Here is a 115,343-nt window from a genome sequence, read left to right as displayed (position 1 = left end):
TAGTGTCAAAATAGGAATTGCAATTCTTGGTCTTTGCCAAAAGAAATCAGTTGTAAATGAAATTAAGATTCTTGGTTTACATGATGAATTTACTGTTTTCTCTACAGTTGCTCTTTCTAATTTATCAAACAATCCTGTTCAAGACTTATGGGAATTGGCAGGTAAAGTTGATGGTTGGGGAAAAATCCAACTTGTTGATAGAATAGCTAACATGGAATTGACTGAAGAACTAAAAGATTGGTTAATCCTTGATGGCTACAAAAACAGTATAATGAACGAATATCTGGCTTGTACTTGTGCTGTAAATGGAGAACTTCATAAGAAGCTTCAAAATGAAAAAATTGATAAAAAACTATTCAAATCCACAGGAGAGATTATTGAAGCTCTTATTTCTGGAGGACCAACAGAAGATATATCTGATTACGAATTTGCACCAGAAACTGTTGAGAATTTTATTCGACATGGTAAAACCCATGTAAAAGATATTACAGATTTTATCACCATAAATTCTATTAAAGATTTTCTTATCGAAATTCAAGACGATATAGGAGAACATAAAAAAAATGGTTGGACTCAAGACATAATTTCTAATTGTCTTATAGATATTAACGAAACTTTAAAAAATAAAGATTGGGAAGAACAGGCAGAAATAGCCTTAAAAAGTGATGACAACATTTTATACTGGAATGGAAAACAAGCCGCCCAAAAACTTGGTATTGAATTATGGGATGTTGTTTGGGCTAAACTACTAAAGAATCCTTTGGATAGTTCAGCTTGGTATGATGTTACAACTTATGGTAAAAAAGATAACGTGAATGACATAATTGACTTCGCTAAAAAAAATCTGCCTTTAGAAGAGTTAGGAGCTGGCCCAAAAGATTGGATGGGATTAGGCGAAGACTTTCAAAAGCATTCTTGTTTTGATAGTGTAATAACGTTTTTAGAAGATTATCCAAAAAAAGGAGAAGAACTTATTCTTGTTGGGTTAGATAGTCCAGTCACCAGAAATAGAAACATGACAATTAGAGTTTTGGATAAATGGACATCAAAAAATTGGTCAGACGAAATTACCAAGAAGGTTAATCATTTAAAAGAAATTGAGCCAAACGAAGACAGTAAAAAGAATATCGGGAGACTACTAAAAGGACTTGAATTAGAATAAAGCACGAAAGCACAACAACGTGTATAATTCATTGCTAGTACTCGCCTACTTGGAAATTCCTTCGGAATTTCCTCTGGTTCGTTTTTGTTTACTAATTTAGTTGCTGAAACACGCAACGAAATCATACACAAACACGTTGGCTGTCATTTAAAAGTTCGTAGTTAAAACAATAAGAAAAATATAAATTTAAAAGTATGCTGACTTATATTAATCCGAAATTACCAATGCGTGATAAATCTGTTACAAGAAATTATTATGTAAACAAACTAGGTTTTAAAGAATTGGGTGATTATGATGGATATTTAATGGTTGAGAAAGACAATATAGAAATTCACTTCTTTGAATTTAAACAGCTCGATCCTAAAGAGAATTATGGAATGGTTTATATAAGAACTGATAAAATCGATGGTTTGTATAAGTTCATGCTTGAAAATAAAATAGAAATTCATCCTAATGGACCTTTGGAAAATAAACCTTGGGGACAGAGAGAATTTGCATTACTTGACCCAGATAATAATCTTTTAACCTTTGGACAGAGTATCTAAGTATTAAAAAACGAACAGTCAACAACGTGTATAGTTCATTGTTCGGAAATTCCTATTCGGAATTTCTTTCGCTTCTGAACAATGGGTCAGTCTTTATTTGCTATCTTAGAGCAAACACAACGAAATCATACACGAACACGTTACAAACAATTTAAACCAAATTTTACTAAATGAAAAAACTGAACTTAATCCTTGGAATCTTAATCGGAATCATAATTTTTTCTTGCTCATCTGACGATGATAATTCAAATCAAGATGAAATTATTGGTGTTTGGAATTTAATGTCAATTGAAAATCAAGGAAATGATATAACCGTAGTTGACTGCCAAACCCAACAGAACATAGTTTACAATTCCAATAATTCGGGGACTGAAAAAGCACCAGAAGAAATATCTCAAACACCCTGTGAATTTAATACTGTGCCATTCAATTGGTCTAGAAATGGGAACGAAATCACTTTGACAGTTGGCGAAGAAGGCACATTTGTGAATGAAATCTTACTACTTACTGAAAATAGATTGGAAATCGTTGTCATTGAAATGGATGGAACTGCGGTGCCAGAAAATGAACAAGAAATCTTGAAGTACGAAAAGTAAAAAACTGTTTGTAACAACCTATATAATTAATGCGGCTGAAATTCCTCAATGGAAATTCAGCCGCATTAATTATCTTTAGCAACAGCGGAAAGTACCTGCATAATTTCTCGCAACTAATCATACACAAAACGTTGGCAACAATTTAAAAAATGGAAATAAGAAATCTTATAATTCTTTTTGGATTTATTTACACTTTGATTAGTTGTACTTATAATTCGAAAAATGAAGTTGATTACAAAAATTATCACGCAGAAATCCTTTTAGCAGAAGAGTTAGTAAGTCAAGAAAAATACAATCAAGCTTTAGAACGATACGAAAAGGTATTTGCAAACTTCAAATTCAATTTTCTTCGTGACTATAAAGTCGCTTCCCAACTTTATCTTTTTACTGGAAATAAAGAAAAAGGAGTAAACCTAATTAAAGAAAGTATTACCAACGGATGGGAATTAAAAGACTTAAAAAATCAGGAATTCCTTAAAAAGAATTTAAATGATTCCGAATGGAAAAACATAGAAAATCAATACGATAACTTATATAAAATATTTTTAAATAGAATAGATTCTAATATTAAAAGCAAAGTACAATCTATGTTTGAAAAAGATCAAGAACTTGCTTTTAAAGTTTCGACCATTGAAAATGAGCAAGAACAAGAAGAATTTATCTTAAAAAATTTTCCTAAGCATAGTGAAAAGCAACTTAAAAAGCTCTTAGAGATTCTTGAAGAAAAGGGCTATCCTGGAGAATTTCTAATCGGAAATAATTTTTGGTCTTCAACCATTTTGAGCCACCATAATTCTATAGAACCTGATTATGTAAAGAAAGACACATTATATAATTTTATCAAACCAAAATTATTTCAATCTCTTACTAAAGGATATATTTCACCTTATGAAATTGCCTTAATTGAAGATTGGAAAAGAGCCACTACTTCAGATTTTAGTGAATCAATCTACGGATATCTTAATGCACCTAATTCATCAAATATTTCGCAAATTAATACTTCTAGAAGGAGAATTGGATTAAGACCAGTAGAATTGAGAAACAAATTAATTGATATTGAAAATAAAACAGGAATTAATTTTTATCTACCAGATTGGGTTGATGGAAAAATAAAAATCGGGAATTAAAAACGGTAGTATTCCAAACGGACTCCTAAACTTTATTTGTAAGATCTTTCATATGTTTTTAATGCAACCAGTATTAAACAAAAAAGTAGTGCGTACAGAGTAATCTGAGAAATGCGAATTATTTATTGTTCTGATTATTAAATGTTTAGGTATGTTTTTAAATTATGCCTATCTTTAGACTCCTTCATTTATTTTCCTCCTAAGTTTAAATTATTAGCAAGCGGGTTCATCGTAACTCAAAGCCAAACTATTAATTTAAATTAAAACCTCATGAGTCAAGTTACTAACGAGCAACAAATCCAAGCTTTAGAAACCTACCACACAAATGTTAAGAAAGACAACAGCCTGAGTGTATTTAAAAAGTTTTTTGAATACCTTATTGAATGTGAAGCACAGGCCTTAGCGCTTATTGACTACGTAAAAAACCCTGATGGACCACCACCAGCAATTCCTCAAAAAGGAAGTATTGAATATGGGTTTATCCTATATTGGATTCATCATCCGCCAGAAGCGATTACAAAATGGTTAGATAAGCATCGGATATTGCGATCCATTCTTAATGCATTACAAGCAGAAGCACCTCCAACAAAAATTACCCTCACAGAATATACCAATTTAATCGCTAAAATAGAAGCTGGTGCCGTTCCATGGGACGATGGTACAATGATAGGGACAAAGAAGTATGAGCAACTTGATACTGGCTGGTTTTTTGCAGCATTAAATTATGGTATTAATCTGGTTGTACCATCTAGTATTGCTGATTTTCCTAACAACTCCATTGAGACTTCAGAACTGTCTCGCAAACAAGGTAGAACTGGCGACCCAGTCATAGGAATATTGGGAGATTGGGGAACTGGGTATTACACAAATTATAATGGCACACCATCTGGTGCAAAGCGAGTAATGGATGATATGACCAAGCATGAGCTCGATTATCTTTTACATCTGGGTGATGTCTATTATGCTGGTACGTATCTAAGACCTTTGCCACTTGAGGAAGACGTAAACTTTTTAGATTTATGGCCAGACCAGGGAACAGGTCGTAACTTTACACTTAATTCTAATCATGAGATGAGTGGCGATGCACATGGATATTTTGACCTTGCTCTTAAAAAAGATGGAGTTTTTGAACATCAAAACGGTATGAGTTACTTTTCTCGAACTTACGGAAATTGGTTGCTGCTTGGATTAGATTCGTCTTATTACTCAGATAAAAAAAATGGATGGGATAAATTCTATATGGATGGTGCTATTGGTACTGATGGGTATAAACAGCAAATAAACTGGTTAGAGCAATTTAGTGGTCATAATGGTCCTGTTATGGTTGTAACGCATCACAATGCTTGTGACTTAACAGGTGCTAATACAAATATTCTTTTTGATCAGGTAAGTGCTGCCTTAGGAAGAATGCCATCATTATGGTATTGGGGACATGTACATAATGGTATTGTCTACAATAAACTATATATGGGAGACGCTATTCCGTATATTCCTACAAAAGGACGATGTTGTGGTCATGCCTCAATTCCTTTTGGTAATGGCTGGGCATTAGAAGACAACAGTAATATTGCGTATTATGCACACACTCGAGATTATCAGTTTCCGGAATCAGATCCCAGAGTAAAAAATGGATATGCGCTTGTTACCCTACATAAAGATGGCGGGTTTACTGAAGCGTTTTATGAAGTAGATAATCTAAATGCTGTTTATGAAAAAACATGGTCTCCTTCAGAAGTTCCGTAATATTATAAGTTAATGCTATTCCATTTTAAAATTGAATAGCTATTGACGAGTTGTTGGATATTTTTAATGAGCTTAATTTATCAGAAAATGATACACATATTAGGACAAGCAATTATATAAACCCTTTTTCTCTGGCCCTGATTAATAAATCACTATCATTACCCTTATCTAAGCCAAAGGTGCTTTTAAGTTTTCGTTTTCTGCTTTCTATAGCGCTTTTAGACAGATGAACAAGCCGTGGTAGATCTTTCATTTTTGCACCTATCGATAAATAATATAATATGGTTTTATCAGTCTTGTCTATAAAAATATTATGAGCCAACTGTTTTCTAATATATCGCAATACTGTTTTGCTGTAATATGGAGGTTCAATAATAACTGTTTTTATGGCTCTTATAAGTTCACTGTAATCTATATCACTTTTAACCAGTAAACATTCTGGATTCATTGTCTTTAGAAGTGAGTATATCTGTATGTTATTTTGATAGGAAGAAAATAGCATCATTTTCATCTTAGGAAATCTTAACCGTAATTTAATACTAATATCTTCAATAAATAACGGTTTACTAGTTTCTGTAGGCGGTATATTAATATTTACTAATACCAAATCAATAGGAGCATTAGTTTCTATGACTTTTAAAGCATTGTTATAATTATTAGCAACTTTTAAATTAAAATTACTAATCCTATTAGTAAGACATAAAAATGCGTTCTTTAAAACATGTACGAGTAAAGCTTCATTTTCAACAATGAGAACATTAACGGTTTTAGGCATTTTTATATCTTGATGGTTAGTCATAATATTATATAGATACTATCTGCGTGCTATATATAGCATAACTTAAAATTAAGCAAGTTATTATTCAGAAACACCTTACAATGAGTAAACATGTTAATTCCGTTAGTGATTTATAAATTTGAGTACGTTAAAAAATATTACCAAAAAATTAATGTCTAAGAATATAGTATTTACCTCGAAGCCTATTTACGAGTTTGTTTTTGTGGATAAGCATTGTCCATCATAATAAAAAGCTAAAAAATATTTGATTGTTTGCAATTCAATTAATTACCGTAATTTCCAGAAAAAGTAAGAGTTACACGAGTTCCCATAGGTTTTTCACCATCATAGAGATCGTCTATAACCATATTAATATCTATTGTTGAAAATTGTTTAATGGTATCTATGCGTTCTTTCATAATACGATTAGCATGTGAGATATGCTCATTTTTTTGCCTTGCTTTTATATTCGTCGCAGCTTTTCTTCCTATTCCATTATCTGTTATAACAGCATAAAGGCAATCTTCTCTAAGTTTAAAAGTAACTTGTAAGCATCTATTTTTGGACTTTTTAGGTATTAATCCATGTAATATGGCATTTTCAATTAACGGTTGTATCATCATGCTTGGAAGGAAGATATTCGATGTTTCCATATCCTCAGGTTCTAAACGAAGTGTGAAATTAATGTCATGGGGTTGTCGTAATTTTTCTAAATCAACATAAGTGTTTATGTATTGTATTTCTTTTTTTAAGGATATTTTTTCAGAATGACTAAAATCTAAAGTAAACCGTAAAAGCTTAGCAAAAGCTGTTAAGTATTTGTTAGCTTCACGCTCACCTTTTAGGATTATAGCACTTTGTATACCATTTAATGAGTTAAAGATAAAATGAGGATTCATTTGCGCACGTAATGCCTTTGCCTCTAATTGTCCCATTTGTAATCGTATGGCTTCTTCCTTTTTTAGTTTTTTTCTGACGGCTTTTATTCTTAATTGAAAAACAACTACAATTACAGAGAGAACTAGTATGGTCATTAAAACCCTAGCCCACCATGTATGCCACCAAGGTGGTTTTATTGTAAAGTTATAAACAATGGTATTACTTAAATTCCCCGTCTCACCTATAGCTCTTGCTTTAAATGTATAATTTCCATAAGGAATATTTTGAACGGCAATATTAGGCGATTTAAGCAAAGGGCCCCATGTATTGTCCAATCCATCAATAACATACTGATACATTATCTTTGAAGGTGAATTCCATTCGGTAGCGCTTAATTGAAAAGATAAATCATTAATATTATAAGGTAATTCTAAATTTTGAGGGACATTACTAAACTTTGATTTAGATTTTGTAGCTTTAGCTATGGTTCTTCTAAGTTCAGAACCCTCTATATACACGTTATTTGATAATTGTCCGTAATCAATAAACTCTTGTTCTACCTCAATACTATTCAAAGTTAGTTTTGGAATAGAATTTGGAATTACCATATCCTTACTCGCTATAGAGACCACTCCATCTGTAGTTCCCCACCAAAGCTTTCCTTTTGAATCCTTTAATGCTGAATTAAACATTATTTCTGGTTTAAAAAACCCAGTAGAATAATCAAAATATTTATAAAAATAAGATTGATTTTTTGCTATACTATCACTTTCTAATTATATAACACCATTACTATTAGTACCTAACCATATTCGACCATCGTCTTCCATAAGAATGGATCCTATTTGGGATTGCTCAAACGGCTTTATACCTCTGTAATGCAACAACTTACTTGGAAACTTGACTCCCGATTCCATGACTAATTTATATAGACCATTGTTAGATGCAATAACTATATTACCCTCTTGGTCCGTTGTGGGATTGCAAATAATACTATTGTCAAAATACCTTTCTATTGGATAATGAAAAAAACTATGCCCATCAAATAAAATAAGGTCTCGGGTGGTTGTTATCCACATATTATCATTAATATCCTCCGTAATACCATTTACAAATCTATTCTTAAAGCTTTCTATTTCACTATAAGAGGTAAGTTTATCCTTTTCAAGCTTTGCAATGCCTTTTCCAGAACCCAACCAAATCGCCCCATTTCTATCATTATACATAGTAGCTACTCCTTTGATTTCTTGTGGGACTTTACCCGTTGTTGAATCTAAAAGTGTATAGAACTTTTCATGATCTATTACATACAACTCGTCATATTCTCCTATCCATATCTGACCAAATGAATCCAACAAGGCTTCATAGCCGTTATAATATCCTGTACTATAGTTTTCACTTTCAAATTTTTCTATTTCCTGTCCATTATACTTAAGAATACCTTTAAAATGTAAAATCCAGATGTTTCCTGCGTTATCTTCCACAATATCATCGATTCTGCCATCAGTAATACTATATTCATTAGGCCAAATTTGAAAAGAGTTCGTATTAATAACATCTATTCCTCCATCAAAACTAGAGGTCCAAATATTTCCAGAATGGTCTTCAACAAGATCTGAAATGAAATTGGCATTCATCCCATTCTCCTTAGAAAGACTTATGTATGTATTGTCACTTAGTAGTTCAATTCCTGTACCAAATGTAGCTATAACAATGGTATTGTCTTTGAGCGGGAAAATTTTATAAATATCTTTTGTGGATTTTTCTTCTAATCTTTCAATTACTTCATATCTCTTGTTTTTTATCCTAACTATTCTTGAATAGTCGTAATACATGATATTGCCGTTCCAATCCTTAGAAATACCTCGAAGTTCATGAACCAATCCTGGTAGGTTTATCCATTGAATAAACGTATTGTTCTGATAGATGTTTATACCTTTTTGTGTAGCAATCCAAATGTCTCCGTTATCTAATGATTCAATTCCCAGAATATCATTTGATGTAAGTCCGTTAAGGGTAGTGTAATTTGTAACCTCAAACCCTGTTAAATTATCTTGCTCTAATTTAAATACACCATTTTGTTTGGTTCCTATCCAAAGCACGCCATCATTTGATAGATGTATACTAGAAACATTTTCAATACCCTGGCGTTTTCCGATATATGTAAAAGAATATCCATCAAAAAAAATGATATTGTATTCTGCAGAATTAGTTCTTATCCATAAGCCATCTTTAATATCACCGATAATCTCATCAATAGCAGCGTTTTTATCCCTATCTAGGTTGTAGTTCCAAAAATAGTCACCATCATATTTTATAAGCCCTACAGTTGATGTTCCTATCCATATATACCCATTACTATCATTATATATACCGTGTGATACAGATTGGGGAAGCCCTGTTTCTTTGCTTAAATATTTTATATTTACACGTGCTTGAGGTTTGGATCGCATTGTACCAGCATCTAATAGTTTAGGTTCTCTAATAGATGTGGTTTTTGGTGCCCAAATGGTATCTTCATTAAAAACAGCATGTCCTGATTTTGGAATTGAAAACTTAAAAGGTTGTGGATTGGAGTCTTCATCTATTCTAAAAGTTACGAGCTTATTAAAGTCTATTTCGCTTCCTTTTGTGGTTTTTAGTTTTTTAGGAAACATTGGATCTTGAATCTTTTCTACCGATTTTAAGTCAGAAGGCTTCCTTGAAAGTTTTTGTGTAGTTAAAACACTAGAATCAATCTCTATAGCTACAGGATTTTTAAGCTTTATAGTCTGGTGGGGCTTTAATACTCCTATTTCAGACTTTTGGGAAGGAGTGTGCTCTGTAATATATTCTTGTTTATTACAACTTATGATGACTGAAGTAAAAAGAATAATAATTAAAAAATAAAGTTTCTTAGCCTGTGTTTTATAATATGTAAAATCAATAATCATTTATTCATATAAAGTAATAAACAAAATCTAAGTATATAAATATAATGCAAAGCACCTAAATAAAGTCTTTAGAAATGAGAATATCTCATAAATCAAAAAGAAACAGAAATATAATAAAAGACATATTCTACGCTATGGTTTTCACATCTTAAAACCTATACTTATTAAGGTGGACACCTTAATGAGGTTATTGAAAATAAAAAACCCACTCAAAATTGAGTGGGTTTTATCTGCTCCTCTTCTTGGGCTCGAACCAAGGACCCTCTGATTAACAGTCAGATGCTCTAACCAACTGAGCTAAAGAGGAAGATGTTTTTCGCATTAGCGAGCGCAAATATAAATTATTTTTTAATCTCTACAATATGAAATTTTATTTTTTTGATCTAAAATCTAAAATTAACCTCGGTTTGTAATCCACCTAAAGACATCGTTACCATTAGCAAATAACACTAAAGCGATAAGGATAAAGAATCCTACAATTTGAGCACGTTCTAAAAACTTTTCGCTAGGCTTACGACCAGATATCATTTCGTACAATAAAAACATAACGTGCCCTCCATCTAGAGCAGGTATAGGTAATAAATTAAGAATCGCCAACATAATAGATAAGAATGCTGTTAGCCTCCAAAAAGCTTCCCAACTCCATACTTCTGGGAAAATATCAAATATAGCTTTAAAGCCTCCAAGACCTTTGTATGCACCAGTACTTGGTGTAAATATAGCTTTAAGTTGATCGAAATAACCTACAACCTGGTCTACAAACTTATCTACACCACCACCAAAACTCTCTGCAAATGTGTACTCTTTTCTTGTAATATCTATATATCCCATTTCATCAAACTTATCTTCAGAAATACCTGGAAATACACCAATTTTACCATTTGAGCTTACTTTGAGTTCTCGTTTTATACTATCATTATCTCTTAAGAAAATCGCTGTAATCGTCTGATTTTTATACTGCTCTAAACGTGGTTCGAGCTGGTCAAAATATCTAATATTCTTATTATTTATAGCAACTAAAACATCACCTTGTTTTAAATCAACACTTTTATTTTGCATGGTGTCGTTAATTTCAGCCACCATAAATGGTACTCTAATATTAAACAGACTAGAGCGGTTTTTTCTAGACGATAATTGTCCTAAGAAATCTTCTGGCAGATCTATTTTTTGAGTGGTATTATCGCGCTCTACAGTAAACTCTTTTGCAGATATTAAACTTTTAATAACATCTGAATGCGCTTTTACGGGTTCTCCATTTACAGCAATAACCTTATCCCCTGTTTTAAAGCCCAAGTCGCGCATCAATTGGTTTTCAATTAAATAACCATCCTTTAGACTATCTAATGTGTAGTCTTTGTCTCCATAAACAAAAGAGATAAATACATAAATGAAATACGCTAAAATAAAATTAACGGTTACACCGCCTAACATAATGATTAGTCGTTGCCAGGCAGGCTTAGAACGAAACTCCCAGGGCTGTGGTGGTTTTGCCATTTGTTCTTTATCCATACTTTCGTCAATCATTCCGGCTATTTTTACATAACCCCCAAGTGGTAACCAACCAATACCATAAACCGTGTCTCCAATTTTCTTTTTAAATAGTGAGTACTTTACATCAAAAAAGAGGTAAAACTTCTCAACCTTGGTTTTAAAAAGTTTTGCTGGTATAAAGTGACCTAACTCGTGCAGTACGATTAGAAGTGACAAACTCAGTAAAAATTGGGATATCTTTATTACAAATTCCATGTAGTCATTTTCAAATTTCGATTGACAAAAGTAAGGTTTTCGAGGCATTTAGAAAACAATTGTATTTCTAATCGATTTATTTTTAACAACGATTTATAAATCACGGAGTTTCAGCATCATATTTGTGTTAAAAAAGTTCAAGAAAATTAACCTGAGTTGTACCTTTGCCATTCAGAATTTCAATTCAAAATTTATGTCATTTCTTTCATACTTTAAAAGGTATAAAAACTTCGGAATTTTCTTTTCTGTATTGTGTATTCTCATCATTGCAATAATTTATAATATACTTAATGTAAAGCAACCATTGCCTATTTATCAACCTGTTATGGTTAGTGACGAATTAGTGGATAGCACAATTCAGCATCAAGCAAAATATCATAAAATAGCTGACTTTAGTCTCATCAATCAAAATGGTGAAACCATAACGCAAGACACCTATAAGGATAAGATATATGTAGCGGATTTCTTTTTTACCACCTGCCAAACCATTTGCCCTATTATGACGGATCATATGTACAAAATTCAGAAAGAAATTATTGGTGACGATGATGTAATGCTATTATCACATTCTGTAACTCCAAAAATCGATAGTGTAGCCCAATTAAAAAAGTATGCTAAAGAAAAAGGAGTAATCGACCGAAAATGGAACTTAGTTACTGGCGATAAAAAGCAGATTTATGAGCTGGCAAGAAAAAGTTACCTGGCTGTAAAAACCGATGGTAATGGTGATGAGTATGATATGATACACACTGAAAATTTTATGCTTATCGATAAAAACCAACAAATAAGAGGGTTTTACGATGGCACACAACCCGAGGATATCGATCAACTTCTTGAAGATATAGAAACTTTAAAAAACGAATCTTAAATTCTTTTAAAAGGGTTTTATTGCCTTAATTTTTTAGCTTATTTTTGCTTCTTTAAATTCATTCTAAATAAAAATAAGATTGACGTTAGCAGATCTAAAACGTGGGCAACAAGGCATTATTACTGATGTGTCTTCTATCTACATTCCTTTAAAGCTTTTAGAAATGGGTTGTTTGCCTGGTAACTCTGTAGAGCTGGTTCAAGTTGCTCCTTTTGCAGATCCTATGTATCTTAATATCAACGGCTCGCATTTAGCCATTAGAAAAGAAACGGCTATTCACATTTTAATTGAGACGGTAGATGAGTAAGCAGATTAATGTCGCTTTAATAGGAAACCCCAATACAGGAAAGACTTCTGTTTTTAATGCACTAACTGGTCTTAATCAAAAAGTAGGAAACTACCCAGGGATTACAGTTGAAAAGAAGGAAGGTATTTGCAAACTACCCCGAGGTGTAAAAGCACATATCATTGATCTGCCTGGTACTTATAGTTTAAACGCATCTTCGCTTGATGAAAATGTCGTCATTGAATTGCTTTTGAATAAAAACGATAAGGATTTTCCTGATGTAGCTGTTGTTGTAAGTGATGTTGAGAATTTAAAAAGGAATCTTCTACTTTTTACACAAATAAAAGATTTAGAAATTCCGAGCATTTTAGTAATTAATATGTCAGACCGAATGGCATACAAAGGGATTTCATTAGATATTCAATATCTAGAAGAACAGCTCAATACTAAAATTGCTTTAATTAGTACCAGAAAAAATAAAGGTATAGAAGAATTAAAAGAGCTTATCACCAATTTTAAGGAGCTTTCGGTTAAGCCATGTATGAATGCTTCATCAATAGATGAAAATTATTTCAACAATCTTAGAAAAGCTTTTCCAAATCAATTATTGTACAAACTTTGGTTGGTCATTACCCAAGATGTCAATTTTGGAAAAACAGATAGAAAAACAATTGATGCTGTTTCGGATTTTAAAACCAAATCTAATGCCGATTTAAAACGGCTTCAACAAAAAGAAACCATTAAACGCTATCAGTTTATAAATAATGTTCTTAAAAAAGGACAAACTATAGATCTTGCTAATGCTAAAGATTTACGCATAAAATTAGATAGGATATTAACCCATAAAGTATGGGGTTATCTCATTTTTGGAATAATTCTATTAACCATTTTTCAAGCCATTTATGATTGGGCTCAAGTTCCTATGGAATTTATTGATGGTGCTTTTGCCTCACTTGGTGAATGGACAAAAAGTGTTTTACCTCAAGGGGCTTTTACCAACTTAATAGCTGAAGGTGTTATCCCTGGACTTGGTGGTATTGTTATTTTTATTCCTCAGATTGCTTTCTTATTCTTATTTATTGCCATTCTAGAAGAAAGTGGTTATATGAGTCGTGTGGTCTTTTTAATGGATCGTGTGATGCGGCGTTTTGGACTGAGCGGTAAAAGTGTAGTGCCTTTAATTTCTGGTACTGCATGTGCTATACCTGCTGTAATGGCAACGCGTAATATTGAAAGTTGGAAAGAGCGTTTAGTGACCATTTTAGTAACACCATTTACAACCTGTTCTGCCAGGCTTCCGGTATATCTCATTATTATTGCATTGGTAATTCCCGAAGGACACTTTTTCGGTTTGAGTTATCAGGCCTTGACTTTAATGCTACTCTATTTAATTGGTTTTGGAGCTGCTGTAGGCTCGGCCTATCTACTCAATAAAGTACTGAAAATAAAGAGCAAAACGTTCTTTGTCGTAGAAATGCCTAATTACAAATTACCACTTTTTAAAAACGTCGTTATTACGGTTTTAGAAAAAACCAAAACCTTTGTCTTTGAAGCCGGTAAAATAATTTTAGCTATTTCAATAGTGCTGTGGTTTTTAGCTTCTTATGGACCCGGAGAGCAATTTAACAATGCAACATCCATTGTTCAAGAAACTTATCCTAACCTTTCTGAAGATGCACAGAATGATAGGATTGCTGAGCATAAATTAGAACATTCTTATATAGGTATTATTGGTAAAACTATAGAGCCCGCAATTAAACCATTAGGTTACGATTGGAAAATAGGAATAGGGCTTGTAACATCTTTTGCAGCCAGAGAAGTTTTTGTAGGGACTCTGGCTACAATTTACAGTATAGGAAGTGCTAATGATATTGAGGATGAAGATGAGGCTATGTCAACGATAAAGAATAGAATGTCAGAAGAAGTTTATAGTGATGGTAGTAAAGTCTTTACCTTTGCTTCTGGTATATCATTACTGCTGTTTTATGCCTTTGCGATGCAGTGTATGAGTACATTAGCCATTGTAAAACGCGAGACTAATTCATGGAAATGGCCAATGTATCAATTGGTTATTATGAGTGGTTTTGCTTATCTTGTAGCTTTAATCGCATTTCAAGTATTGAAGTAATGAACACTATCATACAAAACATATTAGTTTTTACTACGCTGGTTTTTGCTCTGTTTTTTTTAGTTAGAAAATTTATTTGGAAACCAAAAAAGGCTTCTACTAAAGCTTGTGGAACAGATGGCAGTTGTGGTTGCGCTTAGTCTACAATTAATTTATCTAACTGTAAGTAATAATTGCTATTAACCTGTTTTTCATCTGCTTTAGGATAAGGAAACAGTTTTAGGTTTTTTATAAGGACATTCTCCGTCTCAAGAAATTCTGTTAATTGTTCTAAAACACTATAAGGGTAAAATATTAGCCGAAATTCTTTCTTAAAAATAGTATCAACATATACATTTATTGTTGCTATGACCTCACCTGCCCTGACACACGTCACTTCCTTAGGGCACCTAGAATCCACTGAAAGTGTCTTAAATTCTAACCTTATATTTTCAAAAGATACCGATTCACCTAAAGGTAGTGTATACTCTTGTAGTTGATAGTCTGTAGTTTCTTGAGCAAAATTATAAAACGAATTCATTAGAATAATAAACAGTAGTAATCTTTTCATAGTCGTGTTTTCTATATAGACTTATAAAAAATACCTGCGTTGCAAATATCTTTATTTTATTTTTTTAACTATATTTGAAAACTTTTTTAAGTCAACTTAAAAATTAATTAAAGTTATCAAAAATGTCAATTGCCATCGAAAACTTTGTAAAGGCCATTTACAACAATAATTCTCACAATGCACGAAATACCAAACCAGGTAATATTGCTAAAAAATTAGGTATTTCGAGTGCTGCAGCCACTGATATGGCAAAAAAATTAGCTGCAAAAGATTTATTGCATTACGAGAAGTATCAGGAACTACAACTTACCGAAAAAGGCAAAAAAATGGCTATGAACATTGTTAGAAAGCATAGACTTTGGGAAGCTTTTCTTTTTAAAATGTTTGACATGTCGCTTCATGACATTCATAAAGAAGCAGAATTATTAGAACATCAAACATCAGATTTATTAGCAGAAAAAATAAGTGCGTATTTAGGGCATCCAAAATTTGATCCTCATGGTGATCCGATTCCAAATGCTGATGGCAAAATCACCACTGTAGACACTTCTGTAGCGCTTTCTCAAGCTATTGAAACAAAAACATACATTATATCTCGCCTAACAAGCGATGATAAAGAATTTTTTGAATTCTGTGCTCAGCACAAATTAAAGTATGGTAATGAAGTTACAGTTACCAAGCAATTTAAAAAGAATAAAATGACTGAGCTTTCGGTCAATAAAAACACCATTTTATTAAACGAAGATTTTTCAACCTTAATTTATGTCAATGAAATTAACCAATAAACATTTAACGCTTTGTTTGGCAATATGTGCCTCGTCAATATTTTCTTTCTCTCAGGAATCAGATGCTTCTGAACCTTTGGTTACAGACAGACCTGATGCTACTGAAGCATCATCAACAGTTGGTAAAGGAGTTTTGCAATTTGAAACTGGTGGTTTATACGAATCTTTTGAAGAAAACAATGTAAAGTCAGAAAACTATACGTTAAATACGATGTTAATCAGATATGGAATCTTAGATAATCTAGAATTGCGTTTAGGCTGGGATTTTGTAGAAGGTGTTACTAAGGTAAATGGTAATAAGCTAGACAACGTAACCAGTGGTCTTTCACCTTTATTATTAGGAATGAAAATAGACGTTGCTGAAGAAGATGGTTGTATGCCCGAAATTGCTCTTATCGGTCATGTGTTTCCTGTATTTAGTGCCTCAGAAGATTACAGGCCAGAAACGACTGGAGTAGATTTTAGATTATCACTATCGCATACATTAAGTGAAAAATCGAATTTAGGCTATAATATTGGTGCAGAATGGGGAAATGATTCACCTGAAGCATCTGCAATTTATACTATTGCTTACGGTTATAGCATATCTAAAAAATTTGGAGTGTATGCAGAATTATATGGCGATTTCCCAGAGGATAGTTCAGCAAATCATTATTGGGATGCCGGAATGACCTATTTGGTCTCAAACGATTTACAATTAGATGCATATGTAGGTACAAGTATTACCGAAGGTCAGGATTTATTATTAGGTCTTGGTTTTAGTTATAGAGCAATAAAATAAATAGGCTTTAAAAAAAAATGAAAACACAATATTTACTCATATTATTAGCAATCGTTCTATATGGTTGCAAAAACGAAACAAAAACCGATGGCAAGTTAAATGTTGTAACCACAACAACTATGATAACCGATTTGGTTAAAAACATTGGTGGTGACAATATTAATGTACAAGGCCTAATGGGAAGCGGTGTCGATCCGCATTTATATAAAGCTAGTGAAGGTGACGTATCTAAGTTAGTTAATGCAGATATTATTTTCTACAATGGTTTGCATTTAGAAGGTAAACTTGTAGAGGTTTTTGAAAAAATGGGTAGCCAAGCTAAAACACCTATAGCATTAGCCAATGAACTTGATAAAACAAGATTAATTGGCTCTGATTATTTTGCGTCAAATTACGATCCACATGTTTGGTTTAATATTGAATATTTCAAACAATTTGCCAAAAAAGTAACTTCTGTTTTATCTGAAAAAAATCCTGAAAACACTTCAATATTTGAACAAAATAAAAAGGAATATATCACAAAGTTAGATACACTTCAAGCAAAAGTAAAATCAGTAATTGAAACACTTCCAGTAGACCAACGCATCTTAGTCACTGCTCACGATGCGTTTAACTATTTTGGAGAATCTCATAATTTTGAAGTTGTTGGCCTGCAAGGTTTATCTACAGCAACTGAGGCTGGTGTGCAGGACGTACAGAAGCTGGCTGCTTTTATCATTGAGAAACAAATCAAAGCTATTTTTGTAGAAAGTTCAGTTCCTAAACGTACGATTGAAGCCCTACAAGCAGCTGTAAAATCGAAAGGTCACGCCGTGGAAATTGGTGGTACTTTATACTCTGATGCACTTGGAAATGCAGGGACTATTGAAGGGACATATATTGGCATGTATGAGTATAATATAAATACAATTATTAAGGCGCTTAAGTAATGAAAAAAATAGCTGTAAAAGTTGACGATTTAACCGTAGCTTATAACTACAAACCTGTACTTTGGGATATCGATTTAGAAATCCCTGAAGGTGTTTTAATGGCAATAGTTGGCCCGAATGGAGCAGGTAAATCCACACTTATTAAAGCTATTCTTGGCATTCTAAAACCTATTGCTGGTAGTGTCGCTATATACGATAAGCCTTATGAGAAGCAGCGACAACTTGTAGCTTATGTACCTCAAAAAGGTAGCGTAGATTGGGACTTTCCAACCACAGCTTTAGATGTGGTTAAAATGGGTACTTATGGTAGTTTGGGTTGGGTAAAGCGCCCTAGTCAAAAAGAAAAGAAGGCGGCCTTAGAAGCCTTAGAAAAAGTAGGGATGCTCCCTTTTAAAAACAGACAAATAAGTCAACTATCTGGTGGTCAGCAACAACGTGTGTTTTTAGCAAGAGCTTTGGTGCAAAATGCTTCTATTTATTTTATGGATGAGCCTTTTCAAGGTGTAGATGCAACAACAGAGATTGCCATTATAAATATTTTAAAAGAATTACGAAAAGCAGGTAAAACGGTTATTGTGGTTCATCACGATTTACAAACGGTCCCCGAATATTTTGATTGGGTAACGTTCCTAAATGTAAAAAAGATTGCTACTGGACCTGTAAAGGATATTTTTAACGACGATAATTTAACAAAGACTTACGGTATTAACTATAAAGTAAGTATTCAAGAATAATGAATACTATAAATTCCATAACGCTTTTTGTAGCTCTCAATTTATTAATTGTTGGCTTATCACATGTACTGCAACCAAGAATGTGGCTGTGTTTTTTTCAATTATTAACTAAAAAAGGAATTGCCGGAAATGCAATTAACGCACTGTTACATTTTGGTTTTGGATCTTTAATTGTCTCATTTCATTTTTTGTGGTCATGGCCAAGAGTATTAATTACATTTTATGGCGCCTTGGTTGCTTTAAAAGGAATTATCTACTTGTTTTTTTCCAGTATAGGTGTAAAAAGTGTCTCGAGTCTAAACGAAAATAATATTAACAAGTTTAAATGGGCCGGATTAGTTATGGCTGTTTTATCTATTCCCCTTTTTTATAATCTATCTAACATATGGATATAATAGAATACATACAACTTGTTTTTACCGACTACACGTTGAGAACAATTACACTTGGCACAGCAGTACTTGGAGCTGTTTGTGGTATGCTGGGTAGTTTTGCTGTACTTAGAAAACAAAGCTTACTAGGAGATGCCATTTCTCATGCTGCGCTGCCTGGGATCGCTATTGCCTTTTTAATTACAGGATCTAAAGAAGGTAATACACTTTTAATTGGTGCCTTAATTAGTGGTTTAATTGGTACATTTTGGATTAGAGGTATTATAACTAAGACTCATTTAAAATCTGATACGGCCTTAGGTCTCATTCTATCATTGTTCTTTGGTTTTGGAATGTTATTGTTAACATTTATTCAAAAACAACCCAATGCTAATCAGGCTGGCTTAGACAAATATTTATTTGGGCAAGCGGCAACTTTAGTTGAAAGCGATGTATGGCTAATGGTTAGTGTTGCAAGCATTTGTTTAATCGTTTTACTCTTCTTTTGGAAAGAATTTAAAATTCTTTTGTTTGATGCTGACTATACTAAAACCCTTGGATTTAATACCAAAACTATAGATATACTCATTACGAGCTTTATTGTATTGGCCATCGTATTAGGGTTACAAACTGTAGGTGTTGTTTTAATGAGTGCTATGCTTTTAGCTCCTGCTGCTGCTGCTCGGCAATGGACCAATAGTTTAGCAAAAATGGTGTTTTTAGCAGCAATTTTTGGTGCATTTTCGGGAGTGTTTGGCACTGCTATCAGTGCAAGTCAGAATAATTTATCTACGGGTCCGGTCATTGTACTCGTAGCAGGAGTATTTGTTGTGTTTTCTTTTATTTTTTCACCAAGTCGAGGATTATTGTTTAAGCAAATTCGGTTTATAAAAAATCGCCGTGATTTACAACTACATAAGACTTTGGCTTTTATGCATAATATCGCAGAAACACATGAGGATATTTCGCATCCTCACGCAATTAGACTTTTAAATAATTTTCAAGGTTATACTAAAAGTACACTTCAAAAATTAGTAGATAAAAATTATGTAGAGCTGAAAGGAAATATGTGGAGCTTAACCAAAACTGGTTTTGAAACTGCAGCAAATCTATACACAAAACAACGTACTGAAGATGAGTAGCGCACAGTTTGAAATACAATTAATAGCGAGTTTAGTTGCCGTGGCCTGTGCTATTCCAGGGACATTTTTAGTCCTTAGAAAAATGGCTATGATTAGCGATGCTATTAGTCATTCTATTTTGCCTGGAATTGTTGTTGGTTTCCTTATCACTCACGACTTAAATTCCCCATTACTTATCTTATTGGCAGCCTTAACAGGAATTATTACTGTTGTTCTCGTAGAATATATACAAAAAACTGGCTTGGTTAAAGAAGATACAGCTATTGGTTTAGTATTTCCAGCTTTATTTAGTATCGGTGTTATTATGATTGCAAAAAATGCTAATGATGTACACCTCGATGTTGATGCGGTTTTGCTAGGCGAATTAGCTTTTGCTCCATTTGACAGATTAATTATTGGCGGAATAGATGTTGGTCCTAAATCCCTCTGGATTGTGGGTGTCATTCTGCTTATCACAATTACTCTTTTATTTACCTTCTTTAAAGAATTAAAAATAAGCACCTTTGATAAAGGTTTAGCCGCTTCTTTAGGGTTTTCACCAGCTATTATGCATTATGGTTTAATGTCCGTGTCCTCGGTAACTACGGTAGGTGCTTTTGATGCTGTTGGTGCTATTTTGGTTGTTGCCTTAATGATTGCACCCGCCGCCGCTGCTTATCTTTTAACTAAAGACCTCAAAAAAATGTTGGGTATAGCCATATGTTTTGGAATTTTTAGCGCCATTTTTGGCTATTGGGTGGCACATTGGTTAGATGCTTCAATTGCTGGTTCTATTACAACCGTTCTTGGAATAGTATTCTTAATAGTGTATTTATTTGCCCCAACAAAAGGTATCATAGCTGTACTATATAGAGAAAAACAACAACGTACAGAGGTATCTTTACTTACCTTTTTATTACACCTAAAAAATCATGATGAAGAATCTGAGCGTCATGTAAAACACCTCAACGAACATATCAATTGGCAAAAAGTACGTTCAAAAACCGTATTGGATTTAGCTAAAAAAAATAATATGATTCTGATTGAAAATAACATTGTATCTCTTACCCAAAAAGGTGATGAATTCACCTCAAAAGCTATTGACTATATTATCACTAACGAAGACACACAAATTGAAGATATGAAAGATGATTTCTTTTTGTTTAGAGGTTGATTAATAGCTATTTAACACCTCTTCATCAAAATATTCTAACAGTGATTTACAATCTTGAATATCTATAGTACTTCAGGATCAATCAATAAGGCTCTTTTTTGAAATTCTCTGGGTGTCATTGTGGTTTCCTTTTTAAAAGCCGTATAAAATGAAGACGTGGAATTAAACCCTACATCAAAAGCTAACGCTTCTATTTTATTATTTGCAGTATTAGGGTCTCTAAGTTTTTGCTTAATCTCCTCTATCCTCATATAATTGATCACCTCAGGAAATGTCTTTTTATATTTTTCTTTAATCGTAGTCGAAATAATATACTTGGGTATATCTATAATTTTAGAAAACTCTGCTAAGGAAATACCATGTTTATGGTATAACTTTTCTAATTCTAATGCCTTTACGATTGCATCTATATGTTCGGGTTTTAGTATTGTTTTACTGATCGCTTTCATAAGTGTTGGTGGATACTTTAGCATATAAGTAAACAAACCACTAATAATTAATGACGAAATAGCAGTGCCAATAACATACCACTGAATAGTTGGTGTAAAATATTGAATTAGAAAAACAATAAACAACAAAGTCATTGTAACAAATATGGCCTTATCTAATTTTAAAATCGTTTGCACTTTTTTACGATATAAAAATTTAAAAAAAATATACGATAGATAGATTATAAGGCTAATGCTACATCCTAAATAGAACTCATTGAAGAAGTTTTCTAAATAAACAATAAACATAAACCCTACAATTGGGAATACTAAATGCAAATATTCAACACTTCGGAAATTGGTAAGTTCTTTAGAATAACTATACTTAAAATACCAATATGTTAATGGTCCAAAACAAGAAAAACCAAGAAACCCAATAGCAATACCAAAAGCTGGCATATAGGATGGTTTACTTACCACAATGTAAAAGAAAATTGATTTCGAAATCCTTAATGCTATGGCAATTATTAAAAGTATTAGGAATGTTTTTTTAAACGTTTTTTCTTTTATACCAACTATAAGATAGATAATTATAAAAAGGCACATAGCTATTGATATACCTGAAAAAATAGAAAGTAAATAATAGATTCCCATAGGCTACAAAATACTCGAAATTTTAAATTGATAACTGAGTTTGTCTTGTTAAAAAAATCACAAACTTATATCCTGTTTTCTATAATCAAGAGAGAATTATAGGACTAACCTTATAGTTTCGCTATCATTAAACATTTGACAGAATAATTAGGTTAAACTTATGGCTAATCGTGCTGTAAACTTAAAATAAAAGATAATATTCACTATAGAGTACAGAAATAGAGATTCAATCTTTTAAAGAACAGACTCAAAAAATAATGACTTAAAATAATTAAAAACAATACGATGACGACAAGACTTTTTACAATTTTAGCTTCAATTACATTTATGCTTAATCTCAATGCACAGCGTTCAAATGCATTTCATACTTTAAATATGCCTAGTAATAGTCCCGAGGTTACCGAAATGCAAAAATTAGGGGTAACGCAAATTGAAATTAGTTATCACAGCCCTGCACTTAGAGACAGAGACGTTTGGAATAATCCTGGAGTCATTCCTCAAAATGGTGATCCAATCCCTTGGCGCGCTGGAGCTAATATGAATACAACAATAACTTTTAGTACAGATGTTTCAATTGAAGGACAACCTTTAAAGGCAGGTACTTATGGGTTTCATATTATTCCAAATGGCAATGAATTTAAGTTGCTTTTTGCTCATAATCATAATCAATGGGGAAGTTACTATCTAGATATAGACAAAGACATTACACTTAGTGTTGATGTAATCGGTATAAGCTGTGAAAAATCCGAACAGTTAGATTATGAATTTCTAAACCGAACCGAGAACTCTGTGGTTATCGGATTAGAATGGGGTGAAAAAAGAATACCATTTACTGTAAGCGTCGATCTTAACAAAACCGTAGTTGAAAATCTAAGAAGCGAACTAAGAGGCATTAACACATATCATTGGCAAGCGTGGAATGATGCTGCTAATTGGTGCTTAACCCATGATACAAATCTCGAAGAAGCTTTAGAGTGGGCAGAGCGCTCTATCAATGGAGGATACAATAGGTATGCAGCTAATAAAAATCTTGTAAACCTAACCACTAAAGCCAAAATAGAACAAAAGCTAAACAGAACTCAAGACTTAAAAAATACAATTGAAGAAGCTCTTACTACCATAGGATCTGCTTACGATGTTAATACACTTAGTATGTTTTTAATACGAAACAAAAATTATGAAAAAGCTTTAGAACTAAGTAATATAGGCCTTAAAGATCATCCAGGCACCTGGTACATAATGCTTAATCATGGTATTTGTAATTATTTTTTAGGGAAGAAAAAAGCGGCACTAAAAATGCTCGAAAAATCTCATAAAAACACACCCGATGCCTATAAAAAATACGTGCAAAAAGTTTTAGACGAAGTAAAAAATGGTACTTATAAATTATAAATGAGCATACATTTTTAATTCTAAATATAATGACTAGCAATAGTATTGTACTAATGGTGTGTTAATTGAATATATAAAAGGTGGTTTGTTTTACTTAAGCGAGTAAATTAGATTATATTTATATTTCAAAAACCAACCATCATGAAAAAATCAGCTACAATTTTATTTTGCTTTATAACTTTATTAGTCTTTCAGAATTGTTCCAGTGTGAAAGTTTTAGATTCTTGGAAAAGTGATACTGTTTCTGACGTAAAGAATAGAAATTTTTTAGTTGTTGCACGCTCTACAAATAAGCAGGCGCGTTTAGCTTTTGAGAACGAAATCGTTAAACAAATGGCGTCTAAAGGGTATAAGGCCACAGCGAGTTATGCCAAATTTGGTGACATGAAACCCAATGAAAAACCCTCAGAAAGTAACAAAGAACAAATTAAAAAATTATTAGAGGCAGAGGGCTTTGATGGCGTTGTACTTACAGTAATGAAAGATTACCTGGAAGAAACCAGAGTAGAAAAAGAAGGAGGTTACTATGAAGGCGGAAACTATTATGGCTATTACCCTAGATATTATGGTGGTTTCTACACCTATTATCGTCACCCCATGTCCATGACTACTCTTGGTAATTATGTTCCAGAAACCATAAACACAAGTACCTCTAAAATTTATATTTTAGAAACTACTGTATATGATCTAAAAGCAACTGATAACAATCAGCTTGTCGCTATAGTTACTAGTAAATTAGATAATCCTGAAAGTGCTTCTGAAGCGGCTTCTGCCTATGTTAAAAAAGTAGCGGCAAGTTTAAAATAAGAAAGCATGTGTGCTTTTAAAAGTGCTATAATCTAAGGGTGATTTCATTTGTTTTGAGTCTTAATATCATCAACAATTGTTAAGACTCATAACAAATCACTTAAACCCACGCTCATTTTGAATATGCTCATAAGCGCTTTGCACCTGTCTAAATTTTTCTTCTGCACCTTCTTGGTGCTCCTTACCTAAATGCCCAACTCGATCTGGATGGTATTTCTTTGCCATTTTACGATAGGCTTTTTTAACGGCATCGTCAGAGGCATTTTTATCAACTTCTAATATTTTATAAGCGTTATTGGTTTCATCATAAAACATCGCTTTAATACTTTCAAAATCTTTATTACTAATACCCAGATAACCCGACATAGTATAAATTTGTTTTATTTCTACCTCAGCAACGTGTCCATCGGCTTTAGCAATACCAAATAAAAAGTGAAGTAATTGTAATCGTGAAGCATGATCCATCATTTGGCGAATTTGCATGCAAACCTTGCGCATTGACACATTTTGCTTACTAATACGCTTAAATAATTCAAAAGCACGATTGGCACGGTCAGCACCATACATGTTTCTAAACTGTTGACGTACAAAATCTAATTCGCGCTGATCTTGCTTACCATCGGCCTTAATAATTATTGAAGCTAAAATCAATAAACTTACCTCAAAATCGCCTGACTGCGTTTTTGGCCTTTGATCTCTTCGGGTTTGTTTTGGACGTTGGCGATAGGGATCTCGTTGACGTGATTTTCCAGCTTGGTGCTCACCAAGTAACGGTGCGCCATTACCAGATAAATTATCTACAAAACTTCCTAAAGCCAAACCAATTATAGCGCCAATTGGCCCTCCAAAAGACCAGCCAATGGCACCTCCTATCCATTTTGCAAAACTCATATATTAACTATAGATTTTATGAATGCATAAATATACTATTAGTTAGTGTATTACATATACTAATTGTTACACATTTGTATCTTTGCATTTCTAAAGTGTTAATTTAAAAAAAGATATATGTACCCAGCAGAATTAGTAAAACCAATGCGTGAAGATTTAACAAATGTTGGTTTTGAAGAATTACATACAACAGAAGCTGTCGATGTAGCTATAGCAAAAGAAGGAACGACTTTAGTCGTTGTAAATTCGGTTTGTGGTTGTGCAGCAGCAAATGCAAGACCTGGAGCTCGTATGAGCTTACAAAATGCAAAGCGCCCCAACAATTTAGTGACTGTATTTGCAGGTGTAGATAGAGAAGCTACTGATAAAGCCAGAGAATATATGATTCCTTTTCCACCAAGCTCACCAAGTATGGCACTATTTAAAGATGGAGAATTAGTTCATATGTTAGAACGTCATCATATTGAAGGTCGTCCTGCAGAATTAATTGCAGAAAATCTTATGGATGCTTATAATGAGCATTGCTAAAAAACATTAGAAATTAGAACTATAAAAACTGCGATTAAAATCGCAGTTTTTTGTTTTTAGACGCAACTGTTCCGTTAGTATTGTATCTAATAGTAAAACCTAATGAAGAGATTACTTTTAATATTATTAATTCTACTGTCTTTTTGTTCATGTGATTACTATTATAGCTATGATTTAAGCATAACAAATGCTACGGAATCAGATTTACAAGTAAAAGCATACCGACTCAACGAAGATAATGAGTTAGAAACTTTCTTTGATAAGTTAATTCCACCTAACAGTTCATTACAATTTGACATTTTACAACGAGGAGGTAATTGTTCTAAAGATTGTCCTGTAAACCCTCTTAATCAAGATTATTTTACAGAAGACTGGAGTTTAGATAGTCTTGTTGTGATTAAAGATAACATTGGTATAAGTGAATATGTTAATACTATTTCTAATTGGGAATTTCGATCAGAGCCACAAGTTGGAATATATGAAATTACACTTTTTAATTCAGACTTTGAATAGGTTTTCTAAATTTGCATTATGCAAAAACTACTAGCTTACCCTATAACCATTTTATATTTTATTTGCTTTGGTCTAACCTTGGTAGTTTTTCACCCTTTACAATGGGTATGTAAAAACATATTTGGTTATCAAGCTCATAAAATTAGTGTAGATTGGTTACAGTTTTTTATTATGCGAAGCCTTAATGTTTTAGGCACCACATTTTCTTTTACCAATCCTCATACCATAGAAAAAGGCATTCCGTTAATAATTGTTACCAATCACCAAAGTATGTACGATATTCCTCCTTTGATTTGGTATCTGAGAAAACACCATGTAAAGTTTATTAGTAAAAAAGAATTGGGTAAAGGTATACCTAGTGTCTCTTACAATTTACGCCATGGAGGTTCGGTACTTATTGATAGAAAAGACCCCTTAGGCTCTATTAAAGCTATTGAAGATTTTGCTAAACGCATAGAAAAAAACAAATGGGCTGCCGTTATTTTTCCTGAAGGTACACGAAGCAGGGACGGTAAGCCAAGACCTTTTAAGACCAAAGGTTTACTCACCATGATAAAACACGCACCTAATGCTTTGGTGGTACCAATCACCATAAACAATTCATGGAAAACCTTACGTTATGGAAAATTTCCCATGGGACTGGGTGCTAATATATCATACATAGTCCACAAACCCTTAAAAGCTGATACGTTTGAAGATAAACTAGAATTGATTAACCTTATTGAAACCCAAGTAAAAAGTAGTATAGCAGAATGAGCAATAACGAAAAACTCATAGACTCTACAATCGCTTATGTAAAGCAAGAATTAAAAGATGCTGAAGGTGGGCATGATTGGTTTCATATAGAACGCGTGTATAAAAATACTTTACTTATTGCTAAAAATGAAAATGTAGATAACACCGTTGTTGCTTTAGCTGCTTTACTACATGATATTGCCGACCCCAAATTTTATAATGGCGACGAAAGTATTGGACCTCAAAAAGCAAGTGAATTTCTATTAAAGCAAAATGTGGATAGTAAAGTTATAGAGCATGTGATGCAAATCATTGAAAACATGTCTTTTAAAAATTCTTTTGATTTAAATACCTCGTTTACATCAAAAGAAATGGAAGTCGTACAAGATGCCGATCGATTAGATGCTATCGGAGCTATTGGTATTGCACGTTGTTTTAATTATGGTGGGTATAAAAATAGAGCTCTATATAACCCAGATATTTCCCCAAACCTTAATATGACCAAAGCTGAATATAAAGCAACAAAAGCACCTACTATAAATCATTTTTATGAAAAATTACTATTGTTAAAAGACCAAATGCATACTAAAACAGGAAGACGGATCGCTGAAAAACGCCATGCTTTTATGGAACTATATCTTAAGCAGTTCTATGGCGAATGGGATGGTGAAAAATAAGTTAGCTCTCCTTAGCTACTTCTAAAGCCGTTAATTTATATTCAATAATCGCCATTTCTTCACCATAATTTATAAGTTCATCGGCTGTTAAATCATCTTTAGAATTGACCAATTTTAGAATTTCTTTACCTTTTGCTGTATAATAATCTATTGCAAAATCAATTTTCTTATCCATAATTCCTAAGATTTATTGCACCATTAGTTTTAATTCGCTTCTGTATTTAGAAGCACTCTTACCTGTAAATTCTTTAAATAACTTATTAAAATGCGAAAAATTATTAAACCCACACTCGTAACATATATCTGTAATACTCATTTGACTCTCAGATAACAGCTTAGTGGCATGGACTACACGGTACTCGTTAACTAATTTGGTAAACGTTTTTCCTGTTACTTTTTTAAAATAGCGACAAAAGGCCGGAACTGTCATACTCACCTTATCTGCAATTTCATCTAAACTAATATGCTCTTGAAAATTTTGGTTAATGTGCTTAAATATTAAATCAATCTTAGCACTATCCTGTGGTTCAGTTTCAAAAGTAAAACCATCAGCATTTAAAATGGTATAATCTTCGGACTTTGCCAAACCATGCAAAATTTCGAGGAGTACTAATATTTTTTTAAATCCTTCTTTCTCTGAAAGTTTTTCAATCTTTTGTCCAATTTTCTTTTTTGTCTTTACACCAAATAAAATACCACTTTTAGCACGTTCAAATAAATTATTGATGCTTTCCATTTCTGGAACATTAAAAAAATACTCCCCTAAAAACTCTTGTCTAAATTGAACGATAGTTTCTGTACCGTTAACAGTAAGACGATCGGTAAATCCGTTGTGAGGTAAATTAGACCCAATAAGTAATAATTGACTGTTGTTAAAGTATGATAAATGGTTACCTATATGACGCTTTCCTTTTCCTTTGTTAACGTAGACCAATTCTATTTCTGGGTGAAAATGCCAGAAAGGCTTGTTCTCCCCAATATACGCTTCGTGTTTTATAACACGCATAGAACTCCCAAATTCAGGACTTATTCTTTCTAAAGTAGGTTTTCGCTTTGTTTTATTCATAACTATACAGTTCATACAAATTTAGTTCTAATTGTAAAACAAAAACTATGCCCAATTACCATTAATATGTGTTATTTTAACCCAACAATACATTAAAGATTAAATTAGGGTTAATTTTGAACACAAATTCACCAATATTCTTGTTTTCTACTTCTAGCTTCTAAAATACCTTTGTACCGTTAATTTTAGTTTAACCCCAAAAAATGAAAAGAATGAAAACAATTATTAAACGTATTTTGGTAGTAGCGGTGATGTTGGGAACATACACTAGCTACGCAAGTGAGACACTAAACGTATTACCTACAATTAAATTGGTAAACGAGGGAGACCATATATCAGTAACTAATCCTTTTGGTAAAGTCATCTTCAGTAGTCGTATTAAACACTCAGGTGATATCACAAAATTATTTGATTTTAGTCAATTAAGCGATGGTATTTATAATGTTGAAATAGGTAAAGCTTTTGAAATTGAAAGTTTCAATTTTAAAGTAGAAGACCATAAAACTGTGCTGATAACAGAGTCTCAAGAAAAGATTTTTAAGCCTGTAATTAGAACAGAAGACAGTCAACTTATTGTTTCTAAAATAGCTTTGGACTCTAACAAAATGTATGTGAAGCTTTACTTTGAAGATGAATTAATACATGCCGAAACCATAGAAGGTAGTGAAAATATCATAAACAGAGTTTACAGATTAGATAAAACTCATCGCGGTAACTACAGTGCAGTAATAAAAACCAACGATAGAGTGTATATCAAAAATTTCAGTCTATAAATCATTGTTTATGTAATTAGTTATTTTTTTAGATGAAGAGTGGGCTATAAAAGCCCACTTTTTTTTAAAATAATTTCATTTGTCCATCCTTATATTGTTCATGCAAAGTGGTATTTAGTTTTGGCATTGCTTTATCCTTAAAATATTTAGATCTGGCCAGCTTAACCAAATCATTGATCTGCTTTGCTATTTGCCCTTCTCCTCTCATTCTTACCCCAAATCGACTTTCATTTAAAGTGCCCCCATGGCAACTCTCTATTTGATGCAAAACTTTATCTGCTCTATCTGGCATGGTTTTTCTAATCCAATCGGTAAAAATCTCACCAATAGCTCCATTAAGTCTAACAATAGTATGGGCAATACTTAAAGCTCCTGCTTCTGATACTGCTTTAGCCATTGGTAAAATCTCATGACTATTAATTGACGGAATTATTGGTGCCAACATTACATTTACAGGAATGTCGTTAGAGCTTAATTTTTCTACAACTTTTAGTCGCCTTTTTATTGTAGCTGTTCTTGGTTCTAATATGCGTCTTGTGTCTTCAGACAGTGATGTTATAGATACATTAACTGAAATCAAATTATCCTTAGCTAAAGCTTTGACTAGGTCTAAATCTCTCAATATTAAAGCATTTTTAGTAATGATTGCCGTTGGGTGTTTGTACCTTAAAAATACCTCTAAGCATTGTCTGGTAAGTTGAAATTTTTGCTCTGCTGGTTGATAACAATCAGTATTGCCAGACATGACAATAGGATGCGCTTTCCAGCTTTTCTTTTTAAGTAATGCCTCTAAAAGTTTAGGAGCTGTTTTCTTAACCAAAATCCGTCTTTCAAAATCTAATCCTGCACTATAACCCCAAAACTCATGACTATTGCGTGCATAACAATAAATACAACCATGTTCGCAACCTTGATACATGTTCATGGAATATGCCATCCCAACATCTGGGCTCTTCACTTTGTTAACTATAGTCTTAGGAAAAACATTGAGGTATTGCGTCTTGTTCTTATCGACAATTTCTCCTTCTTTCTCACAGAACTCCAAAAAGTCGTCTCGCATCTCGTGCGATAATTCAAAAAAACGGTTATGTATATTGCGTTGGGCACCACGTCCTTTGATTATTTTTTTATTAATCATATGTGTTAATTATTTTTAAATATACAAATAAATTCAATTTAAAAATATTACATATGTTTTAATTTATCAATAATGAGGATTATTGTTTTCAGAAAAAGTAGAGTTATAAAATTACCTATTATTTACGTCGAAATGTATTAATAACAGATTGGGTTGTTCACAAATAATGTAAGAATTTATTAATAGGAAAGCGCTTTAAATAAAATCACTCAGAAAAGGTTAATATATAATAGTAATAAGTTAAAATACTTGTTTTAAACAACTTAAATATTATTGAGATTTGTAAAAAACAGAATCATGAAAAAGAAACATATCTTATTAATGCTTCTTAGCCCAATCTTATTCTTAGTCTTTATAATGCTAAGTCCTTTTTATTTATTACACATGCTTGTAGATAGCAGGTCTAATAAATTAGAACCTTTGTAGAGTTTATTTTCCAGGAAAATTAGCTTTGCGTTTTTCTAAAAATGCCGTAGTACCTTCAGCAAAATCTTCAGTGTCAAAACACTTCCCAAATTGCTTAATTTCAACCTTATAGCCATCCTTACCATCCTTATAGTTTGCATTAATAGCTTTTATTGCTTTACCTATAGCAACCGAAGAGTTCTTCATAATTTTGCTTGCTATCTTTTCGCAAAGTGGTAATAATTCTTCTTGCTCAACAACGTGATTAACTAAACCATATTTTAAAGCTTCATTAGCATCAATCATACCTGCAGTCATAACCATTTCCATGGCTTTACCCTTACCAACCAACTGCGGTAGGCGTTGGGTACCTCCATAACCAGGAATTACACCTAAGGATGTTTCTGGTAAACCCATTCTTGCATTACTACTTGCTATTCTAAAATGGCAAGACATGGCTAATTCCAGCCCTCCGCCTAAAGCAAATCCATTTACTGCAGCAATAACAGGGGTGCTCAAATTTTCTACAAAATCGAATAATAATTCTTGACCTTGAGCTGCTAGCTCTGCTCCTTCATTTACATCAAAATTTGCAAACTCTCTAATATCAGCACCCGCTACAAATGCTTTTTCTCCGCTTCCGGTTACAATAATAACTTTAGTATCCGCATTACTATTGGCTTCATCAAAAGCATCATGCAATTCTTTAATAGTCGCTTTGTTTAAAGCATTTAATTTGCTTGGTCTGTTTATGGTAATGGTTGTAATTCCGTTTTGGTATTGGGATAGTATATTTTCGTAGCTCATAAAACTTAGTTTTCTTCCCTTAAAGCAGAGAAGCTAGTGGTTTTTTAATTCGATTTATTCCTTAGGAAAAGTCACTGTAAAAGTAGTTCCTTGTCCTTGTTGAGATACAAAGGTAATACTTCCGTTATAAGTTTCCACAATGTTTTTTACCATTGCTAATCCTAGTCCCATTCCACTGGTTTTAGTCGTAAACTTTGGTTCAAAAACCTTGTCTTTATTTTCTTCTGAAATACCAGAGCCATTGTCTTCTATTGTAATCTTCACATCTTCATTTTCACTAAAAACCTTAACTGTGATTTTAGGGTTTTCAAAGTTTTCTGGCATAGCCTGAATCCCATTTTTAACTAGGTTAGTAACAACTCTGATCAATTGTGTTCTGTCAAACTTAGCTATTATCTTTTCTGCTTTGGCTTCAAACGTAATGTAGTGTTCATTAAAAATATCTAAGGCCAGCTTTACAATATGTACGACATCTAAAACTTCGCTTTTTTGTGCTGGCATCTTAGCAAAGTTTGAAAATGCAGAAGCAATAGAACTCATCGTATCAATCTGCTGAATTAAAGTGTTACTATATTCTTCAACTTTTTGATGAATGTTCTCATCCTCTGGATTAAATTTTCGCTGAAAACTCTGCACACTCAAACGCATGGGTGTCAATGGATTCTTAATCTCATGGGCGACTTGTTTTGCCATTTCTCTCCAAGCTTGTTCGCGTTCACTTGTAGCTAATTTTACAGCACTTGCCTCAAGTTCGTCTATCATACTGTTGTATGAATTAACAAGCGTTTCAATTTCTTCACTAGAAGATTCTATCTGTATTTTTTTGTTGCGTTTTTCAAGCCGTGTTTCATTCATTTTATCACTAATGGTTTTTAGTGATTTGGTAATGAATTTTGAAATAAAATATGCAAATACAATAGCAGCCAAGATCATTGCTAAATAAGCATAGCCCAAACGCAATAAAAATTCATTAAGTTCTTTATTAAGAAAGTCATCGTTCTCTAGATAAGGGAGATTGAGGATGGCTAGGTTTTTAAATTTTTTATCTGTTATATAAGAGTAAGATGACTGAAACGTTTGACCATTTTCTTCTTTTTTGACCACATAACGGTGCTCAGCTGTATTTGATAACTGATTTAGAACCTCAGCATCTAAACAACCCTCTATTGTATCGCGCTGAATTGTACGCTTAGAACTTATTAATAGTTGCCCATCTAAATCATAAAGATTAATTTGAAGATTATGAATAGCATCAATATCAAAAATCTCTTCTTTAAAAATAAGCGGAATATTTTCTGTAGTTATTGGGTAAGTGGTCTTTTCTCTAATAACCAGATCAATACTCTTGCGAATAGCTTTTTCTTTACGCTCTAGTCGCTCTCTATGATAATCTCTGGCCTCTTCGTTATATTGATAGATGGTTACTGCAGCAATTAAAATTGAAGCCAATAACACTAAAAGTATCATAGCTACAAATATTCTTGCTCTTAAAGACAGTCGTTTAATTTTCATACAATTACCAAGCCTTTAGCATGATCTTTAGCGTTAATTTGAGATTTTAAATATAACAATAATCAAGCCAATTAGGCATTTGAATTCTTAGAACGTATGCTTTTATAAAGTTTAAAACCAAGCATAATTAAAATCCCTAAGACTATAATACCAATAACACCAAAAATCCAATTTATTGAGTTTTTTAGAATCACTAAAAACACCACAGCAAATAAGATAAATGTGGCTCCCTCATTCCAAATACGCATAAAATTGGATGTAACTTTTACTTCGTCTTTTTGAAGTTGTTTATAGTACACATGTGTTTTATAGTGATATATAAAAAGTAAAATAATAAAGACTAATTTTACGTGCATCCAGCCTTGCTCTAGCCAAACAGGCTGAAGTACTATGAGCCAAATTGCAAAAATTGTAGCTAATATTGCTGAGGGCCAGGTAATGATAAACCACAAGCGTTTTGCCATAAGTTTTAACTGCCTACCTAAAATTTCTTTTTCTGGGGATGGTTTGTGAAAAGCTTCTATTTGATACACAAACAATCTAGGAATGTAAAACAAGCCCGCAAACCAAGTGATTACAAAAATAAGGTGTAATGATTTTATGTAATTATAGTATTCCATTAATCTTCAACAAATAAATAATTTAATTGTTTTAAGTTGAAAGCTGAATTAAAGGCTTTAACCTCATCATTTAAAATTGTATTAAATGAAGATAGCTGTTTTTCAATCTTAGCAGTCAATTCATTTTTAACAACAATATCTTGTTCTGTTGGTGCAAAATCACCCATACTTACTAATGAATTTAAATGACCTAGTTTATTAGTTAGCTTAATTGGAAAGTTTAATGGATCTTGGGCACTTCTGTTTTTGGTTTGATACAATTCTTTTTCGATGTTAGACAATTGCTCTTCTAAAGCTTTAGCCTTTTCTACTAATTGCTTAACATTTTCATCGTCTTCATATTGTTTTTGAAAAGCAGCTAATTGTTTATTGATATTCCTAATCTTCTTAATGGATTTATGAGCTTTATCCATGGTTTTATTTACATCTTTAATAAAGTTGAATTGTTTTTGCATATCATCTAAAGAGCTCTCAGCTCTAGGATCTGCAAGAATAGTAAATGATTGCAATTGTGTTTCGTCATTAACATTTAAACTCACTTTATATTGTCCCGGAATTGCTCTTGGTCCTTGTAAACTTGCCCACCACAGAATCATGTCTTCTAATCGTTCTGCACCATTATATGTCATATCCCATATAAACTGATTGGCGCCTTTCTTTACCTCTAACTTATTTTTTTTATCCTCCGTTGAAAAAGTTTTAATTGTATCCCCTTTAGTATCAAAATAGGTAAGTGATATTTTATCATCTTTTTTGTAATCTTTTAAATTAAAGTATGTAATAACACCGTTAGGATGGTTAGTACCTGCAGTTTTACTGTCTTGTCTACTTCTTCCACGCATTCTATAGGTGTCTTTTGGTTTAAATAATACATTGTTACTTAAGTCTGCATCATATAATTGGTGAATAACAGTTAAATCGTCTATCATCCAAAGGCTTCTCCCTTGTGTGGCAACAATTAAATTATTGTCTTTAATAGTTATGTCGGTAATTGGAACAATTGGTAAATTCAACTGAAAAGGTTTCCAATCTTTTCCGTCATTGAAAGAAATATACATTCCTGTTTCTGTACCTGCATACAATAACCCTTTTCGCGTTGGATCTTCTCTTAAAGCTCTTGTAAAATGCTCTTCATTAACCCCTTTGGTAATTTTTTTCCATGTTTGACCATAATCCGTTGTTTTATATAAGTAAGGAGTAAAGTCTCCTGTTTTATATTTAGTGCCAGCAACGTAACACGTTCCAGGATCGAAGACACTAGGCTCAATACTGTTTATCATCATCCATTCTGGCATGCCTTTAGGGGTAACATTATCCCAGGTTTTCCCTCCATCTTTAGTTAAATGAATTAAGCCGTCATCACTGCCAACCCATAGTAAACCTTCTTTTAATTGTGATTCCTGAGCGGAAAAAATGGTACAATAATACTCAACAGAGGTATTATCTTGCGTTATTGGACCGCCTGAAGATTTTAATTTTTCAGAATCATTACGAGTTAAATCTGGACTGATTATATCCCAAGACTGTCCTTCATTTTCCGTAACATGAACATGTTGAGAAAATGTATAAAGTCGGTTAGGATTATGCTTTGAAAATATAATCGGAAAGTTCCACTGAAAACGGTACTTCATACCTTCAGCACCATGACCCATTGGGTTGTCTGGCCAAACATTTATAGCTCTAACGGTCCCTGTTTTATGGTTGACTCTAGTTAGGAAACCATCATAACTTCCTCCATAAACTATATCATTATCTTCAGGATCAATGGCAATATGAGCCGATTCGCCTCCAGCTGTAGATTCCCAATCGTCTTCATCAATAGACCAACCATCTGTACGATGTGGTATTCTAATTGTGGAGTTATCTTGCTGTGCCACATAAATACGATATGGAAATGCGTTGTCTGTAGTAACACGATAAAACTGGGATGTTGGTTGGTTATGGTAAGTACTCCATGTATCACCTCCATCATATGTTATCTGAGCACCTCCATCATCTCCGATAATCATGCGTTTTGGATTTTCTGGTGCTATCCATAAATCGTGGTGATCGCCATGTGGTGCATTGTGTGTACTAAACGTCTTTCCTCCATCAGTACTTTTATGATAACGTACATTTAATACATAGACTTTATTAACATCTTCAGTATCGGCATAAACACGCGTGTAATACCAGGCACGTTGCCGCAGCTTTCGTTCGCTATTTACCAGAGCCCAGGTTTCACCTCCATCTTCGCTTCCATATAGACCTCCTTTATCTTTATTTTCAATAATAGCCCAAATACGTTGATTGTTTACTGGTGAAACCGTAACACCAATAATTCCTAATGTTCCTTCGGGAAATCCTTTTTTAGTTGAAATTTCCGTCCAGGTTTCACCACTGTCTGTACTCTTCCAAAGCGCAGAGCCTTCGCCGCCAGAACTTAAACTGTATGGTGTACGTCGCACGCGCCAAGTGGAAGCATATAAAATTCTAGGATTTGTTGGATCCATAATCAGGTCTACAACACCCGCATGTTCGTTTGAAAATAATGTCTTTTTCCAAGTTTTTCCACCATCTATACTTTTATAAACTCCACGTTCTTTTGTTGGTTTATAAATATTACCCATAACACCTGCATAAACAATATTATGATTGGTTGGGTGAATCGCTATTCGCGGGACGTGTCTGGATTTTTTTAATCCTAGTTCTATCCATGTTTTTCCTGCATCAACACTTTTCCAGATGCCATAACCAGAAGACACATTTCCTCTTACTGTTTTTTCTCCGCCGCCAACATAAATTACATTTGGGTCACTCTTAGAGACCGCAATAGAACCTATACTCCCGCCAAAATAACCATCCGAAATGTTCTCCCATTGCCGACCTCCATTGTTTGTCTTCCATATACCTCCTCCTGTAGATCCAAAATAGTATAAGTTTGGTTGACTTGGCACTCCAGTAACCGCTGCACTTCGCCCTCCTCTAAAGGGCCCAAGCAACCTATATTCTAAAGCATCATAATCCGATTCTTGAAAGTTTTGCGCTTCACTATTTAATGCAAAAATTGATAGCAATACGACTATAATAGTTCGGGATTTCATAAAGAATTAGTCATTAGTTATAGAATCTTAAAATTACGGATTAAAAATTATTCTGTCTCCTTAGGGAGTAAATTTAACTTTACCTCTCGATGTAAAAAATATGTTGTTACAATAGTTGCTAATACATCCGAAATCGGAAACGCTATCCAGACACCTAATTCGCCATAGAATTTTGGTAAGATTAAAATTAAAGGAATAAAGAAAAAACCTTGTCTTGCTAGAGTGAGTAGTAGTGCAGGAATTGCTTTACCAATTGCTTGAAAATAAGCCGCGCCAATTAACTGAATCCCAATTATTGGTGTGACTGCAAATACCCAACGCATTGCTGGAGGTGTTTTTTTAAGTACCTCAGCATCTTGTGTAAATAGCCTTGTTATAGCATCAGGAAAAACCATTAAAAACACAAATATTATAGCTGCTAATAAAACACCATACTTAATAGCTGTTATAATAGTTTCTCTTACACGTTTGTATTGTTCTGCTCCATAATTAAAGCCTGCAATTGGCAAAAACCCTTGTGTAATACCATAAACAGGAAATAATGCAAACATGATCATTCTTCCTACAATAGCGTAAGCTGTAACCGAAGTTTCGCCTCCTAAGTCGAACAAAATGTTGTTCATTAATAAATACGTTACACTTACAATAGCTTGCCTTGCTAAGGTTACAAAACCTAATGCACCAATTTCTTTTACAATGGGAAAATCTAATCCGAAATGTTTGATATTAATTTTTAATTCTGAATTTTTAGACAAGAAAAACCATAGAATAAATAAGAAACATAAGATGTAAGATCCTGTTGTTGCCCATGCTGCACCTGCCATTCCGAAGTCAAATACTTTTATAAAAAGTATATCTAATAGTAAGTTCCCAACGGATGGAAACATCATGGCATACATGGCAAACTTAGGTTTACCTTCAGCACGTATCACGGTATTTCCCATCATACAAAGTGCTAAAACCGGTACTCCGTACAATACAATTTTATAATAAACCTTAGCGGGTTCAAAAATGTCTCCCTTACCACCAAACGCCGGAATAAGGTCATTGATAAACCATAAACCAAAAACGACAAAAACGACTGTGATAACCGAGGTTAATGTAATCTGATTCCCAAATGTCTTACAGGCTTTTAGTTGGTTTTTTCCACCTAATGCTCTCGAAATAATCGAAGAGCCACCTACACCAATGGCCATACCTAATGCAGCAATAAAAAACGAGATGGGTAATACGACATTAATAGCTGCAATAGCAGTTGAGCCTATCCAATTACCAACAAAAATGGTATCAACCAAAATGTTTAGGGACATTACCAGAATACCGATAGATGCAGGAACTGCCTGACGTATCAATAATTTACCAATAGGTTCTTGCCCTAAATCTTGTGTTGACACCTTAGCCATTAAACGGCTGTAGTTTCAGTTACTGCCCATTCTTCTACCATATTGGCAAGTACTTGTGAAAAATCGTCACGATCATTGAGGCAAGGAATAACTGTGAATTCTTCACCACCAACTTCATGGAAGATTTCTTCTCCTTCCATAGCTATTTCCTCAAGCGTTTCTAGACAGTCACTAACAAAAGCAGGAGTAACAATAGCCATTTTTTTAACACCTTCTTTCCCCATGCGTTCAATTGTTCGGTCTGTATAAGGTTTTAACCATGGATCAAATCCAAGTCTGGATTGAAAAGTGGTAGAATAAGTACCGTTTTTCAAGCCTATTTTTTTCGCTACATTAACCGTAGTGATTTCGCACTGATGGCGGTAACAAAATTCATGTTGTGGACTTCCCTTCTTAAAACAACATTTGCCATTCATCTTACAATTGCCGTTAGTAATATCACTCTTACGGATATGTCTTTCGGGAACTCCATGGTAACTAAAAAGAATATGTTCATAATCTAAGCCATCAAGTTTTTCTGCTATACTTTTTGAAAGCACGTTTATATAATCTTCACGATGATAAAATGCTGGTGTACGAGTGATTTTTACATGGGGAAAATATTCTGAAACCAACTCATCAACTTTTACATCAATAGTCTCAGTTGTAGCCATAGCAAATTGTGGATATAGTGGAATGGTTTTGATTTCGGTACAGCCTTTATCTACCAATTCCTGTAGCCCTTTTTTAATGGTCATACTACCATAACGCATAGCTAAAGCTACAGGGTAGTCTACTTGATTTTGCACTTTTTCTTGAAGCCGTTCAGACAAAACGATTAGAGGAGAACCTTCTTCCCACCAAATCTTTTGATAGGCCTTTGCAGACGCCTTTGGTCTTGTGTTTAAAATAATACCTTTAACTAAAAGGGTTCGTGCCCAAAGAGGTACATCAATAACACGCTCGTCCATTAAAAATTCACCTAAGTATCTTTTGACATCTCTAGGGTTTGGGCTGTCTGGCGAACCCAAATTAACTAATAGTACTCCTTTTTTCATGCTTCAATTTTTCATAAACAAAAATACAACTCTATTTACAATATAATTAATCAACAACAATAGGAATTATTAATACTGTTATCATCAAATATTTTTAACTTTTAGAAGTTATTATTTTAAGATAAAACATCTATAATATCAGTCTTTAAACGAGTTTTGAGGATTGAATATGGCTGTTTCAAGGAATTAAATATCTTTACGTGTTCTGATTATACAGTTCAAAATGAAAAAACGTCTTACCTTATTTATACTCACAATTTCAATGACATGCTTTGCCCAGCAAAAATACCAAAGTTTACTTTGGAAAATTACTGGTAATGGTCTAGAAAAACCATCATATCTCTACGGAACCATGCATGTGAGTAAAAAAGTGGCCTTTCGTTTAGATGATGTATTCTACAAAGCTTTAAACGAAAGTGATTGCATTGCCTTAGAATCTGACCCTATGACATGGCCAGGTTTTAATTACAATATGATGCTAAATGAAATGGGGAGATATAATAATTACAGGAACGAATTCTACACTAACCTTTTTAAACTAACGCACCCTGAAGAAATGGCTGTAAGGGCTTCTGTTAGAATGGATAATGGAGCTGTTAATGCATACTTATACAGAAAAAACAATGCTGCCGATAATTTTGAAGAAGAAACCTACTTAGACATGTTCATTTATCAAGCAGGAAAGAAAAACGGTAAGGACATATACGGATTAGAAGATTTAGCAGAGTCTCGTTATTTAACCACAAAAGCTGCTTATAATGCTACCAAAAAGGATTTAGACCCTTGGATTCAGAAACTGTATGCTAAAGAAAATCCATATCTAATTCAAGAAAACTTGTATCGTGACAGAAACCTTGATTTGTTAGATTCTATTGGCGCTGGAGTAAATACTAAGTTTTACAGAGAGAACATGCTGTTTATTCGCAATGAAAACATGGTAAATGCTTTGATAGAATTAATGCCCAATAAATCAGTATTTGCTGGTGTAGGGGCGGCACATTTACCAGGTAACCAAGGTATGATTAACATGCTAAGAGACAGAGGCTATACTGTGAAGGCCTTGACCTCCGAACAAACCGATTACAGTAAAAACGAAAAAACAAAGTTCGATAGCCTTTTTGTAGCACCAACACTAAAAATGCATAATACTCCTGATGGTTTTTTAGGCTTAAACACTTATGATAAACTCAGAGAATTCTCTTATGGTGGTCAAAAATATTACCTAGACCCAGATATGACTAATGGTGCTTATTTAACGGTTAACAGAATTAGTCGTTTTACCTATTTACCAAACGAAAAAGAAAATATTACTTTAAAAGAAATCGATGATTTACTATATGAGGATATCCCAGGAGATATTGTAAGTAAGAAAGAATTGACGCGTCCATATCCAGGATTAAGTATAATTAATAAAACCAAAAAGGGAGAATTTCAGAAGTACCATATTTATCAGACACCTTTAGAAATTATTATCATAAAATTTGCTGGTCGTAGTGATTTTGTATTACAACACGAAGAAAAAATATTTAACTCAATAACCCTTAAAACCCCTTCGGATAGTAGCATTTTATTTGTATCGCCGAACAAAAAGTTTCAGGTTAATTTTCCTAAATATTACACCACCAGCAACTTGCATAACAGTGGTAAAAAACTACTAGAAGGTTATCAAAATAATGCCTACTATTTTGTACAGGAAGCAGCACTTCATGATTTAACATATATCGAAGAAGACCGTTTTGAAGCTAAATACTTTCACCATGCGCTTTATAAAGCCTATAAGCTTAAAGAGAAGGAAGGAAGATTTAAGGCTGGTGTATACAAAAATTATGAATCTTATGCAGTTTTAGATTCGGCTTTGGGTAAAAATCTTCACCTAAAAACTATAATAAAAGACGGAAGCTATTACCTTTTAGGTTATGTTGGCACTAACGAGACTAAGAAATCTAATTTCTTTAAGTCCTTTAAATTTAACACAACCGATTATACAGGTTTTGAAAAAGTTACAGACACTTCATTACATTTTTCAGTACTGACCAATGCCAAAGCTCCAATACCAAACCCTTATGGTTATGGTAGCTACAACAATAAGGATGCTAAGGATTACGAAGAGAAAACAAAATCTACGACTTACTCTACAAAGGCCAATGAGCAGATAGTGGTTTCTAGAATGAAGTTTCATGATTTACAGATGTATCATAATGTAGATAGTTTATGGAAAGACATTGAGCGAAAAGTAAATTACAGCTCGCGTTATTACACGCCAGAAAATAAGTTTAACATCTCTAATCGCACTAAGTCAAAGAAGGATGATATTTATTATTATAGCTTCACCTATACAGATTCAAATAGTACTAAACAGGTGATGGTAAAAAATGTTTTGAGAAAAGGTGTGCTTTTTGAATTGAAGACCTTAATCGATTCTATTAGTGGACCATCAAAATTTGTAACTGAATTCTACAACACTTTTACACCTATTGATACCCTAATGGGCAAAAGTGTTCTCAACGATAAGACCGAGCAATTCTTTGATGCCTTAAAACAAAACGACAGTATCGTTTTAGAGTCTTATAATCTTATAAAGTTTAAAAAACACAACAGTAAGGATATTGTAGCTGTTTTAAAGGATTTTGAGTTTAAGAAAGAACGTTTAAACATTAAATCGCACCTTGTTGAAAAACTTATTGAAATTGATCTGGAAAGTAACCTGGTGTTTATTAAGCAATTGTATTTTGATAGTTATTCTGACCCACAAATACAAAGTTCGATCTTAGAAGGTTTGTTTGATTCTAACAAAAAAGAGAATTACGACCTTGCTATGGATTTAATGGAGCGCGATTTACCATTAGGAGCTGTCGGTAGTATTTTTTATAATTATTACATCAAAGATTCTTTAGAATTAAAAGCTACTTTATATCCTAAAATCCTTCAATACAGTACCATTAGTGAGTATAAACAACCGCTTTACGATTTATTGGCTAAGGTAAAAGACAGTGGGTATATAAAAATTAAAACCTACAGTAAGTACAAAAACCAACTGATAAACGATGGTAAAATAGAAGTGAAACGAAGTCTAAGTAATGATAATTATGGTTACAGATCGTATTCCGATGACTTAGTGACTTATGTAAATCTTATTTTTCCTTATAGAAAAGAACGAAGTGCTAAAGATTTTTTTGAAAAAATGCTAAATGTAGAGGATAAATCGGCATTGGTAAGATACTATGTGTTGCTTACCAAAAATAAGGAAGCTATTCCAAGTGCACTTAAAGAAAAATTAGTTGAAGACGAAGACAATCAATACTATCTTCTTGAAGCCTTAGAACATGCTAAACTACTGAAAACCATAAAATCACTTAACGTTAGTCAACAACAGTATGCGAAATCCAAGTTACTATCTCAAGCCAATTACGAAAAAGAAAAAGACTCAATTAAATTTCTAATGAAACGTGATTTTAAAACAGATAAAGGTAAAGATGCTGTGATGTATTTCTTTAAAATTGACAAGAATGATGAATACTCTGGCAAATCCGAAATACTACATTATATTGCTTTTATAAAACCAAAAGACCCTAAACAATTGGTTGTAGATTTTTACAATATATCTGAAAACTATGGGACAACTGTAGATGAAACCAAAACCTTAGAAGAGCAATACGAAGAGATTATCAATTTATCCATTTACAAAGACCGAAAGCGCGTCACTCCGAGTGCTCGTGGTAGTTATAATGGCTATTATGATTATTAATTTTTTATGATGATGCTTGTGTATACTTCTTAGGCGTAGTCCCAAATTTCTTTTTAAAAGCTGCTATAAAATGACTAGAAGTACTATAACCCACTTTTAACCCAACTTCATTGACATTATAATCACCAGACTCAAGTAGTTTGCGTGCCACTTCCATTTTATAATCAAATAAAAAACCATACACCGTATCTCCATAGATCTGTTTAAAACCTTCTTTTAGTTTTTTAAGGCTTAAATCTACACTTTGTGATAATTCTTTTAGACTTGGCGGCTCAGCCATATTAACAATAATAATATCTTTAGCTTTTTTAAGCTTTGCTACATTGACTTCATCTACTAAAAACGGACATTGCTCTATGTCTGCATCTTCGCTACGATTAAAGTACAAGCTCAATAATTCATATACTTTGCCTTTAAAATATAAAGGCTTAATTGAGTTATTAAGATTAAAACTTATTAATTGATTTAAGACCACAGCCATAGACGGATTGATTTTACCATCTGTATAATACTTTTTATCCTTATTGTCTTCAGACAGGAATGTTACATAATTGGCATCCTGAGAAAACAAGCCATGAAACTTTTTAATAGAAATAACAAAGGACACCAACCAAGATTGTGGTTTAAGCTCTAAATGGATAGGTAGATCGCGTTGCGGATTATAAAGTAATAAAGACATATCCTCTAAAATATTCAATGTATAGTTTCCTTGATTAAAGACAAAATCAGCAGCACCTTTAGTACAGAAATGAAACTGAATGTAACTGCTATCAATCTCGCGTTCAAGAATTTGAATAGTAGTATTGTCGTTCTTAGATGTTAACACAAAAAAACCATCCTCAATAAAAGTTTCATCGAAAGTACCTCTAGCGACACTTTTTGAAGTCGTTTTTCTTAAATTCATTTTCTTCTTATTTAGATTCGTTCTAAACAAAAGGTCAAAAAACCCTTGATTTTACTGTAAAAGTATGATAAAAATCATATTTCATTAAAAAACAAAGTAAAAAACCCAGAAACGACACTTTAAGTTCTTCTAGCGTTACTTTTATATAGGTAACAAAATTATTTTTGTTCCACTATTTGAAATTAATTTTCAGGAAAAAACAATATCGAGTTGTTATATAAGCAAATGCAACAACACAAGAGTACATATTTTTATGCCATTGGCCTTAGCTATAAAAAAGCTGACGCTGAAGTACGTGGTCATTTTAGTTTAAGTGATACTGCAAAACAAAACGTATTAGCGCAAGCTAAAGCAAATGGTATTGAAAGTGTTTTAGTAATTTCTACCTGTAACAGAACCGAGCTTTATGGCTTTGCCGAACATCCTTATCAGTTAATTCATTTACTTTGCGAAAACACCAAAGGTACTGTAGAGGAGTTTCAAAATGTCGCTTATGTCTATAAAAACAAAGAGGCCATAAACCATATGTTTCGCGTGGGCTCTGGTTTAGACAGTCAAATTCTTGGAGACTTCGAAATTATCAGCCAACTTAAATTTGGAGCTCGAGCATCAAAAAAAGAAGGTCTACTAAACTCTTTCTCAGAAAGGTTAATTAATGCTGTTATACAAGCTAGTAAGCGTATTAAAACTGAAACCGAATTATCTTCTGGTGCAACATCTGTATCTTTTGCTTCTGTTCAATACATTATGAATAATGTTCAGAATATTTCAGAAAAAAATATTCTACTTTTTGGTACTGGTAAAATAGGGCGTAATACTTGTGAAAATTTAGTAAAGCATACTCAGAATTCGCACATCACCTTAATCAATAGAACAAAAACCAAGGCAGAGGAAGTTGCTGGTAAGTTTAATCTCATTGTAAAAGATTATGAAAACTTAGAACAAGAGATTAACGGTTCTGATATCGTCATTGTTGCAACTGGAGCACAAAATCCAACGGTTTATAAATCTTTAATCTCAACAGAAAAACCCTTACTGGTTTTAGATTTATCGATTCCCAAAAATGTAAATGAAAATATTAGTGAATTGTCTAATACTACATTAGTGCATTTAGATGATTTGGCTAAGATTACGGATGACACTCTAGAAAATCGAAAAGCATATATTCCTGCAGCAGAGGAAATTATTGAAGATATTATGTCAGAATTTAATGCCTGGTTAGACACACTTAAATTTGTCCCTACAATTCAGGCCATTAAGCACAAGCTTACCGATTATAAAAACTCTGAATTAAGTACCCAACGTAAAAAACTAGTTGATTTCAATGAAGATCAAGCTGAGTTGATTACCAATAATATTATTCAGAAAATCACTAACCAATTTGCCCATCACTTAAGAGAAGATGGCAATTCTGCAGATGAGAGCATAGAACTCATCAAAAAAATATTTCAGTTAGAAACTACCGATAATGTCTAAAATTATTCGCATTGGCACACGCGATAGCCAGCTCGCTATGTGGCAAGCAAAAACGGTTCAAGCCCAACTTGAACATTTAGGTCATAAAACTATTCTGGTTCCTGTAAAATCAACTGGAGATTTAGTTCTCGATAAGCCTTTATATGAATTAGGGATTACAGGAATTTTTACCAAGACTCTAGATATTGCAATGCTTAATGAAGATATTGACATTGCAGTACATTCACTTAAAGATGTGCCAACCATTTTGCCTAAAGGCATTGTCCAAGCTGCTGTTTTAAAGCGTGGTAACGTAAACGATACGCTTGTTTTTAAAAAGAATGAAGAGTTTTTGTCTGCAAGAAATGCGGTCATAGCTACTGGCAGTTTACGAAGACGTGCGCAATGGCTAAATCGCTATCCAACGCATACAGTTGTTGGACTACGTGGCAATGTTAACTCTAGGCTTCAAAAATTAGAAGACAACGAGGATTGGAATGCTGCTATTTTTGCTGGCGCAGGAATAGGTCGTTTAAACCTCACCCCAGAAAATTCAATAAATCTACATTGGATGATTCCTGCTCCCGCACAAGGCGCTATTATGATTACAGCTTTAGAAAGTGATGAGAAAGTTAGAGCTATTTGCGCAGAGATTAACCATGAAGAGACAGAAATAAGCACTTCAATAGAACGCGAATTTTTAAACAGACTCGAAGGAGGTTGTACCGCTCCAATTGGTGCATTAGCTTATATTAAAAATGAAGAGGTTAACTTTAAAGGGATTCTTTTAAGTAAAGATGGCACCAAAAAGATTGAAGTTTCTAAGGTTGTACCTTTAGGTAAACATGAAGGTCTGGCGGAGTTCTGCGCAGATTATATTATTGGCAAAGGTGGTAAAACCTTGATTGATCAGTTACAACGTAGTGATAAAACAACCAATATTTATTCCACTAAAAAATTAACCGACGATCAGTTATTATTTTTTCATAATGATGTCGTAGCTGAAAGTAATGATGCTATAAAAATTAGTTTGAATCGTATTCCTAAAACTGTAATCAGAAACGAGATCCAGAACGTTATCATTACTAGTAAAAATACAGTTGAGGCCTTATTAACTAATTTCTCAGCTCCAGAATTGCAATTCAAAAATATTTATTGTGTTGGTAGACGCACCAAACGTATGGTAGAAAAGCGCATAGGTAAAGTTACTCACACAGAAGCTAATGCCAAAAAACTTGCGGACTACTTAGTTGAATATATGGATGGAACAGAAGTCACCTATTTCTGTAGCGATTTACGATTAGATGATTTACCAAATACATTAGCTTTAAATAATATCACACTAAACGAAATTGAAGCTTACCAAACTAAGTTTGATGCGGATAAAGTAGATAGTAATTTAGATGGTGTTATGTTTTACAGCCCATCAACAGTTGAAAGTTTTTTAAAACAAAACAAAGCTAACGGCATAGCTTTTTGTATTGGAGAAACTACTGCTAAGGCAGCTAAAAACTATTTTGAAGACGTTCGTATTGCTAAAGTCCCAACCGTTGAAAGTGTTATTGAATTAGTAAACGAACATTATATTCCTGCGTAGGCAGGAATCTTTTGAATTGAAACTTAAATAAGTTTTAAAAGAAAGAATTAAAAATATGGAGAACAAAAACAAAGAGATACCTGCTTCCAAAGGTATTCGCAACGATTTATTCTTAAGAGCATTAAAAGGCGAAACTGTAGATCGTCCTCCCGTATGGATGATGCGTCAGGCTGGTCGATATCTTCCTGAGTTTATGGAAATAAAGGCCAAGTACGATTTTTTTACACGTTGTCAAACACCTGAGTTAGCAAGTGAAATTACAGTACAACCAATACGTCGTTATGGTATGGATGCCGCTATATTATTCTCTGATATATTGGTAATTCCGCAAGCCATGAACATTGAGGTACAAATGAAACCAAATTTTGGGCCTTACTTACCAAATCCTGTACGCTCTCAAAAAGATGTTGATAATGTTATTGTCCCTGATGTAAAGGATGCTCTAAACTATGTATACGAAGCGATAAAGGCTACTAAAGAAAAACTTAATAACGAAATTCCGCTTATCGGTTTTGCGGGCTCACCATGGACCATTTTATGTTATTGTGTACAAGGTCAAGGCTCTAAGAACTTTGATAAAGCCAAAGAGTTTTGCTTTACTAATCCCATTGCTGCACATCAGCTATTACAGAAAATTACTGATACCACAATTGCTTATTTAAAAGAAAAAGTAAAAGCAGGTTGTAATGCTGTACAAGTTTTTGATTCTTGGGGAGGCATGTTATCTCCTGTAGATTATCAGGAATTTTCCTGGCAATATATTCAACAAATTATCGATGCTTTAAAAGACGATGCTCCAGTCATTGCTTTTGGTAAAGGTTGTTGGTTTGCTTTAGGTGAAATGGCTAAATCTGGTGCTTCTGCACTTGGTATAGATTGGACTTGCTCCGCTCGTAATGCGCGCTATTTAACTGGCGGCAACATAACCTTGCAAGGTAATTTTGATCCGACACGTTTATTCTCACCACCATCAGAAATTAAGAAAATGGTACATCAGATGATTAATGCGTTCGGAAAAGATAAATACATTGTAAATTTAGGTCATGGTATTTTACCTAATATTGGTTTAGATAATGCTAAGGCATTTATAGATGCTGTTAAAGAATATAAGAGTCCATCTTAATTTTCTTATAGAGAATAAACCATTATCTTTAGTTGGTGTAACAAGATATATACATGAGCGTCTTGTTTAGTGACAGGTTTATATATTCTTAAAAAGGATATTGTAAGCTCTTGATAATAAAGTTAAATTAAAAAGATTTCAGCATTCGCAGAAAATATTATGATTAAAAATATATTTAGAGGACTTCAGGTTTACACAGGTGCCTATGGTTTAATTTCAAAATTGAAATTATGGAAGTACTTTGTTATTCCTGTTATTATAAGTGTAGTCGTCTTTATAATGATTTTTGTTTCGGCTTACGGTCTATCAGATAATCTTGGTCAATGGATTGCAAGTATTTGGGTTTGGGAATTTGGTAAAGCTAGATTTACAGCAATTTCTACTTTTGTTGGAGGCATTGTGATTTTCGCGATAGGGCTTATATTATATAAGCATATCATCATGGCGTTGTCTTCACCGTTTATGAGTCCTGTTTCAGAGAAAATTGAAGCTTATTTTACAGGTAAACCTGCAAAAAACTATGTCAATACAAATTTTTCTAAGCAACTTATTCGTGGTATCAGAATTGGCATGCGAAATTTGTTTAAAGAATTAACACTTACCATACCTATTCTACTTCTTAAGCTTATACCAGTTGTTAATATATTCTCAACCGTATTACTCTTCTTAGTACAAGCTTACTATGCTGGTTTTGCTAATATGGATTACACTCTCGAACGTCATTTTAAGTATAGAGACAGTGTTGCTTTTATTAGAAAAAACAGAGGCTTAGCAATTGGAAATGGCATTGGGTTTTTGTTATTGTTACTTATTCCTGTTGTTGGAGTGATATTAGTATTACCACTAAGTGTAACCTCAGCTTCGGTTATTGCAGTAGATTTATTATTTGATGACGATGAAGAAATAGGTTTTGAACCTTTTGACAAAATAGATTTGAACTAATGATTGTATTTGATGGTTTCGAAATTAATCCCGTTCATAATGGTGATGCATGGAAAATTTGCGATTTATGTGTGGCAAATGCAGATCGGTTTAAACGCTATTTTCCAAAAACTTTAGAGCAGAATTTAAATCCTACACTTTCTCAATTATTTGTAAAAAAGAAAGTGAAACATTTTGAAAATAAAGAAGAATTCTTATTTACATTAAAGCAATCTGAGACTAGAGTATTAGTTGGTCTTATCTATATCAAAGAACTCAATTGGGATACAAAACAAGGAGAATTTGCCTATTGTATTGACTATAACTTTAAAGGGCAAGGTTTAATGACCAAAGCCATAAGAGAATTGTCCAATTACGCCTTTGAAAGTTTAGGTCTCAAAACACTTCAAATTATTGTACATAAAGACAATCTTGGAAGTGTAAAAGTAGCTACAGGTAATAATTTTGAATGGCAAAAAACAAATGAAAAAGGATTTACACCTCCAGGTGAACAATCATTAGATATGGAGGTATATGAATTTTATAAAGCATAAGATTTGAAAGATAAATTTTTCAATTATATACACCAACTTCAAGACACCATCACTTTTAAATTAGAAGGTATAGATGGTAAAGCAAAGTTTAAAGAAGATATTTGGAAACGCCCTGAAGGAGGTGGTGGCAGAACTCGTGTTATTGAAAACGGAAATGTATTCGAAAAAGGCGGTGTTAATATATCTGGTGTCCATGGTAAGTTACCAGAAAGCATGCAAAAGTACTTCGGTGTAGAAGACGCTGATTTCTTTGCCTGTGGACTAAGCTTAGTGTTGCACCCTAAAAATCCAATGGTACCTACAGTACATGCCAATTGGCGTTATTTTGAAATGTATGATCAAGATGGCAATATTGTTGACCAGTGGTTTGGTGGTGGACAAGATTTAACACCGTACTATCTGTTTGATGAAGACGCCAAGCATTTTCACCAAATCTGTAAAACAGCCTGTGATAAACATAACTCAGAATTCTACCCAAAATACAAAGCCAGATGCGATGCGTACTTTTATAATTCTCATAGAAATGAAGCGCGTGGTTTGGGTGGTTTATTCTTTGATTATTGTAAAAAGACCGAAGAGATGAGCATGCAAAATTGGTATGACTTTGTCACTGAAGTTGGAAATAGTTTTATAGAAGCCTATGTGCCGATTGTTGAAAAACGAAAAGATTTATCATACACTCAAGAACAACGCAACTGGCAAGAAATTCGTCGTGGTCGTTATGTAGAGTTTAACTTGGTGCATGATAAAGGGACTTTATTTGGATTGAAGACCAATGGAAGAATTGAAAGTATCCTTATTAGCCTACCTCCACATGTACAATGGGTATATGACCACCACCCAGAAGAAGGAAGTGAAGAAGAACGATTGCTTAAAGTATTACAAAAACCAAAAAACTGGATATAGTTATGTTCCCGATTAGAAGAAATAGACGTCTTAGAACCAACGAAGCTATTAGAAGCTTAGTCCGTGAAACCATCATCTCTCCTAACGATTTTTTAGTACCACTTTTTGTAGTAGAAGGGAATGGTATTAAGGAAGAAATTGCTTCTATGCCAAACTACTATCGTTATAGTTTAGACTTACTTAAAGAAGAAGTTAAAACACTTTGGAGCTTAGGTTTAAAATCGGTTTTACTTTTTGTGAAAGTCGATGATGCCTTAAAAGACAACAAAGGCATTGAGGCTTTAAATCCAGATGGATTAATGCAACGTGCTATAAAAACAGTTAAAGACGTTTGCCCAGATATGTTGGTGATGACTGATGTCGCTTTAGACCCTTTCTCTTCTTATGGGCACGATGGTATTGTTGAAGGAGGAAAAATTATCAATGATGCTACGGTTGAAGTATTAGCAGAAATGAGTATTTCTCATGCCGAAGCAGGTGCAGACTTTGTAGCTCCAAGTGATATGATGGATGGTCGCATTCTTGGTATTAGAGAAGGCTTAGACCAATCTAACTTTTTAGATGTTGGTATTATGAGTTATTCTGCAAAATATGCTTCTGCATTTTATGGCCCTTTTAGAGACGCTCTAGATTCTGCACCTGTAGATATGGTTAATGTGCCAAAAGACAAAAAGACCTATCAAATGGATTTTGCTAATAGAGATGAAGCGATTAGAGAAACGGAAATGGATATTAATGAAGGGGCTGACATCGTTATGGTAAAACCCGGATTGAGCTATTTAGATATTGTCCGCGATATTAGAAATAGTTTTGAAATCCCAATTGCAGTTTATCAAGTTTCTGGTGAGTATGCTATGCTTAAGGCTGCTGCTGAAAAAGGTTGGTTAGACCATGATGCGGTAATGTTAGAGCAAATCACATCTATTAAACGTGCTGGTGCTGATATTATAGCCTCATATTTTGCTAAGGATGTGGTAAAGTTAATATCATAATAGCTATCTTTTGGAGGTATGATGAGAAAAAGCATCCCTCATATTGCATTTCAAGCTACCGAAAAGACAAGCTTTGGTTTTGATATAGTTCCTCTTGATTATATCAGGCAACAAAAAGGTTTTGATCATAATCCTGAGCAACCTCATCAGTTAAAATTCTATAATCTCATATTTTTTACCGAAGGAAAAGGCAGACACTTCATTGATTTTAATTGGTATCCCATACAAGAGAACACTTTAATTTATTTAACCAAAGACCAGGTAAATGCTTTTGATTTTTCTACTGATTTTAAAGGCTATTGTATGCTGTTTACTGAAGATTATTTTATAGATAGCTTTTCTCATCTGCCAAAAGATTTCGTGTTTCGATTATTTAATCCGCAATTATTTTCGCCCATTCTTCAGGTTCCAAGGCAATCTGATTTTAATAGCTATTTCAGTTTATTGCTAACTGAATTTGCAAATCGAGCGGCTTTTAATCAAAAAACAATCTTAGAATCCCTTTTCGTTATTCTAGTTTCTAAAGCAGAATATTACAAGCAGCATCAAACATTTCATATTAAAAATTCTTCTCAAATTCAATTGTTTCAAAAGTTTACTAAGCTTCTAGAAGATAGTTTTCATAACACCAGAAGTGCAAATTTTTATGCTTCTGAACTAGGAATTACCTATAAGCATCTTAATACAATTTCAAACGAATTAGTTAACAAAACTGCCAAAACTGTCATTGACGACTATGTTATTCTTCAGGCTAAACGTAACCTTATCAATTCTTCTATAAAGAGCACACAACTCGCTTATAAACTCGGTTTTGAAGATCCGACTAATTTCACCAAGTATTTTAAGAAAAATACGGGTTTAACCCCAAAATCATTTAAAAACAGTATTAAATAAAACAATAGGTTCGATTTTAACCATTTTTATTCTGATTTTCATCTTTTATGCAGGCTTTATTTGTTTCAAATTTGCACCAAACAAACACTAACACATGAAACGAATCACAACAATTATTGCTTTAGCTGTGTTAATAACAGCGTGTAATTCAAAGAAAAAAGAAACAGAAGACACACAAACAGAACCTATGGAAACAACAACAGAATTATCAAACAAAGAAAAAGCTGCGGCTTTATTGGTAAGCTTAGAAACTGGTGACCAAACACCAATTTCTTATATTAATCCTGATAAATATATTCAACATAATCTTGCCGTTGGTGATGGTTTAGCAGGATTTGGAGAAGTTATGAAACACGCACCAGAAGATGGTTTTAAAGCTAAGGTAGTTCGTTCATTTGAAGACGGTGACTATACTTTCTCACACACTATTTATGATTTTTTTGGTCCAAAAATAGGCTTTGATATTTTTAGATTCGAAAATGGAAAAATCGTTGAGCATTGGGACAATTTAGCTGAGTTAACACCAGCAAACCCAAGTGGACATTCGCAAACCGATGGAGAAACAGCAATAAACGATTTAGATAAAACGGAAGCAAACAAAGTAATAGTCGAGGATTTCTTAAACACTGTTTTAGTTAATGGTGGTTTTGATAAAATGAGTAACTATTTTGATGGAGATAATTACATTCAGCATAACTCTATGATTGGTGATGGTTTATCGGGTTTAGGTAAAGCTTTAGAAGAGATGGCTAAAAATGGTGTAACTATGGTTTATGACAAAGTCCACAAAGCCCTTGGCGAAGGTAATTTTGTATTAGCTGTAAGTGAAGGTAAATTTGCTGGAGCGCATACGTCATTCTATGACCTGTTTAGAATTGAAAATGGTAAAATAGCTGAACATTGGGATATTATTGAAACCATATTACCTGAAACTGAGCACAAAAACACCAATGGTAAATTTAATTTCTAAGACTATGAAAAAGTTAGTTTTAATACTACTGGCGATAGTAGCAACAGGATGTAATCAAAATTCAGAAACTACGGAGTCTTATGTGATAGAAGTTACGACCTTTAAATACAAAGCTTCTGTAAATGCTGGTGATTTTTGGAAAGAAGATGCCAAGATTAAAGATATCTACACGAGCAAACAGCCTGGTTATATAAGCAGGGAAAGTGGTTATTCTAAGGGAACCAATGAAGTTGTCGTTGTAGTAAAATGGAAAACCATGGCAGATGCTGAAGCTTCTATGAATAAGTTTATGAGTGATACTTCAGTAGTAACATATGTTAATATGATTGCTGCTCCAACCATGAAAATGGAACGGTATGCCGTGAAGTAGATATGTACTAGAGCAAAGGCCTAATTAATAGCAAAACAGCTTGAGTAAGAACTCAAGCTGTTTTATTTCTTTAAAAAATTATTCAAAAAGTTTAATATTTTTTGTGCTTCCTCCAATATTATAGCTCAAACCAACTGTTGAAATTACATTACCATCAGATTCTGTATTAACATTAAAATCTTCACCAAAAGTATAAGTTATTAGAATATTATCAGCTAGCTTATACTCAATATTTAAAACAGCTTTAAGATCATCTTTTGATTCTAAATTGCCTGAGTTATCCATCAATTCCAAGTACTGAAATCGTTTAATAAATTCACCCGAAAAAGAAAGTTTGTCTTTTTCAAAGACCAATTTTGCTCCGACATCAAAATTATCTGATTCTACATTGTCTATAATTTCATTTTTTATAAATCTCAAAACCCCTAAAAATTCAAACTTTTCGCTTTCTGTCCTGTATGAAGGTGTCAGCCAAAAACCCCATTTTGGCAAACTAGAATTATCAAATTTGTTATTATTAAAATCTAGCGTTAAAGCCGTAGCAAATTCTAAGAAAAAACCTTTGTAGTTGTTATTGTTAATATCTACTAAATCTTCTACCGCTTTTGCTTTAGATTGGATGTCACTCTTCTTTTTAGTTAATACCTGAGCCACTAAAGTGCCATTAATATAAGTTTGTAATTTGGATTGAGTATCTAAAGGGGAGTTTATGTTATACTTTTTTAAAGGAGCTACAATATCTTTATCAACAGTTTGTCTAATACGTTCCTTAACTGTAGAATTTAGTCCCTTAGAATTAAACAACTTTTCAATTTCGGAAGGGATATCTTCTAGAAATTTATCAAAATCTTTATATCCAGGGTCAAATGCTAAAGTTTGAATTACATTGATGGCACTTACCATCGTCAAACGAACTTCCTTTAACGCTAATAAAGCCTGTTGGAGCTTTTCTTTGTTTTTATTTGATGGTGATCCTGAGAGAATAAGTGTTCTGTACCCAATACCTAAACGAGTACCAGAACTAACCATATCGTCTTCAATTTGATTTTCAATATCCATAGTTGCAATTGAGATTGAGGAGTTCCTAGCTATATTGGTCCAAACTGAATTGAGGCTGGGATCTAGTAATTTATCAAAAGTTAAATTTTTATGGTTAAATAGCCAGTAAGGTGAAAATTCCAATGCAAGGTTTTGAGGAATTGAAAACCCATTTTCATCAGAAAAATTATCAAACAAATTTGCTTTGAATGCATCAAAAGTTGTTGGCCTCGCAATTTCTGTAGGCTGAACCCCTAAAATTGTAAACGCAGGTGATGATGGTGCTTTTAACTCTGTTAAATCAAGATCTTGCCCATTTGAATAATTAAAGAATAGCAGAATATTTAATATTAATAGTCTTAGTCTCATAACTTAAATAAATTTAATAAATGTTGTATAATAAATAGCAGAATTGTCTTCCTCTACATCCTCATTATATGTTTCCACTTCTTTACCATTGATATAATAAGAAACACTTGTTTTATTGGTATCCGGATTGGTATCAGTAACCAATGAACCTATTAGAATAAAAGTTCCTACTAACTTTGCCCCTGTGCCTATCTTTACGTTTATTATACTTCCAGTGTGATATTGCCCTTCAACGTCTCTAAAGCTGGAATCACCATCTTGCCCATTTCCAAAAGTAATCGTTAAGTAGTATGCTTCACCCGATGTGACATCGAACTCAGTTTCATTTACAATATTTTTCATGCTTTCTTAGTTTTAATTATTATTTAATACTTTAATATTTATAATACTTTTTACACTATCCAGGTCTCTCTTGTAATCCATAAATTTTGGGATTCTTATAGGCTTACTAGTCTTAGCTTTACCATTTAAATCAAGGTATTTAACTTCAATAGTTTTTCCTTCAAGTAATTTTGCTTCTATTGTAGCTTTTTGATCTTTCTTGTTGGTTGTAATATAAAATTTCTGGTCTTTCTTAAACTCTTTGAAAATATCGTCAGCTATTTTTAGTGAATCCTTCTTTCTTTCCTTTTTAGCATCATTGTCTAACTTATTTTTTTCAAATTCTTTAACCTCTTTGTTTAAATAAAATGTAGTAATGGAGCCACCCATTAAAACTGCAAAAGTTGCTATACCTATCATTCTTTTTGCATTTAAGATATCTTTCTTTAAGCTGGTAATTAGTCTATTGTGCGTGTTATTAATCTTTATGGGGCTTCTCATATCTAAAGAATCGAGAGGAATTTCCTGCCCAACAGAGATTTTAAATATCGCCCAGTATACTAGAATAAGCGGTAAGAAAAAACCAACATAAATATACGTGTTTTCTGACTTAAATAATGCTGTCAAAGTCAACCCATAAGCTGTGTAAACCCCCAATAATATGTTTAAATATGTATTGTAGTTGTTTAAATGCCTATTGAGATTAGTAAATGTCTGATTAACTAGTTCTTGTCCTTTTTCTAGCCAAAACTGGTCAAAATCAAATTTTTTCGGCTCACTCATTTTAACTCTTTTTTAAATAAACTCTTTGGGTATTCTTGCCACAAGGACAGTTAACCACTATATAGTCGTTAATAATATCTTCTGATTCAACTTCTTCACCTCTAGCGAAAGCCTTGATTTTTATTTCGGACACTGGTCTGGTAACTGCAGTATAGATGGGTGAAATGATAACACTAAACTCTTTTTGACAAGAATCATCTTCGCAAGTAATCTTCTGTAATTTGTACGCAATAGTATTAGCTCCCATAATCTAAATATTAAATTATGCTACTAAATTAGGTCTAAAGGGAAGGGATGTAAATACCCAATAACAGGTATATTATCCTTAAAGTTACAAAATAATTGGTTATTAACATAAGTAGGTTTAAATTTTCTGAAGCCATATAGATATTGAAATTTCTTCATTTATTAAGGTTAATGCTAGGTTAACCTAACTCATTTTCTTTTTTCTCTTAACTCTTCACTCTAGATTTGTACCATCATCAATCATTAAAATCATTTAATCATGAGAACGTTAAACAACAATCAAATCACAGAAAGAGATCAAAGAACTAAGTCGTATAACTGGAATACCAAAAGACGTTTTAGATAATGATTTCAACATTTTAAACAGAGTTTATAGTATCATCAATCAAAAAAATCAATCAATCTTAAAACTATAAACTCTGTTTTATTTTTAACTTACGGTATTGTATGAAAAGAAAAATCAACCACTTAATAATTGCTTCTGCTTTAGGCTTAATAGCACTTTCTATAATTCAAGGCTATTTAATCAATAACACCTATGAGCTAAAGAAAAAAGCCTTCATAGCTGAGACTAAAACTTCAATAGCTAAGATAGATGATTTTTCTCCTGCACTAGATTCATTATCCGATTTTTGGCAAGAACACTTTATAAATAAGCTTATAGATTACAAGTTTAATTTAATAGAAAAAGAGGAGGTTATTATAAATTTAGAAAATGTAATAGACTCAATAAACGACACTTATATCGCTGAATATCAAAAAGAGTTACTTAAAAGTAATATCCCTTATGGTATTAAGTACCGCAAAAAAGTTACCACAATAATACTTCAGGATTCAACAAAAAACGATACGCTTTTTAATATCAATACAACACCCAAAAAAATTGCATTAGGTAACTTTATAGCCGAAGATAATAGCATAGGGATTAGCACAACTAGCTGGCAAACCGACCATTCATCGAGTAGAGTTATTAATGGTAAAAATGCAGAAGTTACATTCTACTTAACGTTTCAAACAGAAGATGAGATGGATATCGCTGGCTGGAAAAAAATTGTATTTAAGCAAATGCTTGGGCTTTTACTATTATCCTTACTCATATTTACTACAGTTATCGGATTACTCTACTACGCTATTAAAAGTTTAATTAAACAAAAGAAAATTGCAGATATTAAAACCGACTTTGTCAATAATATTACACACGAGCTTAAAACCCCTTTAGCCACCTTAACTTTAGCTACCAAAATGCTGAAGAATAATAACGTAAAACAACAACCTCAACTTATCGATAATACTGTAAATACTATAGAGCGTCAAAATAAACGGTTGCAAAAACTTATTGATCAGGTCTTAAGTAATAGCTTAGGCTATCAAGAAATTCATCTCAATAAAGAGTCTGTAAATATCAAAGATTATATCAACACGGTTTTAGACGACTTTATGCTATCAGTAAAATCTAAAAATGTCACGCTAAGCAGAAATTTTTCAATATTAAATAAAACTATCCATCTCGATAAATTTTATGTAACCACAGCGCTTTTAAACATTCTGGAAAACGCTGTAAAATACTCCGAAGATGATAGTGTTATTGATTGTACAATTGAAAGTAATTCAGAATTAAAAATTTCTATTAAAGATGATGGTCGTGGTATTTCTGACAAAGACAAAAAGTACGTGTTTGATAAATTTTTTAGAGCAGGACATAAAGAAATCCACAATGTAAAAGGGCTTGGACTTGGTTTATATTATACCAATCAAATCATTAAGGCCCATAATGGAAACATAACTGTAAAAAGTAAAGAAGGAAAGGGTACAACACTTATTTTAAACATTCCATTTCATTAAAAATCAATTATTATGAAGCACATTTTACTGGCAGAAGATGATTTAGATTTTGGAAACATCCTAAAGCAATATTTAGAAATATCAGGCTATATCATAACTTGGGCTAAAGATGGTAAAGAAGCTTTAGAATTATTTAAAAAAGACATTTACAACATTTGCGTTTTCGATGTGATGATGCCAAAAATGGATGGCTTCACTTTAGCAGAAAACATTGTAGATATTAACCCTGAAACGCCTTTTATATTTTTAACAGCACGCAAACTCAAAGAAGATAAAATTAAAGGTCTAAAACTTGGTGCAGATGACTACATCATTAAACCTTTTGAAGCTGATGAGCTCGTACTTAGGCTTAACAATATTTTAAAACGTACAGAAAAAGTATCAACACAATTACAAAAAACTGAAATTATAAAAATCAGTAACTACAGTCTTGATACCAAAAGATTAGAACTGACCTGTGATGATTACAAAAAGCAACTCACCCAAAAAGAAGGAGAACTTATACTGTTTTTATACCATCATAAAAACCAGCTATTAAAACGCGAAGACATCTTAAAGGCCGTTTGGGAAAATGACGATTTCTTTTCGGGCAGAAGTATGGATGTTTTTATAAGCAGGCTACGCAAATATTTTAAACTAGATTCTTCAATATCCATAGAGAGTATTAGAAATGTTGGCTTAGAATTTAAGATAAGTTAATGATAGGTCATGAGTGCAGTTTAAACCTTTTACTATGTCTAACCAGAAAGTCTTTCGACTGGGTTAAAATGAAATTCAAGTTAATGCTTGGTTAATGCTAGGTTAACGTCTGGCATTTTCTTTTTTACGTCGTTTTTGTCATCTACATTTGTTTCATAATCAATTAAAAACGAATAATCATGAATTTCAAAAAATCAAAAAAAGTAGAAAGAAGCATCAGAATAGTAGATGCAAAAAGAATTACTTGTTTAATGCTTATTACAACACTATTTTTAACATTAGGACTTAATGCACAAACAACACCTGAACCACCAGAACCACCTTCAATTTCAACCTCTAGCTCTAGTTCAACATCATCGTATTCTATTGAAGTCGATACCGACAACGACCAGCACAATAGCTCAGTTTCTATTTCAATCTCTGATGATAGTTATAAGTTTAGGGCTAGCTACCACAAATCTAAAAACGAAGGTGTAAAAACAATGTTGTTAGACCAATTAGGAAAAGGAAATCTTAGTATAAAAGGAAATACATACTTATGGTCAGATAGCCAAAATGGAGATGCAGTTTTTGAATGTAAATTAACCAAAGGGCATCTAAGAATATATGTGGATACCGAAGCAGCATCAAAAGGCTTTACCGAAAAAATCAATAAACTCGGTCAAGATTTAAAGTACTTTATCTCAGGTGCTGATGCTAAAAAAGAAACTGAAAAGGCCGAAGCTAGAGCTAAACGCGAACTAGAGCGTGCAGAACGTGAATTAGAAAAAGCAAAACGTGAAGTTGAGCACGCAACCAGAGAAGCTAAACGTGCTGCTAAAAAGAACTAAGCAAATCAATCAGAACTAAAAAAAGCCTTAACTTAAATAGCTAAGGCTTTTTTATGTTTTAATCTTTACCAAAAGGATTACCTGATAGCTTTTTTAATTCTTCTTGAGTAATTAAATCTCCTTCCATAGGCTCTTTTATTTCTGCAACCCCCTTGTGGTTTAGTTCAACGCTTTGAGCAATATAACTGAATTTATTATCGTAAAATTCTAAAATTAGGCCTGGTAGACCATTTATATTTCTAGGTCCATGTTTTACGGGTATATCCTTTGTAAACCATGCTATTCTTTTTTCGTTAGAACTATCTACAGCTTTTATACATAAATAACCATTAATTTTCTTTTCCTCTTCTGTAATCATCCAATCAATATCTTGAGCAATTAAACGTTTCTTTTTACCAATTAAATCAAATGTACTGATGTTGTAATCTCGACTCCAGTCTGTATAAAAATAACGTTCTCCACCAGCTCGTATCCAGGTAAAATTAATTCCTGTTGGAGTAATTGAAATAGCACCATCATTATTTTCGAACATGGGTGCATCTTTATCCTGAACATAATAACTAGCAACACTGTCATTAAAAATTAAATAGGCTTCGACAGGTTGTGCTTCGTTAAGTATATTTAAAGCTTTATTTTTTGCTTCAGAATTATCAGGGTTTTCATAGGGAGCTTCTAGCTCTGTTTTATCTAAGGAGACCAAATATGTTACTTTACCTTTTGTTTGTGACCACAGATGTAATGACACAAACATTATAATGAATAGAAGTGATTTTTTCATGTTATAATTTATGAATTTTATTTCAACATTGTTTTAACTATTCATTTTGTAACTTTGTGATAACTAAACTTCAATACATTAATGGGCTTACTCATTTTTTACGCCATAATTTCTATTTTCTTTTCATTTTTATGTTCTATTCTCGAGGCCGTTTTACTCAGTATTACGCCTACATTTATCAATGTAAAAAAGAAAGAAGGTAAAGCTTACGCTGATGATTTAGAAGAATTAAAAAAGGATGTTGACCGTCCTTTAATTGCTATTCTTACGTTAAACACCATTGCACATACCGTTGGTGCTATCTTGGTTGGTGTACAGGCCAAAGTCGCTTATGCAGAACTTTATGGAACCACTAAACGCAGTATTCTTGGTATGGAATTTACCGAAGATTTAATGGTTGGTGTAGTTTCTACGATTATGACGATCTTAATATTAGTAGCTTCAGAAATTATCCCTAAAACCATAGGTGCTACCTTTTGGAAACAGTTGGCCAACTTTACAGCAAAAGCCCTAAAGGTATTGATATTTCCATTAAAGTGGACAGGCATTTTGTGGTTACTTCAACTCACAACAAAATTAATTGGAGGTAAAGGTCATGGGAGTGTATTGAGTCGCGAAGGTTTTGTAGCGATGACCGAAATTGCTCATGAAGAAGGCGTATTTGAAGAAAATGAAAGCAAAGTCATCAAAAACCTGTTAACCTTTAAAGAAGTACAAGCCAAAGATATTATGACTCCTCGCACAGTGATGAAAACTGAAAATGAGACGATGAATATCGAAACTTTTTTTGCGGCAAACCAAAATATTCGTTTTTCTCGCATTCCTGTTTATACTGATGATACAGATAATATAACAGGTCTGGTTCTAAAAGATGAAGTCTTTAAAGAAATGGCTCTTGGTAATGGCTCTAAATTACTTTTAGATATTAAACGAAATATTATTATTGTTAATCGCAGTATACCTATTCCAAAACTGTTTGAACAGTTGGTAGAAAGCCGTAATCATATGGCTTTAGTTGTTGACGAATATGGTTCTGTCAGTGGCTTAGTTACTATGGAAGATGTTATTGAAACGCTTCTTGGACTAGAAATTATGGATGAAAGCGATAATGTATCTGACCTGCAAATGTTGGCCAGAAAAAGTTGGGAAAGCAGAGCCAAACGTTTGGGGCTAATAGAAAACGATAATCCCGAAAACTAATGTTAACCTGTTATATTGAAACACCTCTTGGTCAAGCAAAAATTGTTGGAAACAATGATGGTATTGCTTCTGTTTCAATATTAGACAAACAACATCAATTATCTGAAGTTATTCCAGAACCTCTTTTAGATTGTGTAACACAGCTTAAGGCCTATTTTAAAAACGAGCGTAAATCTTTCGACTTAAAATTAAATCCCGAAGGCACTGTATTTCAGAAGAAAGTATGGAAACAACTCGAAACCATTCCTTATGGTAAAACCATCTCTTACTTAGACTTATCAAAGCAATTAGGTGATGTAAAAGCGATTAGGGCTGCAGCTAGTGCCAATGGTAAAAATCCTCTTTGGATTATTGTGCCTTGCCATCGTGTTATAGGTAGCGACGGTAGTTTAACAGGTTATGCTGGTGGCCTACATAGAAAACAATGGTTGCTCAATCACGAGAGTGAATACAAACAACAAACCCTATTTTAATGTACAAATTGGGTACAGAATTATTAAAGCGTTTCTTTAGCGTTTCAGCGCTATACAAGTATGGTTTTAACTGGTCACCGATGTACCGAAGAACCACAGCCAGAATCATTGAAGTTAGTGACGATTTACATTATGTGAAAATACGATTGAAACTCAATTGGAAAAACAGAAACTATGCAGGCTCTATTTTTGGAGGCAGTATGTTAGCCGCTACAGACCCTATATATATGATTCAATTGATTCAGATTCTTGGTGAGGATTATGTGGTTTGGGATAAAGCTGTTGAAGCACGTTATAAAAAACCTGCAAGATCAACCACCTATGGCGAATTTATATTTACAAAAGAAGACATTGAAGCTATAAAACAGAACGTTGCCGAACATCATGAAACTGATATTATAAAGACAATGAGTCTCATTGATGAAAAACAGAATATAATTGCTACTTTTAATAAAACACTTTATATCGCAAACAAGCGTTTTTATAAAGAAAAGCTTAAAAAACGTAGAACAAAGAACTAATAAATTACCTTAATGAAATTCCTTAAAAAATTATTTAAATTTTTAATCATCTTTTTTGGTTTAGTAATCGCCATCCTATACATCACAGATACAGACTATTTAATCAAAGCTGTAAGAACTATATACATGAAAGGTCATACTACTGCCTTTTTAGAAGATTATAAAGAGTTTGATGTAAAACCTATCGAAGCGAGTAATAACCCACAACCTTGGCCAAATCATAAAGCTCATAATTCTGTAAAACCAACTGAAACTTTAGCTAATGCCAATAAGGATTGGGGAACAATTGCTTACATGATTATAAAAAATGATAGTATTTGGTTTGAAGAATATTACGATGGTTTTGGTGAAGATTCTAAATCTAATTCGTTTTCAATGGCCAAAAGCTATGTCTCTGGGTTAATGTTTATGGCAATTCAAGATGGTTTTATAAAGAATTTAAACCAACCTGTATGCGATTTTTTACCTGCATTTTGCGAAGATAAAGCCGCAAATATGACCGTAGGTGATTTATCCTCAATGGCATCTGGCACAAATTGGGATGAAGCTTATTATTCGCCTTTATCTATAACTACACGCGCTTATTTTGATGATGATTTAGCCAAAGTAATGAATGGCTTAAAAATGGAAACTGAACCAGGCCAAGTGTTTAAATATGCAAGTGGAGATACCCAAATGTTAGCCATGGTTATTGAAAAAGCTACTGGTAAAAAGCTGTATGACTATTTTGAACAAAGTCTATGGAAGCCGTTAGGCTCAGAAAACTCAACATTGTGGCAAGTTGATAGTGAGGATCATGATCTGGTAAAAGCATATTGTTGTATAGCGAGTAATGCTAAGGATTTTGCACGTTATGGAAAGTTATTTAAAGATCATGGGAAATGGAATGGGAAACAAATCATAGATTCTAGCTATGTTGCAATGTCCGTAAAACCACGTTTCGACGAAAGTCCGGAATATGGATATGGTTGGTGGCTACATACACAATTAGATAAAAACTTTTTTATGATGCGCGGGCATTTGGGACAATATGTAATTGTACAACCAGAAGATAATGTCATTATAGTAAGGCTTGGTCATCAAAAATCACCAAATTTAGCTAGTGATGATATTTACACTTTCGATATCAGTTTGTATATTGATGAGGCATATGAAATGTTGAGTGAGTAAATATTAAAATGGTCAAGTCAATTACAAATAAAAGTACTTTATATATACTCATAGGTGGATTTTCTTTGTTTCTATTTATAGAAACTGCTTACTTTACTGGATTAGTTTTAAAAGACTTTCTAATGTTTATTAATCAGAAACCATTACTAATTTTTGTGCTAAATGAACTAATCCAAATTATTTCTTTTACATTATTAGTCGTTTTAGGGTTGCGGTTTATATCAAAAAAAGAGCTCGTAATTAAGCAGCTTAAATCTATCCCCATAGTAATTATTATTCTATGCATAGTAATTCAGGCTTTACAAATCTTATACAGAGGCTTTATTAATTTTGAAGAAAACAGCCTTGAAAATCTTGAAAACTACATCAGTTATTTAAACAAAAATTACGTTTTATATGTGATTACGTCTATATTAAATTACTTTCAGTATGTGATTTTTGCATTAGTTTTATTTAATTATAAAGGTGAAAATGATTAGCAAACTCAACCTAGAAAACATATTATTCTTAGATATAGAAACAGTTCCTGAAACTGAAACCTTCTCTGATTTAGATACTACCAAACAAGAGCTTTGGAGTGCTAAATCCAGATACCAACGTAAAGAAGAGTTTACCGCTGAAGAATTTTATGATAGAGCAGGCATTTGGGCCGAATTTGGTAAAATTATCTGTATATCTGTTGGTTATTTTAAAATGGAAGGAGATCTCAGGAATTTTAGAGTGACATCATTTTATGGAGAAGAGATTACGATTTTAAAGGACTTCAAAAATCTGGTGATATCACATTTTAGCTCTAACAAGCATTTACTTTGCGCACATAATGGTAAGGAATTTGATTTTCCATACATCGCAAGACGTATGATTATCCATAATATAGAATTACCATATAAGCTCAATCTTTTTGGTAAAAAACCATGGGAAGTACCTCATCTCGATACCTTAGAATTATGGAAATTTGGCGATTATAAAACGTATACGTCACTTAAACTACTAACTAATGTTTTAGGTATTCCCTCTCCAAAGGATGATATCGATGGTAGTGAAGTTTATCGTGTATATTATGAAGATCATGATATAGATCGCATCATCACATATTGCGAAAAAGATACCATAGCGGTTGCACAGGTATTGCTGCGATTACGAGGAGAAGAGTTACTCCACGATAATGAAATAAAGCATATATAAAAAACCCGGAAGTCAATAGCTTCCGGGTTTAATAATAATTAAGTCACTATTACTAACTTAGTTCTTAATAAACTTCTTTGTAATTATTTCATCCCCATCGTTCACTTCTATAAAGTACATACCCCCATCGAGCTTAGAAACATTGATTTTTCCATCAGAAGTACCCTTTAAAACTGTTCTTCCTTGAATATTAACTATTCTATAGTTAAATAGTTTTAAGTTAGGAATTTCAACATTCAATACACTGCCTTTAACAGGATTAGGATAGAGTTTAATATCTAATTCAGAAACTTCAGGAGACTCAACGTAACCAACAGCTTCTAAATTATCTCCTTTGCCTTTGGAAGTACCTGAAATTCCGGTTATAGTCACTTGATCAATAAAAATTTGATCTTGATTTCCTGATGCATCATTCTGAAATCTAAAGCCCGAATTTACAGCGAAATTATACTGTGCTGGTGTAATTGTCACAGTAGCATTATAGAATGTATTGTTTTCTATATCAGTACCTCTTGTCCAGGTTTGAACCGTATTCCAAGCAGAGCCATCAAAGAAACGTAACCAAAAATCTTCACCGTTTTCCATACTAAATACGTAGAAGTAAAAATCTACCTCTATTGATGAGTAAGGTGTGACATCTATATTATTTAAAGACATAGATGAAGCTACCCCAGAATTATCTCTTATTCTAATAGAAAAGTTACCTTCATAGGAATTGGCTGAATTTACTCTTGCACAATCATTTCCACCATCAATCCAACTGTCCCATCCGGTTTCAAAATAACCTTCATTAAGAGTAACATTAGATGTACTACATGGCGCACAAGAAGAGCCTCCACAATCTACACCGGTTTCATCACCATTCTGGATTCCGTCATTACAGGTTGGCGCAACTTGCTCAGCTAATTGTACATCATCTATTGCAATATCTGCTTGCCATGTGCTTCCAACAAAACGATTAAATCTTACTTGAACAATACTCCCAGTATAAGCCGATAAATCAACATTAACCGATAACCATTGGTCACCTTGATTTCCCGTCTGGTTCCAAATGCTCGTCCAGGTAATTCCATCGTCATCCGAGATTTCAAGATCAATAGAACCCATGTCTGTTGCACCAAACATATGGTATTGGAAGCTAAATTCTGGATTGGTCAAACCACTTAAATCAAAACAAGGTGAAGTAATAATGGCACGCTTATCTGGATATCCTTGACCATTTACTGACGCTTCAACAAAGATATAGTTATCCCCCTGAATAGCACCAGATGGTCCAGTATTGTTAGACGGTGTTCCGCCATCATCAACCTCCCAATCTAAATCGTCATCACTTGACTGAATCCAAGCACCTGTAGTAAATTCAAACCCTTGCGCATATGGAAAACTAGAAATAACTGTTTCACATGCAGTAGGCTCAATCACATTAATTGTGCGTACAACTTGAGGAGCAGTATTACCAGCACTGTCACTAACATTATAAGTCACTTGGTAAACACCAGCAGTGTTTGTATTAACTGTTCCTGCAATGACAATATTAGCAGTAATATCACCATCAATATTATCCGTTGCTGTAGCTCCTTGTTCTGTATAGGTGTCACCTATTAAAAGATCGATTGTTGATGCTCCAATCAATGTAATTACTGGAGGTGTTGTATCAGCATTTACGTTAACTGTCCTTGTAACTTGAGCAGCTGCATTACCTGAACTATCGCTTACATTGTAGTTAACAAAATATGTTCCTGAAATTGCTGTGTTTACCGTTCCGGTAATTACAATATTTGAACTAATATCCCCATCTAAATTATCTGTTGCAGTAGCCCCGAGTTCATTGTACGTGCCACCTACATTCAAGTTTATAGTTGCTGCACCAATTAAGGTAATAACTGGAGGGGTAGAATCTGCATTAACATTTACGGTTCTTGTAACTTCAACGGCAGCATTACCAGCAACATCACTAACGTTGTATGTTACTACATAAGAACCTACAATATTTGTATCAACTGTATCACCACCCACAACAATATTTCCGGTTATATCGCCATCTACATTATCTATTGCTGTTGCACCAAGTTCGGTATACGTATCCCCCAGTTCTAGATCTATTGGTGAGGCACCATTTAATGTAATAACAGGTGCTTCTGTATCTGGCCCATTGGCTTGTACAATTACAGTGTAATCTTCTACTTCACCATCAAAATTTGTTTCACATGATGTTGGATTTGAGTTATACTTAGCAGATACTCTCATTCTAGTACTACCTACTTGTGCATTCGCAGGAACAGAAACAGATAAAGTAGGTAATGCACCATTAGCTACATTACTTATATCACCTAAGTCATACGTTTCCCTACTATCATTAAAAGATCCATTTCGATTCCAATCTATCCAAACTATAGCATCTACTCGGTAATTCCCATCTGTATTTACATAAACGGTAAGGTCTTCTGATGATGATTGAGTAACTGTTGTACTTAAATTAGTGAAATCTTCATAGCCTACATCTTTAGCAGGACCATCACTATTATCAATAGAGCCAAAAATTACTCGAGATACTCCGGTTTGATAGGTTACATTTCCACTAGATGTACAATAATTTATTTGCACTTCTGTAGTAGTGAAATTTACTAAACTGCTATATGCTGAGTTAGATCCGCCTGAGCACTTACTCCTTACTTGAGCTTCATACTCTGTTAATGCCGTTAAGCCCGTTAAATTAGAAGAAATACCAGTAACAGCAGTTGTTGTCCAGGTTGAAGTCCCTGTTTGTCTATATCTTAAATCGTAAGTTGCTCCTGGGACAGCATCCCAGCTCAATGTTGCAGATGTTGCTGCAAGGTTTGATGCTGCAAGTCCTGTGGGAACAGTTGCGTTACATACAACTGGAGCTCCAATTGTAAAGTTAGCATTAGAAATATCAAAGAAGATATTGTTAGACCCTCTTACCATAATTCTATTCTGGTTACCTTGATTATTTGGCACAACTATATCATGAGAACCATCATTGGTAACAGCAGATGCAATGGTAATCGGATACGTATCACCACCATCTGTAGATAGTAAAATATCAACATTTGCGGCATTAACACCATTACCTGTTGTACCAGCCACATCCCAGCTTACATTCTGAGTTGTACCTGCATTCCATGTTACATTAGTATTAGGCGAGTTCACTACAAAAGGACCAGCTGCACCATTGACAGTAATAGACATATCATCACTATTATTTGTACCACCACCAGCAACATTATCTCTTACTGTTAGTCTAAAGTTTAATGTTCTTGCTACATTTGGAACCGCTTCCCATTGCCATGATGTAGCACCAGCCTTAATAGTTTCGATTCTAGGAAGAAAACGGTTAGGGTTTGTTGTTGGCTCATAAGATCTAAAAGCTACCCCAGAAGTTGCTGTAGTACTTGGAAAGGTTGATGATGCATTATTTTCATCTATTTGTTCCCATACATAAGTCAATACATCGCTGGCATCCGCATCTGTAGCCGAACCTTCCAGCACAAAAGCCGTACCTCTTGGTATTGTATAATTTGAACCTGCGTCTACCACTGGAACAGCATTACCCGTATTTGTATTGGTTTGACAACTAGTAGTCTTAATATAGTCCGTTACCTGCTCTATCGAAACACCGTGGAAATTAGGAGTAACGTTCTGTTCTACATCAGTAGAACCTGTAATCCCAGCATAACTCATTATAGTAGTTCCACTTCCTGGCTCTACCTGCACATTAGTGCCTTCATTACCACCATGTGTCCATGTATGATTGGCGCCAAATTGATGCCCCATTTCGTGAGCTACATAATCTACATCAAAAAAGTCTCCTACAGGATTAGTAGCAGAAGTCCAGCCACTACCCTTCTGACCATTTACACAAACACAACCTATACAACCTGCATTACCATTATTTTGAAGATTGGCAAACAAGTGTCCTATATCGTAATTAGCTTCACCAATTACAGAAGTTAGGGTATTCTGCAATTGTGTATTATAACCACCTGTGGTGTTTCCGTATGGATCAGAAGATGTACTGGTATATATAACATCATCTGTATTAGCTATTAGTATCATCGTTACATTAAAATCAACTTCAAAAATACCATTGACTCTAGTCATCGTAGTATTAATGGCTGCTAAGGCTTGTGCTTTTGTGCCTCCATGGAACTGAGTATACTCACCTGTAGCTGATACTGCTAAGCGATACGTTCTTAGAATAGAGTCGTCAGCGTTTCTTAGTGCTGTATTAGAATGAGAATCGACGGTTTGTCTAACATTTGCAAATACTGAGCACTCAAAGTCATCATTAACGTTAATACGATTTTCTCTATTAAAAACTATATAAGTATTGGTTCCCTGTGTAACGGGTTCAATGAATGTACTCTTACCGTTTGAAGAAAGAATCATTCCACTAAAACCTTCTGGAGATAGACTAAATCTTAAAACTGACGACGCATCATCAATACCTTGACCCACATAAGATCTAATTTCAGGGAACCGTTCCTGTAAATCAGGATGCATTACAGAGGCTTCTTTAATTGAAAAACGCTCTAACTTACCTTGAGAATTAGGAAACGATAAAATAGTGTTTGACACTACAGAAAATTGATTGCGTTGTGCAACTCCGTTAAGCGCCTGTTTAAGTGCTTGTGTGTTCAAACTAAAGGTTTGAAACGTCTTTAAAGATTGGTGATTTTCTTTTACAACTGAGTTGGCATTAGAAGTTTGTTTTTGCCAAAATGTTTTGTTTTGTGACCATATCATGGCCGATGTCATCATTGCGATGACCAACAATAATTTAACTTTCATAAATGTTGAGGTTTTAGATTAATTAATAGCTTTCCTATTTGAAATTAGTTATTTTTTTTGCACAAAACTTTTATACGATTAAATATTAATCCTCAAAACTAAAAATGTGCGGAAAAACCGTAATTGAAAGTAAGAATACTTTTACTTACGGTTTAAAAAATAAAAAAGCCCAGAAATTTTCTGGGCTTTACATTAATCATATATATATTCTATTTATCTTATAATCAACTTTTTAGTGATTGTATTTTTTTCATTAGCAAGCTGAATCATATAAACCCCACTAGTAAACCCGTAAGTATTTACAGTATTAACCGTGCTGTTTGTTATTAATTCTTTACTTAGAATTTTTCTGCCTTGGATATCATATAATGTAAGTTTTGTATCATCTCTCAATAAGCCTCTTACTACAATTTGTTGTAATTCGTCATTATTATAAACTTGTAGCTTATCTAGTTCAGAATCTTCAATTGACAATACACTTTGACCAAATCTCAGGTAAAATCTGCCTGTGCCCGACAAATCAGTATCTGCGGTAAACGTATAATCAGACGAATTTAAAAGTGTAAATGTATTGGTAACTACGTCTTCTAAGTAAATATCTTCACTAGTATTGGTGTCTTCTAAACTAATAACACCTTGTTCTCCATGGGCAATATTAACGCCTAACGGAATTATTGGGTTGTTGCTTATGTCATTAAAACTAATCGATTGTATAGCTATATCTAAATCTTGATTACCTTGTGGTAATTCTGAATAGATTGAAAAATCAGTAGGTGCTCCCTCAAAATGCTCCGCATCATAACCAATATCTAAACCTAAAGATGCATTATTAGTAAAATACAATTCTGTATTAAATGTTTGAGTATTTGAAGTTAATCTAATTATTGAATGCTCAATACTATTAGATGAGGCATTTCTACCTGCGATAAAATCATCAGAGGATCCAGATGCTCTCATAGAAGGTGTAAATGCTATGGTAGACCCACCATCTTTTGATGATACAAAGAATCCTTGTCCTGGACTAATCAAAGTATTAGGATTAGCATCAGAGTATGCTAAATTCCAAATGGTCCAATAATTTCCATCTGTAGCATCAGCATCATAACCATATATTGCAACACTCAATGGATCTAACTGTGATAAATTCATAGTTAAAAAATCTGATAAATTCATGTAAGACGGATAGGGATTACCTATTAAATTCCATTTTGCACTATTAGTTCCTGTCTTTTCAATAGGAACATTGACATTAGATGTTATAGCATCACCTGTAAAGATAAACACCCCTCCATTTGTCGATGCAGCTCTATAGCCTTTACCCGAAGATAATGTTGAGCTTTCGGTATTAGCATAAAGTGCGTAATCATTTGTTGGTTTTTCAAAAGGTCCAAATAAGAAAAGCGTCTGATCTGAATTTGCAAAAACATTACTATTATCAGATAAAAAGTCTGTGAATATTTGACCATTAACTGGTGGTGCAATTAGATCATTTCCATTAGCGTTAGAATTTACGGTACGTCTGTACCTAACTGGTCCTGTCACTTGTCCATCTACTATTAAACTAGAGTACTCATTAGAATCTGACCTCATATTTAATATCCCATTATTAGTAACATCATTTGCTACAGTTACGGACATACTCTTATTAACATTTACTCTAGCGCCATTATCAATCAATAAACTATTGATACTTATATCCGAACTCACATTATATGTTCCGTCTACGATATAAACATCTTCAGAAGTTGTGGATGCACTAGGAGCATTTGGGGTCCATGTACCACCGCTATAGACTAAACCATTAAATAAACTAATCGTATAATCCTCAACTTCACCATAATCATAACCATTACTGTCACAAGCTGATGCTGGTAAGGTATTATACTGCATTACAACTCGCATTCTTGTATCTCCTGTAGTTACTGTACCTGGTACTGTAAAGTTAACGCTTACTGGTGATGTACCTGTAGCTGGTTGAGTTGACACAATACGTTCTGCTGTTGAGAAGTTTCCATCTCTATCATAATCAATCCATACTCTATATCCCTCAGAAAATGCTGAGCCAGTCCATTCTGGTGTAATTGTAATTGTATATTGAACCCCTGATCTTAAGATAGTAGAAATGTTTGTGAAATCAGAGTAACTTTGAGCTCCTGATGAGTTATCAATATCATTAAGCTGTACTCTACCAATATATTCATCTGAAACATCACCTCCTAAATTTGCGCAATAAGATATAGATGTTGTAGAAAAGTTATATGTGCTCGAATAAGAAGATGTATTAGAATTACAAAGTGACCTCACTTCATATTCATAATCCGTATCTGTTGTAAGCCCTGTAATATCATATGTATTTGATGTAAGTCCTAAAACATCTGTCCATGTTGTAGTACCTGATTCTCTATATCTTAAATCGAAAGTGGCACCTGTAGATGTCCAACTTAAAGTCGCCGAATTGGTTGTTATTGCAGAGGCATTTAAACTATTAGGTACAGGTGGCGTTAATGGTGTTAATAATACATCTGATAAATCAACCATGTTACCATCTGTTATGGATTGACCACTTAAAGTTACTGATTGATAGCATGGAGCTTCTACCAATAAGTTATAAACCCCTCCTTTGATAGGTCTATAAAAATCCCCATGAGTATCTGAAGAAACTTCAGAGCCATAAGCATCATGCCCAACTACGGTAATCGTCGCTCCCTCTATAGGATTTGTTGTTACTGCATCTTTTACTATACCTCTAAAACCGTAAGTCCCTTGAGTTAGGTAATCTAATAATGCATCTCTATTATAATACCAATAATCTATAAGAGAACTCTCTGGTAGTATCTTTTGGTCTGATAATTCTATTGTAACCTCTCTACATTGGTGATAAAAATTCATATAATCTTGTCTTCCACCATATACACGATACCATTCTGCCCCGTGAGTAACTCCTGGACTTGGATAAATATGACTATCCTGATCAACAATCATGTAACTTGATTTGTTGTTATATGTCGGAGAAGATGTATTACCTGCAATTGCATCTGCCTGACAGTGTGTAGCATACTCAACAGAAACATGCTCATACCAGTCGCCATCAGCATGTGTATATTGTGACGATGCATAGGCATTATCAAAAGGATAATTTACAAGTTCAATACCACCATGAAAGTTTGCAGCAATCACAAAATTATGCTGATCAGCAAAATTCATAAATGCAATGGTTTCTGTCTGATAGACTTCCCCATCTGGATGGTCTCCTGCAACGTTATCTGGATAATTTCTATTTAAATCAATGTTATTAGCATTACCTCTTCTTGAATTAACAACAGAGGTATTAGAAGCACTATTATGGTAAGTCCCATCTGGGTTCGCATTAGGGTTAATCCATATCTCGGCATTTTCCACTAAGTTTTTTACTCTTGCATGATCTGCATGACCTGGATCACTATACACCGTTAATATATAATCTATCAGTGTTAGCATCATTGGATAACCAGCAATCTCATTACCATGCATTGATGAGGTAAACATTAATTTAGGTTCTGCTTCATCAACAGATACGTTGTCAGAAATTTTTACAAACAAAATCTCTTTGCCATCATTGATAGGATCAGCCGCTCCCTGTACTGTATAACCAATACTAGACATTTGCACTAAACCAGGATAATCGTCTTCAAAATCTTGCATTTGCTGTGCATATTCTGCATAAGTCGGATAGCTTCCTAACGGAAAAGTCAGCGTTGACATCATACCACGACCAGCCAAAGGCATAACATCGTATATAACTGCTTCATCAACTTCATTTTCATTTTCTGGAACTTGATAAGGAATATTTAAAGCTTCAAATTTTCTAAATTGAGCTTCATTTGCCCAGGCTTTTACTGTATTGGTGCTTGGGTCATAATGTACTATTGATAAGTTTTTTCCAAAGTTTTTTAAGCTGTTACTATTACTAACTTGAAAGGTAAAGGTTAATTCTCCTTTGGTTTCAATGTAATTTTCAGCTTTTAATTTTTCTGTATTCTGAGCATTAATGCTAAACAGAAATAATAGGGTAGCGGTTAAGGTTAAAGTAATTTTTTTCATTTGCTTGGGGCTTTAAATGAATTTTTGTTAGTCCGCTAATATATTGTAAAATATTTCAAAACACAGATAAAATGCGTAAAAATTCGATGAAATGCACATTTTTAGTTTTTCATAAAATCACAAAAAATTGATTATCAGTAATTTAAGTTTTCTTAGTATTTGACTAAATGTTAACTAAAATCAATGATTTATGTTTCTTTTTACTCTCCAATTTTAGTTATTTTTACCTATGCATAACAAAGACTTGCTTAAAGTTGACAAACTGTCTATTTCCTTTTTTGATGGAAAAACAGAAAATAAAATCATTAAGTCTATATCATTTAAAGTAAGACCTAATGAAATATTGGCTGTAATAGGTGAGTCTGGTTCTGGGAAATCTATTACATCTCTTGCTTTAATGGGTTTGTTACCCAAACGCATTTCAAAAATTACTTCAGGCTCTATTGTATTTGATGATGAAGAATTAGCTACTTCTTCTCATAAAAGCTTTCAAAAAATTAGAGGTAATGACATAGCAATGATTTTTCAAGAACCAATGAGTTCTTTAAACCCTTCTATGCGCTGTGGAAAACAGGTTGAAGAAATTTTAAAACAACATTCTACGTTATCTGCTTCAGAAATAAAATCTGAAATTTTAGATCTTTTCGAAAGGGTAAAGCTTCCCAATCCAAAGAGAATCTTTAAATCCTATCCGCACGAAATCTCTGGAGGGCAAAAGCAGCGTGTTGTGATTGCCATGGCAATAGCTTGCAAACCTAAACTACTCATTGCAGACGAGCCAACAACGGCTTTAGACGTTACCGTACAAAAGGAAATTTTAGAGTTATTAAAAACCATTCAAAAAGAAACAAAAATGAGTATTCTATTTATATCTCATGATTTGTCTCTGGTTGCTGAGTTGGCAGATAAAGTCTTAGTGATGTATAAAGGGGAAATTGTAGAGCAAGGTAAAACACAACTCATATTTAATGCCCCAAGACACAACTATACAAAAGCACTAATTGGTGCTAGGCCATCAACCGAATATAGACTAAAAAAATTGCCCACTATTTCAGATTTTATGTCGGGTGAGGTTAATACAAAAATTATCACTGCTAAAGACCGAAAGAAAAACCATGAAAACATATATGCTCAGCCTCCGTTATTAGAAGTCATTGATGTTGAGAAAACTTACATATCTAATAAAGGTTTTTTTTCTAAGGACATTCCTTTTAAGGCTGTAGATGGTGTAAGTTTTAAGGTTTACCCTAGAGAAACCTTAGGTTTAGTTGGCGAATCTGGTTGTGGAAAATCTACTTTAGGCAATGCCATTCTTCAGCTTGATAAGGCTACTTCAGGAATTATAAAATATAAGGGAAAAGATATTACAGGCTTAAGAAAAAATGAGTTACGTCGATTGCGAAAAGACATTCAAATTATATTTCAAGATCCTTTTGCTTCTCTAAATCCCAGGCTAACTGTTGGTAACGCTATCATAGAACCTATGAAAGTGCATAGCATTGGTAATTCTTACAATGAAAGAAAAGAGAAAGTAATAGCACTCTTAGATAAAGTAGGGTTGGAAGCCTCTGCTTTTAACAGATATCCTCATGAGTTTTCTGGTGGTCAACGCCAACGCATTGGTATTGCCAGGACTATTGCTTTAGAGCCTCAATTAATTGTCTGTGACGAATCTGTATCAGCTTTAGATATTTCTGTTCAAGCTCAAGTACTTAACCTTTTAAATGACCTCAAAGCACTATTTGGCTTTACTTATATTTTTATTTCGCACGATTTGGCTGTTGTAAAATATATGGCTGATCAATTACTAGTAATGAATCAAGGAAAAATTGAAGAATTAGGTGATGCTGATACAATTTATAAATCGCCTAAGAAAGATTACACCAAAAAATTAATTCATGCCATTCCCAAAGGGTTATAGCATGAATATCTTTTTGGTTAACTTTAAAACACCTGAAATTACTCTCATGGTGTTTTTTAAGTTTGAAAACATAACATTTTCGTTCAAAGTAGGTTCTGGTAGATTTGATTTGGTCGTTTTCATAAGTGATAAAATTTACGGTAGATTTGGGGCAAATCGTAAATTAAGTTTAAGGTAAATGTTGGTCTACTAAATTTAAATTTGGGACAGCTAATATGTAACTTATTTTGAATTAATCAGCTTAAAGACTATAAAAATCGATAAAATACATGTTTTTTTAACAAATAAACGCTTTGCTCAAGATTTTACTTACAAAAAATGCTATAACTAAAAAGTTACAGCATTAGTTAATCTCTAATATTTCTTATATATCCATTTCTGGTATATCCCCTTCTATAATTAAGTCTCCTTCAGTTGCTTTTTTAATATCGTCTACTGAAACTCCTGGCGCACGTTCTAATAATTTAAAACCCTTATCAGTTACTTCTATAACCGCCATATTAGTTACTATTTTTTTCACACAGTTAACTCCAGTTAAAGGTAACGAACAGGTCTTTAATAGTTTAGAAGCACCAGCTCTGTTAGTATGCATCATAGCTACAATAATATTCTCAGCGCTAGCCACCAAATCCATAGCTCCTCCCATACCTTTTACCATTTTACCTGGAATTTTCCAGTTAGCTATATCACCATTTTCGGATACTTCCATAGCTCCAAGTATTGTTAAATCAACATGTTGCCCTCTAATCATTGAAAAGCTTGTCGCAGAATCAAAGAAGCTCGCTCCAGGTAATGTTGTTATAGTTTGTTTTCCTGCATTAATAATGTCTGCATCTTCTTCACCTTCAAATGGAAATGGTCCCATACCTAAAACTCCATTTTCACTCTGAAATTCTACTTCAATATCATCTCTAACAAAATTTGCCACCAATGTTGGGATGCCAATACCTAAATTAACATAGTAACCGTCTTTTACTTCTCTTGCTATACGCTTTGCTATTCCGTTTTTATCTAACATTTTTTTAGTTATAAGTTATTGAGTGCCTTAAGTACTTGGAGTTAGGCACATAAAAAATCAGTATCTGGGTTTAGGGTACTTAAGCTTTATACACTTTAAGTACTCAAAACTTTTAACTCTTCTGTCTAACTGTTCGTTGCTCAATACGTTTTTCAAAATGTGCACCTTTAAATATGCGCTGTACAAAAATCCCAGGGATATGAATTTGGTTTGGGTCTAACTCACCCACTGGCACTAATTCTTCTACCTCAGCAACAGTTATTGTTGCCGCACCACACATATTGGGATTAAAATTTCGTGCTGTGCCCTTAAATATTAGGTTGCCAGCTGCATCACCTTTCCAGGCTTTAATAAATCCGTAATCGGCCTTAAAAGCATGTTCTAAGACATACATTTTACCATCAAACTCCCTGGTTTCTTTACCTTCAGCTACTTCTGTTCCATAGCCCGCTGGTGTATAAAATGCCGGAAAACCTGCTTGTGCTGCTCTGGCACGTTCTGCTAATGTTCCTTGTGGTATAAGCTCTACATCAAGTTCGCCAGATAGCATTTGACGTTCAAATTCATCATTTTCGCCAACATAAGACGAAATCATTTTTTTAATTTGCTTCTGTTGTAGCAATAAGCCTAAGCCAAAATCATCTACGCCTGCATTATTAGAAATACAAGTCAATCCTTTTATATTGAGTTTTACAAGTTCTGCGATAGCATTTTCAGGAATACCTGAAAGTCCAAAACCCCCAAACATAAAGGTCATGTTATCACTTACCCCTTGCAATGCTTCTGTAACATTTGCTACTTTTTTATTAATCATCAATTGAGAAATTTAGCTTCTGAAAAATACGAAAGACTCAGCAAACTTCATACAAAAATTTGCCTAAAATTTTGAAAGAATCTAAGGGTGAATTTAGAAATCTACATCAACATCTTGGCTGTCATCTGCATCCGAATCTGTACCAAGATCTCCCTCGTCATGTACCTTACAATCTACATTAATATCTAATTCTGAAGGTTCTTCAAAATTACCTGTGGATACATCTAAGGTATCATCTGCATAACAAGCTTTCATATATAAGCCCCAAATAGGTAGTGCCATTGCAGCTCCTTGTCCATAGGTAATAGTTCTAAAATGTGCCGCTCTATCTTCTGCACCAACCCAAACACCAGTAACTAAATTTGGCACCATACCCATAAACCAACCATCACTTTGGTTTTGCGTAGTCCCTGTTTTACCTGCAATAGGATTTTTAAGCTCGTATGGGTAACCTGTAATGATTTCTTTATACTCTGGTCTCCATTTTTCAAAACCTTTGTGTCTTAACCTTCTACCAGAACCTGCATTTGTAACACCTTCCATAAGATTAACTGTAACATATGCTACTTCTTCACTCAGTACATCTTTACTTTCTGGAGCGACCTGGTACAATACTGTGCCATTTTTGTCTTCAATACGTGTAACCATTACTGGTTTATTGTAAACACCTTTATTTACAAACGTTGAGTAGGCTGCTACCATCTCGTAAACGCTAATATCTGCAGTACCAAGTGCAATGGCTGGTACAGGTAAAATATCTTGCTCAACACCTAATTTCTTTGCCATTTCCACAACAGGTTGTGGCCCTATTTCATTCATTAGACGCGCTGTAATTGTATTGGTAGAACTTGCTAAAGCATCTTTTAAGGTTTGTTTTCCAGAATAATTACCATCTGAATTTTTAGTAGTCCATGACTCTGGATTTCCAAATTTATTAGCCTCAATCGTTATTGGAGTCCTTGGAAATGAATCGCAAGGGGATACTTGTAGTTGATCAATGGCAGTAGCATAAACAAAAGGCTTAAACGTAGAGCCTACCTGACGCTTTCCTTGCTTTACCATATCATACTGAAAATGTTTATAGTTCATACCACCAACCCATGCCTTAACATGACCCGTTAATGGGTCCATAGACATCATTCCTGGTTTTAGAAACGATTTGTAATAACGCATAGAGTCAATAGGCTTCATAATCGTATCCACTTCATCTGCTTTACCGTCTATCCATTTAAAGACAGTCATTTCTACTGGTTTATGAAATGAAGCCTCAATTTCTTTATCCGATTTCCCTTGATTTTTTAGTATTCTCCAACGTTCTCCTCTACGCATACCATCTTTCAATAGTTTGTTGATTTCAGATTTATCTAGTTCTAAAAATGGTGCTGTTGGATTTCTGTCTGGTGTGTTTTGATGGTCAAACTCAGCTTGTAATCTTGGCATATGTAATGCAATGGCGTCTTCAGCATATTTTTGCATGCGAGAATCAATAGTTGTAAAAACTTTTAGACCATCACTATATAAATCATACTTACTACCATCTGGTTTTCGATTGTTCTTATCATTAGCCCAATCTTTCATAAAGCCTCTCAAATACTCTCTAAAATAAGTAGCTATACCTTCGCGATGCGACTCTGGTGTGTAGTTTAAGTCGAGCTCTGTAGCTTGTAATGAATCTTTTACTTCTTCCGTAATGTATTCGTATTTGTACATTTGAGCCAAAACCACATTACGTCTGTTCTTTACACCGACAGGATTTCTTCTTGGGTTATAAAGTGAAGAGTTTTTAAACATGCCTACTAACATCGCCGATTCTTTCATGTCTAAATCCTTTGGTTCTTTACCAAAGTAAATTCTTGATGCAGAACGGATACCATCGCCATTATTTCCAAAATCATAAATATTGAAATATTGCGCTATAATTTCTTCTTTAGTGTATTGACGTTCTAACCTAATAGCTATAATCCATTCTCTGACTTTTTGTAAAGCTCTTTCTATCTTATTTTGTGAGACTTGATCTGTAAAAAGCTGTTTTGCTAACTGTTGAGATATAGTACTTGCTCCACCTCCTTGCCCTGCTTTAAAAATAGCTCTCAAAGTACCTCTACCATCAATACCCGAATGATTATAAAATCTAACATCCTCTGTAGCAATTAAAGCTTCTACTAAGTTTTTTGGTAAATCTTCATAGCCTACGGGTGTTCTGTTATCGTTAAAATAAAATTTCCCTAAGGTTTTACCATCAGATGAAATAATTTCTGTCGCTAAATTAGTTTCAGGATTTTCTAGTTTTGTATGGTCTGGCATCTCACCTAAAAGCCCCCAAGAAGCAAAAAGAAACAGTAACACAATTGCAAGAATACCTCCAGCAAAAAGCATCCAAAACCATCTTATGTATTTTGAAAAATCTACTGCTTCAGTTTTAGATTTGGTTGTCTTCTTTTTTGCCATAATATTAATTATTGCGTTTGTTCTACTCTAAAGCCTATGTCTGTTATACCTTCTAAATCCTTTACACCATTAACTTCACCATTATTACGCATGGCATGTTGAATGTTAACTCTATAATCCCCATTTTCGCTAAACTTAAATGGTGTCTTATAGCCTCTATACCATAGCTTATTTTCCTTTACATCTGTAAATCCTTCCCCGAGAAGCTCTCCGTTTGGTGCCGCCATTTTATACTCTAATGTATCCTTAATTATTTTTCCGTTGGGATAATTTAGTTCTACGATGAGGTATAGGTTGCTAAATTTATAATCGTTTGTGTTTCTTAAGTTAACGTATAAGTTATAGTTGTTGGTAGTATCTGGCGCCTTAAAGTTGAAACTTGCTACAGAATCCTTATGCCATTGATTAGGTAGGGATTTGTAGACATCAAAAACCGCTTTTGAATCGCAACCCAAAATCAAAGAACATAAGGCAACTATATATAATATGCCATTAGTTTTTCTTTGCATTCTGTTTTTGATTACGGTTTCGATTGCGTTTTTTATTTCTGTTCTTATTATTTTTACGTTTCTTTTTGGATTTTGGATTATCGAAACGTGTTAAACTGTCTTGTCCTACAACGTTTTCAAACTCTGTTTTAGTGTCTTCTATGTGCTCAGCAGCATACTCTTCAAGGCTTACAACTTTTTCTTTTTTCTTATTTTTTGCAATAATTTCATTGGCTTGATCTGTAGTAATAATATGCCAATTCATCCATTCGCCTTCATAAGCATACCACATTAAGCCTTTAAAAATATCTGTCTTTTGGCATACTGCAGTGCCTTTTTCGGTATAAAGTTTAGTGTCATTTTTTGGAAACGCTTTTAAAGCATCTAAATAGGCATCCAATTCGTAGTTTAAGCAGCATTTAAGTTTTCCGCATTGGCCAGCCAATTTTAACGGATTTAAAGATAATTGTTGGTATCTAGCTGCAGATGTACTTACAGATCTAAAGTCTGTTAACCATGTAGAACAACATAGTTCTCTTCCGCAAGAGCCTATACCGCCAAGCCTTGCTGCTTCTTGTCTAAACCCTACTTGACGCATTTCGATTCGGGTTTTAAACTCTCGTGCAAAAACTTTTATGAGTTCTCTAAAATCTACACGCTCTTCTGCAGTATAATAAAATGTAGCTTTACTTCCATCTCCTTGATATTCTATATCTGAAATCTTCATCTTAAGATTAAGATCAATAGCAAACTGACGTGCTTTAACCTTCATAGGTTCTTCTTTGTCTCGCGACTTGGACCAGATATCTATATCGCGTTGTGAAGCTTTGCGATATATCTTTAAGACACTTTCTTCATCATTGATATCAACCTTTTTGCGTTTCATTTGTACGCGTACCAATTCGCCAGTTAAGGTTACCATGCCTATATCGTGGCCTGATTTTGCTTGGGTAGCCACAATATCGCCTATGCTCAATGTTAAATTCTCAGTATTTCTATAGTACAGTTTCCTGCCGTTTTTAAAACGTACCTCAACACCTATGAAAGGGTCTTGTCCATTGGGAAGTGACATGTTAGCCAGCCAGTCAAAAACAGTAAGTTTATTGCAGCTATCTGTACCACAAGTCCCATTGTTTTTACATCCTTTTGGTTGACCGTCTTTACCAGTTGTGCAACTGTTACAAGCCATAAAAAGTTATATATATTTAATCTAGATTACAAAGTCTAGATAAAGGATTCATAATTTAATAATGAGTAAAGATACTATTATTTCTTTAGTTGAATAAAGTGCTTTTGTTTAAACTCATCACTAAAAACGATAAATTAAACAGAGAAAAGAATACAGAATAAAAATACGCTAGTTAAGCTCTATCTCGTAATTGAGTTTATTTGAAAGGGTTCTTAAATGCGATTTTGATTTAAACACATTAGAAAACAATAATTTACTCCAACCGATTTTTTTAGAATACGCATTAAACGTTTCTGTTCTCCAATTAAAACCTTCTTTCCAGAATTTATTCGGAGATATATAACAAAACGTATAATCGAATATAAAACTCGACGTGTTTTCATCTTTAAGTTTTTCTAATTTATTTGGAGCCATTAGTATAATATTATTTTCGGAGCAATTGGCTCTAATTTTAGATATCATAGTTGTGTAGTCCTTTTCTAAAGAAGAAATGTCAAAATCGTTGTATTCCGTGTTTCCGATTTTTTGAATTGGCCTCAATTGAAGTATATCAAAACCTGAAGCATCAAAATACTTAAAAAAGTCCTCAAGCTCATAAAAATTATCTTTATTGAAGGTGTAGTTGATTCTAACTTTAAAATCGTATTTAACCTTTAGGGTTTTAAATGCTGCAAATGCGTTTTGAAACTTTTCGTAGCTTGCTTTTTTCATAAAGCTTTCGTAACTCTCCTTTGTCACACCGTGAAGCGATATCGTAAACTCATTAAGACCAGCAATAAGTAATTCTTCTATTTTTTCTTCGGTAAGCAAGTTAGCATTTGTAGTTAAAGATATGTAAGGCACATTATACTGCTTACCAAGCCTCACTATCTTTGGCAAATCTTTATATAGTGTTGGCTCGGTACCACATCCTATTTGTAACTTTAAAGCCCTATTAAAAATGGCTTTAGCAACAAGGTCGAGTTCTTGATCTTTAAATTGTCCTTTTAGTGTTTTTACGTAATCTGAATCTGTAAAATAGCACATTTTACAACGTAGATTACATGCCATTACGGGATCCAGATTGACTGCTAAATAGCGTTTATTAAGCTTATGAAGTACATATAGTGCTAAGAATTTAACCCTGTGGCTTTTTATTTTCCTATTGAGCTTTAAAAGCTTATAAACATTCATACTGTTCTATTTCTTTATGCTCTCAAAAATATTTCTCAAGTCTTTTTTATAAGGTAAATGGTCTGCTCTTCCTTTTTTAAATATATCATTGCTATTACCCTGTCCTTTTCTTAAGGATTTTTGTTCTTCGTAAGGCAATTTAATGATTTCTTGGCACTGTGTAGAACAACAGTTCTCCATTTTTTCTTTACACTCTTCGCACTGAATGAACAACAAATGACACGCCTCATTAACACAATTAGTATGTAAATCGGCGGGTTGCCCACATTGATGGCAATTAGCTATAACATCATCACTTATGCGTTCTGATCGTCTTTGATCAAAAACAAAGTTTTTTCCAATAAACTTATTTTCTAAACCTTCTGCATCAACCTGTCTGGTGTAATTTATTATACCACCTTCTAACTGATACACATTCTTAAACCCTTTATGTTTATAGTAAGCACTTGCTTTTTCGCAACGTATACCTCCTGTACAATACATTACCAGCTTTTTATCTTCTTTATGCGCTCTTAAATCTTCTTCGATTAAGTCTAAAGATTCTCTAAAGGTATCCACATCTGGTGTAATAGCATTTTTAAAATGACCTATTTCACTTTCGTAATGATTACGCATATCGACCAAAACTGTATCCGGGTCCTCAATGAGTTGGTTAAATTTTTCAGCGTTAACATGTATTCCTTTGTTAGTAACATCAAAAGTGTCGTCATTAAGACCATCTGCAACAATTTTGTGGCGCACTTTTACTTTTAGTTTTAAAAACGCAAAATTATCATGTTCAATGGCAATATTTAATCTTACATTTTCTAAAAACGTAATGGTGTCAAGATGATTTTTAAACGTTTTAAAATTCTCTGCCGGTATAGATAATTGCGCATTTATACCTTCGTGGGCTATATATATTCTCCCTAAGACATCTAGCTTATCCCAAGCCAAATACATATGGTTTCTGAAAATTTCGGTATTACCAATTTTGGCGTACTTATAGAAAGAGATAGTCAAACGGTCTTTACCCGCTTTTTCGATAAGCTCAACTCTTTCCTTAGCACTTAAGTTATTGTACAGTTGCATGCTATACTAATTTTTTAAGGTTAAAGATTATTTAGTACTCTTTTGTTTAAACCAACTTGGAGTATATTTTAGTTGCAAAGGTATTTATTTTGGTGGATAACCATAAGAAAAGCACTTTGAAAAATTTCAAAGTGCTTTTCTCACCAACCAACTAACTTAAAACTTATTAAAAAAGGTTATTTAACTAAGATGTATTTGCTGTTGTTTATAAACAACAGCAAATACTTTTAATCTTTGTACGCTAACTTGAAAGGTAATCTTAAAAAAAGATTTAATCCAATCAAGCCTTTTTCATAGCAATTTTTTCCTTTTTCATTTAATAGATGTAAAAAGTGTAAAATGGTTGCGTCATAAAATTGAAAAAAATAAAATAAGTGGTATTTTTGGTGTCCATTTAATTAAGAAAACAGAAGAAATGAGTAGTGAAAAAGATGCAAAATTAAAAGCGTTAAAATTAACGTTAGATAAGTTAGATAAAGCTTATGGTAAAGGAACTGTAATGAAAATGAGCGATCAGGCTATTGAAGATGTAGATGCCATTTCGTCTGGTTCTTTAGGTTTAGATATCGCTTTAGGTGTTGGCGGTTACCCTAGAGGCCGTGTTATAGAAATATATGGACCAGAATCGTCAGGTAAAACAACTTTAACACTTCATGCAATTGCAGAAGCACAAAAAGCTGGTGGGATTGCTGCCTTTATTGATGCAGAACATGCCTTTGATCGTTTTTATGCTGAAAATTTAGGTGTTGATATTGATAATTTAATTATCTCTCAGCCAGATAATGGCGAACAAGCTTTAGAAATTACCGATAATCTAATACGCTCTGGGGCAATTGATATTGTTGTTATTGATTCTGTAGCGGCTTTGACTCCAAAAAGTGAAATTGAAGGTGAAATGGGCGATTCTAAAATGGGCTTGCATGCACGATTAATGTCACAGGCTTTAAGAAAGCTAACGGCTTCTATTAGTAAAACTCATTGTACCGTAATTTTTATTAATCAATTGCGTGAAAAAATTGGTGTAATGTTTGGCAATCCAGAAACAACAACTGGCGGTAATGCCTTAAAATTTTATGCTTCCGTACGTTTAGATATCCGTCGTTCTACACAAATTAAAAGTACAGATGGTAATGTAATGGGTAATAAAACCCGAGTTAAGGTAGTTAAGAACAAGGTTGCACCTCCATTTAAATTAGCTGAATTTGATATTATGTATGGTGAAGGGGTCAGTAAAGTTGGTGAGGTCTTAGATTTAGCTGTAGAACACGATATTATAAAGAAGAGTGGCTCTTGGTTTAGCTATGGCGATACAAAACTTGGTCAGGGGCGTGATGCCGTAAAAACTCTAATCAAAGACAATCCTGATTTAATGGATGAATTGGAAGAAAAAGTGAGGGCATTAATTAATGATAATTAACAAAGCAAAATAAAAAATCCTGAAAAAAATCAGGATTTTTTATTTTTTGACGCAACCATTTTATACTTTCTGCATCTGTAGTATAGAATTAATTATGTGAATTATAATGAAAAAGTGTGTTTTAGGCCTTACTGTATTATTCATAATGCTTACATCATGTTCAGTTGATGAAGGATCTGGGCCAGATTTCTCTTTTCAATTTATGCCTATTGAGAGTGTAGAAGTTCCTCAAGAATTTATACACGGAGAAACCTATACCATAAATGTAAACTATACACAACCTAACGATTGCTATGAGTTTAATAGCTTTGCATACGACGTTAATGACCAAGAAAGAACCATAGCTGTAGTTAATACCGTTTATAACACTGGTGAATCTACTTGCCCTGGCGAACCTGCATTGGTTAGTGTAGGTTTTGATTTTACAGTAACAAGCACCAATACATATGTGTTTAAGTTTTATCAAGGCGGAAACGATGATGGTGTAGACCAATATCATATTGTTGAAGTGCCAGTGACATTTGGCAGACAGATCGTTGACCCAAAACATTAAGTGATTATTAATTAATTCCAACAACAATGTGAGTTTAGAAAGACTCATAAAAAATTGTGTTAAACAAGATGCTGAAGCCCAAAGCCAATTATACAAGCAATATGCAAGTAAATTATTTTCGCTTTGTCTTAAGTATTCTAGAAACTATGCTGAGGCAGAGGATAATCTGCACGATGCATTTATAACTATTTTTAGCAAAATAGGTCAGTATAATAGTAAAGGTTCTTTTGAAGGTTGGTTAAAACGGATAGCAATTAATACAGCATTGCAACGCTACAGAGAAGATGTTGGTGTTTACGATATCGTAAACGAAGGGAACATAGAAGATGTCTCGGTAGATATAAATGATAAAGATATAAGTATTGATTTTTTGCTAAGCATTGTTCAAGAATTGCCAGACAGATATCGATTGGTATTCAATTTGTATGTGTTAGATGGTTATTCGCATGTAGAAATAAGTGAATTGATTAATATTTCAACCGGAACCTCAAAATCTAATCTCGCTAGAGCGCGATTGATTTTAAAAAATAAAATAGAAGATTACAGAGCGAATAAAAATTCGCAATCATTATAATAATGAACGAGAAAAAGAACATAGATAGGCTTTTTCAGGAAAAGTTTAAAGATTTTGAAGCTGTGCCAAATGATGCGGTTTGGAATCGTATAAGTGAAAGCCTGCCTAAGAAAAAGAAAAAGCGTAGAGTTATTGCACTTTGGTGGCAAATTGGGGGAGTGGCTGCTGTAATTGCTTTATTGCTAACTGTTGGTGTTTCCGTATTTAATTCTGACACTAATAATTCTACAGAAAAACCTGTAATTGTTGACACTGAAGATGCTACAAACAATAGCAAAATTGATACTCCTTCTAATGACAAGCAAAACCAACTTAACGATAGTAGTGAATTTGAAGAAATTGAACTCGTAGAATCTGATAAAAGCGAGGAGTCTATTCAAAATTCAAAAAACAATGGCAGCAATAATAATCAACAAAATAATGCTTCTCTAAAGCTAACTATTCCTAATAACCCAAATTCTAATAACTCTGTCGCTAATAACTCTGAAGAAAAAGAAAAAACAACACAACCTCAAAACCGCAAGTCTTTAATTATCAGGGAGAACAATAATACTAAAGTAGCTGAAAACACAAAAGCCCAAAAACGCAATACCAAAACTGAGCTCAGTAACAAAGACGAAATAAAATCAGTAATAAAAGAGACTATTGAAAGTAACAAAACTGCAGTTACTGATAATACTACTAAAGAAACAGATAACTCAAATATAGACAATACAGATATTAACACTGTTAATGATGATAACGAAAAAGATGTTACCGCAGCATTAGAAGATCCTAAAAAGCAATCTATAAAAGATGCCGTTGCAACTCAAGAAAACATTAATGAAAAAGAAAAAGAAGATGAGCAGAGCAGGTGGAGCATTGCCCCTAATGTTGCGCCTGTTTATTTTAGTTCTTTAGGTCAGGGATCTTCCATAGACAGGCAGTTTAACCAAAACTCTAAAAGTAGCGATATAAATATGAGTTATGGTATTTCTGGAACCTATGCTGTTTCTGATAAACTAAAGGTCCGTGCTGGTATCAATCGGGTTAATTTAAGCCAAACTACCTCAGATGTATATACTTTTACAGGTGGTGAGTTTGCTTCGAGAGGTGATGAAGTTCAAATAGGAAACATTAATCCCAGAAATGGATTAGGGAATATAACTATAATGAGCGTAAACGTTTTTAACAGGAGTTCTTCCCCAGAGGTATTTAATACTAAAATTGCAGGTAATTTAGACCAACGTTTTGGTTTTATTGAAGTGCCTTTAGAATTAGAATATCGCTTAGTTGATAAAAAATTTGGTCTTAATGTTATTGGTGGTTTTAGTACATTTTTCTTAAACCAGAATGAAATATATGTGGATATTGACGGAACTTCAACCTTGATAGGTGAAGCTAGTAATATCAATTCAACAAGTTTTAGTGCCAATTTTGGATTGGGGTTAGATTATAAGTTATCTAAACAATGGAATATCAATCTTGAACCGCAGTTCAAGTATCAAATAAACACATTCAATAATACGTCTGGTGATTTTAGACCTTTCTTTATTGGAGTATATACAGGATTAAGTTTTAAGTTTTAGGTTAAATTTGATTGTTAAGTTATTGCAAATCTTTCTGTCTTAGAACAGGACAACATTAAAGCAATGGTGTATGCAATAATAGTAAAAAAGCTACTCGTGGTTAGGGTAGCTTTTTTGATGTTGTAGAACGACTTAATGCATCCCAAATTACCGCTCTTGTCTTTTCATTAAGCACTTTGGTATCCTTAGTGGTTAAGCCTTCAGTTTTAAAAAACTTGTGGATTTTAGCTCTCATTTTCCCTGGGCTTCCGCTAAAAAAAGTATATGAGAATCGTTTTTTATTATCGTAAAATGTAATAGGCACAACCGGAATTTGATGATTGATGGCTAAACGAAACGCCCCATCCTTAAATGCATCGAGTAAAACATGCTCTTCTGGCACACCTCCTTCTGGAAAAATACAAATGCTAAGCCCTTGTTTTAATCGTCTTTGCGCTCTCAAAAAAACAGCTTGTCTGCTCTTTGCACTACTTCTGTCCACTAAAATGCACGTGCGTTTATAGAAAAATCCAAATAACGGAATTTTGGCCAATTCCTTTTTACCAACAAATACAAAAGGATTTTTTACCGAAGCTAACATTAGCATAATATCGGTCATTGAAGTATGATTAGCCACAAACATATAGCTCTTTTTAGGTTCAGAAATTTCTTCTCTTGTAATTTTGTATTTAAAACCCATCCCTACTAAAATAAACTTCGCCCAAAAACGCGCTAACTTAAAGAAAAAAGGATACCACTGTTCTCTTGAAATTGAGATTAAGAGTAAGGGAAATAAAATGATGATTGGCAAGGCGACCATAATATAGAACCAAATGCGATATAAAAGCCAAAAAGGATATTTAAATATTGCCATGGCATCAAAACTAAGTATTTAATTCAAATAGCTTCTAATAGTTCTTTCAAAAATTTATCTTTGTTTTCGATTTTAGAATTAAGTTTAATTTAATGAGATTCTCACTTTTGTGAGAAGTTGGCATGGCAAGAATATTAACAGGCATACAAAGTACAGGAACACCACACTTAGGTAATATTTTAGGTGCGATTTTACCAGCGATAGATAAAGCAAAAAATAAAGCTAATGATTCGTATTTATTTATTGCAGACCTCCACTCGTTAACACAAATTAAGGACGCAGACACTTTACGTAATAACACCTACTCAACTGCTGCAACCTGGTTGGCATTTAGCTTAGATATTGAAAAAACTGTGTTTTACAGACAGAGCGATATCCCTCAGGTTACTGAACTAGCTTGGTATTTAAACTGTTTCTTTCCTTTTAAACGATTAGAATTAGCGCATAGCTTTAAGGATAAGGCTGACCGATTAGACGACGTTAATGGTGGTTTGTTTACTTATCCCATGCTTATGGCAGCCGATATTTTATTGTATGATTCTGAAATTATTCCTGTGGGTAAAGACCAGGAGCAACATATAGAAATGACACGCGATGTTGCATCGCGTTTTCATGCTAAAATGGGTGGCGAAACCTTTGTATTGCCAAAAGCAGATATACAAGAAGACACTATGTTAATTCCTGGTACCGATGGTGCAAAGATGAGCAAGAGTAAAGGAAATATTATTAATATCTTTTTACCAGAAAAGAAATTGCGAAAGCAAATTATGTCTATTCAAACGGATAGCACACCTCTTGAAGAACCCAAAGATTGGACAACCTGTAATTGTTTTGCGCTTTATAACATACTCGGCAATGATGCACAAGTGGCAGAGATGAAAGCCAATTACGAAGGCGGTAATTACGGTTATGGCCATGCAAAGCAAGCTTTATACGAGTTAATCTTAGACCGTTTTGCGGAGCCCAGAGGTCGTTATAATTATTATATGGAGAACCTTAATGAAGTTGATGCCGCATTAGCCAAAGGTGCTGCTAAAGCTAAGTTAGTGGCAAATGATGTATTGAAGCGTGTACGCGCTAAGGTTGGGTATTGATAAGTAATATTTCAAAACGCTAATTTAATTTACTACCTTCAAACTAATTATATTTATAGCTCAGCTCGCTTTAATTTTCTATTTATTATTTTCTAGAACAAGAACAGACTCTTAAAATAAGAGCCTGTTCAGCTTTTTAAATTATTGATTAAATAAGTATTGATTTTTTATTTTACAAAAGCTTTGATTTACAGTGTCACCTTCATTTTTTAATAAAATTTACAGGAACAGAATTAGTAGATTCCAATGTCCCATTATATACCTTATAACCATTTTCTTTAATTTCTTTCTTTTTTATTTCTGTTAGAAAATCTTTAACATCATCATAACCAAGAAAGGTGAACCTTAGTTTTGCCTCAAACTTTTTGGCCGTATCAAAACTTACACCACTATAATCCCCTATTAAGTCATCTTTTTTTTGAGGTAAAGATGTATATGTTTCAAAATAAACAGATTCGTCAGGGTGTATTGTTATAATTGATTTTGAAATTTTGGCACTTTTTTTCTTCCAAGAATCCAACTTATTATCATAGCCTATATTATCGTAATAAGTCTTCTGTACACTATCTTGATAATCTAAAAAATTATAATGTAACTCTTCAGCAGTGGCAGTGGTATTAGAGTAAATCGGTGAATTTCCATCCTTATCTGAAAAAATTAAATTTTGAAACCCTATTGCCCTAAAACTATCTGGGTAACAATTACCATATTTGTTATCAAAAATTAACAAATAAGTATCCTTACTTTTATTATGAATCTTGAATGTAATAATATTATTAGATATTTTTTTATAATGTTGACGCCCAATAGTTATTCTATTATGAATAGTATCTTTAGGAACATAAGACACCAATGAGTCATTCAAAAACGTTAGTTCTAATTCTTTTTTATCACTACATGATAAAATAAAAATTATAGCTATTAACACAGAATATTTCATAAAATTTTATTGATTTAGTGAATTTAATATTTCTCTTAGATACCTTATTTGAGAAGCATTATTACTATTACTTATGTAATCTCTTATGTTGCCGACATGCCTATTATATCTCTTAACTCCTTTAGGGTCTTTTGGGCCACCAAGACCCCAGGCATAATTGTATGCCTGAACCTCAAGTATATCGTCAACAATTGTAAATTTAACAAAAGGCTTTTTAATATTAAATAAACTTTTTAGCTCATCAACATAACCTGATCTATACTGAAATGCATGTAATGATTCATGGAATAATGTATCAACCAAATCTACCCAGCCCTGAAATGCAGAATCTGGATTAATATTTATATAATGATGAGGATGGCGATATAAATTACCTTCAGTGTCACTTACATAAATATCATCCTTTGTTAGTTCACCATGAAACTCATACATATGCTTTAATTCAGGGATTTTATTAATCAAATCATTAATTGTGTTTTTATTAAAACTTATTGGTCCTCTATAAGTGTGACTATACCCTGCTTTTTTCACCATCCTTTCAATTTCTGTCAGTTCTTTTACAACACCTAAGTCTCCATTATTGGCTCCACCAGCATTAAAGGATTCTACTGACGTAACCATAGAAGTTCCTGCAAGTGGGTCGCTAGATAAACCTTGATAGTTGCTATATTCTACAGGAGGCTTGCTACGTTTCTTAAACCACCCTTTAATCCACCTTCCGGGTTGAAGCTTACCTATACCTTTAAAGAATTTTTGTATAGGTCTAAAGATATTTTTAGTTGTCCACTTATCTATACCACTCCAATTATTAGCAATCCATGCCCCCGCACTTGCTATAAGGGCACCTAGACCTACTTGTTCTCCTCCAGATAAACCACCTGTTTCTGTATCATTATATGTTTCGCCACTAGGGTCAACATACTTTAATGGGTTATTAAGTACATAACCATAGCGATTATAGTTTTGAGTATTAAACGGGTTTTGTATAAAATTATCAGGAGATAAGAAACGCTTAAGGTTAGGGTCATATAAACGCCCATTCATATGAATAAGGTTAACTCCTTGCAGATGTTCATGCCCAGTATAACCTCGATCTAAAAAGGTTAATTTATCTAATGTATTACCGCTACCATCTTCAATTTTTACGGTTTTACCCCAGGCATCAAAATGACGTTTTTCTTTTGCGTTACCATTACCGTCAGTAATTAACAATATACTGCCTAAATAATCTCGATGTAAATAGTAATAATCGCTCTCATTTATTGAAGATGTTGACTCAGACCTCCAAATAGCAGGAGCACTATAAGCATCTCCACCTATATAAGTTACAAATAAGGTTTTATCTTCATCTTCGTCATAACTTATCTCCATGCTACTATCATGGGAGTAGTGCTTGCGATTATTACGATCTAGTATATTAGTTTCTTCATCACCATAAAACATATGAGAGCGTCCCATAAAAGCATTATACTGAAAGCCTATTTTTTCTTTACCAATTTCACTAAGTTCAAAAGGTTTTTTAAAAGCATTGTATTTAACCTGCTCCAGTCGGTTCTGCTGATAATATATATCTCCCTGATTGTTGAGATCTATATTAGCTACCTGATAAGATGTACCTGAATAATTGTAATCACCAACGGTATTGTTAAAAGTAATTCTTCCATAATCATCATAGGTCATATGGTTATCCCCATTATTATCATCAAAACTTATGAGTCTGTCTAAATTGTCATACTCAAAGGTTTCAGACCAAGAGAACATACTATTAGATCTACTGTTTAATGTACCTCTTTCTGCATCGAAATCTGTATCTAATTGCATTAAAATCTGAGAAGACGTTCCTGTGTTTTTAGCGATAAGGGTATTGGTTAGATAGCCATACGAATCGTATGATCTGCTATTTATTACATTATTTCCAATTGAAGCAGAAGTAAGCTGACCACGACTATTAACACCTGTGGCATTCCAAATATTATTATTGGTGTTAAAATCTTTTATAGTTTTTAACACCCCATTTTGGTATACATTCTTTACCTTTTTAGTACTTGTTTTACCATTTGATAATAATTTGCCATAATACTCTTCAGTATCTACTCTGCCAAAGTCATCATAGGTTAATTGCTTAGTAAATTCAGCGTAAGAGTTAGATTCTGTAAAACTGGTCAATCTAATATAACTATCATAAGCATAGGTATATGTGCTATTGTTACCATCTGCACTAGAAAGTGAAATAGCGTCTATATACTTATGTGTTGGGTTGTAAGAATAATTAATAGTGGTATTTGGCGTATTATCCCCAGAAATACTTTTGCTTATTAACCTGCCTGTGGTAGAATACACATAATCTGTTGAACCTTTTGGAGTTGTCTCGTTAAGTAATTCACCAAACCCGTTATACTCATATTCATAGCTTCCGGCAGAAGGGTCTATTAACTTTGTTTTACGACCCCAACCATCTTGTTCTGTAGAAATGACTACTCCATTATAATTAGATGTTTTTAAATTTCCGTTACCATAATACGTGTAATTAATTGTTCCGCCAGGATCAGTAACTGATGCTATGTTTCCAAATTGATTCCTTACCGATGTTACTGTTTTAACACTGTCATCTACTGTTGTCGTTAAGTTGTTATAACTAATATTTATAACCCGTCCTGTGTACAATGTTTGAGATATTGGCCTACTATAACCATCATAGGTAACTTCGTTCCACTGTGATGGAGAATTTCCAGAATAGGGTTCACTTTCTTTAATTAAACGATTTAGAGCATCGTATTCATACTTCTTATTTATCCAAGCACCAAGAACATTTTTTTCTTTGATCACAGAAACCCTTTGTAATTGGTCATATTCTATAACCATTTCGCTACCGTCATCAGCAGAGTTAGTTACAGTGTAAGCATTATTAACTTCAGTATAATCTGTAGTGTTTACCTTGCCTAAGTAATCTGTTGTTTTAACCATTATGTTCCAGGGATCATATTCATAAGTAGTTTCTTGATTAAAAGGACTTATTTCTTTAGTTAAATTCCCAGTATTGACATCATATTGATACGTTGTTTCTAAATCTTCTACATTGGTTGATTTAACAATAAAACGACGAGAAGGGTCATATTCAAATTCTATTTCACGTGGTGATTCACCATTAGGAGTGGTAGTTTCTCTAATGATATTACCTGCCCCATCATACTGATAAGTAACCACATTAAACGGTGTCCCGTTCCCCTTAATCTTTCTTTCGGCCAACAGATACCCTGCATAAATGAATTGCTGTTCGGTTGAAAACGTTTCACTACCTATAGTTGTGGTAATAGTAGTATTAATAGGTCTACCTACATGATAAAGAAAACTCGTATTATTCGAATAGGTTATATTTTGAGTTTTACTCCCACCCATATAGGTAGCAGAAATCGTTGTTGGGTTATTATATATATCATATTGGTATGTAGTATTTGTGTAAGTACCTTGCAAATCATTTTGATTAAAACTAGAGTCCATCCAAAGTTTAAATACCTTATTGCTCGATAAGGATGAGGAATATTGATTTGTTGTTTTACTAATATAATTTGATGTTGGTGTGTAAAAGGAGAAGTAATTTCGCATGGAATAATTTTCAACCATAGCACCTCTTAGATTGGAATCATACTTTGAAACTGTAAAAATTCTATCAGAGTTCCCTGTGTGCCAATTACTTTGTGCAATGGCGCTAAACCCTAAAAAACCTAGACCTTCTGCATTATAAACACCTCCTTTGTAAGCAAAGACTCTTTTTGAAAGTACAGTACCCGAATCTAAATAACCAAAGCGTCTAAAGGCCGAAACAACTTTTGTACTAGGTGCAATCTTTAAATCTATATAAGGGTAGACCTGATCGTGCTCTTCTTGGTATACCTGAGTATAAAATTCACTATTATATTGTGAAGGATCTAGGTTATTATAATCAATCTCATATTTTACACCGTTGTTTGTTATCGATTTTAGTAGTACGTCTTCCCTATGGTCATGTGTAAATGAAAAATTTGTAACCCATTTATTACTTATAGAAGCAAAATCCAAGTTTTTGTTAGGCTGACTTGAGGTTAAAAAAACGGGGATTGGAAAATGCTTTAGGTTTCCTGTTTTAGAAGCAGTACCACCATAATCAAAACGAATACGTGTCACTAAACTCGAATTATTAATACGAAGGTTATTATAGATCTTTATGGTTTGCGTACCATCTGGTGTAGGAATCCAAGGAAAAGGAGAGTCATTATAGGTAACCGTATTATATTCAATAATATCGGTTTTACCATCACCATTTACATCAAGAGGCACTAAATTATACCCAGACAATACACCGTTATTACCATTCCAATTGGTTTGTCTATATGTAAATGGCTGAGAATAAGATCCTTTAACAAATCTTGTTCCGGTAGAAATATACATGTTAAACAAACTGCTATTATTAGCTTCAGGATCCATTAAATCCGTTTTACCATCACCATTAAAATCCCCCATCATAGGTGGAGCTGTTGTTGTAATATCTGAATCCGTTAATTGCCAAAGTAGACTTAAATTGTTGTTGCTATCTAATGTGTAAACATATAGCTTTCCATTAATAATATGTAGCAAATCTGTTTTGCCATCGCCATTAAAGTCTCCAGTTCGTAGAACATAATTTCCGCTTAAATGCAATTGAAGGTGCCCTGCATGACTAGAGAACCCAGACGAAATATCTCTTCTTAGATTTATTAAATATGCGCTCTTATAATTAGATGTGTAAGAATAGCATGAATAAGGACAATTGTTATTTACAGGTGTGAGATTTTTGTTATAAGTTTCTACATCAAAAGGTTTGCTTATTTCTAAGCTCTCATCGACTGTAATTTTACGATTTTTATTGTGGTTTTTGTCAATATCTTTCGTTTCTTCTAATTGTCCTGAACTTCTTTGGAATACGTTAAGGCAAGGGTCATCAACAGAAATAAGTTGATCATCAGGACAAGGATCTGGGTCGTCGCAATCTCCATGATAATAACAACTTCTACTTGTATATGGTTTTCCTATAGCTAATACATCGGTTAAACCATCCCCATCAAAATCACCAGATAAATATTCCATTGGTATACTCCGCTGCGTAGAACTGGTTGGAGAAGATGCATAACTGTAGGTTGGTCCATTCCATATTTTTGTATAATCATAACCTAATGGTATGCCTCCTGCTGAAGGTGGTGCTTTAGAGTACACCTTAAATCTTACCTGATTACCAGATTTTTGAACAACAGTTAGCCCTTGTCCAGATAGTACTTTATTTTGATAGTTTAATTGTCTGGTTGGAAAAATTGCTTCAAAAGTGCCTGTATTAACTTCATAAGGATAATTATAACCACCACTTTGAATATCGGAAAACATCCAAAATTTATTCTTTGGACTTTTAGGGTAAGCTATAAAATCCATTTTACCATTACCTGTCATATCTAATGGAACAACTTCAGCATTTCTTTGTTCAATATTATTTAATCCTAAATCTGTTGTTAAACCATTGTAACTTATTGAAGAATCGGAGTCTGGATAAGAAAAAATAATTGAAGAGTGAAATTCACTATTATCACCGCTAGCTTCAGTTACGCGCGATAATCTTTCGTATTCTAATGTTGTTCTATCCGAACTGTCGTGAGATAAGCCATATCTTCTATATCTAACACCATTACTATAAGACTCTACACTTTTAAGAATACGAGATCTAACAATAGAAATGTCATTAACATAAGATTGCTCTAGTCTATTTCTGGTGCCATAGTTAAACTGGATTTCATTTATTGGGGTAGCAGTTCCTAAGCTACCGTATTTTATTTTGTATATAGCTTTGCTATCACCGCCAATATACTCGTAACTTATTCTAATCCCATGAGGATTTTGCCAATAAGAAATAGAATAACTTAGGCGAGATGTTGAATTTGAATTGTTACCATAATAAGCCGTTGAACCATCAGGGTATTTTACTGTAAAATATGAAGGCCCATAAGAAGACCCATATGACGAAGTTCCATGAGATGTAATTTTTAGATTAGAATATCTTTCTGTTTCATATTGGGCGCCATCAGCACCATAAGTTCCACTTTTTAAAACTAAACGCTCGCCATCTAAGGCAAATCTATCTAGATTATCAAAATCTACAGCATCCATTTCATCATCATGAAATTTAGAAGAAGGTATTCTGGTAATAGACGAAACCCCTCTTAAATTCCAGCCATAACCCGCTAAACCGTTACCTGCTTGACTATTGTATCCTAATGAAATCTCTGGAACTATGCCGTTTATTCCCGGAGGAACTTCAAAAGGTATTTCGTAATTAGCGCCACCAGTTAATGATACCGATAAATTACCTGGTGTTTCCCCTATACCTGAGTTGGAGTTTCTACTTTCTATTGCGGCTTCAGTCTTTGGTTTTTGACTTGCTTTGCCTCCTTTAATTGATAGTGTTCCATCTTCTTTATTGGTAACATCTAATCTTTTATATGTGAATGTATCTTCTTCAATTACTGTTTGATCTTGCTGTGCATTTGCTTTATTAACAAGAATAAAAAGACTTATTGATAGTATGTATAAAAATTTTTTCATTGGTGGCTGACTTTAATTTTTGATGATTTGTTTTGTAATGCTTGTACCGTTGCTTAAATGGATATGTACCAAATACATACCACTAGCTAGATTAGTAAAGTCAATGTCTTGTTTATTTTTAGTATTGCCTGGTACTTTTTTTACTAGTATTCCTACATTATTATACACATTAATAGTATTGGATATTTTTACATCCGAATTAGAATTTAAGGTTACAGACACCAAGCCATTTGTTGGATTAGGGTAAAGTGTTAATTGTGCATTTAGATCTAAGTCTTCATCTCCTTTTGTGATGTCCTCTTCAGCTACTGCAACTTCTTCTTTTTGAGGGGCAGCTCTCCCTGCCGGAGGATTAGGTACAGAGCATCCGGGTACTGAACAGTAAAAGCGTTGTTTTTGGTTTCCTGCATTATCAAAAGCAAACAAAAGTTTTGAATTTGGATTAATGCTTAATAATTGATCTAAAGAATATTCACTTCCGTCAACGATCTCAATTCTTGGAGCGTACATATATTGTCTATCGGAAGTCGTTAAGCTATTCCATAATGTGGGTCTGTTTTGAAGTATGGTTGCTGAATTTTTAAACTTATGGTCTCGCATTGATACTACAGCTTCTCCTGTTACTCCATCATATATTTTACCTAGATCAATGGTTGAATTATCTGAACTTGCATGCACATAACCGACTAACAAATACCACTTATTAAGTTCTGGAAGGTCGCCATACCAAAATGGATGCCATGATACAACATCTCCATTTAAATACGTTGTGTGATGAGCACCCCCAGAGTATGTGTTTGGTTTAAATTGTGTAACACCATCATTAGAGTTTTCTTTCTTTATCCAGATGGACAAACGGTACATTTTATTATGGTCTATATTTACTGCAGGAGATGTAAAACCTCCGCTGGTTTGACCGCCACTATTAGGTGAAGCCTGCCATACCATTACTTCATCCCCAACATGATTATGTTTATATACCCTTGTGTTTTCTTCTGTAAGCCCATATTGAGAGTATCCAGAAATTGAACCACTCCCTATAGTCCATGAGGATGTGTCCAGTAGGTTTTGAGAAACAAGATTGTTTGCACCTAATAATGCTAAGGTGCATAAGAGGTAGCACCTAAATAATAGTTTTAAGTTCATAGTTAATTGTTAAATTGATTAATATAGTTAACCCTTTGGGGGAAATTTCAATTTAGTTGTCGTCAAACAAGAATTAATTAACTATGTGTTCAATTAAGGATTTTGAACAGTATAAATGTAAGATTTTTTTTAATAATAAAAAGTGAAAATTTGAATTTAATGATTATTTAATATAAAATCACTAAAACAGACGCTTAAATATGTGTCTGTTTTGTTTTTTAAATTTCTGATTATCAAAAAGTAATAGCTACTAATTTACAAAAGTACATTTAGAACATTATTAATTTAGTCATGGTATAGTTGGCAAAATATTCTTAATTTGAGCTTCAACTGACCAAACACCTCTTTAATCCTTTTATTCACAATAGCTTAAGCCACTTAAAGACCTATGATTTCTTCGTTTAAGTATTGATTCTATCGTATAATCATCATTACCAAACCCAGTACCATCACACTCACAAATTTCGTTTATAAGGATTATATTATCATTACCCAAAATAGGATTATCTTAAATAAACCTACAAACTCTACAACTAAATTCTTTTATATTACTCATTTTTATTACGGCTCTTGGCTATATTGTCATTACCACTTTAAAAGAGGCTTTTTTCTTACATTAAAATTTACTAAAAATGCCAATACCTTTATCTGAATTCAATCGGCTCGAAGAAAACGAGAAACACCCAACAACTTAGAATTTAAGGGCTCATATAGATACGGTAATTGAAAACAAATCCGCCTTAAATAGATCAATTTATTTTCAATTACCTATCTTTAAGGTAATCATTCCCTTGAGTTCTAATTGTTTTTTAATCTAAACAATAATGAACAATGAGTATCTTAAATCAATCACAGCGTGAGATCATGCTAAGCTTCGCTTATATGGCTTATATCGGTGAGCAAATTACTACACCTAATCCAGAGCCTACAATTAAGACTAATATCAACAAGGCTATGCCACAGATACCACCAATATCGGGTAAAGGTGGTACAGATTCTTGGGGAATTGTTTGGGGACCTATAACTTACACCGTACCAGGGGCTATGTATCAAGACAATATGATGTATATGGTGCAAAATAATAACGATAAAACCCAATTTACACTTGCCATTAGAGGAACAAATTTTGTATCCCAGTTAAACTGGCTTATGGAAGATTTTGATGTGTTACAACAAATGCCTTGGCCTATAACCGCGAAAATGTTTTATCCAATGGGTGCAATGATATCCGAAGGGGCTAGTATGGGCTTACAAATTTTATTAAACATGAAAGGAGAAGACACTACTGGGGTTAAAATAGGCATTATTGATTGCCTCACTAACTATACAAAATCAGTTGGAGCAATTAATCTATGTGTTACTGGGCATAGTCTTGGAGGTATGCTTTGCGGTACTTTAGCCCTTTACTTACAGGATACTATAAGCTTATGGGATACTTCTAGTAACTCAAATATAAGCAGCATCAGTTTTGCAGCCCCTAGTGCAGGAAATACTGCTTTTGCAAATCATTCCGACAAAGTATTTTCTAGTTTAACTCCTCCACCTAATTGGGATAAATCCCTGGGAACAAATATGGATCGAGTGGCATGTGATTTGGACGGAGCACCTTATTTCTACACTGCTTCAAATATATATGGTTCTAGTAGTTCTCCACTTTTTAATATATACGACTACCCATCAGGTGGTAAACCTGGGATTGACGGTATGAATTTTACGGATTTAGGCCTGTTTAGTGAGTGGACAGTTGGTTCTCCGCTTATTTTGGGTGCGATTGCCAATCAACTCAAGCCTAAGGATTATCTGCAGATTGAGAATTCCGCAATTCCGATTAAAGGAAAATTCATACCAACTACATCATTAAATCCGCCTTATGATATTGTTGCGAATAAAACAACTAAAACATATCTCGAAGCCTTTGCAGGTGAAATAGCATATCAGCATAGTGATAGCTATCCTACAATACTAGGCGTCACAGAATTATTAAATCCAGCTATTATCATAAAAACTTAATTTATTTATCTGTAATCATTTTCTTATATATAAATATAAGGAGCCGTTTGAAATACCACTATATACAAAACCCTTATTCTATAAGGTTTAAGAAACGTTCGTTATATCAAAGAACAAGAACAGGCTCTTAAAAAAAGAACCTACTTTATTTATAAGTTACTGATTATCAGTAGATAATATTTGCTAATTTGCAAAAGCTCCCGTTTGGAACACTACACTACCAAACATACTATAAATTATTTTACTTAGTAGTATAAAATTCTGTACTTTACCATTATTAATTTGAATGATTATTATGTCAGTTCTAAAGGCAATACTCTTTACTATATTATATAAACTCTACACTATATTACTGAATTACTTACTCTCACCTTCAAGTATTAACCAATTTAGTTTTATCAATAAAAAATATCATTTCCTATTTAATAGTTTATTTAATTTATTAGGAGTAATAGTCTTATTGTTGTTTTTAGATAAAAAAAGTACTATTTATATTAATAAAACATCTTTAAAATATTATTTTCTCGCATTTTTTTTTGGCTTTATATATGTCTATTTTCAAAATGAATTACTGAACATATTTGACTTTACATACTCAAAAAATAGTAATTTACAAGATATTACTCTTATTGAACTCTTTTCTAAAAGGAATATATCAAGTCTAATAGGTATTATTATAATTATACCCATTTCTGAAGAGCTGTTTTTTAGAAAATTTATCCAAAAGAACCTAAAAAATGAATATGGCTCAATGATAGCAATTTTGCTTGCTACGCTTTTATTTTCTCTTGGTCATCTGCCAGATTTATATCAAATTCTATTAGTAGTATTTGGTGGATTAATTTCTGCAATCTTATTTAATCAATCTAAATCAATAGGGCCGTCTTTCATTTTTCACATTACTTGGAACTTATCTGTTTTTATTTTGCCTTAAAATATTTTACTAAATAAAAAACCCTTATTTGTTTAATAAGGGTTTTCTTGATTAAATCTATATTAAAGATTATTTAATTTAAAACATGAATCAATTCATCAAAATATAATTTTCGTGTTCTAGAAATTTTTTCAGATGTACTATCATTAATAAATCGATATTTTTCAAGAACATAACCTTTCATTTTAAATATTCCTTCATCTTCAAATGAAACTTCATATATAACTTCATTATTAACACCTAAAATTTCACCACTATCGGTTTGGACTTCACCTGATTTATTCAGGAACTCAATATCATAAAAAACTATCATTTCATTTTCATAATATTTTGATGTTGGTCTTTCAAAGAAAAATCTAATTTCTTCGTTTGTATTTGTTTTCAGAGGATTGTTACTTATTAACTTAAAGTAGTTGCCCTTGTCTTTAACAGTGTCTCCAGCTTTATCAAAATGCCACTCTTGATTAAAATAGCTTTGACCATCTATCCAAAAATACTCTCTAACCACACTTAAAACATCATCTTTATAAAATTTCCATTTACCATAAGCACTATTTTTGTACATAATGCCCTCTTTATCCTTAGAACCATTTGTATAATCCCATAAATACAGTGAATCCTTGTTATAGATTTTTTTTATCCATTTCACTTTCTCATTAACATCAAAAGAAATTACTGAGTCCTCTTCTTTATCATTATAATATGTTCTAATTTTTAATTTTCCGTTAGAATAATATCCATCAGTATATTTTTCATTACATGAAAAAAAACATATAACAATTGCATTATAAATTAAAAACTTAATAATATTAATTTTCATTCTAATTATTACTTTTAAACTTTTTGACTCGCCTATGTACTGTATTAATTGTATTTGAATTCATAGTATCGACTCTAAAAGAATTAACAGATATATTATTGCTATTGAAATAGGACTCTCTTGCATTGATGGTGCTGTCTAATTGTCTGCCACCTGTAGCATCTTCATAAAATGTTCCTAAGTTGGTATTCCATGTAGGTCTAAATAATGTATCAAGAGACATATTAAGTTCATCACTACTTATAGATGGCATTTCTCCCCCTCTCATTTCTCTTCTTATTTGTTCATCAGGTTTAGTCATTAAACCGACTCGCTGTAATGCCTTTACAATTTTATTAGATTTAGGAGAACCTAAAGCATCCATGGAACCACCTGAACCACTTTGAGAACTATCCATACCCCCCAGCGAATTATTACCGCCTTCCCCCCAAATGGTCATTCCACCTCCAACTGGTAATCTATCAGGATTCCCTGCTAAACTAGGGTCTACTGGAACTGGCCCACTATCGTCATTACCGCCAATTTCTACTGTATTACCAATTTCAACATTAGACATCAGCATGCCATCGGATTCTCTAATATAATTTTTTGCTATTTGACTTTCAACTAATGAATTGGCTTGTTCTGCAGAAATACCATCTGACTCACCATACTGTTGATGTAGTGACCATGCACTATCACCTTCTTGAGCAGTATAAGTAACTTTTCCATCATCACCAACAGAACGTTTCCAATACCTACCATCAGGGTCGATAAATAATACGGGATTATTTGTGGTGTAAATGTAAGGTGAATCATAATAGTAATTCTCAGCTAACGGATCCAAATTCATCCATCGACCTAAACTAGAATCATAATTCCTAGCCCCATAATCATACCAATCTAGTCCTAACTCGTCATTAAGTTCCTTCCCATTATACTTAAACTTGCTCGCCACGGAGTTCACATTAGCGGAGACCACGTCATTATACCCTTTATGTTTTAAGCCAAAAGGATAGTAACTACCCATGATTTTTGAGGCTTTTACACTTTTTTCAAGCAGTAGCCTAACTTCTCAACCACCTATTCCAAAGAACATCTTTAACTGAATAAAAATACAGTTTTGATGTATTTTGACCTAAAGTTTTTGAAAAAAACCAACTCTTATTAAGGCTTTTGCCTTATTGTCTATTTATGGAAATTATTAATCAACACAATTAATAAAATATGTTAAACCTTGTTAATCTTTTGGATTTGTCAATTACATCAATATATTGACTATATGATTTTATATCAAACCATTTCCAAAACAGTTTTCTAGGCCTTTGGTCTATGACTTCTAAATGTGCTCAATCAGAGCTCAAATCCAAATTTAAATATGCTTTCTTCTCTCTGCCATTTTGGTTTGAGGTGTATTTGGCGTAAAAACATTAAAAAATAAAAGATGAATAAAAAAGATTATCTAACAAAAGCAGTTAAGTGGGTTGAAAAAAAATCCACAACATCATTAAAATCGATACTTGATGGATATAAAGACCCTAAGGTATATAGAAGCAAATCAACAAAAGAAACTATTCAAGCTGATTTTTCATTTACCACACATGTGGGATCCAAACATTATACGGATGTTGCACTTAAAAACGAAAACCCTAGAAAACTAGTTATTAAGTGGAAAGTCCTAAGTTTCATGGCTTCAATCAAAAAAGGCAAACTACACTTATTGGCGCCCAAGGGACATAAGGCGTTTACTGAACGACTAGTAGATAGGCACAATATCAATGCCGTGGTTCATTCTATTTAATTAAACTTTTCACTTAACACAGTAAAGTCAATAACCAAATGAGAGTTATAAAAATCAAACGAAAAACAAAAACTGAAAATTATTATAGTAAAAATATGGGAAGACTGACAGCAAAAGTTACTTATGTAAAAAAATACATGTTCGGATTACCTGTAAAGACCCTACATAAATATAGAGAAACCTATTATGGAAAGGTAAAAGATTGTGATGATTGTTTTCTTTATGTATAACTTTTAAGTTATCGAACAGAACGTACTTTTTATTTAATAACTGAGTAATAAACCAAGGAGAAATTTTGAATCGTTAATGCTTTCTTAATAAAAGTTAAATCCTGTTAACCTTTTGGATATCTCAATTATATCTGTATATTGAATATATGACATCGAAACAATCTATATCGAAAAAAGTCTTCTAGGCATCTAAGCCTATAATTATGTCCTACACTCTTCTCGAGTGTCAATCACAATAAAAACAATTATAACATTATCTAGTCTTGTCAGATTAGATCAGCATGTTGTATGAATAATAATCAATTAAAACAAAGACAAATGAATACTAAAGAATTAAAGAAAAATATAAAAACAAAAAAATTAGGATTTACCCTAGAAGAAGGTTCGGAAATTGTAACTGGACTCAAGCACATGTTAGCTAACTATCAGATGTTCTATCACAAATTGAGGAATTTTCACTGGAATATAGAGGGACCAGACTTTTTTGAGCTCCATGAAGAGTTCGAGAAAGAATATAAGACAGTAGCAGAAAGCATAGATATCATCGCTGAGAGAATGCGAATCTTTAATATCAAACCTATGTTATCGCTAAAAGACATATCTAATATTGCCACAATCAAAGATATCGAAAAGCCTTTGACGGCAACAGCCATGGTTAGTGAAGTCTTAAAAGATTATGAAATCTTGCACGATAATCTATTGAATGTTCTAAATATCTCTCTAAATATTGGTGATAATGTCACTGAACAGATGATGACAGACTTCATGAGACGTATTGAGAAAAGAAACTGGATGTTCACCTCATGGTGTAAGTAATAGAAAAACAATAATTAAGTAAAACAATCAAATATTAATTGCTATGAATGAAGAATTAGAAACAACTACAAATTTGGTTACAAATAAGCTAGAATCTTGGTCGGATGCTTTAGTGTCCAACCTTCCCAATATTGGTATTGCCCTGTTGGTAATGGTAGCCAGTTATTTTATGTCCAAGCTTGTCTACAATATTGTCTTAAAACTTATATATAAAAAGATAAACCAAACAGCAGTGACCAAGCTCATTGCCAGAACATCATCAGTGGTTATAGTTATCGCTGGATTATTCCTTGCTTTAAGTGCTCTAAACCTAAGTCAAACTGTAACAGGATTATTAACCGGTGCTGGAATATCGGGTATCGTTATTGGTCTGGCACTTCAAGGAACACTATCTAATACCATTGCAGGTATAGTACTATCCTTTAGAAAGAATATCCGTTATGGAAACTGGATAAAAACTAATGGATACGAAGGTGAGGTTATTGATATTGCACTTAATTATCTAACCTTAAAAGAAGCAGATAATAATCTAGTGGTAATACCCAATAAGACAATTATAGAAAATCCATTCAAGAACTTCTCGTTGACCAAAAAAATGCGTGTATCGATTGAATGTGGTGTGGGCTATAATTCTGATTTAGATAAGGTAAAGCATGTAACTCTAGATGTTATTAACAAACTATATAATCAAGAAAAGATAGACGAAACTGCGGAGTTCTATTATACCCATTATGGAGATAGTAGTATTAATTTCTTGGCAAGATTTTGGGTCTATGGTGAAAATGGATTGGCAAAGCTTAGTGCTAAAAGTGATGTGATTATAGCGCTTAAGAAAGCATTTGATAAAGAAAATATTAATATCCCATTCCCTATAAGAACCCTCAATGTTAATAGTAACACTATGACATCCCTAACAAAAGAACTAGAGGTGTTCAATCAAAATTAAAGAAGATTGAATTACCACCTCGTTTGATTGATTGTTTACTGATTGATAAGCCGTTCAAGTAACGGCTTATCTTTTTAATAGCCAAGAATTAAAAGCTGATATAACCAGAAAATATAGCTATTTCCAATCCACTTTTTATATCTTTATATAATAATTTAAGTGAAATAGTAGAATTACTAAGATCTAGGTTAAGTTATGGATGAGCGTATAGGATTATACGCTTTTTTTATTTAAAATTATGAATATACAAGATATAAATTCAAAGAAGAAACTTGACGCTATAGCCAATAACTGGTACAACAGAATTCTTACATTATCCTTAATTATGAATAATCAGGAATTGGATTCAGGTTATAGAATGAGAGCCAATAGGCTTTGGAAAGAAATGATTTTTAGAATGGATTTTGTATCAAAAAGATATAATAAATTAGGTTTTAATTTACCAACTAAATTTGAGAAGAAAAATCTAATTGCATTATCCTCAAAATTTCGAGAGTTGTAACTATCATCGATTTTTCGAAAGCCCATTTGAAACATCACAGTATATAAAATTCTTATTTTATCAGCTCTGAGAGATTTTATGTTTTGTTTGTACATCAGTGAACAAAGAAAAACAGTGTTCAATATATTTATTAACTACTGTTTTTCAATTATTTAAAATCATGTTTTAATCCCTGACTTTTTCTACTACATTACCTCTTTTATTCTAGTTTTCGTATTTCAATTTTTTAACTGTTTTAATATGGGCTTTAGCTTTTCCATTTTTAGAATTTAGCTTTAATGACTTTTTATGGATTTTTATTCCTTTTAATTCTTAACCATCATTAATACTTATTAACTAATGTATCATTACTATATTTACCTAAGTATCTTGTCTATGATTTTTGACCATACTTCAAAGCCGTTTGCGTTATAGCCTTTTTCTCCATATTTTACAATACCATTTTGATCAATTATATATAAAGTAGGGTACATAGCAACATCATATATATTAGCTATATGGTAATCTTGATCAGAAATCAATTTATAAGTATACCCGTTTTTTACCATGAAGTCTTTCGCTTTTTTCTTGGTATCTTTTACAGCAATTCCAATAACTTTTATGTCTTCTCCATACTTTTCATGAATTTGTTGAATATTAGGCATGGATTTAATACAAGGCGGACACCAAGTACCCCAAAAATCAAGAATAACAACATTACCTTTTAAATCCGATAATTGTTTTACAATACCGTTTTCTTTAAATGTAAAATTTGGAGCAACATTTTCTTTAGCTATTAAATTTTCCTTTTCTACATCTTCATTAGTTAAAATTTGTTGATGAGAATAATTTGTTTTTGATAAAGTAAAGTCTGATGGTTTTTGTTTATAGTTTTTTTCCAGAATAGTTATTTCAAACTTTCGGTTACCTTGTATATAAGCGGTAGGTAAATATGTTTTTTTATTAAAATACCAATATGTAATACTTTCTCTTAGTTTATTACTGCCCGGGGATATTGGAAATGAGTTAGTAGCTTTAATAGTATAAGAATCAACCCCATTGATTATTTTATCATCTATTCTCTCAAGATTTCGTTTAAGTAGAAAATTAAAACCATCAGGATTGATAAAACCTTTGAGAATTAACATATACAAATCCAGATTTAGTTTTCTCATTGTGGTTGGTCCATTTGGATTTCTAAGAATAGTTAATTCTGAATCTTTGATTAATTCTAGATTTTGACCATCATATGCAACTTCAATTTCACTTTCATATTTTCCACTTATTTGAACATTCATATTGAACCGATACCCACTGAATATGGGATGCTTAATAGCTAAGTCTTTACTAAGGATAATTGTTGAGTTGAATGTTATAGTATCTTTATTATCAAAAATATAAGACTTTACATAGTATTTAATAGATTGTGATTCTTTTGATACTTGTGATGATTTTTCAATTATTTGATTAGCATCTAAATTTTGAGCATGAGTTGTTTTACTGTTTATACAAAAAAACATACAAAGCATAATGAAAGTTATTTGTCTCATGTTTTGTTAAGTGTTTAAATGGTGACTTATATTTTAAGGTCAAAATAGTTCAGAATAGATAGTGATTAGTATTCAATTTGAACTATTAAAAAATTAACCTAAAACATATAGCTTGATTAGTTTTCTAATTAAAGCTTTTAAATTATTTTTAATATTCTCTAGACCAATTCCTCCACTTTCGTAGTAAGTTATGATTCTATTAGAATTAACAATTATGTACAAAAGGATAGATAACCTAATTATCTTAATACCTTCATACTCATTGAAATCTCATAAAATAGACAGTTATGAATTACCGGAAAAAGTTCATATGTTATTATTTGTTTCAACGGAATAATTCAAGGTTTGAGACAGGTAATTAGTTTTAACAGCCATTTTATTCTTATATTTTCTTGAGACAACAAAGTTGCTAGGCAAAAAACGAAGAAAAAACGAAATATGGTTATTATAAAAAACATCTCTTTTCTTAATTCTATAGATTCAAAATTTGGGTAGATAGAATTAAAGAATTTTGATACGTTATAGAAAACATATTTGCCAATAGTTAAAATCATATAATTCTCTAATTATTCAATCCTGTAATTTGCTTAATTTTCTTATTGTCAAGATTTATAGTGTGCAAGCAGAATTGACCAGAAATGCTAGAAGAAAAAGTTATTTCCTTGCCACTTGGGCTTATTGTTGGCATTAAATCGTCAGCTTTATCAGATGTTACTTGTTGAAGATGGGTTCCATCTAACTTAACTGTGTAGATGTTGGAAGTTTCATTTTCCTTATATTCAAATGCTATAAATGTATTGTCAAATGAAAAAGAGATATTACTTCCTACTTTATCAGTTAATTTCTTAGGTTCACCGTTATTTTTAACAACCCACAGACCCTTTTTATTCTCATCATTAACTGCCAAAACTGTAAACTCCCCATCTCTACTTGATTTCAAAAAATAATCTTTAAATTGTTTATACTCGATTAGTTTATTATCGTGTTCTGTTTTTCTATAAAACTTGAATCCATCTTTACCTTTATTAGCCCATTCAATCCCATTTTTATTCCAGGAAATAACAAACTGAGTACCTTCCATTTTTTCAATGAATTTTACTTCATCCTTGTTTAAGTTATGTATAGCCAATCTTAATTTTCCCATATTTTCACCTGTAGAATAGGTAATGAAATCATCGTTCTCAGACCATCTGGGTTCGATTGCCCAATTTCCATCGGTTTTTGTTAATTGTTTAACTTGTTTACCATCTTTATTGATAATAAATATTTCTGGTTCTTTTTCAATTCTGTATGAATAAAACAAGATTTGATTGCCATCATTTGAATATTGTGGTGAAAAATCACTTTGGGCTATCAAAAGATTAGCGATGAGTGATAAAATGATTGTTGATACTCTTTTCATAATTTTAAAGATTTATTTAGTTGTATTTTTTGTGCGATCTTAGAATGTGATTTCAGATTGTGAAATACTTTAGAGACTTTATTCGAAACTTTTATTTCTTAATAACTAAGTAACCCTTTCTATAAGTCAATTATTAATGGATTCCCCAACAATCTAATTTACACTTGTCGAAGGTTAAATTCTGTTAATATGACTAGGTATGTAGTAAAATAACCTGTTTATTTACCAAGTTTACATTAGGAGTATGAAAGTTTCGAATAAAGTATCTAAAAATTTTAATTCAGGATAATTGCTAAATTAAGTTCTAAAATTAGATAAAAGCATGTAATGATTCTGATAACGAAATTTGCTATTTAGGTTGGTTTAAAACCATAATTTAGACAGGTTTAGCACTATATTATTTCTCGTTTTTTACAGAAAGGTTTTGTCGCATCTGTTGTTTTACCTCTAAATTGTATTAATTTTAAAAACAATTTAGTGTTGATTATCAAAACTTTGTGATCTTCTAATAACCTGTTCTTGACTAGAAAGATGATCTTTTTTACAAATGCTGCAGAACCTTTACTATTGTTTGTGTTTAAGAATTACAGTATCAACTATTACGTACTATTACCCAAATTTTTACTCTCTACTATTTTTTTTGAAATTACTGTTAGCATATCTGGAGAAATAGGCTTTAAAATATAATCTTTAACAATACTATATTTTTTTGCTTTTTCGATATCCTGCGGATCAATGGATGAGCTCACAACAAATATGGTAATAGGTTTTTTTGTTTTAACCTTTATAAATTCATCAAGGAACTGCCATCCATCCATGATAGGCATGTTGATATCTAATAAAATAACATCAGGAATATTTTTCTCTTGCTTTAAAATAGGTTTTAAGTTTTCTAGGGCTTCTTTACCGTTTTTGTAAACCATAAAAGCATTTGAAAAATCAGCCATCTCCATTATTTTACGTGTGCCGTAAACGAAAATAGGATCATCATCAATGATACAGGTGATATCAATTTGTTTCATGTTTCAAATGTATTAAAAATGAAGTCCCAACGTCTACTTTACTTTTGATAGTTATTTTCCCACCCATGGCTTTTATTTGATTTTTCGTAAGAAATAGTCCCAATCCTCTGGCTTCTTCATGGTCATGAAATGTCTTATACATTCCAAAAAGCTTTTTTCCATGTAAGCATAAATCAACACCCAGCCCATTATCTTTAAATTCAATGATAGCTTTATTTTTCTTCAACTTTGCACTAATAGAGATTTCTAACGGACGATCAGGAGATTTATACTTTATAGCATTGGTTAGTAAATTAAGTATGATGCTTTCCAAATAGGCGGCAACAACTAGAACATTGAGATTTTTATCAATATTTATTCTTGTAATGGCTTGATTTGTAGTTATTAAAGCATTAATGTTAGTTATTACTTTTTCAACCATAGAGCGTAAGTTTACAGCCTCAAAGTCTTCTTCCTTAGTTTTGTTTACAACAATAACTTTATTTAAATTTTCAATGGTTTCACCTAAATTTTCAATAGCATCTTTCATTAAGGAGAACTCTTGATTTTGAGTAGTCTCAGGTGTATCTATTTCTATAATATTAGACAACATTTTTAAATTGCTGTAATGTGATCTCATATTATGTGATACTATGTGGGTGAAATTTAAAAGCCTCTTATTTTGATCTTCAGAGGTTTTTAAAAGTTGTTTTAATTTTTCAGTGGCATCTTTTTGGGAAGTTATATCTTGTATTTGAGCAACAAAGTGAAGCGGTTCATTTATGTTATTCCTGACCAGAGATAAAGACAATAACGCCCAAATGGTTTGACCAAATTTATTCAAATAACGTGTCTCAGTTTGATAATTACTAATTCTGTTTTCAACTATATTTCTCATGGCATTTATAAGGGAATCCTTATCTTCAGGATAAGAAATATCTTGAAGTGTTAAGGTTTTCATCTCTTCGAATGAGTATCCAAGTGTTTTACGCAAACTGGTGTTTATATTAATCCAAGTTCCTGTTAAATCCAGTAAACCCATACCAACAAGCGCAAATTCAAAAGTTTTTCTAAATTGCTCTTCACTGGAAGATACTTTTTTAGCTGTCCTTGTTTTTTCGTCAATATCTTGAAAAGCCCCGTATACTTTATGTACAACACCATTTTTAAGAATAGGCATACCAATAGCCCTAACCCATTTTTCTTGACCTTTAGCAGTAACAATCTGTAATTCCAAATCAAAATTTTCAGCATGCTTGACACATCTATCAAAGACAGTCTTTATTTTATTCCTGCTAAAGCCTTCTTTGTAAAAAGATATACCTGTTTCTACAGTTGGTTGAAAATCATTTGGAACCTGATGAATATGTTTAGTAACATCACTCCAATAAGTAAGCATCGTATCTAGATCAACTTGCCAAGTACCAATGGTTGCTGCTTCTTGAATAAAATTCAAAAGAGATGTTTCATCTTTGGTAGAGGCTATAGAAAACACATTTTTTTTTGACATAGTCCAAGTAGGTTAGCTAAATTTGATTACTTGTAGTATTTCACATGTTAATAATATAATAAATATCGCCAAAATACACATAATATCGACGAAAAGCAAATTATCTTAGCGGTTTGGAATGTTTAGGAAATGAATAAAGGTTTTAATTATATGTTTTTCCATAGTGAGCAATAGTAAATAACTTTTATCATATTGGATAAGGTATAAAACAGTTAATCTCAATTAAAATAATAGGTATACCATTGCTCTGGATTAAACTGAGCCACTTTTGCTTAGCTAAACTAGATATAGCTTGCTGACGCAATGTAAGTTACTAAAACAGATATCTAACATACGGTAAGTAATTACATTAACCCAATTCAACTTTTATAGTTAAAGTATAAATTCTGCACCTAACTCCACCTTTCTTCCATCAACTTACATTTATCACTAGCAACATAAGAAATATAAAGTTAACTCAATTAACAGTAAAAAATAAGTCATTGAGTTGGTTTTTTTAATGGACAAAAATTAGTTTTTACCCACTTATTAAAATTTTCAATTAATCCTGTTCGTCAATAATAAGAGTAAGTCTCGCTATTACTTATAGCATTAGGCAGATATATCAATGAACAAAGAAAAACAGCAATCAATACTTCTATTAATTACTGTTTTTCTCAATTACTTAAATTTTAATGTAAACCATACCCCAATTCGGGACACTATTTCTATTGTTATTCTTTTGGTACTTCGAAAGATGAGAGAGGTTTTCCTAAAATTTTTTCTACTCTTACTATTAGGTCTTTATGCTCTTCTCTAATTTCTTCTACTTCATCATCACCAACCCTAAATATGAGATGAGCGTGCGGTCCACTATTGTTTATAAATGGTTGATAGCCATGCCAATCAAAATTAGGTAATCCTAAATCATCATGCACATAATTGGGCGCATAAATCATGTAATGAGGATAATATATAGCTGGCTTACCTAAAGGGGATCTTGGTACCATATTAACAGGTGAAAGCATGTAAGAAATGCCTAATTGTGTCGGTGCACTAAAGGTCCCGTCTTTATAACCTTTTGAAACTCTTTTCTTGATTTCATTAGGGTCTAAACCTTTAATAATCCATTTGCCTATTTGCAATATTCGTTTTACTTGATGTAGTTGACCAATTGAATCATAAGCAACTGGTACAAAAGCATTATCCATTCCAGGAATTCTCTGAACCATAGTTGTAAAACCATTCTCACTTTCTTTAATTAATTCATAACCCTTATCTTCATTGAAAATATAAATACCCGCATTCTCTCTTAAATGCTCTGGTAAAGCACTTAAGGCGATATCCCTTTCCAAATCTTCAGGAAATTTGATGGTTTTTAGGTTTTTTGTTTGAGCACAAGCGTTAGTGATGACAAATGATAGTAAAACTATAAAATATTTCATTGCTTTTTGTTTTTATATCAAACAACTCAAGTATTATTTTGGGGACAAAATTTTTGATCTAAAAAGGCCTAACTCACTCTTTGTTAATTTTTTTTGCTTTATTAAACTTTTAACTCTGATATCAGCAAAGTTATATCACGTTTGTTATATGTTACCAAGCTTGCTCATTAGGCTACAGGGGAATATAAATGTTTATTTTATGGAAATAAGCAAATACAGGTATGGTAAACACTCTACCATTATAGCATCACAACTGCCAAAAGAGGTTTGGTATCAAATCAATGGTTGAAAACTATTACAGATGCTATTTTAGGAAGATTGGATTAATTCTGTTCATGGAAAATAAGGACCTTTGCCATTTACATAAACATTATTTATAATAGGTCAATTGTCATTAAAAGTAGCGTTTTCAAGGTATGATTGTAAAACTTGATCCCAATTTACATCCAGCCTGTATATATCAGCTGGCTCACCATTTTTATTAAAGTCTGTGCGTGAAAAATATATTTTATTTCTATTGTAGTTTATTTTTGCTGAATAATCATATAAATTAGAGTTAATAATATCCAATTTCTCAGGTTTACACCATTGTCCATCTTTTTGGACAGAAATATATACTTCTCCATCTAAACCATCAGAATCACGTGCACTCCCATATAAAATGTATTGCTCTTTAGGATCTATAAACGGGTGAGATTCGGAATAGTTCGTACTAATAGCAGGTTGAATTATTGGTTTTTGATAAACTCCATTTTCTAATTTACTGATGTAAATATTATTTGTACCTCTTCCCCACCTGGCAAAATATAGGTTTCCATTTTCTGAAATCGAAGGGTGAGTCTCGTTAACTTCCGAATTAATTATATTGCCAGTATGTATAGGATTGCTCCACTCATTATTTTGAAGTTCTACATACCAAATATCTAAATCCTTTTTATTTGGTCTGATTTTCGTTGGACGATTACTTGCATAATAAATGCGTTTACCATCTGGACTTATGTATGATCTGCTATCATTATAATTTCCAGAAAAAGGTGCTACAGTTGCTTCTTGCCATTCACCATTTAGTTTTTGTGATATATAAATGGT

The 115,343-nt window shown here is 33.0% G+C and carries 97 protein-coding genes and 1 tRNA gene (2 of these 98 cut by a window edge); 54 read left to right on the top strand and 44 right to left on the bottom strand.

Annotated features, from left to right (window positions below; translation table 11 throughout):
• The 5 genes from Q0912_RS03895 to Q0912_RS03875 form a co-directional block, all read left to right on the top strand.
• On the top strand, window positions 1–1,162 hold the 3' portion of the coding sequence (locus tag Q0912_RS03895; RefSeq protein ID WP_299112254.1) for a hypothetical protein. It extends 449 nt beyond the left edge of the window; 1,162 of the gene's 1,611 nt are visible here — the last part of the coding sequence; the start codon falls outside the window, past its left edge; its stop codon occupies window positions 1,160–1,162.
• A gap of 194 nt (window positions 1,163–1,356) precedes the next feature.
• On the top strand, window positions 1,357–1,707 hold the full coding sequence (locus tag Q0912_RS03890) for a VOC family protein (protein WP_299112252.1): 351 nt from the start codon (window positions 1,357–1,359) through the stop codon (window positions 1,705–1,707).
• A gap of 170 nt (window positions 1,708–1,877) precedes the next feature.
• Complete coding sequence (locus Q0912_RS03885) at window positions 1,878–2,303, top strand: lipocalin family protein (protein ID WP_299112250.1); 426 nt, start codon at window positions 1,878–1,880, stop codon at window positions 2,301–2,303.
• A 149-nt stretch (window positions 2,304–2,452) separates the two neighbouring features.
• A complete protein-coding gene (locus Q0912_RS03880) occupies window positions 2,453–3,430 on the top strand; it encodes a hypothetical protein (RefSeq protein WP_299112248.1) in 978 nt (325 codons plus the stop codon).
• A gap of 270 nt (window positions 3,431–3,700) precedes the next feature.
• Entirely contained in the window at window positions 3,701–5,173 is a 1,473-nt protein-coding gene (locus Q0912_RS03875; RefSeq protein WP_299112246.1) for a metallophosphoesterase, read from the top strand.
• Window positions 5,174–5,285: 112 nt separating this feature from the next.
• On the opposite strand, the gene Q0912_RS03870 is transcribed toward Q0912_RS03875, so the two are convergent.
• From Q0912_RS03870 to rseP, 5 genes are all read right to left on the bottom strand, one after another.
• The gene (locus Q0912_RS03870) at window positions 5,286–5,972 is read right to left on the bottom strand and encodes a hypothetical protein (protein ID WP_299112244.1); all 687 of its coding nucleotides are present in this window, start codon (window positions 5,970–5,972) and stop codon (window positions 5,286–5,288) included.
• Between the two features lie 263 nt (window positions 5,973–6,235).
• Window positions 6,236–7,522, bottom strand: coding sequence for a histidine kinase (locus tag Q0912_RS03865; protein ID WP_299112242.1), 1,287 nt, complete (start codon window positions 7,520–7,522; stop codon window positions 6,236–6,238).
• A gap of 84 nt (window positions 7,523–7,606) precedes the next feature.
• A complete protein-coding gene (locus Q0912_RS03860) occupies window positions 7,607–9,763 on the bottom strand; it encodes a two-component regulator propeller domain-containing protein (protein WP_299112241.1) in 2,157 nt (718 codons plus the stop codon).
• A 233-nt stretch (window positions 9,764–9,996) separates the two neighbouring features.
• Window positions 9,997–10,070, bottom strand: a tRNA-Asn gene (locus Q0912_RS03855).
• Window positions 10,071–10,159: 89 nt separating this feature from the next.
• The gene (rseP, locus tag Q0912_RS03850) at window positions 10,160–11,509 is read right to left on the bottom strand and encodes an RIP metalloprotease RseP (protein WP_299112238.1); all 1,350 of its coding nucleotides are present in this window, start codon (window positions 11,507–11,509) and stop codon (window positions 10,160–10,162) included.
• 193 nt (window positions 11,510–11,702) lie between these two features.
• Here rseP and Q0912_RS03845 point away from each other — a divergent pair, with 193 nt between their 5' ends.
• The 3 genes from Q0912_RS03845 to feoB all read left to right on the top strand — a co-directional run bounded on the left by Q0912_RS03845 (window position 11,703) and on the right by feoB (window position 14,791).
• Window positions 11,703–12,377 carry an SCO family protein gene (locus Q0912_RS03845; RefSeq protein ID WP_299112236.1) on the top strand — a complete coding sequence of 225 codons (675 nt, stop codon included), beginning with the start codon at window positions 11,703–11,705 and terminating at the stop codon, window positions 12,375–12,377.
• A 73-nt stretch (window positions 12,378–12,450) separates the two neighbouring features.
• Window positions 12,451–12,684 carry a FeoA family protein gene (locus Q0912_RS03840; RefSeq protein ID WP_299112634.1) on the top strand — a complete coding sequence of 78 codons (234 nt, stop codon included), beginning with the start codon at window positions 12,451–12,453 and terminating at the stop codon, window positions 12,682–12,684.
• Complete coding sequence (feoB, locus tag Q0912_RS03835; RefSeq protein ID WP_299112234.1) at window positions 12,677–14,791, top strand: ferrous iron transport protein B; 2,115 nt, start codon at window positions 12,677–12,679, stop codon at window positions 14,789–14,791. Before Q0912_RS03840 ends, feoB begins: the two co-directional genes overlap by 8 nt.
• 136 nt (window positions 14,792–14,927) lie before the next feature.
• Here the strand turns inward: feoB and Q0912_RS03825 are convergent, their stop codons facing one another.
• Window positions 14,928–15,341: a hypothetical protein gene (locus tag Q0912_RS03825; protein WP_299112230.1), complete on the bottom strand. Its 414-nt coding sequence runs from the start codon at window positions 15,339–15,341 to the stop codon at window positions 14,928–14,930.
• A gap of 122 nt (window positions 15,342–15,463) precedes the next feature.
• Between Q0912_RS03825 and Q0912_RS03820 the strand changes: the two genes are divergently transcribed.
• The 7 genes from Q0912_RS03820 to Q0912_RS03790 are packed head-to-tail and all read left to right on the top strand — an operon-like array spanning window position 15,464 to window position 21,236.
• A complete protein-coding gene (locus tag Q0912_RS03820) occupies window positions 15,464–16,126 on the top strand; it encodes a metal-dependent transcriptional regulator (RefSeq protein WP_299112228.1) in 663 nt (220 codons plus the stop codon).
• Window positions 16,110–16,907 carry a transporter gene (locus Q0912_RS03815; protein WP_299112227.1) on the top strand — a complete coding sequence of 266 codons (798 nt, stop codon included), beginning with the start codon at window positions 16,110–16,112 and terminating at the stop codon, window positions 16,905–16,907. Before Q0912_RS03820 ends, Q0912_RS03815 begins: the two co-directional genes overlap by 17 nt.
• 17 nt (window positions 16,908–16,924) lie before the next feature.
• On the top strand, window positions 16,925–17,836 hold the full coding sequence (locus tag Q0912_RS03810) for a zinc ABC transporter substrate-binding protein (protein ID WP_299112225.1): 912 nt from the start codon (window positions 16,925–16,927) through the stop codon (window positions 17,834–17,836).
• Window positions 17,836–18,570: a metal ABC transporter ATP-binding protein gene (locus Q0912_RS03805; protein WP_299112224.1), complete on the top strand. Its 735-nt coding sequence runs from the start codon at window positions 17,836–17,838 to the stop codon at window positions 18,568–18,570. The genes Q0912_RS03810 and Q0912_RS03805 overlap by 1 nt, the downstream gene beginning before the upstream one ends.
• Window positions 18,570–18,965 (top strand): hypothetical protein, encoded by a 396-nt coding sequence (locus Q0912_RS03800; protein ID WP_299112222.1) that lies wholly within the window; start codon window positions 18,570–18,572, stop codon window positions 18,963–18,965. The genes Q0912_RS03805 and Q0912_RS03800 overlap by 1 nt, the downstream gene beginning before the upstream one ends.
• On the top strand, window positions 18,956–20,083 hold the full coding sequence (locus Q0912_RS03795) for a metal ABC transporter permease (protein WP_299112221.1): 1,128 nt from the start codon (window positions 18,956–18,958) through the stop codon (window positions 20,081–20,083). The genes Q0912_RS03800 and Q0912_RS03795 overlap by 10 nt, the downstream gene beginning before the upstream one ends.
• Complete coding sequence (locus Q0912_RS03790; protein WP_299112219.1) at window positions 20,076–21,236, top strand: metal ABC transporter permease; 1,161 nt, start codon at window positions 20,076–20,078, stop codon at window positions 21,234–21,236. The genes Q0912_RS03795 and Q0912_RS03790 overlap by 8 nt, the downstream gene beginning before the upstream one ends.
• A 62-nt stretch (window positions 21,237–21,298) precedes the next feature.
• Here the strand turns inward: Q0912_RS03790 and Q0912_RS03785 are convergent, their stop codons facing one another.
• A complete protein-coding gene (locus Q0912_RS03785) occupies window positions 21,299–22,123 on the bottom strand; it encodes an AraC family transcriptional regulator (protein ID WP_299112217.1) in 825 nt (274 codons plus the stop codon).
• Between the two features lie 480 nt (window positions 22,124–22,603).
• Between Q0912_RS03785 and Q0912_RS03780 the strand changes: the two genes are divergently transcribed.
• Both Q0912_RS03780 and Q0912_RS03775 read left to right on the top strand, forming a co-directional pair.
• Complete coding sequence (locus Q0912_RS03780; protein WP_299112216.1) at window positions 22,604–23,710, top strand: DUF2911 domain-containing protein; 1,107 nt, start codon at window positions 22,604–22,606, stop codon at window positions 23,708–23,710.
• A 141-nt stretch (window positions 23,711–23,851) separates the two neighbouring features.
• A complete protein-coding gene (locus Q0912_RS03775; RefSeq protein WP_299112215.1) occupies window positions 23,852–24,517 on the top strand; it encodes a hypothetical protein in 666 nt (221 codons plus the stop codon).
• A 96-nt stretch (window positions 24,518–24,613) separates the two neighbouring features.
• Here Q0912_RS03775 and Q0912_RS03770 read toward each other — a convergent pair whose 3' ends face one another.
• A complete protein-coding gene (locus Q0912_RS03770; protein WP_299112213.1) occupies window positions 24,614–25,408 on the bottom strand; it encodes a TerB family tellurite resistance protein in 795 nt (264 codons plus the stop codon).
• Window positions 25,409–25,525: 117 nt separating this feature from the next.
• Between Q0912_RS03770 and Q0912_RS03765 the strand changes: the two genes are divergently transcribed.
• From Q0912_RS03765 to Q0912_RS03750, 4 genes are all read left to right on the top strand, one after another.
• Window positions 25,526–25,936, top strand: a complete 411-nt coding sequence (locus Q0912_RS03765) for a BrxA/BrxB family bacilliredoxin (RefSeq protein WP_299112211.1) — start codon at window positions 25,526–25,528, stop codon at window positions 25,934–25,936.
• Between the two features lie 102 nt (window positions 25,937–26,038).
• A complete protein-coding gene (locus tag Q0912_RS03760) occupies window positions 26,039–26,449 on the top strand; it encodes a hypothetical protein (protein WP_299112208.1) in 411 nt (136 codons plus the stop codon).
• A gap of 18 nt (window positions 26,450–26,467) precedes the next feature.
• Window positions 26,468–27,205: a lysophospholipid acyltransferase family protein gene (locus tag Q0912_RS03755; RefSeq protein WP_299112205.1), complete on the top strand. Its 738-nt coding sequence runs from the start codon at window positions 26,468–26,470 to the stop codon at window positions 27,203–27,205.
• Entirely contained in the window at window positions 27,202–27,861 is a 660-nt protein-coding gene (locus tag Q0912_RS03750; RefSeq protein WP_299112203.1) for an HD domain-containing protein, read from the top strand. The genes Q0912_RS03755 and Q0912_RS03750 overlap by 4 nt, the downstream gene beginning before the upstream one ends.
• 1 nt (window position 27,862) lies before the next feature.
• Here Q0912_RS03750 and Q0912_RS03745 read toward each other — a convergent pair whose 3' ends face one another.
• Entirely contained in the window at window positions 27,863–28,036 is a 174-nt protein-coding gene (locus Q0912_RS03745; protein WP_299112201.1) for a hypothetical protein, read from the bottom strand.
• A gap of 12 nt (window positions 28,037–28,048) precedes the next feature.
• Window positions 28,049–28,927: an AraC family transcriptional regulator gene (locus tag Q0912_RS03740; protein ID WP_299112199.1), complete on the bottom strand. Its 879-nt coding sequence runs from the start codon at window positions 28,925–28,927 to the stop codon at window positions 28,049–28,051.
• A gap of 212 nt (window positions 28,928–29,139) precedes the next feature.
• Between Q0912_RS03740 and Q0912_RS03735 the strand changes: the two genes are divergently transcribed.
• Window positions 29,140–29,700 (top strand): hypothetical protein, encoded by a 561-nt coding sequence (locus Q0912_RS03735; protein ID WP_299112197.1) that lies wholly within the window; start codon window positions 29,140–29,142, stop codon window positions 29,698–29,700.
• A gap of 64 nt (window positions 29,701–29,764) precedes the next feature.
• Here Q0912_RS03735 and Q0912_RS03730 read toward each other — a convergent pair whose 3' ends face one another.
• The 7 genes from Q0912_RS03730 to hemH form a co-directional block, all read right to left on the bottom strand.
• Window positions 29,765–30,838, bottom strand: coding sequence for a PA0069 family radical SAM protein (locus Q0912_RS03730; protein ID WP_299112195.1), 1,074 nt, complete (start codon window positions 30,836–30,838; stop codon window positions 29,765–29,767).
• Between the two features lie 429 nt (window positions 30,839–31,267).
• On the bottom strand, window positions 31,268–32,050 hold the full coding sequence (locus Q0912_RS03725; protein WP_299112193.1) for an enoyl-CoA hydratase-related protein: 783 nt from the start codon (window positions 32,048–32,050) through the stop codon (window positions 31,268–31,270).
• A gap of 54 nt (window positions 32,051–32,104) precedes the next feature.
• Complete coding sequence (locus Q0912_RS03720; protein WP_299112191.1) at window positions 32,105–33,562, bottom strand: ATP-binding protein; 1,458 nt, start codon at window positions 33,560–33,562, stop codon at window positions 32,105–32,107.
• Between the two features lie 71 nt (window positions 33,563–33,633).
• Window positions 33,634–34,182, bottom strand: a complete 549-nt coding sequence (locus Q0912_RS03715) for a CopD family protein (RefSeq protein WP_299112189.1) — start codon at window positions 34,180–34,182, stop codon at window positions 33,634–33,636.
• A complete protein-coding gene (locus Q0912_RS03710) occupies window positions 34,182–37,265 on the bottom strand; it encodes a glycosyl hydrolase (RefSeq protein WP_299112188.1) in 3,084 nt (1,027 codons plus the stop codon). Before Q0912_RS03710 ends, Q0912_RS03715 begins: the two co-directional genes overlap by 1 nt.
• A 47-nt stretch (window positions 37,266–37,312) precedes the next feature.
• Window positions 37,313–38,668, bottom strand: a complete 1,356-nt coding sequence (locus Q0912_RS03705; RefSeq protein WP_299112187.1) for an MATE family efflux transporter — start codon at window positions 38,666–38,668, stop codon at window positions 37,313–37,315.
• Entirely contained in the window at window positions 38,668–39,705 is a 1,038-nt protein-coding gene (hemH, locus tag Q0912_RS03700; protein ID WP_299112186.1) for a ferrochelatase, read from the bottom strand. The genes Q0912_RS03705 and hemH overlap by 1 nt, the downstream gene beginning before the upstream one ends.
• Before the next feature lie 223 nt (window positions 39,706–39,928).
• Here hemH and Q0912_RS03695 point away from each other — a divergent pair, with 223 nt between their 5' ends.
• Entirely contained in the window at window positions 39,929–43,450 is a 3,522-nt protein-coding gene (locus Q0912_RS03695) for a TraB/GumN family protein (protein ID WP_299112184.1), read from the top strand.
• Between the two features lie 4 nt (window positions 43,451–43,454).
• Here Q0912_RS03695 and Q0912_RS03690 read toward each other — a convergent pair whose 3' ends face one another.
• Entirely contained in the window at window positions 43,455–44,354 is a 900-nt protein-coding gene (locus Q0912_RS03690; protein WP_299112182.1) for an AraC family transcriptional regulator, read from the bottom strand.
• A 225-nt stretch (window positions 44,355–44,579) separates the two neighbouring features.
• Here Q0912_RS03690 and hemA point away from each other — a divergent pair, with 225 nt between their 5' ends.
• The 10 genes from hemA (at window position 44,580) to Q0912_RS03640 (ending at window position 54,136) form a co-directional block, all read left to right on the top strand.
• Window positions 44,580–45,830, top strand: a complete 1,251-nt coding sequence (hemA, locus tag Q0912_RS03685; RefSeq protein WP_299112179.1) for a glutamyl-tRNA reductase — start codon at window positions 44,580–44,582, stop codon at window positions 45,828–45,830.
• The gene (gene hemC, locus Q0912_RS03680; RefSeq protein WP_299112176.1) at window positions 45,823–47,406 is read left to right on the top strand and encodes a hydroxymethylbilane synthase; all 1,584 of its coding nucleotides are present in this window, start codon (window positions 45,823–45,825) and stop codon (window positions 47,404–47,406) included. Before hemA ends, hemC begins: the two co-directional genes overlap by 8 nt.
• 55 nt (window positions 47,407–47,461) lie before the next feature.
• Window positions 47,462–48,529, top strand: a complete 1,068-nt coding sequence (hemE, locus tag Q0912_RS03675; RefSeq protein WP_299112173.1) for a uroporphyrinogen decarboxylase — start codon at window positions 47,462–47,464, stop codon at window positions 48,527–48,529.
• 159 nt (window positions 48,530–48,688) lie between these two features.
• The gene (locus Q0912_RS03670; RefSeq protein ID WP_299112170.1) at window positions 48,689–49,471 is read left to right on the top strand and encodes an EI24 domain-containing protein; all 783 of its coding nucleotides are present in this window, start codon (window positions 48,689–48,691) and stop codon (window positions 49,469–49,471) included.
• Window positions 49,471–50,004 carry a GNAT family protein gene (locus tag Q0912_RS03665; RefSeq protein WP_299112167.1) on the top strand — a complete coding sequence of 178 codons (534 nt, stop codon included), beginning with the start codon at window positions 49,471–49,473 and terminating at the stop codon, window positions 50,002–50,004. Before Q0912_RS03670 ends, Q0912_RS03665 begins: the two co-directional genes overlap by 1 nt.
• A gap of 3 nt (window positions 50,005–50,007) precedes the next feature.
• Window positions 50,008–50,910: an oxygen-dependent coproporphyrinogen oxidase gene (gene hemF / locus Q0912_RS03660; RefSeq protein ID WP_299112166.1), complete on the top strand. Its 903-nt coding sequence runs from the start codon at window positions 50,008–50,010 to the stop codon at window positions 50,908–50,910.
• 2 nt (window positions 50,911–50,912) lie between these two features.
• A complete protein-coding gene (gene hemB / locus Q0912_RS03655) occupies window positions 50,913–51,902 on the top strand; it encodes a porphobilinogen synthase (RefSeq protein WP_299112165.1) in 990 nt (329 codons plus the stop codon).
• An 18-nt stretch (window positions 51,903–51,920) separates the two neighbouring features.
• Entirely contained in the window at window positions 51,921–52,796 is an 876-nt protein-coding gene (locus Q0912_RS03650; RefSeq protein ID WP_299112164.1) for a helix-turn-helix transcriptional regulator, read from the top strand.
• A 94-nt stretch (window positions 52,797–52,890) separates the two neighbouring features.
• Complete coding sequence (locus tag Q0912_RS03645) at window positions 52,891–53,766, top strand: nuclear transport factor 2 family protein (RefSeq protein WP_299112163.1); 876 nt, start codon at window positions 52,891–52,893, stop codon at window positions 53,764–53,766.
• 4 nt (window positions 53,767–53,770) lie between these two features.
• A complete protein-coding gene (locus tag Q0912_RS03640; RefSeq protein ID WP_299112161.1) occupies window positions 53,771–54,136 on the top strand; it encodes a hypothetical protein in 366 nt (121 codons plus the stop codon).
• 78 nt (window positions 54,137–54,214) lie between these two features.
• Here the strand turns inward: Q0912_RS03640 and Q0912_RS03635 are convergent, their stop codons facing one another.
• Genes Q0912_RS03635 through Q0912_RS03620 form a run of 4 tightly spaced genes read right to left on the bottom strand, consistent with a single transcriptional unit; the run spans window position 54,215 to window position 56,894 of the window.
• Window positions 54,215–55,543: a hypothetical protein gene (locus tag Q0912_RS03635; protein WP_299112159.1), complete on the bottom strand. Its 1,329-nt coding sequence runs from the start codon at window positions 55,541–55,543 to the stop codon at window positions 54,215–54,217.
• A gap of 3 nt (window positions 55,544–55,546) precedes the next feature.
• A complete protein-coding gene (locus Q0912_RS03630; protein ID WP_299112157.1) occupies window positions 55,547–55,885 on the bottom strand; it encodes a hypothetical protein in 339 nt (112 codons plus the stop codon).
• A gap of 12 nt (window positions 55,886–55,897) precedes the next feature.
• Complete coding sequence (locus Q0912_RS03625; RefSeq protein WP_299112155.1) at window positions 55,898–56,647, bottom strand: hypothetical protein; 750 nt, start codon at window positions 56,645–56,647, stop codon at window positions 55,898–55,900.
• A gap of 1 nt (window position 56,648) precedes the next feature.
• Window positions 56,649–56,894: a hypothetical protein gene (locus Q0912_RS03620; RefSeq protein WP_299112153.1), complete on the bottom strand. Its 246-nt coding sequence runs from the start codon at window positions 56,892–56,894 to the stop codon at window positions 56,649–56,651.
• 446 nt (window positions 56,895–57,340) lie between these two features.
• On the opposite strand from Q0912_RS03620, the gene Q0912_RS03615 reads away from it, so the two are divergent.
• The 3 genes from Q0912_RS03615 to Q0912_RS03605 all read left to right on the top strand — a co-directional run bounded on the left by Q0912_RS03615 (window position 57,341) and on the right by Q0912_RS03605 (window position 60,264).
• The gene (locus tag Q0912_RS03615; RefSeq protein ID WP_299112152.1) at window positions 57,341–58,735 is read left to right on the top strand and encodes a HAMP domain-containing sensor histidine kinase; all 1,395 of its coding nucleotides are present in this window, start codon (window positions 57,341–57,343) and stop codon (window positions 58,733–58,735) included.
• Window positions 58,736–58,747: 12 nt separating this feature from the next.
• The gene (locus Q0912_RS03610; RefSeq protein ID WP_299112150.1) at window positions 58,748–59,434 is read left to right on the top strand and encodes a response regulator transcription factor; all 687 of its coding nucleotides are present in this window, start codon (window positions 58,748–58,750) and stop codon (window positions 59,432–59,434) included.
• Window positions 59,435–59,613: 179 nt separating this feature from the next.
• The gene (locus Q0912_RS03605; protein WP_299112148.1) at window positions 59,614–60,264 is read left to right on the top strand and encodes a hypothetical protein; all 651 of its coding nucleotides are present in this window, start codon (window positions 59,614–59,616) and stop codon (window positions 60,262–60,264) included.
• A gap of 58 nt (window positions 60,265–60,322) precedes the next feature.
• Here Q0912_RS03605 and Q0912_RS03600 read toward each other — a convergent pair whose 3' ends face one another.
• A complete protein-coding gene (locus tag Q0912_RS03600; protein WP_299112146.1) occupies window positions 60,323–61,042 on the bottom strand; it encodes a GLPGLI family protein in 720 nt (239 codons plus the stop codon).
• Window positions 61,043–61,123: 81 nt separating this feature from the next.
• On the opposite strand from Q0912_RS03600, the gene Q0912_RS03595 reads away from it, so the two are divergent.
• The 5 genes from Q0912_RS03595 to Q0912_RS03575 all read left to right on the top strand — a co-directional run bounded on the left by Q0912_RS03595 (window position 61,124) and on the right by Q0912_RS03575 (window position 65,591).
• A complete protein-coding gene (locus Q0912_RS03595) occupies window positions 61,124–62,242 on the top strand; it encodes a hemolysin family protein (RefSeq protein WP_299112144.1) in 1,119 nt (372 codons plus the stop codon).
• A complete protein-coding gene (locus Q0912_RS03590) occupies window positions 62,242–62,715 on the top strand; it encodes a methylated-DNA--[protein]-cysteine S-methyltransferase (RefSeq protein ID WP_299112143.1) in 474 nt (157 codons plus the stop codon). The genes Q0912_RS03595 and Q0912_RS03590 overlap by 1 nt, the downstream gene beginning before the upstream one ends.
• Window positions 62,715–63,236: a DUF4442 domain-containing protein gene (locus Q0912_RS03585; RefSeq protein ID WP_299112140.1), complete on the top strand. Its 522-nt coding sequence runs from the start codon at window positions 62,715–62,717 to the stop codon at window positions 63,234–63,236. The genes Q0912_RS03590 and Q0912_RS03585 overlap by 1 nt, the downstream gene beginning before the upstream one ends.
• A 12-nt stretch (window positions 63,237–63,248) precedes the next feature.
• Window positions 63,249–64,406: a serine hydrolase gene (locus Q0912_RS03580; protein WP_299112139.1), complete on the top strand. Its 1,158-nt coding sequence runs from the start codon at window positions 63,249–63,251 to the stop codon at window positions 64,404–64,406.
• 471 nt (window positions 64,407–64,877) lie between these two features.
• Complete coding sequence (locus Q0912_RS03575) at window positions 64,878–65,591, top strand: 3'-5' exonuclease (protein ID WP_299112138.1); 714 nt, start codon at window positions 64,878–64,880, stop codon at window positions 65,589–65,591.
• 57 nt (window positions 65,592–65,648) lie between these two features.
• On the opposite strand, the gene Q0912_RS03570 is transcribed toward Q0912_RS03575, so the two are convergent.
• Entirely contained in the window at window positions 65,649–70,403 is a 4,755-nt protein-coding gene (locus Q0912_RS03570; protein ID WP_299112136.1) for an immunoglobulin-like domain-containing protein, read from the bottom strand.
• A gap of 213 nt (window positions 70,404–70,616) precedes the next feature.
• Window positions 70,617–74,483 carry a M14 family zinc carboxypeptidase gene (locus Q0912_RS03565; protein ID WP_299112134.1) on the bottom strand — a complete coding sequence of 1,289 codons (3,867 nt, stop codon included), beginning with the start codon at window positions 74,481–74,483 and terminating at the stop codon, window positions 70,617–70,619.
• A gap of 229 nt (window positions 74,484–74,712) precedes the next feature.
• On the opposite strand from Q0912_RS03565, the gene Q0912_RS03560 reads away from it, so the two are divergent.
• On the top strand, window positions 74,713–76,404 hold the full coding sequence (locus Q0912_RS03560; RefSeq protein ID WP_299112131.1) for an ABC transporter ATP-binding protein: 1,692 nt from the start codon (window positions 74,713–74,715) through the stop codon (window positions 76,402–76,404).
• Between the two features lie 364 nt (window positions 76,405–76,768).
• Here the strand turns inward: Q0912_RS03560 and Q0912_RS03555 are convergent, their stop codons facing one another.
• The 7 genes from Q0912_RS03555 to Q0912_RS03525 form a co-directional block, all read right to left on the bottom strand.
• Window positions 76,769–77,422 (bottom strand): CoA transferase subunit B, encoded by a 654-nt coding sequence (locus Q0912_RS03555; RefSeq protein WP_299112129.1) that lies wholly within the window; start codon window positions 77,420–77,422, stop codon window positions 76,769–76,771.
• A 112-nt stretch (window positions 77,423–77,534) separates the two neighbouring features.
• Entirely contained in the window at window positions 77,535–78,236 is a 702-nt protein-coding gene (locus Q0912_RS03550) for a CoA transferase subunit A (protein WP_299112126.1), read from the bottom strand.
• 93 nt (window positions 78,237–78,329) lie between these two features.
• Window positions 78,330–80,684: a transglycosylase domain-containing protein gene (locus Q0912_RS03545; RefSeq protein WP_299112124.1), complete on the bottom strand. Its 2,355-nt coding sequence runs from the start codon at window positions 80,682–80,684 to the stop codon at window positions 78,330–78,332.
• 8 nt (window positions 80,685–80,692) lie between these two features.
• Window positions 80,693–81,193: a gliding motility lipoprotein GldH gene (locus tag Q0912_RS03540; protein ID WP_299112122.1), complete on the bottom strand. Its 501-nt coding sequence runs from the start codon at window positions 81,191–81,193 to the stop codon at window positions 80,693–80,695.
• A complete protein-coding gene (gene ricT / locus Q0912_RS03535) occupies window positions 81,177–82,361 on the bottom strand; it encodes a regulatory iron-sulfur-containing complex subunit RicT (protein WP_299112120.1) in 1,185 nt (394 codons plus the stop codon). Before ricT ends, Q0912_RS03540 begins: the two co-directional genes overlap by 17 nt.
• Window positions 82,362–82,529: 168 nt before the next feature.
• A complete protein-coding gene (locus Q0912_RS03530; RefSeq protein WP_299112118.1) occupies window positions 82,530–83,411 on the bottom strand; it encodes a radical SAM protein in 882 nt (293 codons plus the stop codon).
• A gap of 129 nt (window positions 83,412–83,540) precedes the next feature.
• Window positions 83,541–84,605, bottom strand: a complete 1,065-nt coding sequence (locus tag Q0912_RS03525; RefSeq protein WP_299112116.1) for a rhodanese-related sulfurtransferase — start codon at window positions 84,603–84,605, stop codon at window positions 83,541–83,543.
• 415 nt (window positions 84,606–85,020) lie between these two features.
• On the opposite strand from Q0912_RS03525, the gene recA reads away from it, so the two are divergent.
• From recA to Q0912_RS03505, 4 genes are all read left to right on the top strand, one after another.
• Window positions 85,021–86,022, top strand: coding sequence for a recombinase RecA (gene recA, locus Q0912_RS03520; protein ID WP_299112632.1), 1,002 nt, complete (start codon window positions 85,021–85,023; stop codon window positions 86,020–86,022).
• Between the two features lie 106 nt (window positions 86,023–86,128).
• Window positions 86,129–86,575 (top strand): hypothetical protein, encoded by a 447-nt coding sequence (locus Q0912_RS03515; RefSeq protein ID WP_299112114.1) that lies wholly within the window; start codon window positions 86,129–86,131, stop codon window positions 86,573–86,575.
• A gap of 28 nt (window positions 86,576–86,603) precedes the next feature.
• Window positions 86,604–87,149: an RNA polymerase sigma factor gene (locus tag Q0912_RS03510; protein ID WP_299112112.1), complete on the top strand. Its 546-nt coding sequence runs from the start codon at window positions 86,604–86,606 to the stop codon at window positions 87,147–87,149.
• Between the two features lie 2 nt (window positions 87,150–87,151).
• Window positions 87,152–88,717 (top strand): hypothetical protein, encoded by a 1,566-nt coding sequence (locus Q0912_RS03505; RefSeq protein ID WP_299112110.1) that lies wholly within the window; start codon window positions 87,152–87,154, stop codon window positions 88,715–88,717.
• 100 nt (window positions 88,718–88,817) lie between these two features.
• Here the strand turns inward: Q0912_RS03505 and Q0912_RS03500 are convergent, their stop codons facing one another.
• Window positions 88,818–89,570 carry a lysophospholipid acyltransferase family protein gene (locus Q0912_RS03500; protein ID WP_299112107.1) on the bottom strand — a complete coding sequence of 251 codons (753 nt, stop codon included), beginning with the start codon at window positions 89,568–89,570 and terminating at the stop codon, window positions 88,818–88,820.
• Between the two features lie 122 nt (window positions 89,571–89,692).
• Between Q0912_RS03500 and trpS the strand changes: the two genes are divergently transcribed.
• On the top strand, window positions 89,693–90,664 hold the full coding sequence (trpS, locus tag Q0912_RS03495; RefSeq protein ID WP_299112105.1) for a tryptophan--tRNA ligase: 972 nt from the start codon (window positions 89,693–89,695) through the stop codon (window positions 90,662–90,664).
• 202 nt (window positions 90,665–90,866) lie between these two features.
• Here the strand turns inward: trpS and Q0912_RS03490 are convergent, their stop codons facing one another.
• The 3 genes from Q0912_RS03490 to Q0912_RS03480 are packed head-to-tail and all read right to left on the bottom strand — an operon-like array spanning window position 90,867 to window position 99,350.
• Window positions 90,867–91,604: a hypothetical protein gene (locus Q0912_RS03490; RefSeq protein WP_299112098.1), complete on the bottom strand. Its 738-nt coding sequence runs from the start codon at window positions 91,602–91,604 to the stop codon at window positions 90,867–90,869.
• A gap of 6 nt (window positions 91,605–91,610) precedes the next feature.
• On the bottom strand, window positions 91,611–98,204 hold the full coding sequence (locus tag Q0912_RS03485) for an RHS repeat-associated core domain-containing protein (protein WP_299112096.1): 6,594 nt from the start codon (window positions 98,202–98,204) through the stop codon (window positions 91,611–91,613).
• Between the two features lie 12 nt (window positions 98,205–98,216).
• A complete protein-coding gene (locus Q0912_RS03480) occupies window positions 98,217–99,350 on the bottom strand; it encodes a T9SS type A sorting domain-containing protein (protein ID WP_299112093.1) in 1,134 nt (377 codons plus the stop codon).
• Between the two features lie 831 nt (window positions 99,351–100,181).
• Between Q0912_RS03480 and Q0912_RS03475 the strand changes: the two genes are divergently transcribed.
• Window positions 100,182–101,360, top strand: a complete 1,179-nt coding sequence (locus tag Q0912_RS03475) for a hypothetical protein (RefSeq protein WP_299112091.1) — start codon at window positions 100,182–100,184, stop codon at window positions 101,358–101,360.
• Between the two features lie 463 nt (window positions 101,361–101,823).
• Window positions 101,824–102,294: a CPBP family intramembrane glutamic endopeptidase gene (locus tag Q0912_RS03470; protein ID WP_299112089.1), complete on the top strand. Its 471-nt coding sequence runs from the start codon at window positions 101,824–101,826 to the stop codon at window positions 102,292–102,294.
• 73 nt (window positions 102,295–102,367) lie between these two features.
• Here the strand turns inward: Q0912_RS03470 and Q0912_RS03465 are convergent, their stop codons facing one another.
• Complete coding sequence (locus Q0912_RS03465; protein ID WP_299112087.1) at window positions 102,368–103,114, bottom strand: hypothetical protein; 747 nt, start codon at window positions 103,112–103,114, stop codon at window positions 102,368–102,370.
• 1 nt (window position 103,115) lies between these two features.
• A complete protein-coding gene (locus Q0912_RS03460; protein ID WP_299112085.1) occupies window positions 103,116–104,123 on the bottom strand; it encodes an RHS repeat-associated core domain-containing protein in 1,008 nt (335 codons plus the stop codon).
• Window positions 104,124–104,537: 414 nt separating this feature from the next.
• Here Q0912_RS03460 and Q0912_RS03455 point away from each other — a divergent pair, with 414 nt between their 5' ends.
• The 5 genes from Q0912_RS03455 (at window position 104,538) to Q0912_RS03435 (ending at window position 107,388) form a co-directional block, all read left to right on the top strand.
• Window positions 104,538–104,894 (top strand): hypothetical protein, encoded by a 357-nt coding sequence (locus Q0912_RS03455; protein WP_299112083.1) that lies wholly within the window; start codon window positions 104,538–104,540, stop codon window positions 104,892–104,894.
• A 95-nt stretch (window positions 104,895–104,989) separates the two neighbouring features.
• The gene (locus Q0912_RS03450) at window positions 104,990–105,124 is read left to right on the top strand and encodes a hypothetical protein (protein ID WP_366125118.1); all 135 of its coding nucleotides are present in this window, start codon (window positions 104,990–104,992) and stop codon (window positions 105,122–105,124) included.
• A gap of 318 nt (window positions 105,125–105,442) precedes the next feature.
• Window positions 105,443–105,940 (top strand): DNA starvation/stationary phase protection protein, encoded by a 498-nt coding sequence (locus Q0912_RS03445; RefSeq protein ID WP_299112079.1) that lies wholly within the window; start codon window positions 105,443–105,445, stop codon window positions 105,938–105,940.
• A 43-nt stretch (window positions 105,941–105,983) separates the two neighbouring features.
• Window positions 105,984–106,886, top strand: a complete 903-nt coding sequence (locus tag Q0912_RS03440) for a mechanosensitive ion channel family protein (protein WP_299112077.1) — start codon at window positions 105,984–105,986, stop codon at window positions 106,884–106,886.
• Between the two features lie 238 nt (window positions 106,887–107,124).
• The gene (locus tag Q0912_RS03435; RefSeq protein ID WP_299112076.1) at window positions 107,125–107,388 is read left to right on the top strand and encodes a hypothetical protein; all 264 of its coding nucleotides are present in this window, start codon (window positions 107,125–107,127) and stop codon (window positions 107,386–107,388) included.
• Between the two features lie 356 nt (window positions 107,389–107,744).
• On the opposite strand, the gene Q0912_RS03430 is transcribed toward Q0912_RS03435, so the two are convergent.
• The 6 genes from Q0912_RS03430 to Q0912_RS03405 all read right to left on the bottom strand — a co-directional run.
• On the bottom strand, window positions 107,745–108,917 hold the full coding sequence (locus Q0912_RS03430) for a TlpA disulfide reductase family protein (protein ID WP_299112074.1): 1,173 nt from the start codon (window positions 108,915–108,917) through the stop codon (window positions 107,745–107,747).
• 562 nt (window positions 108,918–109,479) lie between these two features.
• Window positions 109,480–110,319 (bottom strand): hypothetical protein, encoded by an 840-nt coding sequence (locus Q0912_RS03425; protein ID WP_299112071.1) that lies wholly within the window; start codon window positions 110,317–110,319, stop codon window positions 109,480–109,482.
• Window positions 110,320–110,918: 599 nt separating this feature from the next.
• Window positions 110,919–111,341 (bottom strand): response regulator, encoded by a 423-nt coding sequence (locus Q0912_RS03420; RefSeq protein WP_299112070.1) that lies wholly within the window; start codon window positions 111,339–111,341, stop codon window positions 110,919–110,921.
• Window positions 111,328–112,830: a sensor histidine kinase gene (locus tag Q0912_RS03415; RefSeq protein WP_299112067.1), complete on the bottom strand. Its 1,503-nt coding sequence runs from the start codon at window positions 112,828–112,830 to the stop codon at window positions 111,328–111,330. Before Q0912_RS03415 ends, Q0912_RS03420 begins: the two co-directional genes overlap by 14 nt.
• Before the next feature lie 713 nt (window positions 112,831–113,543).
• Window positions 113,544–114,254, bottom strand: a complete 711-nt coding sequence (locus tag Q0912_RS03410; protein ID WP_299112065.1) for a hypothetical protein — start codon at window positions 114,252–114,254, stop codon at window positions 113,544–113,546.
• A 384-nt stretch (window positions 114,255–114,638) separates the two neighbouring features.
• Window positions 114,639–115,343: the 3' portion of a hypothetical protein gene (locus tag Q0912_RS03405; RefSeq protein WP_299112064.1), read on the bottom strand. It continues 198 nt past the right edge of the window; 705 of the gene's 903 nt are visible here — the last part of the coding sequence; its start codon lies beyond the right edge, outside the window — the gene reads right to left on this strand; the stop codon is at window positions 114,639–114,641.

It is taken from the genome of uncultured Winogradskyella sp. (assembly GCF_947498345.1).
Taxonomy (GTDB): Bacteria; Bacteroidota; Bacteroidia; order Flavobacteriales; family Flavobacteriaceae; genus Winogradskyella.
Note: the sequence above shows the minus strand (reverse complement) of the source record. Positions and strands in the feature narration are given on the sequence as shown.

Bases quoted from the DNA above. Each gene is read 5' to 3' on its own strand.
- Q0912_RS03650 (WP_299112164.1), top strand. From the start codon at position 51,921: ATGATGAGAAAAAGCATCCCTCATATTGCATTTCAAGCTACCGAAAAG.
- Q0912_RS03600 (WP_299112146.1), bottom strand. From the start codon at position 61,042: ATGAAAAAATCACTTCTATTCATTATAATGTTTGTGTCATTACATCTG.
- Q0912_RS03775 (WP_299112215.1), top strand. From the start codon at position 23,852: ATGAAAAAATCAGCTACAATTTTATTTTGCTTTATAACTTTATTAGTC.
- Q0912_RS03530 (WP_299112118.1), bottom strand. From the start codon at position 83,411: ATGGCATGTAATCTACGTTGTAAAATGTGCTATTTTACAGATTCAGAT.
- Q0912_RS03455 (WP_299112083.1), top strand. From the start codon at position 104,538: ATGAATAAAAAAGATTATCTAACAAAAGCAGTTAAGTGGGTTGAAAAA.
- hemB (WP_299112165.1), top strand. From the start codon at position 50,913: ATGTTCCCGATTAGAAGAAATAGACGTCTTAGAACCAACGAAGCTATT.
- Q0912_RS03610 (WP_299112150.1), top strand. From the start codon at position 58,748: ATGAAGCACATTTTACTGGCAGAAGATGATTTAGATTTTGGAAACATC.
- Q0912_RS03555 (WP_299112129.1), bottom strand. From the start codon at position 77,422: ATGTTAGATAAAAACGGAATAGCAAAGCGTATAGCAAGAGAAGTAAAA.
- Q0912_RS03595 (WP_299112144.1), top strand. From the start codon at position 61,124: ATGGGCTTACTCATTTTTTACGCCATAATTTCTATTTTCTTTTCATTT.
- Q0912_RS03575 (WP_299112138.1), top strand. From the start codon at position 64,878: ATGATTAGCAAACTCAACCTAGAAAACATATTATTCTTAGATATAGAA.
- Q0912_RS03875 (WP_299112246.1), top strand. From the start codon at position 3,701: ATGAGTCAAGTTACTAACGAGCAACAAATCCAAGCTTTAGAAACCTAC.
- rseP (WP_299112238.1), bottom strand. From the start codon at position 11,509: ATGGAATTTGTAATAAAGATATCCCAATTTTTACTGAGTTTGTCACTT.
- Q0912_RS03810 (WP_299112225.1), top strand. From the start codon at position 16,925: ATGAAAACACAATATTTACTCATATTATTAGCAATCGTTCTATATGGT.
- Q0912_RS03565 (WP_299112134.1), bottom strand. From the start codon at position 74,483: ATGAAAAAAATTACTTTAACCTTAACCGCTACCCTATTATTTCTGTTT.
- Q0912_RS03480 (WP_299112093.1), bottom strand. From the start codon at position 99,350: ATGAACTTAAAACTATTATTTAGGTGCTACCTCTTATGCACCTTAGCA.
- Q0912_RS03635 (WP_299112159.1), bottom strand. From the start codon at position 55,543: ATGAGACTAAGACTATTAATATTAAATATTCTGCTATTCTTTAATTAT.
- Q0912_RS03870 (WP_299112244.1), bottom strand. From the start codon at position 5,972: ATGACTAACCATCAAGATATAAAAATGCCTAAAACCGTTAATGTTCTC.
- Q0912_RS03695 (WP_299112184.1), top strand. From the start codon at position 39,929: ATGAAAAAACGTCTTACCTTATTTATACTCACAATTTCAATGACATGC.
- Q0912_RS03420 (WP_299112070.1), bottom strand. From the start codon at position 111,341: ATGAAACAAATTGATATCACCTGTATCATTGATGATGATCCTATTTTC.
- Q0912_RS03795 (WP_299112221.1), top strand. From the start codon at position 18,956: ATGGATATAATAGAATACATACAACTTGTTTTTACCGACTACACGTTG.
- Q0912_RS03820 (WP_299112228.1), top strand. From the start codon at position 15,464: ATGTCAATTGCCATCGAAAACTTTGTAAAGGCCATTTACAACAATAAT.
- Q0912_RS03435 (WP_299112076.1), top strand. From the start codon at position 107,125: ATGAATATACAAGATATAAATTCAAAGAAGAAACTTGACGCTATAGCC.
- Q0912_RS03690 (WP_299112182.1), bottom strand. From the start codon at position 44,354: ATGAATTTAAGAAAAACGACTTCAAAAAGTGTCGCTAGAGGTACTTTC.
- Q0912_RS03540 (WP_299112122.1), bottom strand. From the start codon at position 81,193: ATGCAAAGAAAAACTAATGGCATATTATATATAGTTGCCTTATGTTCT.
- Q0912_RS03585 (WP_299112140.1), top strand. From the start codon at position 62,715: ATGTACAAATTGGGTACAGAATTATTAAAGCGTTTCTTTAGCGTTTCA.
- recA (WP_299112632.1), top strand. From the start codon at position 85,021: ATGAGTAGTGAAAAAGATGCAAAATTAAAAGCGTTAAAATTAACGTTA.
- Q0912_RS03805 (WP_299112224.1), top strand. From the start codon at position 17,836: ATGAAAAAAATAGCTGTAAAAGTTGACGATTTAACCGTAGCTTATAAC.
- Q0912_RS03885 (WP_299112250.1), top strand. From the start codon at position 1,878: ATGAAAAAACTGAACTTAATCCTTGGAATCTTAATCGGAATCATAATT.
- Q0912_RS03440 (WP_299112077.1), top strand. From the start codon at position 105,984: ATGAATGAAGAATTAGAAACAACTACAAATTTGGTTACAAATAAGCTA.
- Q0912_RS03670 (WP_299112170.1), top strand. From the start codon at position 48,689: ATGATTAAAAATATATTTAGAGGACTTCAGGTTTACACAGGTGCCTAT.
- Q0912_RS03665 (WP_299112167.1), top strand. From the start codon at position 49,471: ATGATTGTATTTGATGGTTTCGAAATTAATCCCGTTCATAATGGTGAT.
- trpS (WP_299112105.1), top strand. From the start codon at position 89,693: ATGGCAAGAATATTAACAGGCATACAAAGTACAGGAACACCACACTTA.
- Q0912_RS03580 (WP_299112139.1), top strand. From the start codon at position 63,249: ATGAAATTCCTTAAAAAATTATTTAAATTTTTAATCATCTTTTTTGGT.
- Q0912_RS03710 (WP_299112188.1), bottom strand. From the start codon at position 37,265: ATGAAATCCCGAACTATTATAGTCGTATTGCTATCAATTTTTGCATTA.
- Q0912_RS03715 (WP_299112189.1), bottom strand. From the start codon at position 34,182: ATGGAATACTATAATTACATAAAATCATTACACCTTATTTTTGTAATC.
- Q0912_RS03570 (WP_299112136.1), bottom strand. From the start codon at position 70,403: ATGAAAGTTAAATTATTGTTGGTCATCGCAATGATGACATCGGCCATG.
- Q0912_RS03765 (WP_299112211.1), top strand. From the start codon at position 25,526: ATGTACCCAGCAGAATTAGTAAAACCAATGCGTGAAGATTTAACAAAT.
- Q0912_RS03525 (WP_299112116.1), bottom strand. From the start codon at position 84,605: ATGCAACTGTACAATAACTTAAGTGCTAAGGAAAGAGTTGAGCTTATC.
- Q0912_RS03735 (WP_299112197.1), top strand. From the start codon at position 29,140: ATGAAAACAATTATTAAACGTATTTTGGTAGTAGCGGTGATGTTGGGA.
- Q0912_RS03620 (WP_299112153.1), bottom strand. From the start codon at position 56,894: ATGGGAGCTAATACTATTGCGTACAAATTACAGAAGATTACTTGCGAA.
- Q0912_RS03415 (WP_299112067.1), bottom strand. From the start codon at position 112,830: ATGTCAAAAAAAAATGTGTTTTCTATAGCCTCTACCAAAGATGAAACA.
- Q0912_RS03430 (WP_299112074.1), bottom strand. From the start codon at position 108,917: ATGAGACAAATAACTTTCATTATGCTTTGTATGTTTTTTTGTATAAAC.
- Q0912_RS03445 (WP_299112079.1), top strand. From the start codon at position 105,443: ATGAATACTAAAGAATTAAAGAAAAATATAAAAACAAAAAAATTAGGA.
- Q0912_RS03410 (WP_299112065.1), bottom strand. From the start codon at position 114,254: ATGAAATATTTTATAGTTTTACTATCATTTGTCATCACTAACGCTTGT.
- hemE (WP_299112173.1), top strand. From the start codon at position 47,462: ATGGAGAACAAAAACAAAGAGATACCTGCTTCCAAAGGTATTCGCAAC.
- Q0912_RS03560 (WP_299112131.1), top strand. From the start codon at position 74,713: ATGCATAACAAAGACTTGCTTAAAGTTGACAAACTGTCTATTTCCTTT.
- Q0912_RS03755 (WP_299112205.1), top strand. From the start codon at position 26,468: ATGCAAAAACTACTAGCTTACCCTATAACCATTTTATATTTTATTTGC.
- Q0912_RS03785 (WP_299112217.1), bottom strand. From the start codon at position 22,123: ATGCCAGCTTTTGGTATTGCTATTGGGTTTCTTGGTTTTTCTTGTTTT.
- hemC (WP_299112176.1), top strand. From the start codon at position 45,823: ATGTCTAAAATTATTCGCATTGGCACACGCGATAGCCAGCTCGCTATG.
- Q0912_RS03865 (WP_299112242.1), bottom strand. From the start codon at position 7,522: ATGTTTAATTCAGCATTAAAGGATTCAAAAGGAAAGCTTTGGTGGGGA.
- Q0912_RS03780 (WP_299112216.1), top strand. From the start codon at position 22,604: ATGACGACAAGACTTTTTACAATTTTAGCTTCAATTACATTTATGCTT.
- Q0912_RS03745 (WP_299112201.1), bottom strand. From the start codon at position 28,036: ATGGATAAGAAAATTGATTTTGCAATAGATTATTATACAGCAAAAGGT.
- Q0912_RS03475 (WP_299112091.1), top strand. From the start codon at position 100,182: ATGAGTATCTTAAATCAATCACAGCGTGAGATCATGCTAAGCTTCGCT.
- Q0912_RS03725 (WP_299112193.1), bottom strand. From the start codon at position 32,050: ATGAGCTACGAAAATATACTATCCCAATACCAAAACGGAATTACAACC.
- Q0912_RS03460 (WP_299112085.1), bottom strand. From the start codon at position 104,123: ATGGGTAGTTACTATCCTTTTGGCTTAAAACATAAAGGGTATAATGAC.
- Q0912_RS03500 (WP_299112107.1), bottom strand. From the start codon at position 89,570: ATGGCAATATTTAAATATCCTTTTTGGCTTTTATATCGCATTTGGTTC.
- Q0912_RS03615 (WP_299112152.1), top strand. From the start codon at position 57,341: ATGAAAAGAAAAATCAACCACTTAATAATTGCTTCTGCTTTAGGCTTA.
- Q0912_RS03545 (WP_299112124.1), bottom strand. From the start codon at position 80,684: ATGGCAAAAAAGAAGACAACCAAATCTAAAACTGAAGCAGTAGATTTT.
- Q0912_RS03825 (WP_299112230.1), bottom strand. From the start codon at position 15,341: ATGAAAAGATTACTACTGTTTATTATTCTAATGAATTCGTTTTATAAT.
- Q0912_RS03705 (WP_299112187.1), bottom strand. From the start codon at position 38,668: ATGGCTAAGGTGTCAACACAAGATTTAGGGCAAGAACCTATTGGTAAA.
- Q0912_RS03590 (WP_299112143.1), top strand. From the start codon at position 62,242: ATGTTAACCTGTTATATTGAAACACCTCTTGGTCAAGCAAAAATTGTT.
- Q0912_RS03720 (WP_299112191.1), bottom strand. From the start codon at position 33,562: ATGAAAATTAAACGACTGTCTTTAAGAGCAAGAATATTTGTAGCTATG.
- Q0912_RS03860 (WP_299112241.1), bottom strand. From the start codon at position 9,763: ATGATTATTGATTTTACATATTATAAAACACAGGCTAAGAAACTTTAT.
- Q0912_RS03450 (WP_366125118.1), top strand. From the start codon at position 104,990: ATGGGAAGACTGACAGCAAAAGTTACTTATGTAAAAAAATACATGTTC.
- Q0912_RS03770 (WP_299112213.1), bottom strand. From the start codon at position 25,408: ATGAGTTTTGCAAAATGGATAGGAGGTGCCATTGGCTGGTCTTTTGGA.
- Q0912_RS03465 (WP_299112087.1), bottom strand. From the start codon at position 103,114: ATGAAAATTAATATTATTAAGTTTTTAATTTATAATGCAATTGTTATA.
- Q0912_RS03730 (WP_299112195.1), bottom strand. From the start codon at position 30,838: ATGATTAATAAAAAAATAATCAAAGGACGTGGTGCCCAACGCAATATA.
- Q0912_RS03750 (WP_299112203.1), top strand. From the start codon at position 27,202: ATGAGCAATAACGAAAAACTCATAGACTCTACAATCGCTTATGTAAAG.
- Q0912_RS03485 (WP_299112096.1), bottom strand. From the start codon at position 98,204: ATGAAAAAATTTTTATACATACTATCAATAAGTCTTTTTATTCTTGTT.
- Q0912_RS03890 (WP_299112252.1), top strand. From the start codon at position 1,357: ATGCTGACTTATATTAATCCGAAATTACCAATGCGTGATAAATCTGTT.
- ricT (WP_299112120.1), bottom strand. From the start codon at position 82,361: ATGGCTTGTAACAGTTGCACAACTGGTAAAGACGGTCAACCAAAAGGA.
- Q0912_RS03425 (WP_299112071.1), bottom strand. From the start codon at position 110,319: ATGAAAAGAGTATCAACAATCATTTTATCACTCATCGCTAATCTTTTG.
- Q0912_RS03640 (WP_299112161.1), top strand. From the start codon at position 53,771: ATGAAAAAGTTAGTTTTAATACTACTGGCGATAGTAGCAACAGGATGT.
- Q0912_RS03815 (WP_299112227.1), top strand. From the start codon at position 16,110: ATGAAATTAACCAATAAACATTTAACGCTTTGTTTGGCAATATGTGCC.
- Q0912_RS03740 (WP_299112199.1), bottom strand. From the start codon at position 28,927: ATGAATAAAACAAAGCGAAAACCTACTTTAGAAAGAATAAGTCCTGAA.
- Q0912_RS03645 (WP_299112163.1), top strand. From the start codon at position 52,891: ATGAAACGAATCACAACAATTATTGCTTTAGCTGTGTTAATAACAGCG.
- Q0912_RS03880 (WP_299112248.1), top strand. From the start codon at position 2,453: ATGGAAATAAGAAATCTTATAATTCTTTTTGGATTTATTTACACTTTG.
- hemA (WP_299112179.1), top strand. From the start codon at position 44,580: ATGCAACAACACAAGAGTACATATTTTTATGCCATTGGCCTTAGCTAT.
- hemH (WP_299112186.1), bottom strand. From the start codon at position 39,705: ATGAAAAAAGGAGTACTATTAGTTAATTTGGGTTCGCCAGACAGCCCA.
- Q0912_RS03625 (WP_299112155.1), bottom strand. From the start codon at position 56,647: ATGAGTGAGCCGAAAAAATTTGATTTTGACCAGTTTTGGCTAGAAAAA.
- Q0912_RS03790 (WP_299112219.1), top strand. From the start codon at position 20,076: ATGAGTAGCGCACAGTTTGAAATACAATTAATAGCGAGTTTAGTTGCC.
- Q0912_RS03630 (WP_299112157.1), bottom strand. From the start codon at position 55,885: ATGAAAAATATTGTAAATGAAACTGAGTTCGATGTCACATCGGGTGAA.
- Q0912_RS03605 (WP_299112148.1), top strand. From the start codon at position 59,614: ATGAATTTCAAAAAATCAAAAAAAGTAGAAAGAAGCATCAGAATAGTA.
- Q0912_RS03550 (WP_299112126.1), bottom strand. From the start codon at position 78,236: ATGATTAATAAAAAAGTAGCAAATGTTACAGAAGCATTGCAAGGGGTA.
- Q0912_RS03760 (WP_299112208.1), top strand. From the start codon at position 26,039: ATGAAGAGATTACTTTTAATATTATTAATTCTACTGTCTTTTTGTTCA.
- feoB (WP_299112234.1), top strand. From the start codon at position 12,677: ATGAGTAAGCAGATTAATGTCGCTTTAATAGGAAACCCCAATACAGGA.
- Q0912_RS03515 (WP_299112114.1), top strand. From the start codon at position 86,129: ATGAAAAAGTGTGTTTTAGGCCTTACTGTATTATTCATAATGCTTACA.
- Q0912_RS03845 (WP_299112236.1), top strand. From the start codon at position 11,703: ATGTCATTTCTTTCATACTTTAAAAGGTATAAAAACTTCGGAATTTTC.
- Q0912_RS03490 (WP_299112098.1), bottom strand. From the start codon at position 91,604: ATGAAATATTCTGTGTTAATAGCTATAATTTTTATTTTATCATGTAGT.
- Q0912_RS03800 (WP_299112222.1), top strand. From the start codon at position 18,570: ATGAATACTATAAATTCCATAACGCTTTTTGTAGCTCTCAATTTATTA.
- Q0912_RS03505 (WP_299112110.1), top strand. From the start codon at position 87,152: ATGAACGAGAAAAAGAACATAGATAGGCTTTTTCAGGAAAAGTTTAAA.